Here is a 112,509-nt window from a genome sequence, read left to right on the forward strand (position 1 = left end):
GACGAATCACGCGTGAGCGTGTTTCTCACGCCGAAAGTGGTTTCTCGGCGTCAGGAGACGGTCGCGATGATCGTGTGCAGGCCGCTCGCGCCGTCGGGCGCGGGCGGCGCTTCGGCGTCGGTCTGGACGGTGCCGTCGACGGCGATCGCACGGCAGCGGATGCTGTGCTCGCCCGTCTCGGCGCGCCAGGGCATGCGCCACTGCACCCAGGTGTCGTCGGAGAGGGCGGATGCCAGCTCGGCGCGTTCCCACGGGCCGTCGTCGATCTGCACTTCGACTCTGGAGACCCCGGTGCCCGGCTGCCAGGCGATGCCGGCGATCACCGCGTCGCCGGCGTCGATGGCGCGGCCCGGTCGGGGCACATCGATGCGGGACTGCAGCTTGATCGGCCCGCGCTCCGACCAGCCGCGATCCGTCCAGTAGGCGCGAGCCCGGTCGAAGCGCGTCACCTCGAGGTCGGTGACCCACTTCGTCGCCGACACGTAGCCGTACAGGCCGGGCACCACCATCCGCACGGGGAAGCCGTGAGCCTGCGGCAGCGGTTCGCCGTTCATGCCGATCGCGAGCAGGGCGTCGCGATCGTCGGTGAGCGCCTCGAGGGGAGTGCTCGCGGTGAACCCGTCTGCCGAGGTCGACAGCACCATGTCGGCGTCGGCGTCGACACCGGCGCGCTGCAGCAGCTCGCGGATCGGGTACCCCAGCCAGACGGCCGTGCCGACCAGGTCTCCGCCGACCGGGTTCGACACGCACGACAGCGTCACCGCACGCTCGGTCAGCGGCAGCGCGAGCAGCTCGTCCCAGGTCAGGGTGACCTCGTCGGCGACCATGCCGTGGATGCGCAGCCGCCAGTCGGCCGGGTCGACAGCGGGCACGATGAGGGCGGTGTCGATGCGGTAGAAGTCGGGATTCGGGGTGATCAGGGGCGTCAGGCCCGGCACCTCGAGGGCGGCGGCCGGCGGCACGGCCGGCGCCGGCGTCGCCGGGCGCGGCAGGCGGAGCGCGTCGCGTACGGTCGACACCGCCGCCGAGCCCGCCTTCGTCACCGCGCCGGCGACGCCCAGGGCGACGCCGACGAGCGCGGTGCCGCCCGCCCACGCGAGGAAGCGACGGCGTGACGGGCCGGTCTCGGGCACGGATGCCGTGCTCTCGGCGTGCTCGGCGTGCCGCGGCGCGGCCGTCCCGACCGCGAGCGGAGCGCTGCGCACCAGCATCCGCAGCGCCGTCGCGGCGACCGCGCCGGCGATCACGGACGGCAGCCACGCCAGCATCCCGGCATCCGCTCGGGTGAGGGCGAGCGCGCCCGCGGCGACGCTGATCGCGGCGAGCGCGATCACTCCCGAGCGCGACCAGCGCACCTCGGCGACCCCGGCGAGGGCGGCGAGGGCGAGCAGGACGATCCCGATGCCCACGAGCAGCGCGGTCTTGTCTGCGGTGCCGAACCACGCGATCGCGGTGTCTTTCGCCCAGGCAGGAGCGGCATCGATCAGAGTGCCCCCGATCACCGCGAACGGGCTGGACGACGGGGCGATCAGCGACGCGAGCAGCTCGCCCGCGCCCGCGCCGAGCGCTGCTGCCGCGACACCCGCCAAGGCCGCCATTCCGCGCCGTCTGGGTGATGCATCCATCTCTTCAGGCTAGGCGCGCCGAGCCGCGCCCGGACGCGCCGCGAGACTTCCGTTCCAGCACGAGACCGAGCGCACCGCGCCATGTCTCGTGCTGGAAGCGAAGTCTCGCGGGATGGGAATCAGTCCTTGAGGAACGGTCCGGTGTCCTGCTGGCGGGCATCCGGATCGTCGAGGCCCGCCAGCTCGTCCTGCGCGATCAGCTCGTCGACGTCGAGCGTCGACGGCGTGGCGTCGACGTGGCTCTCGGCCGACAGCGCCCCCGGCGTCGCCCGCGCGGGGTCGGCCGGCGCGACGGGCAGCCGGAACGTGCGCTGCACGCGACGCACCCATCGCGGCTGAGCGCCGAACACGCCGTTGGCGTCGTGCGCCTCGACCTCGAGCCCGTAGTAGTCGCCGATCTTGTCGATGAACTGGGCCCGCTCGGCCTTCGCGTACGCGCGGCGCTCACGGCTGAACGCGACCACCGTCGACCAGCACATCAGCAGCATGACCACGCTGAACGGCAGCGCGATCGTGATGGCGGCCGTCTGCAGGGCCGTCAGGCCGCCCGAGAGCAGCAGCGCGATGGCGAGCAGTGCGGTGACCGCGACGAAGAAGACGCGGATCCAGCGCTTGGGCTCCGGCTCGCCGCCGGTGGCGATCATGCCCATCACCAGCGCGCCGGAGTCGGCGGAGGTGATGAAGAAGATCGCCAGGAGCAGGATCGCGCCGATGCTGACGATCGTCGATCCGGGCACGTTCTGCAGCAGGGCGAACAGGGCGCCCTGCAGATCGACCGTCCCGTCGGCCCTGGTGAGCGTGCCGGGCTCCCGCAGCTCGAGGGCGAGGGCGGATCCGCCCAGCACGGCGAACCACAGGATGCCGAGCAGTGTCGGCACGAGGATCACGCCGACCACGAACTCGCGCACCGTGCGACCCTTCGAGACCCGCGCGATGAAGATGCCGACGAACGGCGCCCACGAGATCCACCAGCCCCAGTAGAACGAGGTCCACGAGGCCTGCCACTGCTCGCCCGCCGCGCCCTGGTAGGCGCTGACGTTGAACGAAAGCCCCACGAAGTTCTGCACGTAGTACCCGATCGACTGCACGAAATCGCGCAGCAGAAACTCGGTGGGCCCGGTCACCAGCAGGTAGACGACGAGGATGCCCGCGAGCACGAGGTTGGCGTTCGACAGCCACTTCATGCCCTTGGTCACGCCCGACAGCACCGACATGAGCACGAACACCGAGATCACCAGGATGAGGATCACCTGGGTCGTCTCGTCGGGGTCGGCGATGCCGGCCGAGTGCAGGCCGGCGCTCATCTGCAGCACGCCGAGACCCAGCGAGGTGGCGACGCCGAACAGCGTGCCGACCAGGGCGATCACGTCGATCGCGTGGCCCCAGGCGCCCTCGACCTTCTTGCCGAGCAGCGGCTCGAGGGTCCAGCGGATCGAGATCGGACGACGACGGCGGTGGATGGCGTAGGCGAGAGCGAGGCCGATCACCACGTAGATCGACCAGGCGTGCACGCCCCAATGCAAGTAGGTCTGGCCCAGCGCCGCCTGCGCGAGCTGGGAGGGCGTGCCCTCGACCCCGGGGCGCGGGTTCGTGAAGTGCGACAGCGGCTCGCTGACGCCGTAGAAGACGAGGCCGATGCCCATGCCGGCGGCGAAGAGCAGCGCGAACCAGCTCATCGCCGAGAACTCCGGCTCTTCGTCGTCGCGGCCGAGCTTGATGTCGCCGAATCGGCTGAAGCCCATGAACAGGCAGAACGCGACGAAGAACGCGGCGATCAGCACGTAGTACCAGTTGAACGCGTTGACGATGCTCGTCTGCACCGCCTGGAACGCCGTCTCGGCGACACCGGGCAGCAGCAGGGCGAACAGCGCGAACGCGAGCACGATGATGGCGGCCGGCCAGAAGACCCACCGGAGCACCTGCGGGGTGCGCGCCGCCGAGGACGCGCTCGGATCGGACATCTCGCTGCTTCCGCTCATGCCGCCAACCGTACCCGGATCCGGCGAGGTCACGCGGGTGTGTCGTCGGGGTCGAGCGACTTCAGCGCGTCACGCTCGACGGCCGTGTCGGCCGTCAGCTGCTCTTCGGTGTTCTCATCGCCGCCGAGCGGGGCGTCATCGTCGGCGGCTTCGGACGCGTCGGCGGGGTCGGATGCGGGCTCACCGGCGGGTTCGGAGGCGCCGTCGGCGGGTTCGGACGCGTCGTCGGTCGATGCGTCCGGCTCCGCCTGCGCGGCGTCCTGCTGGCGCGGCAGGCCGCTGCCCAGCGGATCGTGTCCTGGCACGTGCGGGTGCTGGCCGTCGGGGGAGCCGTACATCGGGGTCTGCTCGTTCATGCCCGAGAAGGTATGCGCAGACGCCGGCGGCTGATAACCCCCTTGACAGTGCGTGGCCGCCGCACGAGCGCCCGCCGTTCAGTCCGCGTCGTCGCGAGGGGCGGCGAGCCGGATCGGAGTGGTGGCGGCGGACCGGTCATCGAACGAGCCGGGATCCATGGCCCGGATCACCGACAGCGGACGCGTCTCGTCGAGGGTCAGCCGGAACCGCCGTCCGTCACGGCGGCGCAGTCGGCCCGACGACAGCATCCACCCCACGCCGATCCCGAAGGCGACGATGCCGGCGATGCCGCCGACCGTGATGGCGGTGCGGGCCGAGAACGTGTCGACGATCCACCCGGCGATCGGCGCGCCGATTGGCGTCGATCCCATGATCACCGCCATGTAGAGCGCCAGCACGCGGCCGCGCAGCGCCGCGTCGGTGGTGGTCTGCACGTATCCGTTGGCGGTGGTGAGCATCGAGACCGTCGAGAAGCCGACGAGAACCAGCACCGCGGCGTACGTCGGGTAGGTGGGCATGGCGGCTGAGACGACGGATGCCACCCCGAACCCTCCCGCCGCGATCACGAGCACCCGCACCCGGGCCCGATCGCGCCGTGCCGCGAGCAGGGCGCCGGCCAGCGAGCCGATCGCGAGCACCGAGCTGAGCAGTCCGTAGCCGTCGGCGTCGCGCCCGAACTCCAGCGCCATCGTCGACGCGAAGATGGGGAAGTTCATGCCGAACGCGCCGATGAGGAACACCATCACGAACACGACGATGAGATCGGGCCGGCCCCGCACGTAGCGCAAGCCCTCGCCGAGCCCGCCGCCGCGTCTGCTCTTCACGCGCGGCCTGAGCTCATTGACCCGGATCAGCGTCAACGCGATGATCATCGCGAGGAAGGTGACGGCGTTGGCGACGAACACCCAGCCCGAGCCGAGCAGCACGATCAGGATGCCGCCGATCGCAGGTCCCACCAGGCGGGCCATGTTGAACGCCGCGGAGTTCAGCGCCACGGCGTTGGAGGTGTCCTCGAGGCTCACCATGTCGGACACGAACGCCTGCCTGGCGGGGGCGTCGAACGCGTTGGCGACACCGAACGCGGCCGCGAAGACGAACATCAGCGGCAGGGTCATCACGCCGGTGAGCAGCAGCGCCGCCACCCCGAGGGCGAGCATCAGGAGCGCGGTCTGGGTGCACAGCAGCACCTTGCGCCGGTCGAAGCGGTCGGCCACCCAGCCGGTCAGGCCCACGAGCACCAGGGGAGGGCCGAACTGCAGTGCCATGGTGACTCCCATGGCCGTGGCGTCGTTGTCGGTGAGCTCGGTCAGCACCACCCAGTCCTGGGCGGTGGCCTGCATCCAGCCGCCGACGTTCGAGATGACGCCGCCGAGGAACCAGGTGCGGTAGTTGAAGTTGCGGAACGAGCGGAACATGCCCGACGAGGCGCTCATGCGTCGGCCATCCTCTTCAGCAGCGCCGACGCGGCATCCAGCACGGCGAGCTCATCGTCGTCGAACTGCTGCGCGTCGATGAGGTCGGCCAGCAGACGGTTGCGCTTGCGGATCGTCTCGATCACGACGCTCTCACCCTGCGGGGTCAGCTCGACGTATACCCGACGCCGGTCGTGCTCGTCGGGCACGCGGATCACGAGGCCGAGCTCGGCGAGTCCGTTCACCGTGGCGCTCATGGTCGGAGCGGTCACGTGCTCGTGCTCGGCGAGACCGGAGAGGGTGCGCCGTCCGTGCACGCGCAGCGCACCGAGGGTGGCCAGCTGCGCATCGCTCATCGCGTCGAGCGCCCGGGCCGACCGAAGGCGCCGGGTGAGGCGGAACAGGGCATAGCGCAGCTCTGCGGCAGAGTCATCGGAATCAGCAGTCATTACTTAGATAGTCTAACTAACGTTCCTTTGACATGGTTCGATGAAAATCTTGTTCTTGATCCTGCGGTCGGCCCGGGGGCGAATGCGAGAATAATTCTCATGCCTCTCGATCTCGAAGTCGCTGTCCAGAACGCCGCCGGCATGCGCATCGCTCGCGAGGTCGGCGCGGCCAGAGTCGAGCTGACGCAGGCGCTCAGCCTCGGCGGGCTGACCCCGTCTCGCGGCACCATCGAGCTCGTCCGCGACGCAGGCGGGGAAGGCGGACCCGAGGTGCACGTGCTGATCCGCCCTCGCGCCGGCGACTTCCACTACGACCGCGACGAATTCGCCGTCATGGAGCGCGACGTGCGCGACGCGCTCGCCGCCGGCGCTCACGGCGTGGTGATCGGATGCCAGGACGCATTCGGCGAACTCGACCGAGACGGCCTCGCGCGACTCCGCGACGCCGCCGACGGCGCATCCGTCACCCTGCACCGCGTGATCGACACCACCCCCGACCCGGTCGCCGCGCTGCGCATCGCCCTCGAGCTCGGCCTTCGGCGCGTGCTGACCTCGGGAGGTGCCTCGCGTGCGGCCGACGGTCTCGACGTGCTGCGGGCTCTCGTGCGCGAAGCGGCCGGAGACATCGAGGTGATGGCGGGCAGCGGGATCACCGCCGCCGACGTGGCCGCCATCGCCGGAACCGGCGTCGACGCCGTGCACTTCTCGGCCAAGCGCACGGTGTCCGTCGACGGCGGCGTGCGGCTGGGGTCGGCCAGCGACGGCGTCGGAGGACACGAGGTCACCGACCTCGACGCCGCGCGCTCGATCATCGACGCCCTCGCGGCATCGCACGCGGTCTGACGAGCAGACCACCCGCGAGGGATCCGCTCCGTAGACTCGACACATGGCCACCCCGCGCACTGCTGAGTTCGTCGATGCCCACGGCATCGCCATCGTCTACGACGTCTACGAGGCGGCAGGCACGGCCCGGGGCGTGGTGCAGCTGCTGCACGGCGTGGGCGAGCACGCCGGCCGCTACGCCCGCACCATCGAGGTGCTCGTCGAGGCCGGGTTCCACGTCTACGCCGACGACCACCGCGGACACGGGCGCACGGGCATCCGGCAGCACGGCGATCCGGCGAAGCTCGGGCGCCTCGGCCGTGGCGGCATGCGCGCCGCCGTCGACGCGTGCTGGCAGCTGACCGAGATCATCCGCTCCGAGCGTGGCGACCTGCCGCTCGTGCTGCTGGGTCATTCGTGGGGGTCGTTCCTGGCGCAGAAGCTGCTGAATCAGCATCCCGAAGCGTACGACGCGGTCGTGCTCACCGGATCCGCCCTGCGGACCCCGACGGATCTCAACCCGCGCCCGCTGAACGCCCGGTGGAAGGGACCCGACGCGCACGGGCTCGAATGGCTCACGCGCGACGAGACGGTCTGGGCGGCGTTCCGTGACGACCCGCTGACGACCGAGGTGCCACTGCTCACCCTCTTCGGCCCGATCGAGGCGGCCCGGCTGTACGGACTGCCGAAGAAGAACCTGCTCGGGTCGCTGAGCTCGTCGAAGGGCATCCCGGTGCTGCTGATGGTCGGCGGCGACGACCCGGTCGGCGGCCCGCGCAGCGTGCACAAGCTCGCCGACGCGTACAAGAAACGGTCCGGCCTGACCGACGTGACGACGCTCGTCTACCCCGACGCGCGCCACGAGCTGTTCAACGAGCTGCAGCAGGACGACGTGCGCGCCGACCTGGTGGCCTGGCTCGACGCGCACATCCCCGCGCAGGGCTGAGGTGGCCGCCGTTCTGCAGTGGCTGATCGACGCATTCAACGCGCAGATCTCCGTCGGCTCGTCGTCGCTGCTCGTGCGCGAGGTGGTCGGCAACGTCTTCGGCCTCGCCAGCGCTCTCGGCGCGATGCGGCGGAGGCTGTGGGCGTGGCCGGTCGGCATCGTCGGCAACGTGCTGCTGCTCACCGTCTTCGTCGGCAGCGTGTTCGGCACCGAGCACGCGGCCAACCTGCTCGGGCAGGCCGGCCGCCAGGTGATGTTCATCGCCGTCTCGGTGTACGGCTGGGTGCGCTGGCGTCAGGCCCGCGACAGCGAGGGCCACGCCGTCACCCCGCGATGGGCGTCGGGTCGCACGCGCGTTCTGCTGATCGCGGCCCTGCTGATCGGAACGGCGGCGATCACGCCGCTGTTCCGGATGCTCGGATCGTACGAGCCGGTGTGGAGTGATGCGTGGACGTTCGTCGGGTCGCTGCTGGCGACCTGGGCGATGGCCAAGGGGTGGGTCGAGTTCTGGCTGATCTGGGTGGCGGTGGATGCCGTGGGCGTGCCGCTGCTGTTCTCGGCCGGCTACTACGCCACCGCGTTCATGTACCTGTTCTACGGTGCGTTCACGATCGTCGGCTTCTTCGTGTGGATGCGCGCATCGCGCGGCGACAAACCGCGCATCGACACCGACCTGCCCGACCCGACGGTGCGGGGCGGGCGCGGCTGAGCCGGGGCCCGACGGTGCCCGTGCCCGCGCGGTTAAGATCGAAGAGTGCATGGTGAGTACAAGGTTCCCGGTGGAAAGCTCGTCGTCGTCGACCTCGAGGTCGCAGACGGACTGATCCGCGACTTCCGTCTCGCGGGCGACTTCTTCCTGGAGCCCGACACGGCGCTCGAGGCGATCAACGCCGCCGTCGAGGGGATGCCCGTCGAAGCGGATGCCGCCACGATCGCCGCCGCCGTGCGCGCCGCCCTGCCCGAGGGGGCCCAGCTGCTGGGATTCTCGCCCGAGGCCGTCGGCACCGCGGTGCGCCGGGCGCTCGTGACCGCACCGGGCTGGCGTGACTTCGACTGGGAGATCGTGCACGAGAAGGCGGTCTCGCCGCGCATGAACCTCGCCCTCGACGAGGTGCTCACATCGCGCGTGGGGGAGGGGCGTCGCCGCCCGACCCTGCGCATCTGGGAATGGGACGAGTCGGCGGTCGTGATCGGATCGTTCCAGTCGTACCGCAACGAGGTCGACCCGGAGGGCGCGGCTCGCCACGGCTTCGACGTCGTGCGCCGCATCTCGGGCGGTGGCGCGATGATGATGGCCGCGGGGCAGATCATCACCTACTCGTTGTACGTGCCCGCATCGCTCGTGCAGGGCATGACCTTCGCCGACTCGTACGCCTTCCTCGATGACTGGGTGCTGCAGGCGCTGCGCTCGGTCGGCATCGACGCGACCTACCAGCCGCTCAACGACATCGCATCGCCCACCGGAAAGATCGGCGGCGCCGCGCAGAAGCGGCTCGCGAACGGCGGCGTGCTGCACCACGCGACGATCTCGTACGACATCGACGGCCAGGTGATGACCGAGGTGCTGCGCATCGGCCGCGAGAAGCTCAGCGACAAGGGCACCACGTCTGCAGCCAAGCGCGTCGACCCGCTGCGCACGCAGACCGGCATGGAGAGAGCCGAGATCATCGAGCGCTTCAAGGCGACCTTCCGCACGCTCACCGGCGCTGAAGACGGCGCGATCTCCGCCGACGAGTACGCGGCCGCCGAGGCTCTCGTCGAGAGCAAGTTCGCGACCGATGCGTGGCTGCACCGTGTTCCCTGACTGCGACGTGCCGTGAGCGCGACCTCTTCCGCCGGGGCCCTTGAGCCGGTTGCCACCTGGGCCCCTGAGCCTGTTGCCACCTGGGGCCCTGAGCTTGTCGAAGGGTTGGGCGATGCTTCGGCAGGCTCAGCAGCCCAGGGTTGGGTCCCTGAGCTTGTCGAAGGGCTGGGTGATGCTTCGGCAGGCTCAGCAGCCCAGGGTTGGGTCCCTGAGCTTGTCGAAGGGCCCCAGGATCGGCGGGCCCAGTGACCGGCACGCCCCACCCCGGCGCCGTCGACATCATCGAGGGTGACAACCTCGAGGTCGCCGCGTCGCTGGCATCCGGATCCTTCACCCTCGTCTACCTCGACCCGCCGTTCAACACCGGCCGCACCCGCGGCCGCGAGGTCGTCACCGCACGCCGCCTCGTGCCCTCCGACGCGGAGGCTGCCGAGGCAGAGCCGCTCGAGGTGGCGAAGGAGATCCGGTACGGGTTCCACGGGCACTCGTACGAGCGGGTGCGCGGCATGCTGCGCAGCTTCGACGACCGCTTCGACGACTACGGCGACTTCCTCGTGCCGCGGCTCGAGGAGGCGTGGCGGCTGCTCGCCGACGACGGCACGCTGTACCTGCACCTCGATTACCGCGAGGCGCACTACGCCAAGGTGATGATGGATGCCGTGTTCGGGCGCGACTGCTTTCTGAACGAGCTCATCTGGGCGTACGACTACGGCGCGAAGTCGCGTACCCGCTGGCCCACGAAGCACGACACGATCCTGGTGTACGCGAAGAATCCCGGGCGGCACGTGTTCAACGCCGACGACGTCGACCGCGAGCCGTACATGGCTCCGGGGCTGGTCACGGCAGAGAAGGCCGCGCGCGGCAAGCTGCCCACCGACGTGTGGTGGCACACGATCGTGCCGACCACCGGGCGGGAGAAGACCGGCTACCCCACCCAGAAGCCCGAGGGGGTGCTGCGCCGCATCGTGCAGGCGTCGTCGCGTCCCGGCGACCGGGTGCTCGACCTGTTCGCCGGTTCCGGCACCACCGGCGCGGTCGCGTCCGCGCTGGGACGGGATGCGGTGCTCGTCGACGACAACCCCGAGGCGATCCGGGTGATGCGCGAGCGGATGCCGCATGCCGAGGTGCGCGCGGTCTGACCCTGCGTGGTCCGACTCACCGCATGGGTGCCAGAGGCCACGCAGCCCACGGCCCTGAGCGGCCGGCGAGCGCCTCGAGCGCAGATGCCAGCCGCTCTGGCGGCACATCCTCGCCACGTGACCGGCTCGAGCTCGTTCCGTTGTCGAACGTCGTCTCGGATTCGATCCACGGCCGACGGCCGCGCCCGACGCTCTCCCGGTAGTGTCCGGTCACGACTGCGAGAACCTGCCGCTCGAGATCGTCGGCCTGGCCCGACCATTCCTCATCGCAGGCCTCGCATCCACAGGGCGGGTAGCGGAAATCGTGCAGCAGTCCGGCATGCAGAAGGAGGCCGGGGAACCCGGTGAATACGAAGGTCAGCGCCGCTGACGCCGAGTTGTTCGGCGTCACCCGCACGGCGCGCACGACGTCGTGGTGCGGGTGCAGCAGGTCGGCGGCGACCTCGATGCCCTCCAGCAGGTGCACGTCGTAGGTGCGGGCCAGATGAGCGATGAGCGCATCGGCGATCGCGTGCAGCGGAGCGAAGCGCTCGGTGTCGCGCTCGACCGAATAGGCGTCGTCGGGCGGCGAGTCCGGCCACCTGTGCCCGTAGTCGATCACGTGGCCGTCGTCGTCGCGGAAGACCGGCGACTCGATCGCGGGGCGCACATAGGGGGTCACGCCCCCATCCTCACGCAGAGCGGCGACGGGGTCTACCGCGCGACGCGGCGGTGCGCGGCGAAGGCGTCGCGCAGCGCGGTGCGCACGACATCGACCGCCTCGTGCGCACGCGACGCCGCACGCACGGCGGTGAAGACCTCGCGCACGGGCGAGCCGGGCAGGTCGGCGACGGTGAGCGGGCTGGGCTCGTCGCCCCAGATGAGGTCGGGCAGCATGCCCACGGCGTGACCGGATGCCACCAGGCGGACGTGCGCGGTGAGGTCGGCGGCTTCGAAGCGCACGTCGGGCTCGAACCCGGCCGCGCGGCACTGCTGCACGGTCCACTGCCGCACGGCGGTGCCCTCGGGCTCCATCACCCACACCCGGTCGCGCAGCTCAGGCAGGGAGAGCGGATGCTCAGTGGGCGGCAGCACGATGCGAATCGGATCCTCGCCGAGCAGCTCGTGCACCACGCCGTCGCGCTGCTCGCGGGTCTGCCCGGGATACTGCTCGGCGATCACCAGGTCGAACCGCCGCGCCCACAGCTCGAACAGGCTCTCTTCGGGCGGCAGCTCGGCGAGCTCGACACGCAGGCCCGGGGCGCGCTCGGCGAGCAGAGACAGCGCGGCCGGCGCGATGCTCTGCGCCGCGGTGGGCATCGCAGCGATGCGCACCGGCTCCCAGCCCGCGTGCGCTGTCAGCGCCGCGCGGGCCTCTTCGTCGAGCTCGAGAGCCCGGGCGGCGTGCTCGGCCAGCATCCGTCCCTGCGGGGTCAGACGCACCCTGCGTCCGTCGGGTTCGAGCAGCGTGACTCCGGCCTCTTTCTCGAGCAGGGCGAGCTGCTGCGAGACGGTCGAGGGGGAGTACGAGAGCGAGGCGGCGACCTGGGCGATCGTGCCGCGCAGCGCGAGTTCGTGCAGCAGTCTCAGCCGTCTCAGCTCGAACATGCGGGACTCTCCTCATTCTTCGTTTTCATCGAACATTATCATTCAGAAACGATCGCTTTTCTTGTACGGTGCGCGGCGGCATCCTGTAGCAATGAGCACTCCTGCGCCCGCCTCCGAAGCATCCATCGCCGAACTCGCCTCACTCGGCGACGACGCCGTCGCCCTGGTGAAGAAGTGGCTCGTCGAGAGTCGCGACGTGCCGACGGATGCCGCCGGCGAGCGTCTCGCGGGAGTGCTGCGCGACCCGAACGGCCTCGACTTCACCGTCGGATTCGTCGACGGCGTCGTGCGCCCCGAAGACCTCAAGGTCGCGGCGACCAAGCTCAAGGAGCTCGTGCCGCTGACGCCGGGCTTCCTGCCCGCGCCGATGCGCGCCGCGATCGGCCTCGGTGGTGCGACCGCCGGCATCCTGCCCGGTGTCGTCGTGCCGTCGGCCCGCGCCGTGCTGCGCCAGATGGTGCGCCACCTGATCGTCGACGCCCGCGACGAGAAGCTGGGTGCGGCGATCAAGCACATCCGCGAGTCGCAGGGCGTGAAGCTCAACATCAACCTGCTCGGCGAGGCCATCCTGGGCCGCGAAGAGGCCAAGCGCCGCCTCGACGGCACCCGTCGCCTGCTCGAGCGCGACGACGTCGACTACGTGTCGATCAAGGTCTCCTCCACCGTCGCCCCGCACAGCCCGTGGGCCTTCGACGATGCCGTCGCCGACGCCGTCGAGGCGCTGCTGCCGCTGTACCGGATCGCCGCGCAGGGCGGCCCGGGCGGTCAGAAGTTCATCAACCTCGACATGGAGGAGTACAAGGACCTCGACCTCACCATCGCGGTCTTCACCGGCATCCTCGACCGTCCCGAGTTCAAGAACCTCGAGGCGGGCATCGTGCTGCAGGCGTACCTGCCCGACGCGCTCTCGGCGATGATGCGTCTGCAGGAGTGGGCGGCCGCCCGCGTCGCCTCGGGCGGGGCGCCGATCAAGGTGCGCGTCGTGAAGGGCGCCAATCTGCCGATGGAGACGGTCGATGCCGAGACGCACGGCTGGCCGCTCGCGACCTGGTCGAGCAAGCAGGAGTCCGACTCGTCGTACAAGGCGGTGCTCGAGTACTCGCTGCGCCCGGAGCACATCGGCAACGTGCGCATCGGCGTCGCCGGTCACAACCTGTTCGACATCGCCCTCGCCTGGCTGCTCGCGAAGAAGCGCGGCGTGACCGACGGGATCGAATTCGAGATGCTGCTCGGCATGGCCACCGCCCAGGCCGAAGTCGTCAAGCGCACGGTCGGGTCGCTGCTGCTCTACACCCCCGTGGTGCACCCCGATGAGTTCGACGTCGCGATCGCCTACCTGATCCGCCGTCTCGAAGAGGGTGCCTCGCACGAGAACTTCATGTCGGCCGTGTTCGATCTCGACACCGATCCGGCGCTGTTCGAGCGCGAGAAGCAGCGCTTCCTGGCATCCATCCAGACCATCCCGACCGAGGTGCCGGCAGCCAACCGCACGCAGAACCGTCAGCTGCCAGACCCTTCGGCAGGCTCAGGGACCCAGAAGGGGTACGTCTTCCAGAACACCCCCGACACCGACCCGTCGCTGGCAGCCAACCGTGCCTGGGCCGACGCGATCCGCGCCCGCATGAAGAACTCGACCCTCGGTGCCGACACGGTCGCCGCCAACACGCTCAGCACCGCCGAGCAGGTCTCCGAGCGGATCGCTGCGGCCGTGGCATCCGGTGAGGCATGGCGCGCACTCGGCGCCGCCGGCCGCGCCGAGATCCTGCACCGCGCGGGCGACATCCTCGAGGCGCGTCGGGCCGACCTGCTCGAGGTCATGGGCTCCGAGGCGGGCAAGATCATCGAGCAGGGCGACCCCGAGGTGTCGGAGGCGATCGACTTCGCGCACTACTACGCCGAGAGCGCCAAGAAGCTCGCCGAGGTCGACGGCGCGCTCATGCAGCCGGTCGGGCTGACCGTGGTCACCCCGCCGTGGAACTTCCCGGTCGCCATCCCCGCCGGATCCACCCTGTCCGCGCTCGCCACCGGGTCGCCGGTGATCATCAAGCCCGCCCGCCAGGCGCGCCGCTCGGGCGCCGTGATGGTCGAGGCCCTGTGGGAGGCCGGAGTGCCTCGCGACGTGCTGCAGTACGTGCAGCTCGACGGCCGCTCGCTGGGTGAGCAGCTGGTCAGCGACCCGGCCGTCGGCCGCGTCATCCTCACCGGCGGCTACGAGACGGCCGAGCTGTTCCGCGGATTCCGTGCCGACCTGCCGCTGCTCGCCGAGACGAGCGGCAAGAACGCGATCATCGTCACTCCTGCCGCCGACCTCGACCTCGCCGCGAAGGATGTCGCGTACTCGGCCTTCGGTCACGCCGGCCAGAAGTGCTCGGCCGCCTCGCTCGTCGTGCTCGTGGGGTCGGTCGCGAAGTCGGAGCGGTTCCGTCGTCAGCTCATCGATGCCGTGCGCGCCTACGAGGTGGGCATGCCGGAAGACGGCAGAAACCGCATCGGACCGCTGATCTCCCCTGCCGAGGGCAAGCTGCTCAGCGCGCTCACCGAACTGCACCCCGGACAGTCCTGGATGCTGGAGCCGGAGAAGCTCGACGACGCCGGCCAGCTCTGGACCCCGGGCATCCGTGACGGTGTGCAGCGCGGCAGCGAGTTCCACCGGGTCGAGTACTTCGGACCCGTGCTCGGGGTGATGACCGCCGACTCGCTGACCGAGGCGATCGACATCGTCAACGACATCGACTACGGCCTGACCAGCGGTATCCACTCCCTCGACGTCGACGAGGTGCAGCAGTGGCTGGCGAACATCCAGGCCGGCAACGTGTACGTCAACCGCGGAACCACCGGTGCCATCGTGCAGCGGCAGCCGTTCGGCGGCTGGAAGAAGGCCGCCGTCGGCGCCGGCTCCAAGGCGGGCGGCCCGAACTACCTCGTCGGGCTGGCGGAGTGGACGGATGCCACGGTGCAGACGAGCACCTCGCTCGACGCGCTCGCGTCGTCGGCCGTCGCACTCGTCGACGGTGCCGACGCCGAGTGGCTGCGCGGCGCGCTGGCCACCGACATCGACGCGCTGGCCGCCGAGTTCGGCATCGTGCGGGATGCCACGGGTCTGGTCACCGAGCAGAACGCGCTGCGCTACCAGGCGCTGCCCGTCACGATCCGCTACGAGGGCGGCCGTGTCGCCGAGCTGCTGCGCGTCGCCGCCGCCGGCGCGCGGCTGCGCGCACGGGTGACGGTGAGCACGGCATCCGCTCTGCCCGCGCCGGTCGTCACCTGGCTGGGTGCGCACGATGTCGTCGTGGTGACCGAGGACGCCCAGGCCTGGGCCGGGCACGCCCGTCGCCTCGCCGCCGCGGGCGGACGCGTGCGCCTGATCGGCGCCGACGCGCTCGAGACCGCGACGGCCGTCGACGGGTCGCCGAGCCTGGCGATCTACGCGAACCCGGTGGTCTCGGCCGGCCGCGTCGAGATGCTCACCTTCGTGCGCGAGCAGGCCGTGTCGATCACCGCGCACCGCTTCGGCACCACGCACCGCTACGACGTCCCGCTGCTCGAGCCTGTGCGCTGAGTCGCGGGTCGGGCTGCGCTTGCTCGCTTCGCTCTTCGCGCCGGCTGGGCCCATATGGTCGCCTCCTCTCGGGTGAGGCGACCATTCGGGCCCGGCCGACGGCGTGCGGGCGGGGATACTCGTGCTCGGTGGTCCCGAATGGTCGCTTTCCTTCGAGAGAGGCAGCCACCTGGGCCCAGCGGACGGGTGAGGGCGGGGATGCCCGAGCTCCTGCGCGGAGTCGATGGCCGGCTCTCTCTTTTGCTGGCTGGGCCCGTACGGTCGCCTCCTCTCGGGTGAGGCGACCATCCGGGCCCAGCGGATGCCGGAGGGCGGCCCGATCAGCGGTGCAGGGAGAACTCCAGGGTCGTGCCCGCCGTGCCGGCTGTGTCGATGGTGAGCCGGATGCCGTCGCCGCGGCGGGCCAACCTGACGCGGTCCGCGTCGTCGCCCTTGACCCTCGTCGCGCGGCTTCCGGCGACGTCGATCACGAGAGTTGCGCCGCTCTGCGTCGGGTCGCTGACCGACATCCGCGTCATGCCCGGCGTGATGCGCGCGATCACGCAGGCCGCACGGTCGGAGGTGAGCGCACCGGCGCTGCCGGCCGCCCAGAAGGCGGCGGCGGTGACGTGCGTCGACAGCTGAATCGCCTGCGCGACGCCGTCGTTGCGGATCATCTGGAAGCGCCGAGAGCGCGCGGCGGCGGCGGTGGCATCGGCATCCGCTCCGGGATGCACGGCATATGCGTACCCGCCGCTCGCCTCGGCGCCCACGCCGTGGGACAGGCTCAGCGTTCCGTACCAGCGGCGCTGCAGCACATCGGTGCCGGCGGCGGCGTTGGTGCTGTTGCGCCGCCAGCTGCCCTCGCGCTCCTCGATCCCGGCCACGAGATCGGCAGGGCCGTCGAGAAGCACATAGCCGCCGACGCCCTCCAGGTGCGCCCACCGCGCCCCTTCGACCGTCTGCCGAGCCGTCACCGCCGTGCCGTCGACGAGCAGCCGGCGCGCGGAAGTGCCGAGATTGCGATGCTCGATGATCGTGCGCACCTCGCCGTCGCTGCGCGTGGAGATGTCCGCGCCCAGGGCGATGTAGGCATCCGGAAGCGTGACCCACATCTTGCGCGCCACCAAGCCCGTCCCTCCGGGAGCGACGAGATGCATGGCGGCGAGGGCGGTGTCTTCGAAGGTGACCCCGCCCGTCCACTCGTTGTCGGGCGTGCGCTCGCCCCACTCGCCCTCGGGGTTGCGCGGCAGCGGGGTCAGATCGACCGTGGTGCCGGGAGGTGCCGCCAGATCGGAGGTCGACCAGAATTCGTCGTCGAAGTGGTCTTCGTCGCCGCGCAGGTACAGGTACGTCATCCCCTGGCTCGTCTTCACCCCTTCGAAGTTCTCGGCTTCGGTGCCCTCGTGCCAGGCGATCCGGTTCGAGCACATCGCCACGGCCAGGGCCCAGGAGGCATCCGCTGAGCGGTGCACCAGCCTGTCCATCGCGGGGAAGAGGTGCGGTCCGGTGGGGTCGGCGACGGTCGATGCATCCGAGCCGAGCAGCTCCGTGACCAGCGAGAGGCGCACGATGCTGGTCGTCGAGGTGATGTTCGCCGCCGAGTTGCTCTCGATCCACTGCCGGCACAGACCGCGCCAGCGCGCCGCGGTCTCGGGGTCGGCGGACTGGGCGAGGCGCAGGGTGTGCTCGATCAGGTCGTTGCCGTTGTTGATGCTGCGCTCGGCGTAGCGGGCCACGGCGCGCCCGCGCACGGCATCCATCATCTGACCGCGGAACATGAGCGGCGCGAAGGATCCTTCGACGAACCCGCTGACGTTGGCCCGGCTGGGATCGGTGACGTCGAACGAGGTTCCGGCGAGCAGGGCGAAGAGCTTGGCCAGCCCGCCCAGCAGCACCAGCCCGTAGGTGCCGGTGTAGCCGATCGTGGAGTGCTGCACGAAGGAGCCGTCGCGGAAGAACCCGTTGCCCCCGGTGACGTACTGCCAGGTGTCGCTCAGCGCGGCGACCGCGGCGCGCAGCAGATCGGGGTCGGGCTGAGCGATGGCGCGCACGATGATCGCCTGGCAGATGTCGACGCGGTTCGCGCCGTCCGACTTCTGCGGCCCAGACGGGTGCTGCTGCATGCTCGGGTCGCGGCCGGGGAGGAAATGGTCGATCGATGCGCAGTACGCGTCGATCGCTGTCCGGTCGAGCTCGTCGTGCAGCAGGGCCATGGTGTTCGCCAGCGGCTGGGCGGCGCCGATGTTCCACGACCACCAGTTACCCCACCACTGCGTTTCGGGGTTGTAGGCGCGCTCGTGCATGTGGGCGAGGCCGCGCAGCGCCGCGTCGAGCACGACCGCCGAGCCCTCGTGCTTCGAGCCCGGTGTCGACCACGACACGGCCAGGTTCTGGATGCCCGAATAGTTCATGCGCATCGCGTTGGACTTGGCGATCTCGGTGGCACCCACCGACCAGTCCTGGTCGGAGAAGTAGCGGGTGGCCGTGGGGCTGACCTTAGCGAGCAGAGCATCCGTGCCCCGATCCATTCGAGCGATCGCCGCGGCGAACGTCGCGGGAGATCCGGTGATGACGCTGCGTCCGGTCAGCGTCTCGATCCAGCGAGCGCGAAGGGCCTCGATCTCTGGCACGCCGACAGCGAGCGGCCGTGCCGCCGCGGTGGCCGACAGGGGACGGGCGGCATCCATGAGCAGTGCCGACGCCACGGCGACGCCGCCGAGCTGCAAGAGGGTGCGACGGGTGGGGCTGAACATGCGAACTCCTTCGGTCGTTGGCAGCGACCCTAGGAGTGGGCAAGGGGAGGATTCAATGTGGACTCCGCGTCTGCGCGCGCCGGCTGGGCCCGAATGGTCGCCTCCTGGCGGATGAGGCCGCCATTCGGGTCCAGCCGGCAGCCGAGGGGGCGGGCTGCTTGTGCTCGGTGGTCCCGCATGGTCGCCTCCTCGCGTGGGAGGCCGCCATTCGGGCCCAGTGGACGGGCACGGGTGGCGGGCGGGACGCGCGAGCGGCCGCTCAGATCAGCGGCAGCGCGTCGTCGTAGGCCGAGCGCGAGAGCGCGGGCTGATCGCCGAACACGCGGGTTATGCCCGGCTCGCTGCGCCAGGCAGGCCAGCCGGGGTCGCCGTCGCGGATGAACGCGACCGCCGCGGCGTGCATCTCGTCGGCGAGGCGTTGGGGAGGATGCTCGCCGGCGATGCGGGTGACATGCGGATCGTCGAGGCAGTCGAACCAGAACGGCACGTCGAGGCAGTGGTACGACCAGCCGTTCGTCGGTGACGCCCAGGCGAACCGGTACGCCCAGGTGCGGGCATCCCGTCGGGTCTCGGCGATCCGCACCACGAGCGAGCGGAACACGCGATCGGTGACGAAACGACCCAGTGCCGCGCCCGCACCCCGTCGCGACCGGTTCGCGCGGCGCCAGCCGCGGCGCAGCGCGTGGGTCTTCTCGACGACCCGCAGCGCGAGCGGCACCGGCACCCAGCGCAGGATGCGCGGGGCGTGGTCGAACACCATCGTGAACTCGTCGTCGGTGGCGCCGAGCAGCAGCGGCTTGTCGGTGCCGACGCCCGCGGCGTACGAGTCGACCGTCGGGCGCGTGATCAGCTCGCCGTCGATCACCGGCCCCCAGGGCAGCCCGTCGGTGAGGGTGGCGGTCGTCGCGGCGAGGCCGGTCTTGCCGAGCAGGGATGCCTCGTACTGACGCCGCGTGAGCTCGCGCTCCTTCACGCCGCGGAACCCGCCGAGCGTCGGTTCGCAGCCGACCATCGACGCGAGGCGCTCGCTGCGCTTGAGCGCACGGTCGCGCGGCAGGTCGCCGAGGGCGCCGCTGATCGAGATGCCCGCACGGAAGAGGTGCTGCGCCTCGGGCATCCCGAGCAGCGTCAGCACCGCCCCGCCGCCGGCCGACTGCCCCGCGACCGTCACGCGCGAGGGGTCACCGCCGAAGACGCTGATGTTGCGCTGCACCCATTCGAGGGCGGCGAGCCAGTCGCGCACGCCGCGATTGTCGGGCGCGCCGTCGATCACCCCGAAGCCGTCGAAGCCGAGGCGGTACGAGATCGCGACCACGACGATCCCGTCGCGCACGAAGGCGCGGCCGTCGTACCAGGGGCTGGCCGACGAGCCCGACGAGTATCCGCCGCCGTGGATCCAGACCAGCACCGGGCGCCCACCGTCGTGAGGATCCTGAGCCTGTCCTCCCCTGGGTCCCTGAGCCTGTCCCCTGGGTCCCTGAGCCTGTCCCCTGGGTCCTTGAGCCTGTCGAAGGGCCGGGGTGAAGACGTTGAGATTCAGGGTCGCCGCGCCAGGGATGCTCGGCTCGGGGATGATCGCGTTCGGCTCCTCCCGGCGCTGCGGCGTCGGGCCGTACTGGGTCGCATCGAGCGGCTCTGTCCACGGTGTGACGGGCTGCGGGGGCTGGAAACGTCGGCGGCCGGTGGGCGGGGCGGCGTACGGGATGCCGAGGAACGCGAGCGATCCGTCCGGCCGGCGGATGCCGCGCACCGGGCCCTCGGCCGTCTGCGCGACCTCTGTCTGCGACTTGTGCTCCACGGAATCAGCGTATCGACCCTCGCCGGGCGAGCTCGGATGCGGCATCCGCTCGACCGCCGCCCCCCACCGCCCGTTTCTTCACCGCCGCGCCGAGCGATCGAACCCCGGGATGGAGAACGCCGGTGTGCGGGTTTGCGCACCGGCGTTTTCCATCCCCGCGAGGCTCACGCCCGCCGACGGGTGTCAGACCGCGTACCCGTCCGCCACCGTCAGGGCCTCGTCGATCGCCGACAGCCCACGCACCAGCTCGTCGTCGGTGATCACGAGCGGCGGGGCGATATGCGTGCGATTGAAGTGCACGAATGGCCAGACCCCCGCCTTCTTCGCCGCCGCGGCGAACGCGCCCATGGGGGCGGCATCCGCACCCGACGCGTTGAACGGCACGAGCGGCTCGCGGGTCTCGCGGTCGCGAACCAGCTCTACGGCCCAGAACAGTCCGCGTCCGCGCACCTCGCCCACACTCGGATGCGTGTCGACCCACGAGCGCACCGTCGGCTCGACGATGCGCTCGCCGAGGTCGCGCACCCGCTCGAGGATCCCGTCACGCGCGAACACCTCGAAGGTGGCGACACCGGCAGCGCACGCCAGCGGATGCCCCGAATAGGTGAGTCCGCCGCCGAACGGCGTCGTGTCGAAGTGCGCGGCGATCCGGTCGGAGATCACGACACCGCCGAGGGGCACGTAGCCCGAGTTCACGCCCTTCGCGAAGGTGACCAGATCGGGCTGCCCGCCGTACGCCTGGAACGCGAACCATTCGCCCATGCGGCCGAACCCGACCATGACCTCGTCGGCGATGTACACGATGCCGTGCCGATCGCACAGCTCGCGCACACCCTGCAGATACCCGGGCGGAGGCACGAGCACGCCGTTCGTGCCGACCACCGATTCGATGATGATGGCCGCGATCGTCGACGGACCCTCCAGCAGAATGGTCTGCTCGAGGTGCTCGAGGGCCCGCTGCGACTCCTCCTGCAGGGTCGACGAGTGGAACGGCGAGCGGTACAGGTACGGTCCGAAGAAGCGCACGGCTCCGGTGTCGCTGACGTCGTTGGCCCATCGCCGCGGGTCGCCGGTGAGCGAGATCGCCGTCGACGTCGAGCCGTGATAGCTGCGGTACATCGAGAGCACTTTGCGCCGACCCGTCGACTGGCGGGCGAGCCGCACCGCGTACTCGTTCGCCTCGGCGCCGCCGTTGGTGAAGAACACCTTCTCGAGACCGTCGGGAGCGACGCCCGCGATCAGCCGGGCGAGCTCTCCGCGCACGTCGTTCGCCACCGACGGCTGAATGGTCGCCAAGCGCCCCGCCTGCTGCTGGATCGCCGCGACGAGATCCGGATGCTGGTGCCCGAGGTTCAGGTTGACCAGCTGGCTCGCGAAGTCGAGGTACGCGTTTCCCGCGTAGTCCCAGAACGTCGATCCCGCTCCGGCTGCGACCGGGACCGGGTCGATGAGCGCCTGCGCGCTCCACGAGTGGAAGACGTGCGCGCGGTCGTCGGCGCGCACCTGCGCCTCGGCCTCGGCATCCGGCAGCGGGTGCGTCGCTCCGTGACGGTCGGTGTACTGGCTCATGATCCTCCTCCTCAGTCGTCGGAACGTCAGTGGTTGCTCGGGAAGCCGAGGTCGACCTGCGCCGGGGTGTGGTCGGGCCAGCGCGTGGTGACCACCTTCGAGCGCGTGTAGAAGTTGATCGACTCCGGGCCGTAGATGTGCGCGTCGCCGAACAGCGAGTCCTTCCAGCCGCCGAACGAGAACGCCCCGACCGGCACGGGGATGGGCACGTTGACGCCGACCATGCCGACCTCGATGTCGAATTCGAACTGGCGCGCGGTGCCGCCGTCGCGGGTGAAGATCGCCGTGCCGTTGCCGTACTGATTGGCGTTGATGAGATCGACGGCCTCGGCGTAGCTGTCGACGCGCACGACCGAGAGCACCGGGCCGAAGATCTCGTCGTCGTAGACCGTCATGCCCGGCTTGACGTCATCGATCAACGAGACGCCGGTGAAGAAGCCGTCGCCGTCGAACGCCTTCTGCGTGCCGTCGACGACCACCGTCGCGCCCTCCGCCGCGGCGCCGGCGACGTAGGAGGCCACCTTGTCGCGGTGCTCGCGGGTGATCAGCGGACCCATCTCGCTTGCCGCGTCGGTGCCGTCGCCGATGCGCAGGTCGGCGATGCGGGAGCGGATGCCGTCGACCAGGTCGTCGGCGATGTCGCCCACGGCGACCAGCACCGACACGGCCATGCAGCGCTCGCCCGCCGAGCCGTACGCGGCCGAGATCGCCGCGGCGACGGCGCCGTCGAGGTCGGCGTCGGGCATGACGACCATGTGGTTCTTCGCCCCGCCCAGCGCCTGCACGCGCTTGCCGTTGGCAGACGCACGCTGGTAGATCGATCGGGCGATCGGCGTCGATCCGACGAAGCTCACCGCGCCGATGTGCTTCGAGTCGAGCAGGGTGTCGACGGCCTCCTTGTCGCCGTTCACGACGTTGAGCACGCCGTCGGGCAGCCCCGCCTCCTGAAACGCCTTCGCCAGCCAGATCGCCGCAGACGGATCCTTCTCGCTGGGCTTGAGCACGACGGTGTTGCCGCACGCGATCGCCGAGGCGACCATCCACAGCGGCACCATCACCGGGAAGTTGAACGGCGTGATGCAGGCGACGACGCCGACCGGCTGCTTGACCGAGTGCACGTCGACACCGCGGGATACCTGCTCGGCGCGCTCGCCCTTGAGGTGGTGCAGCAGGCCGGCGGCGAACTCGACGTTCTCGATGCCGCGCGACACCTCTCCGGCCGCATCCGAGAGCACCTTGCCGTGCTCGCTGGTGACGATCGCGGCCAGCTCATCCGTGCGCTCGGCGAGGATCTGCCGCAGCCGGAAGAACACATCGGCCCGCTTGATGAGACTGGATGCGCGCCACGCCGGCTGCGCGACCTTCGCCGACGCGATCGCCTGCTCGACCTCGTGCACGCCGGCGGCGGCGACCCGGCGGTGCGCCTCGCCGGTGGCGGGGTTGTAGACCGGCAGCGTGCGGTCGGTGGCGCCGGTCTCGGCGCCGTCGATGTAGTGACGGATCGTGGTCACGGGGGTTCTCCTCATCGAGATGATCAAGTCGTTCGCACAGATTGTCCGGCAGGACGATCAGGGTCGCTTCTCATCAAAGCAGTGGGCAGGATGGATGCATGGCTGCAGACAGTCCGGAAGATGACCTCGCTCGGACAGAACGTCCGGACGGTGTCGCGCTGCCGCGCGTGCGCGACGTGCTCGACGCCGGAGTGCTGAGCCGGGGCGACCCGCAGGTGCTCGTCGGCGGCTCCGCGCTCGATGCCCGCGTGCGCTGGGTGCACGTGTCGGACAGCGACGAGGTCGCGGCTCTGCTCGACGGCGGTGAGCTGCTGCTGACGACAGCGGCAGGGTGGCGCGGAACGGATGCCGCGCTGCGCGCGGTCACCGCGAGCCTGGCCGCCGCCGGGGTGGCGGGTGTCGTGCTCGAGCTCGGCACGAGGTTCCCCGTCGCGCCGCCCGCCCTGATCGCGGCATGCCGCGCGCACGGTCTCGCCCTGATCGCCCTGGAGCGCGTGGTCAAGTTCGTGGCGGTCACCGAGGCGGTGCACCGGCGCATCATCGCGGGGCAGTGGGAGGCGCTGCAGGAACGGCAGCGCCTGCACGAGCTGTTCACCGCCCTGACGTTGCGCGGAGCCCCGGCCGACACGGTCGTGCACGCCGCCGCGCAGACGCTGGGTGCGCCGGTCGTGCTCGAGACGCCGAGCCGCGAGGTGGTCACCGCCGAGCTGTGGGGGCAGACGGCGAGCGACGCGCTCGCTGACTGGCCGGCGCGCTCGCGGTCCGGACGCGGACTGCTCGCGGTGCCGGTCGAGGCCCGCGGCGTGCGCTGGGGCACCCTCGTCGCGCTGCCGGGGCCCGAGCATCCGGCAGGACGGACGACCGTGCTCGAGCTCGCCGCGACCGCTCTCGCGCTCGCGCGGCTGGCGGACGGACCCGACGACTGGGCGGCGCTGCCCGCGCGCGAGCTCGTCGACGCCGTGCTGAACGGGCGGCACACCGGCGACGACGACGTCGCCGCCCGGATGGAGGCCGCGGGGCTGCCGGTGCGTGGTCGCGCGCTGTGCGTGCTGGTCGCGGAGGGGGCGGATGCCGAGGTGCTGGATGCCCTGATCGCCGCGCTCGCCGCCGACGGGTCCACGCGCGCGACGATCCGCACGCTGGGCGCGGTGCACGACGGCGCGGTGGTGGTGCTCGTGTCGACCGCCGCGGGCATCCGGTCGGCAGCGCTGCGCCGCGCCGCGGACGCGACCGGACTCGGTCTCGCCGTGGGCCCCGAGGTCTCGACGGTCGCTCAGCTGCTGGCATCCATCCGCCCGACTCGTCTGCTCGCCGCTCGTCTGCGCACGGGTGAGGTGCGCCGCGTCGACGACCGTCCGCTCACGCGTCTCGTCACCGAGCTGGGCGACGACCACCGGCTGCAGGAGCATGCCGAGCGCCTGCTCGCGCCGCTGATCCAGCACGACGAGCAGCATCGGGGTGACCTCGTGCGCGTGCTCGGGGCGGTGGTGGCGCATCCCGGCAGCCGTACGGCCGCGGCGACGGCCTCGCACCTGTCGCGGTCGGTGTTCTATCAGCGCCTCGCGGTGATCTCGGATCTGCTCGGGGCCGACCTCGACGACGGCGAGACTCTCGCGGCCCTGCACCTCGCCCTGCTGGCCCGCGGCTGACCGCGCCGGTGCGCGCACAGAACGGGGGCCGACACTCCAGATGTCGGACACATCCTGCGAATCCGTCCGACATCTGGAGTGTCGGCCCCGAAGTGGCACCTCCGAGGAGGCCGGTGCCGCCACCAGGGCGGGCCGCCGTCAGGCGATGTACACCTTGCGCAGCGTCTCGTGCACGGTCCACAGGGTCTGCATCCCGGCCTCCAGACGCACGACGGAACCCGCGCGCACGTCGATCGACGGCATCGCCGGCTCGATGACGTCGATCCGCGCGCTGCCCGCGAGCACGATGAACACCTCGTCGATCTCGGTGTCGACCGCGGCGCCCTCGGTCATCTCCCAGATGCCCAGTTCGACTCCGGCGAACGTGCCGAGCTCCCGGATGCCGACAGCAGGCGCCCCCGCGCGAACCGCGTCCGCGGACAGCGAGTCTCGTGCGAGCGGCTCGTGCAGGGCATCCGTCACGATTGCGGCGCGATCCAACGGCAGGCTCACGAGTCGAACCCCATGCCGACGGCGTCGAGGGTCTTCAGCAGCAGGTCGCGCTTGCCCTCGTTGTGGTCGGCGCGATCCATCGACCGGCGCACGAGGTTCACGCCGATCGCGGCGGCCGGCTCGGGTGGGAACGGGATCGGGCGGGTTCGCACCATCTCGAGCTCGGTGCGCTCGGTCGTGAGCCCGGCGAGCTCGTCGAGCATGACGTCGGCGGCGAACCGGCTCGCGCCGACGCCGAGGCCGGTGAACCCCGTCGCGTACGCGACGCGCCCCCCGCGGGCTGTGCCGAAGAACGCGCAGAAGCGGCTGCACGAGTCGATCGCGCCCGCCCAGCGGTGCGTGAAACGCAGGCCTTCCAGCTGCGGGAACGTCGTGAAGAAGTGCGAGGCGAGCCGGCGGAAGCTCTCGGGGCGCTTCTCGTACTCGGCACGCACCTTGCCGCCGAAGTGATAGATCGCGTCGTAGCCGCCGAACAGGATGCGGTTGTCGGCGCTGAGGCGGTAGTAATGGAACTGGTTGGCGCTGTCGGCCAGCCCCTGCCTGTTCCGCCAGCCGATCGACCGCAGCTGCTCGCCGTTGAGCGGCTCGGTCATCAGCACGTAGTCGTAAACCGGCACGGTCATCAGCCGGTTGCGCCTGAGCAGCGACGGGAACACGTTGGTGGCCAGGGCGACGTGGTCGGCGGTGACGGTCGCCCCACCGGCGACGGTGACGGTCTGGCGAGCAGTTCCGCGGATGCCGGTGACGCGGCTGCGCTCGTGGATCACGACCCCCAGTTCGGTGGCCACCCGCGCCAGCTCCACCGCGAGCTTCGCCGGGTGGATCATCGCGCACCCGTCGCGGTCCCAGTTGCCGGCCAGATAGGTGGGGGAGTGCACCTCGGCGCGCACGGCATCCTGATCCAGGAAGCCGTCGCCCTGCATCCAGTCGATCTGATGCGGCTCGACGGCGACGGCGAGCTGTCCCGTGCGCTCCCAGTCGACGTCCATGCCATACCGCTCGACCGACTGCTGGATGCCGTCGAGGTTCTCGAGCCCGAGCCGCTCGAGCTGCTCCATCTCGCCCGGCCAGCGGTTCATGCCGTTCTCGTAGCCGTGGGTGAGGCTGGCCTCGCAGAAGCCGCCGTTGCGACCGGATGCCGCCCATCCGATCCGCGCAGCCTCGAGCACGATGACCGAGCGCTGCGGGTCGCGCTCCTTGGCGCGCACGGCCGTCCAGAGCCCGGCGTATCCGCCGCCGACGATGACGAGGTCGGCGCGGGTGCTCGCCGTGAGCGCCGGATAAGCGGGCCGCTCGACGTCGTCGAGCCAGAAGGTCGCGTGCGTGGTGTCGCGCAGGGCGGCGTCGATCAGGCTGTCGCGCGGGCGCGAGCGTTCGAACACGGTGGTGCCCATGGTTCTCGTTCTCTCGTGAGGAGGGTCGAGCCGGATGTCAGCGCGTGCCCCAGTTGTAGAAGTCCTTGTGCAGGCCGGCGTAGATGAGGCTCTCGGTGTGCTCGACCCCGGGAATCGCGCGCACGCGCATCGACACCAGCTCGAGCAGGTCTTCATCGGTCTCGCAGATGGCCTCGGCGAGCACGTCGAAGGTGCCCAGAGTGACGACGACGTACGCGATCTCGTCGAACGCCTTGACGGCCTCGGCGACCTCGCGCGGATCGCCGGAGGTGCGGATGCCGATCATCGCCATCCGCGCGAAGCCGAGCTGCCGGGGGTCGGTGACCGCCACGATCTGCATGACGCCCGCGTCGGTGAGGCGCTGCACGCGCTGCCGGACCGCGGCTTCGCTGAGACCGACCACGCGGCCGATCTCGGCGTAGGGCCGGCGACCGTCCTGCTGCAGCAGCTCGATGATCCGCTTCGAGACATCATCCAGCGTCGCGGTCTTCAGCTTGTCAGTCATGCGCCGATCCTGACATGAGAACGCGGCGCGTGCAACCGGATCCGAAGAAAAAAGCGGGAAAAACTCCCGAATCCGCAGAATGGATGGGTATGGTGGCCGCATGGCGACGACGACACTGCAGAACCACATCGCCGGCTCGCCGCGCCATGCGCACGGCACCGGAACCCTCGACCTCATCGATCCGGCCACCGAAGAGGTGTACGGCCGGATCCCGCTGTCCGACGAGCACGACCTCGACGCAGCCTACGCGGCCGCGGCGGCGGCCTTCCCGATCTGGCGCGACAAGACACCGGCCGAGCGGCAGCTGGCGCTGTTCCGGATCGCGGATGCCATGGCGTCCCGCGCCGAGGAGTTCGCCGACCTCGAGTCGCAGGACACCGGCAAGCCGCGCGCGACCCTCGTCGCGGACGAGATCGCGCAGTCGATCGACCAGCTGCGCTTCTTCGCCGGCGCCGCCCGCAGCCTCGAGGGGCGCGCCGCCGGCGAGTACGCCGCAGGGCACACCTCGTACGTGCGTCGCGAGCCGATCGGCGTGATCGGTCAGGTGACGCCGTGGAACTATCCGCTGAACATGGCGGTGTGGAAGATCGCCCCTGCGCTCGCCGCGGGGAACACTGTGGTGCTCAAGCCCGCGGAGTCGACCCCGCTGTCGACGCTTCTGCTGGCTGAGATCGTCGCCGAGCACACGCCCGCCGGCACGCTGAACGTCGTGCTCGGCGACCGCGACACCGGCGCCGCCCTCGTCGCGCACCCCGTGCCGCAGATGGTCGCCATCACCGGATCGGTGCGGGCGGGCATGGCGGTGGCATCATCGGCGGCGAACGATCTGAAGCGTGTGCACCTCGAGCTGGGCGGGAAGGCGCCCGCGATCGTCTTCGATGACGCATCGATCGAGAAGGCGGTGGATGCCATCGTCACCGCCGCGTTCTTCAATGCCGGGCAGGACTGCACCGCGGCGACCCGCGTGATCGCGCACGCGTCGGTGCACGACGAGCTGGTGCGCGCCCTGGTCGAGCGCACGCGCACGCACGCGCGCACCGGCGGGCCGCACGAGGAGGGTGTGCTGTACGGTCCGCTCTCGAGCGCGGCGCAGCTCGCCCAGGTGCAGGGCTTCATCGACCGGCTGCCCGCGCATGCCACGATCGAGACCGGCGGGCGCCGCCAGGGCGACAAGGGCTGGTTCTTCGAGCCGACGATCGCGTCGGGCATGCGGCAGGACGACGAGGCCGTGCAGAACGAGATCTTCGGACCGGTGCTCACCGTGCAGCCGTTCGACACCGACGACGAGGCGCTCGCGATGGCGAACGGCGTGCGCTACGCGCTCGCCGCGTCGGTCTTCACGCGCGATCACACCAGGGCGATGCGCTTCACGCGCGACCTCGACTTCGGCTGCGTCTGGGTGAACACGCACATCCCGTTCGTGTCGGACATGCCGCACGGCGGGTTCAAGCACTCCGGTTACGGCAAGGACCTCTCGCAGTACGGCTTCGACGACTACACCCGCATCAAGCACGTGATGAGCGTGCTCGACTGACTCAGGCGAGCCGCACAGCCCCGCGCCGAGCCGTCTCAGGCGTCGCGTCGCGGGCCGTCGGCGGGATGCACGGTGAACACGTGCGGTGCGCCGAATCCTGCATCCGCGAACGCCCGGGCGACGGCATCCGCCACCTGGCCGACGGCATCGCGCTCGACGAGCGCGATCGCGGCGCCGCCGAAGCCGCCGCCGGTCATCCGCGCCCCGACCGCGCCGTGCGCGAGCGCCGTCTCGACGGCGAGGTCGAGCTCGGGAACCGAGATCTCGAAGTCGTCGCGCATCGACGCGTGCGAGGCGACCAGCAGGTCGCCGATCGCCCGCGGGCCGTCGGATCCGAGCACGCGCACGGTGTCGAGCACCCGCTGGTTCTCGGTGATCACGTGACGCACGCGGCGGAACGTGACGTCGTCCATCAGCTCTGCGGCGCGCGGCAGGTCGGACTCGGCCGCGTCGCGCAGCGACGGGATGCCCAGCAGCGCCGCGCCGCGCTCGCAGGCGTCGCGCCGCTCGCGATACCCGCCCGTGGAGTGCGAGTGGCTCACCTGCGTGTCGATGACGAGCACCTCGAGGCCCTCACCGGTGAACCCGGTGGGTACCGACTCGGTCGCCAGCGAACGGCAGTCGATGAACGTCGCGGCGTCCGGACGGCCGAGCATCGATGCCATCTGGTCCATGATCCCGGTGGGCGCCCCGACAGCCTCGTTCTCGGCGCGTCGGCCGACCTGCGCGAGGGCGACGGGGTCGAGGTCGAGCTTCCAGAGGTCGTTCAGGGCGGATGCCACCGACCCCTCGATCGCCGCGGACGATGACAGCCCCGCCCCGACCGGCACGTCGGATGCGATCGCGATGTCGACTCCGCGCAGCGGTGCCTCGGGAGCCGCGAGCTGGAGGGCCCAGGCGACGCCGAGCACGTACGCAGACCACTCCGGCACGGCGGGCCGAGCCTGCCCATCGGGTCCGTGAGCCTGCCCATTGGGTCCCTGAGCCTGTCGAAGGGCCGGGAACAGCACCTCGAGGTCTTTCAGACCCACCTCGACCGGCTCCGCGGCGAAGGTCGACGTCACGCGGACGCGGTCGTCGTCACGCAGCCGCGCCGCGGCGAACGTGCGGTGCGGGATCGCGAACGGCAGCACGAAGCCCTCGTTGTAGTCGGTGTGCTCGCCGATGAGGTTCACCCGGCCCGGCGCCGACCAGACGCCCTCGGGATCGCGGCCGCTGAGCTCGGTGAACAGCGTGCGGGCGGCGTCAAGAGCGCTCATGCGGTGACCTCGGGAACGGATTCGATGGCGGTGCGGAGGCGCTCGGCGGCGACCTCGGGAAGGATCTCGGCGGTCCACGCGCCCATCGCGGCCTCGGACCCGGCGAGGAACTTCAGCTTGTCCTCCGCGCGACGCGGGCTGGTCAGCTCGAGGCGCATGCGCACGGTGTCGCGGCCGGTGTTCACGGGGGCCTGGTGCCATCCGGCGATGTAGGCCGTGGGGGTCGAGTACAGGGCATCCGCTCCCCGCAGCAGACGCAGGTACAGCGGGGCGAGCTCGTCGCGCTCGGCGTCGGTGAGAGCGGCGAAGTCGGGCGCGTGGCGGTGCGGCATGAGCTGCACCTCGAGCGGCCAGCGGGCCGCGAACGGCACGAAGGCGGTCCAGTGCTCGCCCTGCAGCACGACGCGGTCGGAGTCGCGCTCGGAATCGAGGATGCGCGTCATGAGGTCGGGCGCGGTGCGGTGGATGCTGTCGAGCAGCCGCTGCGTGCGGGGGGTGACGTACGGGTAGGCGTAGATCTGCCCGTGCGGGTGCGGCAGCGTGACGCCGATCGCCTCGCCGCGGTTCTCGAACGGGAACACCTGCTGGATGCCGGGCAGCGCCGACAGCGCCGCGGTGCGATCGGCCCACGCCTCGATAACCGTGCGTGCGCGGGTGACCGACTGCGTGCCGAACGACCCCTCGTGGTCGGGGCTGAAGCACACCACCTCGCAGCGGCCGATGCTCGTGCGCGTGCGACCCAGGCCGAGCTCGGCGAGATCGTCGAGTCCGCGCGGGGAGTTGCGCGCCGCGGGCACGTCGCCGACGGCCTCGGCCAGCGCGGGCCCGAAAGCGGGGGAGCGGTTCTCGAAGACCGCGACGTCGTAGTTCGCCGGCACCTCGGACGGATTGCTGGGCGTCTGCGGAGCCAGCGGGTCGGAGTCGGCGCTCGGCATCATGACCCGGTTCTGACGCGCGGTGGCGAAGCTGATCCAGTCGCCGGTGAGGACGTCCTGTCGCATCGTCGCCGTCTCGGGCCTCGCGTCGAGCGTGCGGGCGTCGATGGCCCGGTCGGCGCCGAGGGTCGTGCCCGGATCGTCGTAGTAGAACAGCTCGCGCCCGTCGGCCAGGCGGGTGGCGCGGGTGATGACGCCGGCGCCGAGCTCGGCGGTTCGCGTCTCGGGAGACTCTGGTGTGTTCACGTCAACACACTACCGCGCACGCCGTGGTAACGTCAACATTCCCGAGCTGTGCTCTCGAGTCGGAGGAGACCGGATGCCGCACCCCGCGCGCGTGTCGATGGCGATGGTCGCCCAGCGGGCGGGCGTCTCGGGTCAGACCGTCTCCCGCGTCGCGAACGGCAGCCCCAGAGTCGATCCCGAGACCAGGGCCCGCGTCGAACAGGCCATGGCCGAGCTCGGCTACCGCCCGAACCGCGCGGCGCGCGCCCTGCGCACCGGCCGCAGTCAGACCCTCGGCCTCGTCGCGCAGACCCTCGCCACGGTCGGCAACTCCCGCATGCTGCAGGCCGTCGCCGACGCGGCGGCATCGCGCGGCTACGCGCTGACCGTGCTCACCCTGGGGGCGGATGCCGACATCGCCGGCGCGTTCGATCGCCTCGACGATCAGGGCGTCGACGGCGCCATCGTGCTGAACGAGGCCACCGCGCTGGCGCGCGACGCGGCATCCGCAGGTCTGCGCCTGGTCGTCGTCGACTCGCCGGCCGACGAGCGCTTCACCGTGATCGGCACCGACCACGCTGCGGGCGCTCGCGACGCGACCGAGCATCTGCTGCGCGCCGGGCATCGCACGGTGCACCACCTCGCCGGGCCGTCCGGCTCGTTCGCCGCAGCCGAGCGCGAGCGCGGCTGGCGCGAGGCGCTCGCCGCGGCGGGCATCGAGAGGCCCGACGTGGTGCGCGGCGACTGGAGTGCGGCATCCGGCTTCGAATCCGTGGGGCGCATGCCGGCATCCGGCGTCACCGCGATCTTCGCCGCGAACGACCAGATGGCGCTCGGGGCGCTGCGGGCGCTCGCCGAATCCGGGCGCCGCGTGCCCGACGACGTCGCCGTGATCGGCTTCGACGACATCGCCGACGCGGCCGACTTCCAGCCTCCGCTGACGACCGTGCGTCAGGACTTCGACGCTCTGGGCGAGCAGGCGGTCGCCGCCCTCGTGGAGTGGATCGAGGGCGCGCGACCGGCCGATCTGCTGCTGGCCCCCGTGCTGATCCGCCGGGCGAGCGCCTGACGCGCTCAGAACTCGAGCATCACCTTGATCGCGCGGCGCTCGTCCATCGCGCGATAGCCCTCGGCCGCGTCGTCGATCGGCAGCGTCCGGTCGAACACCGCGCCCGGGTCGATCTCGTCGCGCATGATCCTGTCGATCAGATCGGGCAGGAAGCGGCGCACCGGCGCGGGCCCGCCGTGCAGGTGGATGCCCGAGAGGAACAGCTCCTGACCGTCGAGGCTCACCCCGTGCGAGACGCCGACGAATCCGACGTGGCCGCCGGCGCGGGTGGAGCGGATGGCCTGCTGCATCGCCTCCTGCGTGCCGACCGCCTCGATGGTGGAGTGCGCGCCGTAGCCGCCCGTCATCTCCTTGATCGCCGCGACCCCGGCATCCCCTCGCGCCTCGACGATGTCGGTCGCACCGAAGCGACGGGCGAGCGCCTGGCGATCGGCATGCCGCGACATCGCGATGATGCGCTCGGCCCCCAGCTGCGACGCGGCGAGGATGCCGAGCAGACCGACCGCCCCGTCGCCGACCACGGCCACCGTCTTGCCGGGGCCCGCCTCGGCCGCGACCGCTGCGAACCACCCCGTGCCGAGCACGTCGGATGCGGCGAGCAGGCTGCGACGGCGCTCGGGCGTGATGTCGCCCGTGACCTTCACGAGCGTCCCATCCGCCCACGGGATCCGCGCGTACTCGGCCTGCGTGCCGATCGATCCCATCCCGACGACGTGGATGCATCGCGACTGATAGCCGGCCAGACAGATCTCGCAGGTGTTGTCGGATGCCATGAACGAGCCGACCACGAAGTCGCCCACCTCGATGTCGCGCACCTCGGCGCCGATCCGCTCGACGACGCCGATGTACTCGTGGCCCATTCGCGACGGCCGCCTCAGCGGCGAGATGCCGCGGTACGGCCACAGATCCGAGCCGCAGATGCAGGCGGCGTCGACGCGGATGATCGCATCGGTGGGCTTCACCAGCTCGGGGGTCGCGACGTCTTCGACCCGGACATCGCCGGGTCCGTGCATGATCACTGCGCGCATGCGTCTACTCCACCACTCCGCGGGCCGGAATGCGAGGGATCGTCGACCCTCGCTGCGCCGGGCGAACGGCGACGGCCGGCCGCCGGTATCCTGATCGGGTGAGTGCGCATCCGGACCGTCGTTTCCCGCGCTCGGTGTTCGGGCAGGGCAGCGAGCCCGATGTGCGCTTCTCGCTCGCGAACGAGCGCACCTTCCTCGCCTGGACCCGCACTGCGCTCGCGCTGATCGCCGGTGGCGTCGCACTCGAGGCGCTCGCGCTCGACATGTACGCCCCGCTGCGTCTGGCCGCGTCGCTCGTGCTCATCATCACGGGCATCGTGCTGCCGATCATCGCCTGGGTGGAGTGGTCGCGGGTGGAGCGGGCCATGCGGCTCGGCCGGCCGCTGCCACAGCCTCCCACCGGGATCGTGCTCGCGGTCGCGGTGGTCGCGTCGGGCGTGCTCGTGCTGCTCGCCGTGCTGCGATGAGCGATCGCGCCGACGGATCCCAGCCCGGACGGTCGTGGTCCGGCCCGTTCGACGCCGGTCTGCAGCTCGAGCGCACCTCGCTGTCGTGGCGACGCACCGCGCTGTCGCTCGCGGTCGGATCGCTCATCTCGCTGCGCGTGCTTCCGCTCTGGCTGGGCGGCGTGCAATGGGTGATTCCGGGCATGATCGGTCTGCTGGCGGCATCCCTCCTCTGGCGGGTCTCGCGCCGCCGCCATCACGCCTTCATGGACGACGTCGGGCGCGGCCGCGCCCCGCGCGTGGCCGGCGCGGGCGCGCTGGTCGCGCTCACCGCGGGGGTGGCGGTGGCAGGGATGCTGGGCCTCGCCGCCGTGCTCACCGTCTCGATCTGACGGCGACGCGGCGCTCGCTACCGACTCACGGTGCGGAACCCGGCGTTGCCCATCGACGAATCCGGGGTGTTCTGCGAGCGGGCCGAGTTGCGGTAGCGGTTGCAGTACGACGCGTGGCAGAGGTAGCTGCCTCCGCGCAGCACCCGCGACTGCCCGCGCTCCGGCCCGGTCGGGGCGTGCGACGGCGAGACGCGGTAGTACCCGGGGGAGAACCAGTCGGATGCCCACTCCCACACGTTGCCGACCATCTGCCACAGTCCGTACCCGTTGGGCTCGAACGAGCGCACCGGCGCGGTGGTCAGCCAGCCGTCCTCGAGGGTGTTGACCCGCGGGAACTCGCCCTGCCAGATGTTCGTGCGCCAGCCGCCGTCGTCGACCTCGTCATCGCCCCACGGGTACGTGCGCTGCTCGAGACCGCCGCGCGCGGCGTACTCCCACTCGGCCTCGGTGGGCAGTCGCCGCCCCGCCCAGTCGCAGTACGCCTGCGCGTCGTTCCAGCTGATGTGCACCACCGGGTGATCGCCCAGCCCGTCGATGCTCGAGCGCTGACCGCCGGGACGACGCCAGTCGGCGGCGCGCACGCCGATCCACCACGGGGTCTGCGGCGGCCGGCCCAGCACGTCGTCGTCGTCGGCGGCGAGGGCGAGATGGAACACCGCCGAGAAGCCGAACTCCTCGGCCTCGGTGCGGTAGCCGGTGTCGTCGACGAAGCGCGCGAAGTCGTCATTGGTCACGCTCGTGGCATCCATCGAGAACGCGTCGAGCGACACCCGGTGCAGCGGCACCTCGCCGTCGGCGGCGTTGCGGTCGCCCGAGGAGTCCCCCATGACGAACGATCCGGCCGGCACGATCACCTGCGGCACGGCGTGCTGCGACGATCCCGCCGCGGGCGCGGCGCCGCGGCGCAGCGACACCGTCGCGAAAGCCGACCGAGAGGGCGTGCCGCAGCCGCACGAGCATCCAGCATCCACAACGCATCCTTCCGACACCACCCGACCGTGCGGATGACCGTCCATCGAGCCTATCCGGGGCGCTGGGCCGACGTGCGGGGAATAGTTGATCTCCGGCAATAGTTGATGACTGTCAACGATCAGTGATACCGTTGCGAAAGATCAACAATCTTCGAGGAGCTGCACCTTTTGACCTCTCTTTCCTCTCCGTCCTCACACGCGCCGACCACCCGCTCGGCGCGTGAGGTGTTCACCGCCATCTCGGGCCTCATCGTCGGCATGTTCGTCGCCGTGCTCTCGGGCACCGTGATCTCGACCTCGATGCCGGTCATCATCGCCGATCTCGGCGGAACGCAGGCGCAGTACACGTGGGTGATCACCGCCAGCCTGCTGGCCACCGCGGTCTCCACCCCGATCTGGGGCAAGCTCGCCGACCTGCTCGACCGCAAGGTGCTCGTGCAGCTCTCGCTCGTGCTGTTCACCGTTGGCACGGTGATCTCGGGCTTCTCCACCGACACGAACATGCTCATCGCCGTGCGCGTCGTGCAGGGTGTCGGCGTCGGCGGACTGATGTCGCTGGTCATGGTCGCGGTCGCCCTCATCATCTCGCCCCGCGAGCGCGGCAAGTACATGGGCGTGGTCGGCGGAATCATGGCGTTCGCGACGATCGGCGGGCCGCTGCTGGGCGGCTTCATCACCGACGTGTGGGGCTGGCGCGCAAACTTCTTCGTGGGCGTGCCCTTCGCCGTTCTCGCGCTCGTGCTGCTGCAGTTCACCCTGCACCTGCCCAAGCCGCAGAACGTCAAGGTCTCGATCGACTACCTCGGCATCGCACTGCTCGCCGTGGGTGTCTCGGCGCTGCTGATCTGGGTCTCGATGGGCGGCTCGCAGTTCGAGTGGGACTCGTCGACCAGCTACGTGCTCGGCATCGGCGCCGCCGTCGTGATCGCCGCGTTCATCGCGGTCGAGTTCTTCGTTTCCGAGCCGATCGTGCCGATGACGCTGTTCAAGAACCGCACGTTCACGCTGTCGGTGATCGCATCGATCGCGATCGGCGTGTCGATGTTCGCCACGTCGGTGTTCCTCGCGCAGTACTTCCAGCTCGCCCGCGGCGCGACGCCCACGGAGTCGGGTCTGATGACGATCCCGATGATCGTCGGCCAGATGGGCGCGTCGATCATCATCGGTCAGCTCGTCAGCCGCTTCGGCAAGTGGAAGGGCTGGATGATGCTGGGCTCGGTGCTCACCCTCGTCGGGGTGTCGCTGATGTCGACGCTGCGCTGGGACACCCCGTTCGTCCTCGTCGCGATCTACATGTTCGTGCTGGGTGCGGGCCTCGGCATGGTGATGCAGAACCTGACCCTGATCGTGCAGAACGACACGCCCCCGCAGCAGCTGGGTGCCGCGTCGTCGGGCGTGAACTTCTTCCGCACCATCGCCGGCACCATCGGCGTGACCATCATGGGCTCCATCCTCGCCACCAACGTCGGCTCGTACATCAAGGACGACCTCGGCTCGTTCGTCCCGAAGTCGCCCGACGAGGTGAGCGCCCTGAAGTCGCTCGGCTCGGGCAACGTCCCCGACGTGTCGTCGCTGCCCGCCAGCATCCGACAGGTGGTGGAGTCGGCCTACGGTCTCGGTATCGCCGACGCCTTCGTGATCGCCGTGCCGCTGGCCGTGATCGGCGTGATCGCGATCGCCTTCATCCGCAACAAGCCGCTGTCGACGAAGAACTCCGCCGAGCAGCTGCGCGAGCAGGCCGAGGGGTCGGCGATCGAGGTCGCCGAGGCCGAGGTCGGCGGGTCGACCGGCAGCATCCGCGTGGTCGAGAACGACGGACGCGTGCGGGAGCAGGTGCGCTGAGATGCAGACGCAGAGCGTCGACGAGGCGCTGGCCGACTTCCAGGGGCATCTGAACCTCATCTTCGCTCGCGCGAAGACGCTGTGGCGCGAGTCGGCGGCGCGCATGCACCCCGACCTGCAGCCTTCCGGATACAAGCTGCTGGCGTACATCGCCCGCACGGGCGGCGCGAACGCCCACCAGCTGGCCGAGCTGTTCGAGATGGACAAGTCGATGGTGAGCCGTCAGATCCGGATGCTCGAGGAGTTCGGCCTGCTCGAGTCGCGCCCCGACGAGCGCGACGGGCGGCTGCGGGTGCTCACCGCCACGACCGAGGCGCAGGAGAAGCTCGCCCAGCTGCGGGCCGAGAACGCCGAGCGGATGCGCGCGGTGCTCGCCGAGCTGACACCCGATGAGGTGCAGGCCGCATCGAAGGCGTTCCGCCTGCTCGCCGAGGTCTGAGCCGCCGCGGCGCGCTCCGTTACCGATCGCGTGCGGGGTCAGTTGTGCCCGGTTCCGGCGCCGGATGCGTACGCAGGTGACCTCCCACCCGCGCCTCTCGGCGCGGTCGCGGGGCGACTGCGGGGCCGACACGCCGCGGTTTAGGCTGGCGAGGTGAGCGACACCGCGGCTGATCCGCCTGCCACCGAGGGGCCTCTCGACGGCGCGGCCCTCGACGACGCCGTGCACCGCGTCGAGCGCGAGCTCGGCCGGCTGTTCGCGCGGATCCGCGTCGGGTGGCGTGAGGCGGCGGTGACCGTGCATCCCGAGCTGCAGCCGCTGGGTTACCAGGTGCTCGTCTCGATCGTGAACGGCCTCGGCAGCGCCGGCGAGATCATCGACCGCCTGCAGACCGACAAGTCGGCGGTGAGTCGCCAGGTGAGTCGTCTCACCGAGCTGGGGCTGGTGGAGAGCATCCGGGATGCCGATGACCGGCGCGCGCGACGCCTGGTCGCCACGCCCCTGGCGGTCGAACGGGTCGCCGCGGCCCGGGCGGCGTACGAGAGTCGCCTCGGCGAGCGCCTGCGGCGTTGGTCGGCCGAGGACCTCGACCACTTCGCTGACCTGCTCGACGGCCTCGCCGGCTGAGCGAGGTTGCGACCGCGCCGAGAAGATGCTTCTATGTGGGAAAGCGTTTACCCACTCTTCTCCGGCGGGACTCTCCGACGGGATTCGACCCTTCACAGAACGGACCACCATGACTGACGTGCGCGAGATCGGCATCATCATGAACGGCGTCTCCGGACGCATGGGCTACCGGCAGCACCTGGTGCGCTCGATCCTCGCGATCCGCGACCAGGGCGGCATCGAGCTGCCCGACGGATCGAAGGTCACCGTCAAGCCGCTGCTCGTCGGCCGCAGCGAGGCGAAGCTCGCCGAGCTCGCCGCCAAGCACGGCATCGACGACTACACGACCGACCTCGATGCCGCGCTCGCAGACCCGCAGTGGGAGATCTACGCCGACTTCCTGGTGACGAAGGCTCGGGCATCCGCGATCCGCAAGGCCATCGCCGCCGGCAAGGCGATCTACACCGAGAAGCCCACCGCCGAGTCGCTCGACGAGGCGCTCGAACTCGCCCGCCTCGCCGAGCAGGCGGGCGTCAAGACCGGCGTCGTGCACGACAAGCTCTACCTGCCGGGCCTGCAGAAGCTCAAGCGCCTGATCGACTCGGGCTTCTTCGGCCGCATCCTCTCGGTGCGCGGCGAGTTCGGCTACTGGGTGTTCGAGGGCGACTGGCAGCCCGCGCAGCGCCCCAGCTGGAATTACCGCACCGAAGACGGCGGCGGCATCATCAGCGACATGTTCCCGCACTGGAACTACGTGCTCGAGAACCTCTTCGGCGAGGTGAAGAGCGTCTACGCTCAGGCGGCCGTGCACATCGCCGACCGCTGGGACGAGAACGGCGAGCATTACACCGCCACGGCTGAAGACGCCGCCTACGGCATCTTCGAGATCGAGGGCGGCGTGATCGCCGAGATCAACTCGTCGTGGACCGTGCGTGTGAACCGCGACGAGCTCGTCGAGTTCCAGGTCGACGGCACGCACGGCTCGGCCGTGGTCGGGCTGTTCGGCTGCAAGATCCAGCCGCGCAACGCCACCCCGAAGCCGGTCTGGAACCCCGACCTCGAAGACACCCACGACTACGACGCCGACTGGCAGAACGTGCCCACCAACGACGTGTTCCTCAACGGGTTCCGCCAGCAGTGGGAGGAGTACCTCACCTCGTACGTGCTCGGCACCGACTACCCGTTCGACCTGCTCGCCGGTGCGCGCGGCGTGCAGTTCGCCGAGGCGGGCCTCACCTCGAGCGCCGAGGGCCGCAAGGTCGCCATCGAGAAGCTGGCGCTGTGACCACGCTGCGCCTGCTCTCGGCATCCGGAGAGCTCTCCGACGCCGCGCTCAACGACGCGGGCGCGTACACGCGCCCGACCTCGCCGCTGGGCTCCCGCGTCGCGTACGCGGCGGCGCACGTCGTGCCGAAGGTGCACGCCGACAACACCCCCGGCCGGCCCGCCGACATCGACTGGGACGCCACGCTCGCGTTCCGCCGCAACGTGTACTCGTGGGGGCTGGGTGTGGCGGATGCCATGGACACCGCCCAGCGCAACATGGGCCTCGACGCGGCCGCGACGCGCGAGCTGATCGCCCGCAGCGCCGAGGTGGCGCGCGAGGAGGGCGGCTCGGTCGTGGTCGGCGTGAACACCGACCACGTCGACGAGACGCGCATCTCGCTGCAGCAGGTCATCGACGCCTACATCTCGCAGCTCGAGTTCACCGAGCAGCAGGGCGCCGGCCCGGTGCTCATGGCATCGCGTCACCTCGCCCGCGTCGCGGAGTCGGCCGACGACTACCGCCGCGTGTACCGGGCCGTGCTCGAGCGCGCCACGACCCCGGTCGTGCTGCACTGGCTGGGCACCGCGTTCGACCCCGAGCTGGAGGGCTACTTCGGATCGACCGAGTGGCCCGAAGCGGCCGAGGTGCTGCTCGACATCATCAACGAGAACCCGGCGAAGATCGCCGGCGTGAAGATGAGCCTGCTCAACGCCGAGAGTGAGATCTCGGTGCGCGAGCGCCTGCCCTCCGCCCAATCAACGCAGGGCGTGCGCATGTTCACCGGTGACGACTTCAACTACGTCTCGCTGATCGGCGACTCGCAGGTGGGGCGGCGTTCCTACTCCGACGCGCTGCTCGGCGCGTTCGCCGCGATCACACCGGTGGCCTCGGCGGCGATCCAGGCGCTCGACGACGGCGATGACGCGGCCTACCGCCGCATCCTCGGTCCCACCGAAGAGCTCAGCCGCCAGATCTTCGCCGCGCCGACCTTCTACTACAAGACCGGCGTCGCGTTCCTGTCGTGGCTGAACGGCCACCAGCCGGCGTTCCAGATGGTCGGCGGCCTGCACTCGGCGCGCAGCCTGCCGCACCTCTCGCGCATCGTCGAGCTCGCCAACGACTCGCTCGCCCTCGAGAGCCCCGAGCTGGCGCGCGAGCGCTGGCACGGGATGCTGACGCTGAACGGACTGGACGCATGACCGCACCCGACCCGCGCCTGTCGATCAACCAGGCGACCATCAAATACGCCGACCTCGCCACCGCCCTGCGGGTGACCGCCGATGCCGGCGTGCAGTCGATCGGGCTGTGGCGGGAGCCGGTGAACGAGGTCGGCCTCGACACCGCCGCGAAGATGCTCACCGATTCGGGGCTGCGCTTCTCGACCCACTGCCGCGGAGGGTTCTTCACCCTCCCGGCCGGACCCGAACGCGACGCCGCGCTCGAAGACAACCGCCGGGCGATCGACGAGACGGCCGCCCTGGCCGCGGCGGGGGCCGACGGCTCCACCGCCGTGCTCGTGCTGGTCGCGGGCGGCCTGCCCGAGGGGTCGCGCGACCTGATCGGCGCGCGCGAGCGGGTTCGGGATGCCGTCGGCGTGCTCGCGCCGTACGCCCAGAGCGCCGGGGTCACCCTGGCGATCGAGCCCCTGCATCCGATGTTCGGCTCGGACCGCTGCGTGGTGACCACACTCGGCCAGGCGCTCGACATCGCCGCCGACTTCGACGCCGACGTGGTCGGGGCCGCGGTCGACACGTTCCACATCTGGTGGGACCCGCAGGTGTATGAGCAGATCGCCCGCGCGGGGCGCGAGGGCCGCATCTCGACGTACCAGGTGTGCGACTGGAAGACGCCGTTCCCCGCCGACGTGCTGCTCTCGCGGCACTACATGGGCGACGGGATCATCGACTTCGCCTCGCTCACCCGCGCGGTAGCCGAGACCGGGTACGACCGCGACATCGAGGTGGAGATCTTCAACGCCGACATCTGGTCGGATGCGCCCGAGAAGGTCGTCGCACGCACGGCGGATGCGTTCGCCGCCACGGTCTCACCGCACCTGTGATCGCGCGATGTGATTTCGTAGGGGTGTCGGCATCGTCGGGGAGGCGCGCATGATCAGAGCGGGACTGTGCTCGGTGACGTTCCGGCAGCTCGCCGCCGAGGAGGTCGTCGCGCGGGCGGCCGCCGCCGGCCTCGAGGTGATCGAGTGGGGCGGCGACGTGCACGTGCCGCCCGGCGATGCCGAGCGCGCCGCGCAGGTCGCGGCGGCGACGACGGATGCGGGACTCGCGGTGTGCTCGTACGGCTCGTACTTCCGCGCCGGTGCCGACGAGCCGCTCACGCCGATCATCGACAGCGCCGAGGCGCTGCGCGCCGACCGCGTGCGCATCTGGGCCGGTCGCACGGGTTCGGCGGATGCGACGCCGCAGCACTACGCGCAGGCCGTCGCGCGGCTGCGGGATGCCGTCGCCGAGGCGTCCGAGCGCGGCATCATGCTGGCGCTGGAGTTCCACCGGCGCACGCTTGCCGACACGCCGGCGGCGACGCTGCGGCTGCTCGCCGACGTCCCGGGGCTGTCGACCTACTGGCAGCCCACGGTCGACGCGCCCGACGAGGTCGCGCTGCACGAGTTCGAGCAGGTCGCCGCGCACACCAGCGCCGTGCACGTGTTCTCGTGGTGGCCGTTCGACACGCGGCTGCGCCTGAGCGAGCGGGCGAGCCTCTGGCATCCGCTCTTCGTCGCGGCGTCGGCGCAGCCGGTGCCGCCGCGCGACGCGCTGCTCGAGTTCGTCGTCGACGACGACCCCGCCCTGCTGCCGTCCGAAGCGGCCACCCTGCTCGCCCTGCTGGGGCGCGACGGTGCGTCCGCAGCGGCCGACCCGGTGACGGGTCGGCCTGCCGGGCGTCGCTAGGCTGTCGCCATGACCGCCGACGCCGCGTCCGTGCGCACCTCACCGCCCACGCTGCACGACGTGGCCCGCGCAGCGGGCGTCTCGCTCGCGACGGCCTCGCGCGTGCTCAACGGCTCGGAGCGCAAGGTGGCCGCGTCGTTCCGCGAGCGGGTCGAGCGGGCCGCCGACGAGCTCGGCTACACCGCGAACGCCTCGGCGCAGGCCACCGCGCGGGGCACCTCGGCGGCCATCGCGCTGCTCGTCGCCGACATCGCCGACCCGTACTTCGGGCTGATCGCCTCGGGCGTCGCGCGGTTGGCCGACGCCGCGGGGCTCATCGTCACCGTGGCGATCACCGAACGCGATGCCGACCGCGAGGTGCGCATCCTGCGTGCGCTGCGCGGTCAGCGCCCGCGCGGCGTGATCCTCGCCGCCTCTCGTGCCGAGAACCAGGGTGCGTCGAGCATCGCCGAGCTGGCAGCGCTGCGCGCACTGGGCGGGCGCACCGTCACCTTCGGCGACGGCGGCGACCGGAGCATCCTGATCGACAACCGCGGCGGTGCGGAGCGACTGGGCGTGCAGATGGCGCGGCTCGGCTACCGTCGCGCGATCGCCATCGTCGCGGCCGAGGGCGTGCGCACCTCCGACGATCGCCTCGCCGGGTTCACCGCAGGGTTCGCCGCCGGAGGCGGTGAGGTCGGTCGCGTGCTCCGTGGATCGTTCGAGCGCGAGGCGGGTGCCGCGGCGATGACCGCCGCCCTCGCTGAGGGGGTGGATGCCGGGACCCTTGTCTTCGCGCTCAGCGACGTGATCGCCGTGGGCGCGATGACGGCGATCCGCGATGCGGGACGCCGCGTGGGGGAGGACATCGCCGTGTGCGGGTTCGACGACGTTCCGGTCAGCCGCGACGTCACCCCGCGGCTGACGACCGTGCGCGTGCCACTGAGCGACCTCGGTGAGCAGGCGTTCCGCGCGGTCGTCGACCCGGAGTGGACTCAGCCGCCCGCCGATCTCGAGGTGATCGTGCGCGAGAGCACACCGGGCGTGGCCCCGTGACCCGGGTGGTCTTCGCCCCGGACAGCTTCAAAGGCACGATCGCAGCAGCGGATGCTGCCCGCGTGCTGGCGGACGCGTGGCTGTCGGTCGATCCGAGCGCCGATGCGGTGCTGCGCCCGATGGCAGACGGGGGAGAGGGCACCGTCGCCGCCTTCGCCGCGGCGGTTCCGGGCGCCGAGCGGATGCCGATCACCGTCGACGGCCCTGCCGGGCATCCCGTCGAGACATCCTGGCTGCTGCTGCCGGCGTCCGCCGAGACACCCGGCGGCACGGCCGTGATCGATCTGGCCTCGACGTCGGGCATCGAGCTGCTCGACGAGCTGCGGCCCTGGGATGCCGATTCGCGCGGCTTCGGGCAGGCGATCGCGGCGGCACTCGACCACGGCGTCTCACGGCTGGTGCTCGGCATCGGATCGAGTGCGTCGACCGACGGCGGCACCGGCATGCTGCGCGCACTCGGTGCGCGCTTCCTCGCCGCGGACGGCACGGAGGTCGCGCCGGGCGCGCGGGGTCTCGGCGAGATCGCCTCGGTCGACCTTGCTCGCGTGCGCCTCGCTCCGGAGGTGCGGGTGCTCACCGACGTCACCAACCCGCTCACCGGCCCCCGCGGCGCGGCGGCGGTGTTCGGCCCGCAGAAGGGGCTGGTCGACATCGCCGATCAGCGGCGGACGGATGCCGGTCTCGCGCGCCTCGCCGAACAGCTCGACCTTGACCCGCGGACCCCGGGCGCCGGTGCCGCGGGCGGAGTGGGCGCCGCGCTGCTCGCCTGGGGCGGCGCGCTGCTGCCGGGGGCTGCGGAGGTCGCGCACCTGATCGGCCTCGCCGACGCCATCGCCGGGGCCGACGTCGTCGTGACCGGCGAGGGCGCCTACGACGGGCAGTCCGGCGACGGCAAGGTGCCGTCGTTCGTGGCATCCCTCGCCGCAGAAGCGGGCGTCGACGCGCTGCTCGTCGCCGGGCGCATCGACGACGACGCCGACATCGGGCTCTTCGCCGAGGTCCGCTCGCTGACTGCGCTCGCCGGGTCGGGTGCGGCCGCGCTGGCCGACACCTCGCGGTGGCTGCACGAGGCGGGGCGGCAGCTCGCGGGCACTCGGCGCTGACCCTGCCGGGCCTGCGCGGCGGCCGGTTCCGCGGCGGAACCGGCGAGGAGCGCCGCTCTCAGCCGCCGAGGGCGGCCGACACGACGGCCCGCGCCTCCTCCTGCACCTGCGCGAGGTGCTCCGGACCCTTGAGGCTCTCGGCGTACAGCTTGTAGACGTCCTCCGTGCCCGAGGGGCGCGCGGCGAACCACGCGTGCTCGGTCTGCACCTTCAGCCCGCCGATCGCCGCGCCGTTGCCCGGCGCATGCGACAGCTTCGCCGTGATGGGCTCGCCGGCCAGGTCGGTCGCGCTCACGGCATCCGGAGCCAGCTTGCTCAGCGTCGCCTTCTGCTCCGGCGTCGCCGGGGCGTCCACCCGCTGGTAGGCGGACGATCCGAAGGCCTGCTCGAGCTCGCGGTAGCGCTCCGACGGCGTCTTGCCGGTCACCGCGATGATCTCGGCGGCGAGCAGGCAGAGCAGGATGCCGTCCTTGTCGGTCGACCACACGGTGCCGTCCATGCGCAGGAACGACGCGCCGGCCGACTCCTCGCCGCCGAACGCGACCGAGCCGTCGAGCAGACCGGGCACGAACCACTTGAACCCGACCGGAACCTCGAGCAGGCGGCGGCCGAGCGACTCGGCGACGCGGTCGATGATCATCGACGACACGAGCGTCTTGCCGATCGCGGCGTCGCGCGGCCACTCGGTGCGGTGCGAGAACAGGTAGTCGATCGCCACGGCGAGGTAGTGGTTCGGGTTCATCAGCCCGGCGTCGGAGGTGACGATGCCGTGCCGGTCGGCGTCGGCGTCGTTACCGGTGAGCACGTCGTAGTCGCCGCGCTTCGCCACGAGCGATGCCATCGCGCTGGGCGATGACGGATCCATGCGGATCTTCTCGTCCCAGTCGAGGGTCATGAAACGCCAGGTCGGGTCGACCTCGGGATTCACCACGGTGAGGTCGATGCCGTGCATCTCCTTGATCAGCTGCCAGTACTCGACCGACGCGCCGCCCATGGGATCCGCGCCGATCCGCACGCCCGCCCGCTTGATCGCCTCGATGTCGATGATCGACGGCAGGTCGCGCACGTACGCGTCGCGGAAGTCGTACTGGCCGATCGTGTCGTCGTCGATGTCGGCGTGGGGGATGCGCTCGACACCCTCCAGGCCCGCCTCGATCAGCGCGTTGGCGCGCTCGGCGATCCACCCGGTCGCGTCGGTGTCGGCGGGCCCACCGTGCGGCGGGTTGTACTTGAAGCCGCCGTCGCGGGGCGGGTTGTGGCTCGGGGTGATGACGATGCCGTCGGCACGCTCGGGGTCGTCGGCCGCGCGCCCTCGGTTGCTGGTGAGGATGGCGTGGCTGAGCGCCGGGGTGGGCACCCACGAGTCGCGCGAGTCGACGCGCACATCGACGCCGTTGCCGATCAGCACCTCGATCGCGGTGCGCTCGGCGGGAAGCGACAGCGCATGCGTGTCGCGACCGAGGAAGAGCGGCCCACGGATGCCCTGCTCGCGGCGGTAGTCGACGATGGCCTGCGTGGTGGCCACGATGTGCTGCTCGTTGAAGCTCGTCGTGAGCGAGGAGCCGCGGTGCCCGCTCGTGCCGAACGCGACCCGCTGCGCGGCGACGGACGGGTCGGGGATGCGGTCGTAGTAGGCGGCGATCAGCTCGTCGACGTCGATGAGGTCTTGTTCCTCCGCAGGGAGGCCGGCTCGGCTCGTCATGGGAACAGTCTGCCCCTCCTCGGGCGGTCGCGCACCTCGGCCGGGGGCGGATGCCGTGACCTGGGGGTTCACGGCGATGACACGGCTCGAAGGGGCGCGCAGCTGCGGGGCTAGGCTGACCACGTGACCGAACGCCGCACCTACAGCTACCTGGGCCCTGCAGGAACCTTCACCGAAGCGGCGCTCGAGCAGGTGCCCGAGGCTCGCGGTCACGACTGGAAGGCCGTGCACAACGTCGGCGAGGCGCTCGCCGACGTGCTCGAAGGTCGCAGCCACGCGGCGATGATCGCGATCGAGAACTCCGTCGAGGGCGGGGTGTCGACGACGCTCGACGCGCTCGCCACGCTGCCCGGACTGCGCATCATCGGCGAGTACCTCGTGAAGGTGAACTTCGTGCTCGTCGGCAAGCCGGGAGTGCGACTGGAGGATGTCGAGGTCATCGCCGCGCATCCGGTCGCCTACGCGCAGTGCCACAGCTGGCTCGGCGAGCACCTGCCGCGGCACGCCCATGTTCCGGCGGCGAGCAACGTGGCATCCATCCTCGGCGTGCTCGACGGGTCGTCGCCCGCTCAGGCGGCCATCGCGGCGCCCGGGATCGTGCAGCATCACGACGTCGAGGTGCTGGCCGAGCAGATCGGCGACAACGACAACGCCGTGACGCGCTTCGTGCTCGTGTCGAAGCCGGCCCCGCCCAGCGAGCCGACCGGAGCCGACAAGACCTCGCTGATCGTCGAGCTGCCCGACGACCGCCCCGGCGCGCTGCTCGACATGCTCGAGCAGTTCTCGACCCGCGGCATCAACCTGTCGCTGCTGCAGTCGCGGCCGGTCGGCGACGCGCTCGGCCGGTACCGATTCGTGGTGGATGCCGACGGGCACGCGTACGACGAGCGCATGGCCGACGCTCTGCTGGGCATCCGCCGGTTCAGCCCGCGCGTCGTGTTCCTCGGCTCGTACCCCCGCGCCGACCGCCGGATCGTGCACTACCCCGAGCGGTACGCCGACGGCGTGTTCGTCGAGGCCCGCGACTGGCTGCGCGCCCTGCTGCACGGCGAGCCGGAGGCGTAGGCCCGGCGTCACGCGTGCGGGGTCATTGGTGTACGTGTTTCGGCTGGGAAGTGTGCGTGATTGACCTCGCAGCGGTGAGTGGTCCGATCAGCCGGTCAGACTGAGCGGGATGCGATGCCGCCTCGGATGCGGTCGATCAGCGTATCGGCGTCGTTGAGGTCCTCCTGGGTGAGGCGAATCACGATCCAGCCGAGCGCCTCCAGCTCTCGCTGGCGTTGGATGTCTCGCCGCCACTGCTCGGCGCTCGTGCGATGTCCGTCGCCCTCGTACTCGATCGCGATCTTCAGCTCCGGGTAAGCCAGATCGGTGCGCGCGACGAGCCTGAAGCCATCCAGCACTCTGTACTGCACAACCGGTTCGGGCAGCCCGTGCTCCCGCAGAAGCAGCCGGGTCTCGGTCTCCTTCGGCGATTCCATCGCGTAGCGGGCGAGATCGAGTGCTTTCCGGATGATGCCGCACCCGGGAAACCTGCGCCAGACCGCGAGGCGCTCGGCGATGTCTTCGATCATCACCAGCGGACGATTCTGTCGAAGCGCAGGGTAGTTGTTCGCGGTGGTGAGGATCGCGTCGATCAGCGTCACCGCCTGGAGAAGAGTGAGCGATTTCGCGCACGTGAAGAGCGTCGCAACAGGGTCGAGTACGGGCACGCCGTCGATCCTGTGGATGTTGAGCCGCTCCGGAGCGAGCCGAAGCCCGGACACGCCTGCGGTGCGTGGGCGAGAACCGTTCGTGGGCACGAATACATGAAGAGTCTCGTCTTCCTCCCACGCCGCAGGGATCGGCATCCGCCAGAGGCGCGCTGCTGTCTTGCCTCCGAAGCGCTGATCGGGAGCAAGACGCGGCGCGTACGCCTTCACCAAGTCGTCGAATGCCGCGGCTTCCGCTGTGACGCGGATGCCGTGAAACGGGCGAGCGAGATCGGCGGCATCTCGACGCCTGCGGGGGACTCCCGCACCCGCAGCCTCTCTGACGGTGAACCGTGTGCCCAACATCCGAGGAAGGGGAGTCTGCGTGCGCATCCGTCCATGGTCGACGCGCGTCGAACCCCGAGTCGTTGCGTACCCCGGTGGCGGTGGACAACATCTCGATCCGCTCGATCTGTGGACAAGCATGACTGCGCGGGTGCGGGGTCACTTGGGTACGGTTCCGCCGCTGGGAGCGTACGTAATTGACCTCGCGCCCCGCGTGGCGATCCCGGGCGGCGTCGGGGGCGCGGGGCGCACGGGTGCGGGGTCACTTGGGAACGGTTCCGCCGCCTGAAGCGTACGTAACTGACCTCGCACCCCCGCGAAGCCAGCGCGCCTAGGCCAGCAGCAGGTCCAACGTCTGCACGCGGCCCGGCGTCGCGTCCAGCGGCTCGGCGTCGTAGGCGCCGGCCACGGGGGAGATCATGATCTCGTCGACGCCGTGCTGCGCGGCGAACGAGGCGAGCGATGCGCGCACGTCGTCACCCGACCCGATGAACCACCGCTGACGCATCGCGTCGATGAGGGTCTGCTCGGCGGCATCCGAAGCCGCGGCCAGCGCCTCCTCGACCGTCTCGAGAACCCGCATCGGCTTGCTGCCGCGCAGACGCGCCATCGCGCGCAACTGCGGCAGGGCGCGCTCCGAAGCCTCGTCTGCCGAAGGAGCCGCCACCACGTTCGCCGTGAGGAAGGTGAGCGGCTCGGACAGCGCCTCGGATGGGCGGAACTGCGACCGGTACAGATCGAGCGCGCGCTCGAGCCCGACTCCGGCGAAGTGGTTCGCGAACACGTAGGGCAGGCCGTGCGCGGCCGCGAGCTGGGCGGAGTAGTCGCTCGACCCGAGCAGCCAGATGGTGGGGGATCCGGATGCCACAGGCGTGGCCTTCACACCGTATTCGCCGCCGCTGGTGAAGCGCACCGTCGCGCCGTCGGGCTGCAGCATCGCGGCGATGTCCTGCACGTGGGCGGGGAAGCGCTCGACGTCGCCGGTGGTCCCCGACTGGCGTAGCAGATGCGTGATCACCGGGTCGCTGCCGGGGGCTCGACCGATGCCGAGGTCGATGCGCCCCGGGGCGAGCGCCTCGAGCGCCGCGAACTGCTCGGCGACGATGAGCGGCGCGTGGTTCGGCAGCATCACGCCACCTGACCCGACGCGGATCCGCTGCGTGCGAGCCGCGGCAGCAGCGATCAGCACCGGGGGAGCGGTCGATGCCACCGAGGGCATGTTGTGGTGCTCGGCGAACCAGTAGCGGGCGAGTCCGAGGGCGTCGGCATGGTGAGCGAGAGCCATCGACGACGCGACGGCCTGCGCGCTGGTCTGGCGCGAGCGGACGGGAACGAGATCGAGAACCGAGAAGGAGAGAGCAGTCATCATCAGCTTCAACCGCGCAGGTCGGCAGCGCATTCCGCGACCCGGGTCGACGCGACCCGGGTTCGACCCGACACGGGCTTGACCGCCGTCGCGGCGGGGCGTAGGCCGAAGGCATGCGCAGTTTCGCAGACAGGACGGATGCCGGTCGCCTTCTCGCCGAGCGGATGAGGGAGCACCCGGATGCCCTCGCCGCGACCCCGGGCGAGATCGTGGTGCTCGGGCTGCCCCGCGGCGGAGTGCCGGTGGCCGCGGAGGTGGCCAGCGCGCTGCACGCCCCGCTCGACGTGCTCGTCGTGCGCAAGGTCGGGGTGCCCTGGCATCCGGAGCTCGCGATGGCCGCCGTCGGGGAGGAGGGCGCGGTGGTGCGCAATGACGACGTGATCGCGGCATCCGGCATCACCCCGGAGATGCTGGCCGCGGCAGAGGCGCGCGAGCGCGCCGAGGTGGCACGGCGCGCGCAGCGGTTCCGCGGCGGACGTGATGCCGTGCCGCTCGCCGGGCGCACCGCGCTGATCGTCGACGACGGCGTCGCCACCGGCGCGTCGATGCGCGTCGCCTGCGAGATCGCACGCGCGCGGCGTGCGCGCCGGATCGTCGCGGCGGCCCCGGTGGGCGCGCCCGAGGCGATCGAGTCACTGCGCCCCGTCGCCGACGAGGTCGTCTGCCTCGCCGTGCCCCGCGACTTCATGGCCGTCGGCATGCACTACGTCGACTTCCGCCAGACCCCGGATGCCGAAGTGGAGCGCCTGATGACGAGCGCCGACCGGCTGTGACCTCCGCCATCGGCGGATCACAGGCGTACCCTTCGTGAAATGGAGTCCAGCATCTTCTTCATCGTCGTCGGCGCGGTCGCGGTCGCAGCCGTGGCGCGGGGACGCGGGTGGCCCGCGCCGCTGCTCGTCACCGTCGTCGCGCTCGCCGCGTCGTTCCTGCCCTTCATCCCCGATGTCGCGATCGACGGTCACGTGCTGCTGAGCATCGTGCTGCCGCCGCTGCTGTACTCGGCAACGCTCGACGTGTCGTTTCTGAGCTTCCACCGCGCGATGCCGCAGATCCGACGGCTGGGCATCGGTCTCGTCGTCGTCACCGCGGTCGTCGTCGGGCTGCTGGCGTGGTGGATCATGCCCGAGCTGACCCTGCCGGGCGCCTTGCTGCTGGGGGCGATCGTCGCTCCTCCGGATGCCGTGTCTGCGGCGTCGATAGGTCGCCGGCTGGGCCTGCCGCGGCGCATCATGACGGTGCTGTCGGGGGAGAGCCTGATCAACGACGCCACGTCGCTGACCATGTTCCGGGTGTTCGCGGCGATCGTGGCCGGAGCGACGGTGTCGCTGTGGGACGGCATCTGGCAGTTCGCGCTCGCCGTGGTGGTCGGCGTGGCGGTCGGGCTGGCGTTCGGCGTCGTGCTGCACCAGCTGCGGATGCGGGTCGACGATCCGGTCGTGAACGGCACGTTCGGTCTGCTGGCGCCGTTCGGCGCCTACGCGATCGCCGAGCAGCTGCTCGGATCGGGCGTGCTGGCGGTCGTCGCGATGGGGCTGTTCGTCGGGTTCAACGCTCCCAAGACGAGTTACGCGACCAGGCAACAGGAGGCCCCGCTGTGGCTGTCGGCCGACTTCCTGCTCGAGTCGTTCGTGTTCGCGTACATCGGGCTGCAGCTGCCGCGAGTGGTCGGTGAGCTGAAGGACGGCGAGGGTGGCACGATCCTGCTGCTCGCGGTGGTCGTGCTGCTGGCGGTGCTGATCGTGCGGCCGCTGTTCGTGTACCCGGCCGGCGCGTGGGGGCGGCGCTGGACCACGCTGCGTCTGCGCAGATGGGAGAAGATGTCGGCGGCCAAGAAGGTGCTTCCCCTCGCCGAGGGGCGGGGCCGACGGCATCCGCTCACCGCGGATCAGCTGCGCCGTCGCCTGACCGAGACCCGGCTCTCGTGGCGCGACAACGCGGTGATCTCGTGGGCCGGGATGCGCGGGGTGGTGACGCTCGCGACGGCGCTCGCCGCCGCCGATCTGGCAGCCCTCGACGCCGTCGCCTCTCACGCGATCGTCGTGGTCGCGTTCGTCGTGACCGTCGGCACCCTGCTGCTGCAGGGACTCACGCTGCCCTGGCTGATCCGCGCGATGGGTGTGGTCGACGACGACGAGGCGCGGGAGGATGCCAGGCAGCTGGAGGCGGTGCGCGAGCGCAGTCGCGAGGCGGGCAAGGCCTATCTGCGCGAGATGCGGCGCGCGTGGGCGCAGGAGCACGGCGAGGAGCGGCTGCCGGCGTTCGACGCGTATGCCGAACGGCTGGTGCGGATGCAGTCCGACGCGGACCGCGTCGGGGAGGAGCCGGCACGGCCGTCGGCCGAGCAGTTCGCGGCGATGGCGAAGGGGTGGCTGGCGGCGCGCCGCGACCTGCTGCTCGAGGAGCGGCGCGCCGGCAACCTGAGTGAGGAGGTCATGCACGAGCTGATCGCGGCGATGGATGCCGAAGAGCTCGCGCTCGACACGAGGATGGCGCTGCGCACCTGACCGGGGGCTGCCCCGGCGGCCGCGGCGTCAGGCCGCCACGAGAGTGTCGACCGCCGGGCGGGTCAGCCGCAGGGCGGTGAGGATCTGCCAGCGCGCGCTGTAGCTGTGTCCGCGCAGCTGCTCGAGGGCGGCGATGTCGTCGCGGTCGAGTCCGTCGCGGACGGCTTCGCGCAGCAGGTCGTCTTTCGTGGCGGGGAACTCCATCTCGGCGAGGAATCGACCCAGCGCGGGTGTCGGTGACATGGGAGTGTCCTTCCGGATCAGGGCGGGGAGCGCCCGACCCGGGCGCTCCCCACGGCGGATCAGGCGCTGATCGCCTCTCGGGTGTCGGTCGACTCGACCTGGATGCGGCGCGGCTTCGCGCGCTCGCTGACGGGGATGATGACCGAGAGCACACCGCTGTCATACGACGCGCTGATGCGCTCGAGGTCGACTCCGTCGCCGAGCGTGAACTGGCGGAAGTAGGTTCCGGTGCCGCGCTCGCGGGCGATCCAGCGCATGCCCTCGCCGGTGTCGGCGGTGCGCTGCGCGCGGATCGACAGCTGGGAGCCGTCGAGATCGACGTCGATCGAACCGGGGTCAGCTCCCGGGATGTCGGCGTGCAGGACATAGCGGTCGCCGTCGCGGCAGAGGTCGACGGGCATCACGCGCGGGGCGCGTACGGAGTCCAGCACGCTCGCGGCGAATCGATCGAGCTGACTGATCGGGTCGAGGGTCATGGCCATGGTGTTCTCCTTTCACTATGGGCCGCCGGGGCGGCGGCTCTGATCTCTGATGCAGGGAATCTGCATCCATTGCTGTATATTTATAGCGCCCAGTTCGACAGATTTCAAGTACCCGGAACGGATGCCAGATGACCGAGCGTGACGCCGCAACTCCGCTGTACGGGATCGCCGTGGCGGCCGATCTCGCCGACGTCCCCGAGGCGACGCTGCGGCTGTACGAGCGGCGCGGACTGCTCACCCCGTTCCGCAGCGACGGCGGCACGAGGCGGTACAGCGACGACGACATCGATCGCCTGCGCCGGGTGGCCGAGCTGCGCGATGCCGGGGTGAACCTCGCCGGGATCGGGCGCGTGCTCGACCTGGAGGACGAGAACGTCGATCTGCGACGCGAGCTCGAAGAGGAGCGCCGGTCGCGCTGAGAGCGCTGTTGCCGGCATCCGGATGCCGAAAGCGCCCCGCCCCGGGGAGGGGCGAGGCGCTCTGCGGAGGAAAGGGAAGCGGTCAGCGTGCGCCGGCCGGCTCCTTCGTGGCATCCGGCTCTGCGGCATCTGCCTCGTCGTCGACGTCGTCGGCGAACGGCAGACCGTTGCGGGGAGCGTTGTAGAGCTCCTCGTCGAGGATGCCCTCGCGCTTGGCGACGATGGTCGGGACGAGCGCCTGGCCCGCGACGTTGACCGCGGTGCGGCCCATGTCGAGGATCGGGTCGATGGCGAGCAGCAGGCCGACGCCCTCGAGCGGCAGGCCCAGAGTCGACAGGGTGAGCGTGAGCATCACGACCGCGCCGGTGGTGCCGGCGGTCGCGGCAGAGCCGACGACCGAGACGATCACGATCAGCAGGTACTGGATGAAGCTCAGCTGGATGTCGAAGAACTGCGCGACGAAGATCGCGGCGATGGCCGGGTAGATGGCGGCGCAGCCGTCCATCTTGGTGGTCGCGCCGAGCGGCACGGCGAACGAGGCGTAGCCGCGGGGCACGCCGAGGTTGCGCTCGGTGACGCGCTCGGTGAGCGGCAGGGTGCCGATCGACGAACGGCTGACGAAGGCCAGCTGCACGGCGGGCCAGACGCCCGAGAAGTACTGCTTGATCGACAGGCCGTGGGTCTTCACGAGGATCGGGTAGACCACGAAGATCACCAGGGCGAGGCCGATGTAGACGGCGGCGGCGAACCAGGCGAGCGAGGTCAGCTTGTCCCAGCCGTACTTGACGACGGCCGACCCGATGAGGCCGAAGGTGCCGATCGGGGCGATGCGGATGATCCACCACAGCACCCGCTGGATGACCTTGAGCAGCGACTCGGTGAACGCGAGGAACGGCTCGGCCTTGCGGCCGGCCTTGAGGGCTGCGATGCCGACGACCGCGGCCACGACGATGACCTGCAGGATGTTGAAGTTCACGTTCGAGACGAGCGTGCCCTCGACCGGGCCGGGGCCCGTCGAGACGGTGAGGCCGAGGAAGTTCTGCGGGATCAGGCCCAGCAGGAAGTTCCACCATGTGCCCACCGTGTACGGGTCGCCCGTGTCGAGGCCCGCGCCGGCCTTGGCACCGGGCTGGATGACCAGGCCGAGCGTGATGCCGATGATCACGGCGATGAACGCGGTGATGCCGAACCACAGGATCGTCTGACCCGCGAGGCGCGCGGCGTTCTGCACGCGGCGGAGGTTGGAGATGCTCGCGACGATCGCCGTGAAGATCAGCGGCACCACCGCCGCCTTCAGCAGCGTGACGTACGAGCTGCCGATGCGGTCGAGCGTGTCGGACAGCACGGTCGGGTTGGTGCCGCTCGCGCCGAGTGACACGGCGATCAGGCCGACGCCGATGCCCAGGATGAGGGCGGCGATGATCTGGAACCCGAACGAGGTCAGCAGCTTGCGTGCCGGGCTTCGGGTGTCGGGCGCCTTCTGGGCGCGCGCGGTGGAAGATGAGGTGCTCAAGAGGACTCCAATTGTCTGCGCGGAGTGCGCGTCGTGTGGAGTAAACGCTATGCGGAACGACGTATTCCAGAGAATAGATGTGACGAAGGATGACGGGGCCCGGGTCCCCCCGGCCCGGGCCGCGGTCGCTCCGCCCACCCCGCCCGGTCGCAGAGCGGACACCCTCCCGGTCGTTGAGCGAGCGAAGCGAGTCGAAACGGCCCTTCTCATAGCCGCGGATGTTCGACGAGTCGATGCGCGTGAGGTGCGCGAAGTCGTCTTGCGTGAGGCCTCGGCGCACCCGCTCGCCCGCGATCAGCTCGCCGATGCGAGCGGCAGCAGGGGAGCGGACGCGGCGCACCTGTCAAACGTGAGGAATGCGGGCGACATGTCCCAGGGTTCACGCACCCGGGTACAAGTACCGATCCGGGGTTGACGCCCTGGAGGTGCAATGGCCGGCGCGCCCAACGCAGATGCGCTCGACGCTCTGCTCGCTGCCGATGGCGTTCATCGATACGGCGGCGTTGCCGCTGTGGGAGCGCGTCAGCATCCCTCTCGACTTCGATGACGCGGGTGCAGCGGTGTACCTCGACATGCTGGCCAGGGTCCTCGAGGACGGGCTGATCTCGACCGTCGAGTACTCACGCCTCGAGGCGATCGCCGAAGTGGCGCATCTGGACGCCGACCGAATCACCGCGCTGCACGCCCAATACGTCACAGCGGCATGGGAGGAAGCCCTCGCCGATGGGACGGTGAGTGAAAGCGAACGCCGCGAGCTCGCTCAGATCGCAACGATTCTCGACCTTCCCGTGCCGGAGCTTCCCGCCGCGCCTCTGAAAAGACAGGCCTTCACGCCGGTCGAGCGCCGGGTCGAGAAGCTCAGAAGTGCGGAATCGGATGCCGTCGTCGCGACGGGCGCGTCATTCACCTTGTCGCCCGGGGCGCGAGTGGTGTTCACGGGAACCATGAGCAGGCCCCGCGAGGCGTGGGCCCGGGCGCTCGCTGACGCCGGGTTCGTGACAGGCAGCGTGACGAAGAACTGCGTCGTGCTGGTCGCGCAAGACCCGGCGAGCCAATCCGGCAAGGCGAGGACAGTCCGCACGCACGGCATACCGATCGTGACCGAGGCCGAGTTCATCCCGGCCTTCGACGCGTACATTCTGCAGTACGGCTTGACGGGTTGACCGACCCGCTGTCAGCGCGGACTCGCGTGTTCATACCAATGTCGGTGGCCCCTGCGACGATGAAGTATGGCAACTTTCACCGAGGTCGCGGCGCTCGTCCCGACCCTGCGCGACCGGGGCGACGCGTGCGCGTCGCTCACGCAGGCGCAGCACGCGGTGACCGCCATGACGGATGCCGAGGTCGTCGCCGTCCTGCGTGAAGCCAACGAAGCGCTGCAGCACGCCGAGCAGCTGCGGCTGATCGCGGTCGGCGTCATCGCCACCCGCTCGCGCCGCGACGCCGGCCACTCCGGCGCCGCGCAGAAAGAGGGCCATCGCACCGCTGCCTCGCTCGTGCAGAAGATCACCGGCTCGAGCAAGGCAGACGCCTCCCGGCAGGTGCGCGTCGGCGAGGCGATGCTCGGCGGGGAGCCGGATTCGTCGGGCGCGGGTGCCGAGCATCCGGATGCTTCTGCCGATCCGGATGCCACGTGGCGGCCGATCGATTGGCGCGAGCCGCTGCGCGCTGCGCGCCGGGACGGGCGCATCAGCACGACCCAGTTCGACGTCATCGAAAGAGGACTCGGCGAGCCGCCAGCCGTCGACGGAATCGTCGACGAGCAGCAGCGACGCGACGCCGAGGACCACGTCCGCGCCGCGTGGGCGCAGGCCGCCGAAGAACTCGTCGCCGAAGCGGGCGAGCGCACCGCCGAAGAGCTCGGCGCCGCGGCCAGGGCGATCCGCGACCTGCTCGACCCCGAAGGTGCTGAGCAGCGGTTCCGCGATCGGTACGAGAATCGCTCTTACCGTGTGTGGACCGACCAGTACGGCGTGCGTCGCGCCAGCATCGCCTACGACGATCACGGCGCGGCGCTCGTCGGCACGCTCATCGATGCTGCGCTGCGGCCACGCAGGGGTGGCCCGCGATTCGTGGACTCGGAAGAGCAGGCCAGGGCCAAAGCCCTGACAGACGATCCGCGCACCAACGAGCAGCTGCAGTACGACCTCATCATCGACCTTCTTCGCGCGGGCGCGCTTGCCGACGCGAAAGACGTGTTCGGCACACGGCAGGCCGGGGTGCGACTGGTGCAGGTGGTCGACGGCGACGGCGCGCGCGTCGGCTACTCCGAAGACGGACTCGGCGCGGTTCCGGATGCCATGATCGATCAGCACATCTGCGACTCCGGCATCGTGCCCGTCCGCGTCGACGCGTGCGGCAATCCGCTCGACGTAGGCCGAGAGCAGCGTCTCTTCACGCCTCGGCAGCGCATCGCCCTCGCCCTGCGCGACGGTGGATGCCGGTGGACGGGATGCGACCGCCCCGCCTCGTACTGCGAATCGCACCACATCGACGAATGGCATCGCGACGGCGGGCGCACCGAGATCGATCGCGGGATACTGCTCTGCCGCTTCCACCACATGGAACTGCACCACGGCGGATGGCGCGTCACGCGCGACGGCAAAGACGATTTCCAGCTTCACGATCCCGGGGGAGCAGTGCGCGCTCTGCGGGCACGCGGCTTCCTCTCCTACGCGTGGGGCGCGCTCGGGCCACCGCCGCTGCGGTTCCGGCCGGCCATCGCCTGACGCCGGTCGGACGGACGGCGGAGAAAGCGTCCGGGTCGACGGGGCGTGGAACGGACGTGTGGTGGTTGGGCGCGCGGACGGCCGTCGGGCAAGTGAGAGGGCGGCGGTGACCGCGGTCGGACAGTCGGGCGGCGACGGACGCCCGGCGGCCTCGCGGCCGGGAGCATCCGCGAATCAGCGCGCGACTCCCCGCTCACCCGTCGACCGGAAGCGCGCCGCCAGTGTCTCGAACGCGGCGGCCAGCTCGGGCGGACCCACGACCTCCATCGCGACCTCGAACCGGCCGAACGACGCGGCCAGCGATCCCCACGACCACGAACCGGCCTCGAGAGCGCACCTGTTCTCATCAACGACCGAGACAGTGCCGTCGCCCGCGAAGGGAAGCACCCGACGCGCCGGCAGATCGAGGATCACCGTGCCCACGCACGCCCACTCCTTCGCGTTCGAGCCCTTGAGCCGACCCGAGACGAACTCACTCACGTCTCCACCGGGCACGAGCCGTGGCGTGAACCGCGGCCCGTGCGGCGAACGAGGGCGAACCCGGTCGACGCTGAAGAGGCGCCAGTCGTCGCGATCAAGATCCCAGCCGAGCAGAAACCACCGGCCGCTCGACGTGACGAGGCGCACCGGCTCCACCCGCCGACCCGCCGGCCGACCTGCCGACCGAGCGCCCTCCCCGTCACCGCGCTCGGCGTAGTCGAAACGCACCACCTCCAGCGCGCGAATCGCATCCGCGAGATCGACGAGCACATCGAACGGCACCCGCATCGGCGCCGGGTCGCCCGCTCGAACCACAGACGTCACCTCCAGCGCATCCAGCCGATGGCGCAGCCGAGACGGCATCACCTGCCGAATCGTCGCGAGCGCGCGGGTCGCCGCCTCTGCGATGCCTCCACCGATCACCGGCGTGGTCTGCAGAGCGAGAGCGACGGCCACCGCCTGGTCGTCGTCGAACAGCAGAGGCGGCAGCTCACTGCCGGCATCGAGCCGGTATCCGCCCGCAGGCCCCATCGTGGCGCGGATGCGGTACCCCATCTCGCGCAGCCGGTCGATGTCTCGTCGCAGCGTCCGGCCGCTGATTCCCAGCCGGGATGCCAGATGGGGGCCGGGCCAGTCCCTGCGGACCTGCAGCAGCGAAAGCAGAGTCAGCAGCCGCGCTGTCGTCGTCATGGCGCCCACTCTATTCACGAAAGCGGACAGAACCAGACCTACATGACTGCGATCGTTGCTTCAACGGCCACACCGGGCCACCACATCAAGGAGCAGACATGAGCATTCAGACGACCACCCACCTCAACTTCCGCGGTGACGCGCGCGCCGCGCTCGAGTTCTACCAGTCCGTCTTCGGCGGCCACCTGATCGTCAACACCTACGCCGATTTCGGAATGCCGGCCGAGGCGCCCGGCTCCGACAACGTCGTCTTCGGCCTTGTCGCCGCAGACAACGGCTTCCGCATCATGGGCTACGACATCCCCGGCCGAGCCGAAGACGGCATCGCCGGCGGTGGAGCGACCCACCGCGAGAACAACACGACGGTCACCGACCAGGCGGTCTTCGTCGCGATCGGCGCCGACGACCTCGACGAGCTTCAGGGGCGGTGGGATGCCCTGTCCGAGGGCGCGACCATCGTCGAACCGCTCGCCGCGTCGGCCTGGAGCCCCGGCTTCGGCATGCTCACCGACCGATTCGGCGTCACCTGGAGCTTCAGCGTCAACTCCTGATTCTCCGGGCCACGCAGGTCGAGCGAAGCGGCTGCACAGGAGACACGCGCGATCGAGACGACGTCCGAAACAGAATCGCCCGGCTCATCGGCACAGGCCGAAGAGCCGGGCGCGTCCGTGAGACCGCGTCAGTCGCGCGGGGAGAGCACGAGCAGGTCGCCGACCTCGCAGTCGAGCGCCTCGCACACCGCACGCAGAGTCGAGAAGCGGATCGCCCGCGCGCGATCGTTCTTGAGCACCGAGAGGTTCACGATGCTCACCCCCACCCGCGCGCTCAGCTCGGTCAGCGTCATCGAGCGTTCTGCGAGAAGCTCGTCCAGGCGGCAGTGGATGCCCGTGAACTCGTCGTCCACCTCTGCCGGCGTCACACCAACCCCTCCGTCTCGCGCCGCAGCTGCTCGCGCTCGTTCTGCAGCTGCGCTCCGTAGCGGAAGATCGCCGACAGGGCGAACAATCCGACGGCCACGGCGAACGGCCACAGCTCGATGCGTAATTCGAACGGAATCAGGGTGGCGTCCGAAGACCAATCCAACGAGCGCACGGCCAGAGTCATCCCGATCTGCTGCAGCAGATCGCCGAACACAGCGGAGAGCATCATCACGATCGCCATCGCCCCGAACGTGCGAGACACACTGCGGTGGAACGGCTCCCGCTCACCGGCACGCCGGGTCGCGTTGTAGATCGCCCAGGCCACAGCCGCGGATGCCACGAGGCTGAGCACCGTGCCGACGTAGATCAGCAGCCGGATGCTGAAGGGGATCGGCCCCACCAGCGAACCGCACAGCAGCCCTCCGTCTTCCAGCGAATCCAGACAAGCGCTCGACGCGAGCGCATCCTCCTGCTCCTGCACAGCGAGATAGGTGGCATCCGAGAGCACGACACCCGGACCGCTCAGGATCTGCACTCCGCTGAGCACGAGGCCGAGCGCTACGAGGAAGAGGTACAGCCACGACGCGCTCCGGGTGACGTCCAACGCCAGCGTCGTGCTGCCGTGTCGACGCGCACGCCAGATCGAGACCGCCGCGACGAGCGCGGCGACGCTGAGCCAGGCTCCGAGCCAGCCCAGTCCGGACAGCAGGTCTGCGGATGAAAGAAGCATCAGACCAGGCCCTCGGTCTCGCGCTGCAGGCGGTCGCCGACCACGAACACCGAACCGACCACGGCCAGGGCGAACGCGGCGAGCACGAAGGTGAACGGCTCGACCGAGATCACGGCCGTGTCGAAGGGTCCGTCGACGGCGTGAGCCATCGCCGCGTTCGCCAGCATGGTGTCGAAGAGGTGCGCTGCCGCGGCACCGACCAGGCCGACTCCGCCGCCGATGGCCGCGAGCCGCGTGTTGGTCTTGCCGAACACCCGCCCGCGCAGGATGTTGCGGCTCAGGGCGATCAGGCAGGCCACTACGACGACGATGGTGACGCCGAAGGCCAGCTGGCCCAGCACGCCCGAAGCGACGCCCACGGCGTCGAGTCCCGTCACCGTGATGACGCCTCTATCCAGCTCGACCGGGATGGTTGTGCCGCCGATCTGCGCATCGGCCGTCGTGCCGATGAACTCGACCGGAACGTCGAGCGGGCCGCCGCCGACCAGTTCGACGATGCGCACGGCGACGTTCCATACCGTCCATGCGGCGATCGCCAGGCCGGCGATGACGAACAGCGCCAGGCTGACCGTGTCGCCCCTGCTCAGCGTGCGCTCCGCCGGAGCGCTGTCGGTGGTCTTCATGGGTGCTCCATATCGATAGTCGTTGTTATCGGCTTTCGTTAACATAACGACTGTCGATATGCGTCGTCAACAGGTGGGGGCATTTCGACTCGCTGCGCTCGCTCAATGACCGGGTGTTTCGAGGCGAGGGTGGCCCTTCGGCAAGCTCAGGGGCCCAGTGGGTGCAAGGGGATGCGGGCTGGGGCCCTTCGGCAGGCTCAGGGGCCCAGTGTGGGCTCGGGGGCCCAGTGTGGGCTCGGGGTATGCCGACGGCGAACACGGGCATTCCACCCCGCCGCGGTCGTTACTCTCGATGTACACGGCGCCACCGCCGCTTCGCCCCGCGCGAAAAGGAGTCACAGCATGTTCGAGAGATTCACCGACCGAGCCCGCCGGGTCGTCGTCCTCGCCCAAGAAGAGGCGAAGATGCTCAACCACAACTACATCGGCACCGAGCACATCCTGCTCGGCCTCATCCACGAGGGTGAGGGCGTCGCCGCCAAGGCCCTCGAGAGCCTCGGCATCTCCCTCGACGCCGTGCGCGAGCAGGTGCAGGACATCATCGGCCAGGGCCAGCAGCAGCCGACCGGCCACATCCCCTTCACGCCGCGCGCGAAGAAGGTGCTCGAGCTGAGCCTGCGCGAAGCGCTGCAGCTCGGCCACAACTACATCGGCACCGAGCACATCCTCCTCGGCCTCATCCGCGAGGGCGAGGGCGTCGCCGCCCAGGTGCTGGTCAAGCTCGGCGCCGACCTCAACAAGGTGCGCCAACAGGTCATCCAGCTGCTCTCGGGCGCACCCGGCCGTGAGACGGCCTCGGTGGGCGCCACGACCAACGAGAACCAGCAGTCCGCGCAAGGCGGCTCGCAGGTGCTCGACCAGTTCGGCCGCAACCTCACCCAGGCTGCGCGCGACGGCAAGCTCGACCCGGTCATCGGCCGCGAGAAGGAGGCCGAGCGGGTCATGCAGATCCTCTCGCGCCGCTCGAAGAACAACCCCGTCCTCATCGGCGAGCCCGGCGTCGGCAAGACCGCCGTCGTCGAGGGCCTCGCCCAGGCGATCGTCAAGGGCAACGTGCCCGAGACACTCAAGGACAAGCAGCTCTACTCGCTCGACCTCGGCTCGCTCATCGCCGGCTCCCGCTACCGCGGAGACTTCGAGGAGCGCCTGAAGAAGGTCACGAAGGAGATCCGCACCCGCGGCGACATCATCGTCTTCATCGACGAGATCCACACCCTCGTCGGCGCGGGCGCTGCAGAGGGAGCGATCGACGCGGCATCCATTCTGAAGCCGCTGCTCGCCCGGGGCGAGCTGCAGACGATCGGCGCCACCACCCTCGACGAGTACCGCAAGTACTTCGAGAAGGATGCCGCGCTCGAGCGTCGCTTCCAGCCCGTGCAGGTGAACGAGCCGACCCTGCCGCACGCGATCAACATCCTCAAGGGGCTGCGCGACCGCTACGAGGCGCACCACAAGGTGCAGATCACCGACGGCGCCATCGTCGCCGCGGCGAACCTCGCCGACCGCTACGTCTCCGACCGGTTCCTGCCCGACAAGGCGATCGACCTGATCGACGAGGCCGGCGCGCGTCTGCGCCTGAGCATCCTCTCCTCCCCGCCCGAGCTGCGCGAGTTCGACGAGAAGATCGCGAAGGTCCGTCAGGACAAGGAGGCCGCGTCCGAAGAGCAGGACTTCGAGAAGGCCGCAGCGCTCCGCGACCAGGAGAAGGAGCTGCTCGGTGAGCGGCTGCGCCTCGAGAAGCAGTGGCGTGCGGGCGACGTCGCGACCCAGGCGGTCGTCGACGAGGGCCTGATCGCCGAGGTGCTCGCCCAGGCCACCGGCATCCCGGTGTTCAAGCTCACGGAAGAGGAGTCGAGCCGACTCGTCTTCATGGAGAAGGCGCTGCACCAGCGCGTCATCGGACAGGAAGAGGCGATCGCGGCACTCAGCCGCACGATCCGTCGCCAGCGCGCGGGCCTCAAGGACCCGAAGCGCCCCAGCGGCTCGTTCATCTTCGCCGGCCCGACCGGCGTCGGCAAGACCGAGCTCGCGAAGGCCCTCGCGGAGTTCCTGTTCGACGACGAGGCCGCGCTCATCTCGCTCGACATGAGCGAGTTCGGCGAGAAGCACACCGTCTCGCGCCTGTTCGGAGCCCCTCCCGGATTCGTCGGATTCGAAGAGGGCGGACAGCTCACCGAGAAGGTGCGCCGCAAGCCGTTCTCGGTCGTCCTGTTCGACGAGATCGAGAAGGCCCACCCCGACATCTTCAACTCGCTCCTGCAGATCCTCGAAGAGGGTCGACTGACCGACGGTCAGGGCCGCGTGGTCGACTTCAAGAACACCGTGATCATCATGACGACCAACCTCGGCTCGTCGGCGATCGCCGGTGGTCCGGTCGGCTTCCAGATCGAGGGCAACTCGCAGACGACCTACGAGCGGATGAAGGGCAAGGTCGACGAAGAGCTCAAGCGCCACTTCAAGCCCGAGTTCCTCAACCGCCTCGACGACATCATCGTCTTCCCGCAGCTGAACAAGGACGAGCTGCGTCAGATCGTCGGCCTGTTCACCAAGCAGCTCGGCGACCGCCTGCTCGACCGCGACATGACCGTCGAGCTGTCGGATGCCGCGAAGGACAAGCTCATCGACATCGGCTTCGACCCGGCTCTTGGTGCGCGTCCGCTGCGTCGCGCCATGCAGCGCGAGATCGAGGACCAGCTCTCCGAGCGCATCCTGCACGGCCAGCTGAACACCGGAGACCACGTGAAGGTCGACGTCGTCGACGGCAAGTTCGCCTTCGAGCACGCCCCGCGCGGCGAGAAGGTGTCGGTCGGCATCAACACCGGCGGCGGCATCTCGACCACGCCCGAGATCGCGGCGGGCTGATCACGCCAGAACGAAAGAGCGGGCGGATGCCATCGGCATCCGCCCGCTCTTTCGCGTACTGCGGTGTCAGCGGGGATCGTTCCACGACCAGATGTCATCGCCGCGCAGCATGGCATCCGCCCCGCCGTCGTCGTAGATGACCTGACCGGCCAGGTGGGTGTTCTCGACCCCGGTCAGCCAGATCAGCAGGTACGCGATCGACTCGGGCGACTGGTGGCTGTTCAGCGGCATCGGCACGGCGGCGTCGACCATCGCGCGCCCCTCATCGGTGGCGAGCAGCTGCTCGGTCATCGGGGTCAGCACGGTGCCGGGGGCGACCGCGTTGAGCGGGATGCCCGCACCCGCCCACTCGGGCGAGATGGAGCGGCGGCGCACCCAGCGCGACAGTGCGCGCTTCGACGCCGGGTACACCTGGTACGCCTCGGCCGGTCCCTTCGCGGTCAGCTGCTCGGCGATTGCGAGCGTCGCCGCTTCGTCGCCCGACAGCGCCGCCTCGACCAGCTCGGGCCGGCTCGGCTGCAGCGACGCCATCGACGAGACCACGACGGCGCGCGGTGCGTCGGAGCGTTCGAGAGCCGGACGCAACGCCTCGAGCAGCTCGGTCACGCCGAAGTAGTTGACCGAGAGCGTCTTCGCGATCGGCGCCGAGATGCCGGCGCACGCGATCACGGCGTCGACGGTTCCGCCGGCGAGGTCGATCGCCGCAGCGGCAGCCGACTGGCGGCCCTCCGCCGTGCTGAGGTCGGCCTCGATGTCGGCGTCGCGCAGATCGATGCCGATCACCCGCGCGCCGCGGTCGCGCAGCAGCCGCGCGGTGGTCTCGCCGATGCCGGACGCCGATCCGGTGACGACATAGGTGCGGGTCATGACTGATCCTCCTCAGATCTGCGCTCCGGGTGGGAGCGCGGCGGGTCCCCGGCGGAACCGCCGGGGGAGTCGGTGACGCCCAGTCGCGCGACGAGGTCGGCGACCTGAGTGGCCAGGGCGGTGGCGTCGGCGCGCGAGCGGTCGCGCAGCGCGTGTCGCATCATCCGGATGCCCTGCGCGAGCAGTCGCTGATGGGCGGCCGCGCCCTCGGCGGAGAGGGCGACGATGCTCGCCCGGCCGTCGCGCGGATCCGGCTCGCGGGTGATCATCCCGGCGCGCTCGAGGCGGGTCAGCTGCTTGCTCACGGTCGGCCGGCTGCTGTGCATCGCCTCGGCGAGATCGCCGGCGCGCAGCGGCCCGTGCAGGCCCAGGATGTACAGCGCCGAGACGTCGGCGGCGTCGACGGTGACGCCGGCGCTCTGCGCGACGGAGCGCTGCACGCTCGGCGACGACCATCGCGCGACGAGAAGCGTGAGCGCTTCCAGCAGCACGTTCTCCGGGGAGGGTGCGTCTGCGGGCATGCCTTCACTGTACATGTAGTTGCCTGAGGCAATCATCTGAACATCGCGACTCCCAGCAGTCATGCGGATTCGCGGCAGGGCGGTCACTCTAGGGTGGAGCCGTGACAGACTTCCTCGTCCGCCCCGCCCGCAGCACAGATGTGATCGCCATCCACGCCCTGCTCGAACCGCTCGTCGAGCAGCGCATCCTGCTCGGCAAGGACCTCGCCGTGCTCTACGGCGCCGTGCAGGAGTTCGTCGTCGCCGAGGTCGACGGTCAGCTGATCGGGTGCGGCGCCCTGCACGTCATGTGGGAGGACCTGGGCGAGGTGCGCACTCTGCTCGTGCGCGACGAGTACCTGCGCCACGGCGTCGGCCGCGCGATCGTCACTGACCTCGAGCACCGCGCCCGCCAGCTCGGACTCACCCGGCTGTTCTGCCTCACGTTCGAGACCGAGTTCTTCTCGCGCCGCGGCTTCGAGCCGATCGGCGAGCAGGTGGTCGACGCCGACGTGTACTCGCAGCTGCTGCGCAGCGGTGACGCCGGTGTGGAGGAGTTCCTCGATCTCGCCCACGTCAAGCCGAACACGCTCGGCAACACGAGGATGATCAAGCACCTGAATTAGCCTGGACTCATGCCCCGCCAGTCCGCCGCCGTCTACCGTCGCCGCCGGCTTGCGGTGCTGCTGCTTCTCGTTCTCGCGCTCGCCGCCGTCGGCGGCGGCGTGTGGCTCGCGATCGCGAAGCCGTGGTCGGCGTCCGCGCCGACCGACCGCACGCCCACTCCGGATGCCGGGACGCCGACTGCAGGTGGTGCCCCCAGCGCGTCGCCGGATGCGAGCCCGGAGCCCTCGGAGACTCCCGGCATCGCTGCGTGCACTGCGGAGGACGTGTCCGTGGCCGCGGTCACCGACGCCGATACCTATCCCGCTGAGGCGCTGCCGCAGCTGTCGATCTCGCTGACCAACAAGGGTACGGCGGACTGCACCCTGAACGTGGGCTCCAGTGCGCAGACCTTCACCGTGAGCAGCGGAGACGACGTGTGGTGGCGCTCGACGGACTGCCAATCCGAGTCGAGCGACATGATCGTCACCCTCGAGGCCGGCTCGTCCGTGGCCAGTGCGACGCCGGTCGTCTGGGACCGCACGCGCTCATCGCCGGACACCTGCGAGGAGCAGAATCGCCCTCGCGCGCCGGGAGGCGGGGCCTCGTATCACGTCGCCGTGTCCATCGGCGGCTTCAGCAGTGAGGCCCCCAAGCAGATCATGCTGCGCTGAGCGAAACAGCGTTGCGCATACGAACGCGTTCTCAGCAGATGGCTGACACAGACGATATTTTGGGATACCATGGAGGCCAGGTTCTCAGTTCTGTTGCGGCAAGCCATCCCCAGTGGTGTCGACCCCAGCGTCCCCAGCGCTTCGACAATCGCCGCGACCGAGAACCGGAGGGCCCTCTCGAGTTCCCCAGTCCCCAATGGAGGACTCGAGAGGGCCCCACTCTTAAGCTGGTGTCATGGCGAAGAAGAAGTCAGGCAGCAAGCGCCCCGCACCCGAGGACTTCCGCTCTGAGGCTCTGGCTCAGGCCCTCGAGAAGCAGGACATGGCGGCCGTCGCCCTGGCGCTGCGCAACGGCAACACGGTCGTGCCGCTGATCAAGCCCGGCGCCCGCGACAACCCGCTCGACAGCGGCGAGGTGTGGACGTACCGTGACGCGAACACGGGTGACGTCGCGCTGCTGCTGTTCAGCGACGCGAAGCACAAGCCGGCCAACCTGCCGCCCGGCGTCGGCATCTACTCGCCGACGTGGCTGAAGTCGTTCCTGACCACCCATCGTGACACCATCACCACGGTGTTCCTCGACATCGCGGGCCCCCATCCGATGCAGGCGCCACCCGCAGAGCTGCTCAAGGCGCTCGGCGTCTGAGCCCGCGTCAGAACGGCGGGATCGACGCTTCCGGCCGGCGGTCGGTCGCCCGCGAGCGGATGTCGGTCAACGCCGTGCGCAGCGTCTTCGACCGGTCGTCGACGACCTGCTGGTAGCCGAGGCGCGCGGCCTCGCCGCGGCGCTGCGTCGCCTGGGTGACCGGGCGGATCTCGCCCGCCAGCGACAGCTCGCCCACCGCCGCGACCGTGCGCGGCACCGACCAGTGCCGGATCGATCCCGCGACGGCGACGGCGATGGCCAGATCGGCGGCGGGCTCGGTGAAGCGCACACCCCCGACGGTCGAGACGTACACGTCGAGCTTCGACGTCGCGATGCCGGCGCGTCGCTCGAGGATCGCCAGCACCATCGCCACCCGCGACGCGTCCAGACCGTGCACCACACGGCGCGGGTTCGGGGCGTTCGACTCGATCGTCAGAGCCTGCACCTCGACCGGCATCGCGCGCCGGCCCTCCAGCGCGATCGCCACGCACGTGCCGGGCTCTGCCGCGCCCTGCGAGAGGAACAGCCCGCTCGGATCGGGCACCTCGGCGATGCCCGCGCCGGTCATCTCGAAGCATCCGACCTCGTCGGTCGGGCCGAAGCGGTTCTTCAGCGCGCGGATGAACCGCAGCGCCGTCTGCCGGTCGCCCTCGAAGTGGCACACCACGTCGACAAGGTGCTCGAGCACGCGGGGGCCGGCCACCTGCCCGTCTTTGGTCACGTGCCCGACGATGATCACCGGCAGCCCGCGATCCTTCGCGACCCTGATGAGCGTCGCCGCCACCTCGCGCACCTGGCTGGGCTGACCTGCGGCGCCGTCGATCAGGCCCGACGCCACCGTCTGCACCGAGTCGACGATCACCAGATCGGGCTTCACCTCGTCGATGTGCCCGAGGATGGTGGCGAGGTCGGTCTCGCTGGCGAGATAGAGCTCGTCGTGCAGCGCGTTCGTGCGCTCGGCGCGCAGCCGCACCTGGGCCGGCGACTCCTCGGCGCTCGCGTACAGCACGCGCCGGCCGGTGCGGGCGGTGGATGCCGCCACCTCCAGCAGCAGAGTCGACTTGCCGACGCCCGGCTCACCGCTCAGCAGTATCGCCGCACCAGGCACGATCCCGCCGCCCAGCACGCGGTCGAACTCGCCGACTCCGCTGCTGCGCCGCGGCGCGTCGGCGGTCGTGATCTCGGTGATCGGCCGCGCGGCCCGGTTCGCGAGCGGCGCGACGGCCTCGGTCTGTCTCACCAGCCCCGTCTTGACGCCCTGCTCCTGCACGGTGCCCCACTGCTGGCATTCGCCGCAGCGGCCGACCCACTTCGCCGTCGTCCAGCCGCACTCCGAGCACACGAAAGCGGGAGGGGCGGGTCTGCGGGTGGCCATGCAGCAAGGGTATCCTCGGCATCCGACGTCGGGTCGCGGCGCTTCGGCAGGCTCAGCGGCCCAGGGGTGTGGGCTCAGCGATCGAGGGGGCGGGGTGCGGCGCTTCGGCAGGCTCAGCGACCCAGGGGTGTGGGCTCAGCGACCGAGGGGGCGGGGTGCGGCGCTTCGGCAGGCTCAGCGACCCAGGGGAGTGGGCTCAGCGACCGAGGGAGCGGGAGGCGGCGCTTCGGCAGGCTCAGCGACCCAGGGGGTCTCGGCTCAGCGACCCAGGGGTTCGGCCTTGCGCCCGACGTCCCGCAGCATGCCGGCGACGACCAGCGCGAACGCCCCGACCAGCACCAGCAGCCACAGACCGAGGTGGTACGAGTTGGTCGACGCGTCGTAGGTCGCGCCCATCACGAGCGGCGGGAAGTAGCCGCCGAGGCCACCGGCCGCCGCGACCACGCCGCTGACCGCTCCCACCTTCTCTTTCGGCGTCGACGGGCCGATCCACGCGAACACGGCGCCCATCCCCAGACCCATCGCCGACGCCATCAAGATGAACGTGACCCCCGTGACGATGCCCTCGGGCGGCTGCTGACCCACGATGTAGGCCAGCGACACGATCCCGCCCAGCGAGATGAGCGAGATGATCTTCGGACCGAACCGGTCGGCCAGCACACCGCCGATCGGGCGCGCCACCACGGCCGCGGCGGCGAACAGCGCGGTGCGCATGCCGGCGCCGAGCGCGTCGACCTCGTCGGGGTAGATCGTCGTGAGGTACTTGGGCAGGAAGTTCGAGAACGCGACGAACCCGCCGAACACGATGCCGTACAGGAACGCCATCTCCCAGGTGACCGGCAGCTTGAGCGCGCCGATCACCTTCGGCACGAGCTTCTCGTGGTTGGGCTGCCATTGCGGCGACTCCCGCATGAAGAACCACACCAGCGCCGCCATCACAACCAGCGCCGCGGCGATCAGCAGGTGGGTGGGCAGGTAGCCGATGTCCTGCGCGAGCCGCGGGGTGGACATCGCCGACACGGCGGTGCCGATCATGCCCATGCCGAACACTCCGGTCGCGAAACCGCGGCGCTCTGGCGGGAACCACGCGCCCGAGAAGGGCACCCCCGCCGCGAACAGGGTGCCGGCGACACCGAGGTAGAAGCCGGCGATGATCAGCAGCGGGAAGCTGCGGATGCTGCCGGCGAGAGCCACGAGCAGCACGGCAGGCGCCGAGAGCAGCAGCACGACCGTGAACATCTTGCGTCCGCCGAAGCGGTCGGTCATCGCTCCGACGACGATGCGGCCCAGCGCGCCGACGAGCACGGGCGTCGCCAGCATCAGCGAGATCTGCCCCTCGTCCAGGCCCATCTCGGTGGCGTAGGTCTTCTGCAGCGGCGAGATCGACATCCATGCCCAGAACGCGATGGTCGAGGCGAGGGTGGCGAGCAGCACCTGCGCGAGACCGCCGCGCAGGTCGGTCGAGGTCGGTGCGGTGGAAGTGGTGGCGGCGGTCATCGGGCGCTCCCTTCGATACCGGTGACAGTACTGACAGCGCCGCGCGGGGGCCACCCTTTCGCCCGGTTATATCCGATGAGATCCGGATGCGGCATCCGCAGCGGCGTGAATAAAAACGGCGAACCCTTGAACGCCGACAGGCCCCCGGGCAGGATGCTGAGGTACCAGCCGTTCTCCGGAAGGAACAGAGATGACCCCCGGAACCAGTACACATCGCGACGCTGCGACCGACGGCCCGCTGGCCGACGCACTGCTGAAGATGGGCCGCTTCGTGCGGCCGGGCGAGACCTCGGACGACCTGCGGGCGGTGTTCCTGCAGGGTGGCCGATCGGGGGATTCGTTCTACCGGGACCGCTGGTCGCACGACAAGGTGGTGCGCTCGACGCACGGCGTGAACTGCACCGGATCGTGCTCGTGGAAGGTGTACGTCAAGGACGGCATCATCACGTGGGAGGCGCAGCAGACCGACTATCCCAGCGTCGGACCCGACTCGCCCGAGTACGAGCCGCGCGGCTGCCCGCGCGGTGCGGCGTTCAGCTGGTACACCTACTCGCCGACCCGGGTGCGCTACCCGTACATCCGCGACACGTTGGCCCGCCTCTACCGTGAGGCGAAGGCGCAGCATCCCGACCCCGTCGACGCCTGGGCGTCGATCGTCGACGACCCCGAGAAGGCCCGGTCGTACAAGCGGGTCCGCGGCAAGGGCGGCCTGGTGCGCACCACGTGGGACGAGGCGATGGAGATCGCCGCGGCGGCCCACGTGCACACCGTGAAGGTCTACGGACCCGACCGCGTCGCGGGGTTCTCGCCGATCCCGGCGATGTCGATGGTGTCGCACGGTGCAGGATCCCGTTTCATGAACCTGATCGGCGGCACCATGCTGTCGTTCTACGACTGGTACGCCGACCTGCCCGTCGCCAGTCCTCAGGTGTTCGGCGATCAGACCGACGTGCCCGAATCGGCCGACTGGTTCAACGCCGGCTACCTGATCATGTGGGGCTCGAACGTGCCGGTCACCCGCACGCCCGATGCGCACTTCATGGCCGAGGCACGCTATCGCGGCCAGAAGGTCATCACCGTCTCGCCCGACTACACCGACAACACGAAGTTCGCCGACGAGTGGGTCGCCCCGCACCCCGGCACCGACGCCGCGCTGGCGCTGTCGATGGGGCACGTGATCCTGCGCGAGCACTTCGTCGAGACGCGCACCGCGCGCTTCGAGGACTACATGCGCCGGTTCACCGACGCGCCGTTCCTCGTCGAGCTCGAGTCGCGCGACGGCGGCCTGGTGCCAGGCAAGTTCGTCACCGCCTCCGACCTCGACGGCCCTGACGCCGCCCAGCCGCGCGCCGACTTCAAACCGGTGCTGATGGATGCAGACGGCACTCCCGTCGTGCCGAACGGCTCGCTCGGGCACCGCTTCACCCCCGAAGACGAAGGGCGCTGGAACCTCGACCTCGGCGACGTCGTGCCGCCGCTGTCGGTCGCCGATCTGCCCGACTGGACGGGTCAGGCTGCCGAGGTGCGCCTGCCCCGCTTCGACCTCGATCCCGAGCCGGGGCAGGAGCACGCGGGCGGATCGGGGGCGATCACCCGGGGCGTGCCGGTGCGCACGGTCGCGGGCAGGATCGTCACCACGGTGTTCGACCTGATGCTCGCCCAGTACGGCGTCGGCCGCGACGGCCTGCCGGGGCAGTGGCCGGCCGGCTATGACGACGCGTCCAGCCCCGGAACCCCCGCCTGGCAGGAGGAGCACACCTCGGTGGCGGCGCCCCAGGCGATCCGCATCGCGCGGGAGTTCGCCGACAACGCCGACCGCTCAGGCGGGCGATCGATGATCCTGATGGGGGCGGGCACCAACCACTGGTTCCATTCCGACACGATCTACCGCACCTTCCTCGCCCTGACGACGATGACCGGATGCCAGGGCGTGAACGGCGGGGGATGGGCGCACTACGTCGGGCAGGAGAAGGTGCGCCCGATCACCGGCTACCAGCAGTACGCGGCCGCCGCCGACTGGGGCCGGCCGCCCCGGCACACGATCGGCACGGCGTTCTTCTACCTCGCGACGGACCAGTGGCGCTACGACGGGTTGCCGGCCGACCAGCTGGCATCCCCCCTGGGCCTGGGCAGATTCGCGGGCCGCACCACCGCCGACTGCCTCGTCGAATCGGTGCAGCGCGGGTGGATGCCGAGCTATCCGACCTTCGACCGCAACCCGCTCGACCTCGCCGACGAGGCCGAGGCCGCCGGCAAGGACGCGGCTCAGCACGTCGTCGACAGCCTCGACGACGGCTCGCTGCGCTTCGCGGTGGAGGATCCGGATGCCCCCGAGAACTTCCCGCGTGTGATGAACATCTGGCGGGCGAACGTGCTCGGCTCGTCGGGCAAGGGCAACGAGTACTTCCTCAAGCACCTGCTCGGCACCGACGCGGCGGTGCGGGCTTCCGAAGCCGCGCCCGACTCGCGGCCCTCGTCGATGACCTGGCACGACGAGGCGCCGGAGGGCAAGCTCGACCTGCTGATGACGGCCGACTTCCGCATGACCAGCACCACGCTCTTCAGCGACATCGTGCTGCCGGCGGCCACCTGGTACGAGAAGCACGACCTGTCGTCGACCGACATGCATCCGTTCATCCACGCGTTCAACCCGGCCATCGCTCCGCCCTGGCAGACGAAGACCGACTTCGACACGTTCCGCATCCTCGCCGAGAAGTTCAGCGAGATGGCGCGCACCCACCTCGGCGTGCGCCGCGATGTCGTCGCGACCCCGCTGCAGCACGACACCCCCGACGTGATGGCCACCCCGCACGGCCGCGTGCAGGACCTGCCGCGCGTGCCCGGGGTGACGATGCCCAAGCTGACGGTCGTCGAGCGCGACTACCCGAACCTCGCCGAGCGGTGGAAGTCGCTCGGCCCGCTGACCGCGAAGCTCGGACTCACCACGAAGGGCATCACGTATCACGCCGAGCCCGAGATCGAGCGGCTGGGGCGCCTCAACGGCACCGTCACCACGGGGCCGTACGCGGGTAGCGTGCGCCTCGACACCGACAAGCGCGCCTGCGAGATGATCCTCGCGATGTCGGGTACGAGCAACGGCCGGCTCGCGGTGCAGGGCTTCGAGAGGCTCGAGAAGCACACCGGGCAGAAGATGACCTTCCTCGCCGACGAGCACGAGGGCACGCACCTGAGCTTTCAGGACGTCTCGGTGCAGCCGCGCAGCGTGATCACCTCGCCGGAGTGGTCGGGATCCGAGCACGGCGGGCGCCGGTACACGGCCTTCGCGATCAACGTCGAGCACCTCAAACCGTGGCACACCCTCACCGGCCGCCAGCACTTCTACCTCGACCACGACTGGATGGACGAGCTGGGCGAGACGCTGCCGATCTACCGGCCGCCGCTCGACATGCACCGACTGTTCGGCGACGCGGTGCCGGGCACCAGCTCGGCGACAGAGGTGCACGTGCGGTACCTGACACCGCACTCGAAGTGGTCGATCCACTCGGAATACCAGGACAACCTGTTCATGCTCTCGCTCTCGCGCGGCGGGCCGACGATCTGGATGAGCCCGAAGGACGCCGAGAAGATCGGCGTGCGCGACAACGACTGGATCGAGTCGTACAACCGCAACGGCGTCGTCGTCGCCCGCGCGAACGTGTCGCACCGGATGCCCGAGGGCACGGTGTACATGTATCACGCGAAGGATCGCACGGTCGACGTGCCGCTCAGCGAGATGAGCGGGCAGCGCGGCGGCATCCACAACTCCCTCACCCGCATCCTGCTCAAGCCGAGCCACCTGATCGGCGGCTACGCGCAGCTGGCCTGGGCGTTCAACTATTTGGGACCGACAGGCAACCAGCGCGACGAGGTCACCACGATCCGTCGCCGCAACCAGGAGGTGCAGTACCGATGAAGGTGATGGCCCAGATGTCGATGGTGATGAACCTCGACAAGTGCATCGGATGTCACACCTGCTCGGTGACGTGCAAGCAGGCGTGGACGAACCGCACCGGCGTGGAGTACGTCTGGTTCAACAACGTCGAGACCCGACCCGGCGTCGGCTACCCGCGCGGCTACGAGGACCAGGACAAGTGGCAGGGCGGCTGGGTGCGCGACAAGCGCGGCCGGCTGCGGCTGCGTGCGGGAGGACGCCTGGCGAAGCTGGCGCGCATCTTCTCGAACCCGAAGCTGCCCGAGATCGACGACTACTACGAGCCGTGGACCTACGACTACGACATGCTCGTGAACGCGCCCAGCGGCGAGCACACCCCGGTGGCGCGGCCGAAGAGCCTGATCACCGGCAAGGACATGAAGGTCTCGTGGTCGGCCAACTGGGACGACGACCTCGGCGGATCGATCGAGACCATGCAGGACGACCCGATCCTGCAGAAGATGAGCGAAGAGGTGCAGGCCGAGTTCGAGAAGGCCTTCATGTTCTACCTGCCGCGCATCTGCGAGCACTGCCTGAACCCGTCGTGCGTGGCTTCGTGCCCGTCGGGGGCGATGTACAAGCGCGCCGAGGACGGCATCGTGCTCGTCGATCAGGACGCCTGCCGTGGCTGGCGGATGTGCGTCTCGGGATGCCCGTACAAGAAGGTCTACTTCAATCACAAGACCGGCAAGGCCGAGAAGTGCACCATGTGCTATCCGCGCATCGAGGTCGGCCTGCCGACCGTGTGCTCGGAGACCTGCGTGGGCCGGCTGCGCTACCTGGGACTGGTGCTGTACGACGCCGACCGGGTCGCGGAGGCGGCGGCTGTGGAAGACGAGCACGAGCTGCTCGCCGCGCAGCGGTCGGTGCTGCTCGACCCGCACGACCCCGCGGTGATCGAGGCCGCGCGGCGCGACGGCATCCCCGAGGACTGGATCGAGGCCGCTCAGCGCAGCCCCGTCTGGCGCCTGATCAACGATTACGAGGTGGCGCTGCCGCTGCATCCCGAATACCGCACGATGCCGATGGTCTGGTACATTCCGCCGCTCTCACCGGTCGTCGACGTCGTCACCGGCTCGGGCAACGACGGGGAGGATGCCAGGACGCTGTTCGCCGCGATCGACAAGCTGCGCATCCCGATCGGGTACCTCGCCGAGCTGTTCACCGCGGGTGACATCGCGCCGGTGGACGCCTCGCTGCGCAAGCTCGCCGCCATGCGCTCGTACATGCGCGGGGTGAGCATTGACGACGAGCGCGACGAGCGGATCGCGAACGCGGTCGGCATGACGGGCGCGGAGATCGAGGAGATGTACCGGCTGCTCGCGATCGCGAAGTACGAGGAGCGCTACGTCATCCCCGCCGCGCACTCCGAGCGTGCTCACGAGCTGGAGGAGATGGCCTGCTCGCTCGACTACGACGGCGGGCCGGGCATGGGCGGTGCCGGCGGCCCGTTCGGCGCAGCCAGCGGCACATCCGTGCCGGTCGCGGTGGAGAACTTCCACGCGCTCGCCGACCGGCAGACGGCCGACCGGCCGTCCAGCCCGGGGCGCGTCAACCTGCTCAACTGGGACGGCAACGGCCGACCGCACGGACTGTTCCCGCCGTCCGAGCGCGCTGAACCGCGCCACTACGACGACGAAGGTGCCCCGTGAGCACCGTCCTGCCCCCGCGCGTCACGCCGCGACGGCGGCTGCCGGACGCCCTGACACCGGCATCCCTCACCGGCGCGCAGCGCCAGACGGTGCACATGCTGGCATCCCTCCTGCTGGACTACCCCGACCCGACGTGGTTCGAACGGCTCGACGTGTTCGAGGCGCACACCGCCACGCTCCCGCCGGTCGTCGCCGAGCCGCTGCGGCGGTTTCTGGGGCGGGCGCGCGAGGCGGGGGCATCCGACTGGCAGCAGCGCTACGTGACCACCTTCGACCTCAAGCGCAAGTGCTCGCTGTATCTCAGCTACTACGCGACCGGTGACACGCGCCGGCGCGGCACGGCGCTGGTCACGTTCCTCGACGCGTACCGCGCGGCGGGCTGGGAGTTCGACGCCGCCGAGCTGCCCGACTACCTGCCGGCGGTGCTGGAGTTCTCGGCACGGTCGCAGTCCGACGTCGCCGACGCCGTGCTCGCCGCGCACCGCGAGGGCATCGAGGTGCTGCGTGCAGCGCTCGAGGGTATGGACAGCCCGTGGTCCGACGTCGTGCGGGCGATCACGCTGTCGCTGCCGAAGGTCGACCAGCGCACCCGCGACCGGGTGCTCGCACTCGTCAACGAGGGGCCGCCCACCGAGACGGTCGGGATGAGCCTGCCGATGCCCGCCTTCCGCCGAACCGGGGAGTGATCATGAACACCATGCCGTTCCTGCTCTGGGTGGCGCTGCCGTACGTGTGCGCGGCCGTGTTCATCCTCGGACACATCTGGCGCTACCGGTACGACAAGTTCGGCTGGACGACGCGCTCGTCGCAGAGCTACGAGAACCGGATGCTGCGCTGGGGATCGCCGATGTTCCACCTCGGCATCCTCATGGTCATCGCCGGCCACGTCGTCGGCCTGCTCATCCCACGCGAATGGCTGTATGCCATCGGGATCAGCGAGGAGATCTACCACATCGGCGCGACCGTGCTCGGCTCGTTCGCCGCCGTGCTCACCCTCGCCGGTCTCGCCATCCTCGTCTTCCGCCGCCGCACCGTGCCCGCCGTGTTCCTCGCGACGACCGTGATGGACAAGGTGATGTTCGTCTTCCTCGGTGCCACGCTGGCGTTCGGCACCCTCGCGACCTTCGTGTACCAGGTGTTCGGATCGGGGTTCCACTACCGCGAGACGATCTCGCCGTGGATGCGCGAGCTGATGATCTTCCGCCCTCGGCCCGAGCTCATGCTCGAGGTGCCGCTGCTGTTCCAGCTGCACGTGATCACGGCCTGCCTGCTGTTCGCCCTGTGGCCGTTCACCCGGCTCGTGCACGTGTTCTCGGCGCCGGTCGGCTACCTGTTCCGGCCGTACATCGTGTACCGCTCGCGCGACGAGCAGCGCGGGTCGCGGGCGCCGAAGCGCGGCTGGGACCCGGTGTCGACCCCCGACCCCGCCCGCCTCCGCCGCCGCTGATGTCAGGGCCCCTGAGCCTGTCGAAGGGCCCGGCCACCTTGGACCCTGGCCACCTTGGGCCCCTGAACCTGTCGAAGGGCCCCACCCACCGTGGGCCCTGGCCACCCTGGACCCCTGAGCCTGTCGAAGGGCCGGGCTCCGGGACGCTCCCTCCGGAGGGCACCGTGCGGGTGGCTCTGAGCTCTAGCGGGAGGCGGCGCTTCGGCAGGCTCAGCGACCCAGGAATGAAGGGCCTGGCCATCTTGGGCCCCTGAGCCTGTCGAAGGGCCTGGCTCCGGGACGCTCTCTTCGGAGCGCACCGTGCGGGTGGTTCTGGACTCTAGCGGAGGCGGCGCTTCGGCAGGCTCAGCGACCCAGGGGAGTGGGCTCAGCGACCGAGGGAGCGGGAGGCGGCGCTTCGGCAGGCTCAGCGACCCAGGAATGAAGGGCCTGGCCATCCGGGCTCCGCGACGTCTCCTCCCGAGCGGGAGGCGGCGACAGCCTGGGTGAACGGCGTGCTCGGGGTGGACAGCACCTCGTGGAGCGGGCCCTGCTGAGAGATGCGGCCGTGCTCGATGATGAGGAGGCGGTCGGCGAGGGCGTGGGCGTCGGCGACCGTGTGCGAGACGACGATCGTCGTGGTGCCGTGCAGCTGGTCGCGCACGACCTCGCGCAGCTGCGCGGCGGCCAGCACGTCGAGCGAGCTGAACGGCTCATCGAGCAGCAGCAGACGCGGCCGCGCCGCGAGGGCACGGGCCAGGGCGACACGCTGACGCTGGCCGCCGGAGAGCTGGTCGGGGCGGCGAGCGCCCAGCCCGGGCAGGCCGATGCGCGGCATCCATTCCTCGGCGATCGCGACCGCCTCGGCGCGCGACGAGCCGGCCGAACGAGCGGCGAACGCGATGTTCGCGGTCGCGGTCATGTGCGGGAACAGCAGCGGGTCCTGCCCGAGCAGGCCGATCGCGCGCCGCGACGGGGGAGTGTGCCGCGTGGCATCCGCCAGCTGGTCGCCGTCGATGTCGACATGCCCGTCGTCGAGCCGGGTGAGGCCGGCGACGGCATCGAGCAGCGTCGTCTTGCCCGCGCCGCTCGGGCCCATCACGGCGAGCACCTCGCCGGGTCGCAGCGACAGGTGCACGTCGAGGCCGGCGTGCGCGACGACGACGTGCGCGTCGAGGGCGCCGGTCATTTCAGGGCTCCCGGCCGCCAGGCGCGCACGAGCAGCAGCACCACGACCGCCGTCGCGAGCAGCAGGATCGACAGCGCGACCGCGGTCTCGCGACCGGTGCCGGCCCCGTTGAACGCGGTGTAGATCGCCAGGGGCATGGTCTGCGTCACCCCGGGGGCGTTGCCGGCGAACAGTGCCGTGGCGCCGAACTCGCCGATCGCGCGCGCGAAGCAGAGGATCACGCCGACCACGATCCCCGGAGCCGCCAGCGGCAGCGTCACCTGCCACAGCACCCGCCACGGCCGGGCACCCAGCGTGGCCGCCGTGCGTTCGTAGCGTCCGCCGACACTGCGGACGGTGCCCTCGACCGCGAGCACGAGGAACGGCAGCGCGACGAACGCCTGCGCGAGCACGACCGCCGTCGGAGTGAACGGCAGTGTCAGGTCGAAGGCATCCGACAGCATCCGTCCGAGCGGGCTGGTCCTGCCGAACAGGAACAGCAGTGCCACGCCGCCGACCATCGGCGGCAGCACGAGCGGCACGGCGACCAGCGCCCGCAGCAGCGCCGACACGCGCGGTCCCGACCGTGCCATCAGCAGCGCCAGCGGAAGGCCGAGCACCAGGCACAGCGCCGTGGCCGCGAGGCCGCTCACGAGCGACAGCCGCAGCGCGTCGACAGCGACCGGAGAGGTGATGTCCTGCCACAGCGTCGCCCAGGATGCCCGGGTGATCAGCGCCAGCAGCGGCAGGATCAGCAGCGCCACCCCGAGCACAGCGGGAGCGACGAGCGTGAACGGCGTGCCGGTGCCGGTGTCGCGGACCCCGACGCGGCGAGCGGCCGGCCGGCGACCGGTGCTCCGGTGGCGGCCGGGGGTGGATGCCGCGTCAGCCGTCACGGCGCCCCGAAGCCGAGTCGTTTCAGGATCCGCTGCCCTTCGGGTCCGCGCACGAACTCGGTGAAGAGGGCTCCGGTCTCATCCGCGTCCTTCAGCGCCACGATCGGATAGCGGTTGACGACCTGGTCGGCGCCCTCCGGTGCGAAGCTCTGCACCGCGTCGTCGCCGATCACATCGGTGGCGTAGACGAGTCCGGCATCCGCCTCTCCCGCGGCGACCTTCTGCAGCACCGCTGTGACGTTCTGCTCGAGGCTCGCCGGGGTGACCTGCACGCCCGCCGTCTCGAGCAGCGTCGCGGACGCGGCGCCGCAGGGCACCTGGGGCGCGCAGAGCACGGTCACCGCATCGGTGAGGTCTGCGAGCGTCTTCACACCGGCGGGGTTGCCGGTCGGCACCGCCACGACCAGCGTGTTCGTGGCGAACAGCTGCTGCTCGGCCGCGAGCCCGCTGTCGACCAGCGACTGCATGCTGCGCTCGTCGGCGGTGGCGAGCACGTCGGCCCGCGCGCCCTCGATCAGTTGAGTCACCAGCGTGCTGGATCCGTCGTACACGATCGGGTTCACGGTGACACCCGGGTACTGCTGCTCGAACGACTCCGCGATCTCATCGAACGCGGTGCGCAACGATGCGGCGGCGAACACCGTCACCTCGCCGGTCGGAGCGGGCTGCTCCGTGCCGGGGCCGGACTTATCCCCCTTCGGATCGAGGCTGTCGCTGCCGGGCGCCGCCGCCGCGCATCCGGTGAGCAGCAGCGTGCCGAGCAGCGCGGCGATCCCGATTCGCCGCAGCCTCATCGCAGCGTCTCCTTCGGCGTCTCGACGATCACGTTCGTCGCCTTGATCACGGCAGACGCGAGCGAGCCGGGCTGCAGATCGAGCTGGTGGGCGGCCTCGGCCGACAGCAGCGACACCACCCGGTGGGGACCCGCCTGGATGTCGACCTGGGCCATCACGCCGTCGATCTGCACGCGCGTGACAAGACCGGTGAACCGGTTGCGTGCGCTGGAGAGCAGATCGGAATCGTCGCCGGGTGCGTCGGCCAGACGCTGGGCATGCTCGGCGAGAGCGGTTCCGGGGATGCGTGCGGGGGAGTCACCGGTCATGGGCAGAGCACCGTGATCGATCCAGCGCCGCACGGTGTCGTCGCTGACGCCGAGCAGGCGCGCGGCATCGGCGATGCGATAAGAGGTCATGGGCTGACTCTAGCCTGGTGCTTCCGCACATCCAGACCATACGGCGTGATATTTCCGTATCTGCGGCTCTGACGGGGTGGTGTGGACGCGCACGCGGGGACGGTTTCGTCGCGATGCTCGCTCGGCGCGCGCGAGAACCGTACGCTCGCAGTATGCCTCTGCCGCCTCTCGTCGAGCCCGTCGACGCCCTGAGCGATGCCGAACGTCTGCGCACCGCGCGCCACCAGGTGCTCGCCGGCCTGGGCGAGATCGGACAGCGCCGCCTGCGCGCCGCCCACGTCGCGGTCGTGGGGGCGGGCGGGCTGGGCGCTCCCGTCGTGCTCGCGCTCGCCGCCGCGGGGATCGGAACCCTGACGATCATCGACGACGACGACGTCGAGCTGTCGAATCTGCAGCGTCAGGTCATGCACCGGCACGGCGATGTCGGCAGCCCGAAGGTCGACAGCGCCGTGCGCGTCGCCGCCGATCTCTCCCCCGAGACGACGGTCAGAGCGCTGCGCGTGCGACTGACCTCCGACAATGCCGCAGACCTCCTCTCCGGCGCCGACCTGGTCATCGACGGCACCGACACGTTCGAGACGCGTCTGCTGGTCGCCGCCGCCGCCGAGCGGCTCGGCATCCCGCTGGTGTGGGGCGTGATCCAGGAGTTCGCCGCGCAGATCACCGTGTTCTGGTCGTCACCGCCGCCGGGGGCCGACGCCGTCGTGCTCGCCGACCTGTACCCCGAGGGGAGCGTGGGGGAGCTGCCCACCTGCGCCGCGGTCGGCGTCTTCGGCGCGCTCTGCCTGCAGGCCGGATCGATCCTCGCGATGGAGGCGATCAAGCTCATCACCGGCATCGGCGACCCGCTGCTCGGCCGCGTGCTCGTCATCGACGCGCTGCGGGCCAAGACCGGCGAGGTGCCGCTGCGCTCGTCCCGCGCGCAGGCCACACAGGCCGCGCCTCCATCCGCACCCCGGCCACAGCCTCCGCACGTCACGGTCGCCGACCTCGGTGCCGAGTCGGACGCCGGCGCGCTGCTGCTCGACGTGCGGGAGGATGCCGAGGTCGCCTCCGGCATGATCCCCGGTGCGACGCACGTGCCGCTGGCCCAGGTGCTCGCCGATCCGTCGGCGATCGATCCGGGCCGGATCGTCGTGATCTGCCAGGCCGGGGTGCGCGCACGGCGGGCGGCCGAGGCGCTGCGCGCGGTCGGCGCCGACGCGGTCGTGCTGACCGGGGGAATGGATGCATGGAACGTGACGCCGCGCACCGGGGAGGAGAACTCCGGCACGGGAGGAGCGATCCTCGAGACGTCACCTCCGCAGGGCGCGAACTCCTCCCGAACAGGCGAGCCGCAGAGAGAGGCGACCGCATGAGAACCGTCGAAGAACAGCTCGAGGTCGTGCTCGCACAGGTGCGGCAGCGGCCGCCCGTCACCGTGCCGCTCGATGACGCGCACGGCCTGACCCTGGCATCCGACGCCCGCGCCGCTGTCGCCGTACCCGTCTTCGACAACTCCGCCATGGACGGCTTCGCCGTGCGCTGGGCGGATGTCGCGGGCGCGACGCCCGAGCATCCGGTCACCCTGCGCGTCGTCGCCGACATCCCCGCCGGCAGCGCGCTCGACCCGGCGGTCGGGCCGGGAGAGGCCGCGCGGATCATGACCGGGTCGCCGACACCGACCGACGCCGACGCGATCGTGCCGTTCGAAGACACCGCCGGCGGACTCGCCGACTCCCTCGAGACGGCGCTCGTGCTGCGGGCGCCCCACGCGCAGAACGCCCACATCCGGCGCGCCGGCGCCGACATCACCGCCGACGCGGTCGTGCTCACCGCGGGCACGCTGCTCGGGCCACGGCAGCTGGCGGCACTGGCATCCGCCGGCATCGCGCACGTCGACGTCGCCCCCAGGCCACGCGTCGCGATCGTCTCCACGGGCTCCGAGCTCGTCGCGCCCGGCACGTCGCTGCAGCGCGGACAGATCCCCGAGTCGAACGGCGTCCTGCTCGCCGGACTGGCGGCCGAAGCCGGCGCCGAGGTCGTGCTGCGCCGCGTCGTCGACGACGAGGGCGACGGCCCGGCCGCCGCCGTCGCCGAGGCGAGAGACCTGGGCGCCGCTGCGATCGTCTTCTCGGGCGGCGTCAGTGCCGGCGCGTACGAGGTCGTCAAGCAGAGCCTCGACGGCGCCATGGAGTTCACGAAGGTCGCCATGCAGCCCGGCAAGCCGCAGGGCTTCGGCGCGACCGCCGACGGGATGCTGATGTTCGGCCTTCCCGGCAACCCCGTCAGCGCGGCCGTGTCGTTCGAGGTCTTCGTGCGGCCGGCGCTGCTGCGCATGCAGGGCCGCGACGGCATCCACCGGCCCCGCCGGCAGCTGCCCGCGGGAGCCGCGTGGCGCACCCCGCCCGGGCGCCGTCAGTACCTGCCCGCCGTGATCGACCGCACCGACCCCGCCCGCCCGGTCGTGCGCCCCGCCACCGCCGGCGGATCGGGCTCTCACCTCAGCGTGGGTCTCGGTTCGGCCGAGGCGTACGCGATCGTCCCCGCCGAGGTGGAGCAGGTCTTCGCCGGCGACCTCATCGACATCATGGAGCTGTGATGACCTTCACCCATCTGGATTCCGCCGGCCACGCCCGCATGGTCGACGTCACCGAGAAGCAGCCGACCGTGCGCGCCGCGACCGCGCGCGGATTCGTGCGCTGCGCGGCCGACACGGTTGCCCTGCTGCGCGACGGGTCGGTGCCCAAGGGCGACGTGCTCGCGGTGTCGCGCATCGCCGGCATCCAGGCCGCGAAACGCACCCCCGAGCTGCTGCCCCTCGCGCACGTGATCGGCGTGCACGGCGCGGTCGTCGACCTCGACATCGAAGACGAAGGCGTCGCCATCGAGGCGACCGTGCGCACCGCCGACCGCACCGGCGTCGAGATGGAGGCGCTCACCGCCGTCTCGGTCGCCGCACTGTCGGTGATCGACATGATCAAGGGCGTCGACAAGTCGGCCTCGATCGAGAACCTGCGCATCACCGCGAAGGAGGGCGGCCGCAGCGGATCGTGGCGCCGGCCCGGCGAATGACCGGGGTGCGCCTCGGCGCGATCCTGCTTGTCGGCGGGCGCGCCACCCGCCTGGGCGGCGGCGTCAAGCCCCTGCTCGAGGTGGGCGGTGAGACGCTGCTCTCCCGCACGGTGCGTGCGGTGGCGGATGCCGGATGCGCGCCGATCATCGCCGTCGGGCCCGAGCTCGATCGCGACGTGCAGGTGCGCTGGGTGCGGGAGCATCCGCCGTTCTCGGGACCGGCCGCGGGCATCGCCGCAGGAGTGTCCGCGCTCGGCCACGACGGCGCCGACGGCCGCGAGGTCCCGGAATGGACGCTCGTGCTCGCGGGCGACCTGCCGCACGTCACCCGCGTCGCCGCGCGCCTGACCGCGGCGGTGTCGTCGGCCCCACCGAGCGCCGAGGCCGTCGTGTTCACCGCCGACGGGCATCCGCAATGGCTCGCCGGCGTCTACCGCACCGCCGCCCTGCGCGCTGCCGTGCGCGCCGCCGGTGACGACCTCGCCGGCGCCTCGTGCCGCGCCCTGCTCGGCGGGCTCGAGATAACGTGGCTGGCAGACGAAGATGGGATCACCGCCGACATCGACACCCCGGCGGACCTGACGCGCACGCGCGCCGCATTCGAGGAGGAATCCGTGAGTGAATCACCCCGCACGCTGCCGCCGGAGGCGCTCGACGACTGGGCTCGCGTCCTGCGCGAGCGGTTCGACCTGGATGCCGCAGACGTGCCCGTCAGCCTCATCCTCGACCTCGCGCGCGACGTCGCCAACGGGGTCGCCCGGCCCGCAGCGCCCGTCAGCGCGTTCGTCGCGGGGCTCGTCGCCGGCCGCGCCGGCGGCACGCCCGAGCAGGTGCGCGAGACGGTCGCCGCGGTGGTCGAGCTCGCCGGTGGCGGGAAGGAGTCCTGACATGACGACGACGCAGATCACCACGGTGCGCTTCTTCGCCGCAGCACAGGAGGCTGTCGGTCAGGATTCGCTGACGACGGATGCCGCGACGCTGGGCGCGCTCAAGCAGCATCTGCTCGCCGAGCATCCGGCGCTGGCCGGCATCCTGTCGCGGTGTGCGGTGCTGGTCGACGGCGCCCGAGTCGACGACGACTTCGCGCTCGCCGGGGCGCGCACCATCGACGTGCTCCCGCCCTTCGCCGGCGGGTGAACTGCGCTCCGGACGTGGCCGCAGCGCCGATCGGCCGTGGTAGGCAGCGCCGAGCTCAGGTCAGCCGCCGATGCCCTTCCACGCGGTCGTGCCGTCGGCCTCGACCTGACGCTTCCACACCGGCAGCTCGCGCTTGATCGCCTCGATCACCTCGCGGCAGACCGTGAACGCCTCATCGCGGTGCGACGACGCCACCGCGATGACGACGGCCGCCTCGCCCACGTCGAGACGCCCGACCCGATGGCTGACCGCGACGACGGCATCCGTGCCCTCGGCGGCGCCCTCGGCGATGCGGTGCAGCGTCGGCTCGGCATCCGGGTGGGAGGTGTACTCCAGCGCGACGACGGCATCCGCGGCATCCGGATCGTGGTCGCGCACCCGGCCCACGAAGGTCGTGACAGCGCCGGCGGTGGTGTTGTCGACGGCGGCGATGTGCTCATCGAGCGACAGCGCCTGCTCTGAGATGCGCGCGAGGCGGACGGTCATCGGTGGTCCTCTCCATCGAGTTGGCTGAGCACGTGACCGGCCACCGAGAGCACGACGGGCATGCCCTCGGCGACGGCCTTCGGCGAGCCGGGCAGGTTGACGATCAGGGTGGCGCCGACGACGCCCGCGAGGCCGCGGGTGAGCATCGACGCGGGGGTGGCGGCGAGACCGGCGCGGCGCAGCTCTTCGGCGATGCCGGGCAGCTGCCGCTCGATCACGCGGGCGGTTCCCTCGGGTGTCTCGTCGCGCGGGCCGACGCCCGTGCCGCCGCTGGTGATGATCAGCCGGACGCCCGCATCGCGCAGCTCGCGCAGGGCGCGCTCGACGGCATCCGCCCCGTCGGGGATCACGGTCGCGTCGGCGCAGGCGAAGCCCGCCTCGCGCAGCGCGAGCACGGCGACCGGGCCGGCCGAGTCGGGCCGCACACCGGCCGCAGAACGGTCGGAGACGGTGAGGACGGCGGCGGCGGTCATGGCTCCCACACTATCCGCGCGGCCGATGCCCGCGCCGCCGGTGATTATTCACGGCCCGCGCGCACCTGCATCCGGACGGGTTCTGGGAGCATGGGAGCATGACCACCACTGCGGTCGCGTACGGGCCGATCTCCAGCTACTCGCGCGTGCGCATCCTGCATCTCGTGCAGACCCGGGCCGAGCGCACGATCGGCGAGCTGTGCGAGGCGACCGGCCTGCACGCGAACACCGTGCGCGAGCACCTGCAGCGGCTGATCGAGGGCGGCTACGTCATCCAGGCCACCGAGCACCGCACCACCCGCGGTCGCCCGCGCACCCTGTACAGCGCCGCGACGGGCGCACCGGAGGCGTCGAGCCCGATCGCCCGCGACAAGGTCGCCGAGGCGGCACGGCGGGGTGACCTGATGCGCCGCGTCCTGTCGGAGCCCGACTCCGAACTGGGGCGAGACGCGACCTACCAGCTGGACGCGCTGGTCGAGCATCTCGAGGAGAGCGGCTTCGAGCCGATCGTCGACGAGAGCCGCATGACGGTCGACCTCACGCCGTGCCCGCATGCCGCGAGCGCCCCCGAGTACCGGCCGATGCTGTGCCAGGTGCATCTCGGCTTGATGCAGGGCGTGCTGACGCAGGCCGGCGGACCCATCGCGGCCGAGTGCGTACAGTCCCCCCGCCGTGCCGAGGAGTGCACGGTGCAGCTGCGCGTCGATCAGCTGTACAGCGACTCGGTCGGCTCCATCACGATCCCGAGCGCCTCGAACGCCTGACGGCGCTCTTCGATGCGCCGGTGCATCTCGGCCTGGGCATCGGCGACGAGGGCGGCGGGAAGCGGGACGGATGCCGGATGCGGGTTCGCGTTGCCTGCGGCGAGGTACGCGTCGAGCTCGGGGCCCGACGTCCACGAGCAGATCAGCGAGTAGCGCGGCGCGTCCCCCCGGTGCCACACGGCATGCCAGAAGCGCTGCGTGTCGACGATGATGCGGGAGCCGGCAGGCAGCGGCAGGCGGATCTCGGTCGACGGGTCGAACCGGTCGGAGCGCAGGATGAGCAGCGAGTCGGGGTCATCCGTCAGGTTGAGCCAGGCCCGCACCACCCAGCCGGTGCCCTCGGTGTTGAGCCGGTTGTTGTCGTCCTGGTGCAGGTTGTAGATCGCATCGGCGTAGGTGTTCGGCTGCAGCTCGATGACCCGGCAACGGCCGACGTTGGCGCCGGGCTCGAGCGCGCGCGCCTGCAGGGTCGGCGCCTTCGCGACCTGCGATGCGACCCACACGCCGTCCTTGTCGGTGCGCGGCGGGGTGTGGTTCCAGAACCCGTTGCACTCGACGTCGCCCGCGTGACTCGCCAGCGGGGCGAAGCGGGTGATTCCCGACGAGCGCCAGCCGACGTACTCGAGATCGCGCCACTCGTCGGGGTCGTTCGACTGGTCGCGGCGGTCGAGCACGACGTAGCCCGTCTCGCTCAGTGCAGGGGAGGTGAGGAATCCCATCGCGCGTCTCCGTTCCGGCATCCGTTCTCAGCTCGATCCTATTCGGAACCCCGACCGGGCCCGCCGGGTCGGGCCGGGCAGAACGCGCTCGGCGCCGGGCACTCACGCGCGGGTAGGGTGTGGCCATGACGCTGCAGGATGCTCTGAGCGGCTTCGCCGCGCCGCTCGCCCCCGCCGAGAGCCTGCGCGAGCAGATCGAGGACCAGCTGTCGGCGCGGATCGTCGCCGGCGAGATCCCGCCGGGGCAGGTGCTGACCGTGCCGCGTCTGGCGGGTGACTTCGGCGTGAGCGCCACTCCCGTGCGCGAGGCGATGCTCAACCTCACGCGCCGCGGCTTCCTCGCCCCCATCCGCAATCGCGGCTTCGCGGTGACGGAGGTCTCGCGCGACGAGCTGAACGAGCTGTGCGAGGTGCGGATGCTGCTCGAGGCGCCACCCATGCGCCACATCGCCGGCAGGCTCGACGAGGCTGCGGCAGCCGAGCTGCGCGTGCTCGCCGATCGGATCGTGGCAGCGGGTCGGGCGGGGCAGTTCGCGGAGTTCCTCGCCGCCGACACCGCCTTCCATCTGCGGGTGCTCGAGGTGTCGGGCAACCGCACCCTGCTCGGCGTCGTGCGGGAGCTGCGTCAGCAGACGCGTCTGGTGGGTCTTGCGCACCTGGTCGAGTCCGACGCGCTCATGCCGACCGCGCTCGAGCATGCGCAGTTGGTCGACCTGCTGGTCGCCGGCGACGGTGCGGGGGCCGAGGCGCTGATGCGGCGCCACATCGGTCACGTCGGCGGCATCTGGAGCGGGCGCGACGAGAGCTGATCGACGCTCGTCGCGGATTCGGTCACGGATTGGTATCAGGGGATTTCGTTCCGGTCATCGGCACAGTAATGTGTCACGTACTATCCGATGGCACATGCAATGAGGCATCCAGGAGGACCATCACATGAATACCCGTTCCACGCGTCTGCGGCGCACTCTCTCCCTCGTCGCCGCAGCCAGCGCGATCATCATCACCGCCGGCTGCTCGGGCGGTCTCGGCTCCGGCGGCGGGTCAGGCGGAGGCAGCTCCGACGGGCCCATCAAGCTGGGCATGCTGGCGCCCTTTTCAGGCAGCGAGTCCGCCTTCGGCGACTACATGAAGAACGGCGCGCAGCTGGCGATCGACGAGATCAACGCCGACGGCGGCATCGACGACCGCAAGCTCGAGCTCGTCGTCGAAGACGACGCGTGCGACGCCACCGCCTCGGTCGCGGCGGCCAACAAGCTCGTCACCAACGGCGTGGTCGCCTCGGTCGGCGGCTACTGCTCGGGCGCGACGCTGCCCACCCTGCCGATCTTCGACGAAGCCGGCATCCCAATGGTGATCCCCGCGGCGAACTCGAACGAGCTCGTCAAGCAGAAGCTGCCCGGCGTCTTCCTCATCAACGGCACCGGCACCCAGCAGGCCAAGGCCGCGGTGACGTACGCCGAGAAGATCGGCGCGAAGACCGTGGCCGCGATCGACGACGCCACGGCGTACTCGGCCGACCTCGCCGACTCGTTCGTGCAGCAGGCGAAGGACGCCGGCCTCGCCATCGCGTTCGAGGCCACCGTCACGCCGGGCGAGAACGACTACTCGGCCGTGGCCACCCAGCTCGCCTCGGCGAAGCCCGACCTCGTCTACTGGACCGGGTACTACCAGGAGGGCGGCCTGATCGTGCGGCAGTCCACCGACGCCGGCTACGAGGGCGCGTTCCTGGTGGGCGACGGCTCGGTCGACGCGAAGTTCGCCGAGATCGCCGGCAAGGGCTACACCGACAACGTGGTGGGCACCTTCACCCAGACGCCCGACATGATCCAGGGCGCCGACAAGTGGATCGCCGACTACGAGAAGCTGGCCGGCGGCAAGCCCGGCCCGTACTCCACGCAGTCGTACGACGCCGTGCGCGTGGTCGCAGAGGCGATCGACGAGGCCGACAGCACCGACTTCGACAAGGTCGTCGCGGCGCTGGAGGGGCTGAAGGACTTCAAGACCTTCGCCGGCCCGCTGACCTTCACCAAGGACCACACCCTCTCGGGCGGCGGCTTCGTGATCGTGGGCATCGACCCCTCGAGCGGCAGCTTCGTGCTCAAGGACGACCTGCAGGGTTGAGACCGACGCGGCGGGGCGGTGCGAGCCGCCCCGCCCGCCGGCTCCCGTCCGGCATCCGGATGCCTGGCATCCGCTCGCCCGGCTCCCGCCCGGCATCCGCCCGCCCGGCTCCCGACCGCCCGGCATACGCCCGGGACGCTTCCTCCCGCCCCTGACGAGCAAGGACATCCGCAGTGATGCAACTCATCTGGAACGGCCTCATCGTCGGCTCGTTCTACGCCCTCGTCGCGCTCGGCTACAGCATGGTCTACGGGATCATCAAGTTGCTGAACTTCGCGCACGGCGACATCTACATGCTCGGCGCGTTCGCCGGCTTCGCCACCATGTCGGCGTTCGGCATCTCGAACGAGTCGTCGATCCCGCTGCTGCTGGTCATCATGCTGCTGTCGATGGTGACCACCGGTCTCATCGGCGTCGGCATCGAGCGCATCGCGTACCGCCCGCTGCGCAAGAGTCCGCGGCTGGCTGTGCTGATCACCGCCATCGGCGTCTCGTTCACCCTCGAGTACGCCGTGCGTCAGATCTTCGGCCCCAACCCCGAGGCGTTCCCGGTGCGGCTGGAGTCGTCGGGCTTCGACTTCGCCGGCATGCGCATCACCGCCGCGCAGATCGTGCTCGTCGTGATCGCGGCCGCCCTGATGCTCGTGCTCGCGCACATCGTCGAGCGCACGCGCCAGGGGCGGGCCATGCGCGCCATCGCCCTCGACCCGCAGGGCGCGCAGCTGATGGGCGTCAACGTGAACCGCGTGATCGCCACGGTGTTCTTCATCGGCTCGGCGCTCGCGGGAGCGGCCGGCGTGATGGCCGGCGCCTACTACGGCTCGATCGACTTCCTGATGGGATTCATCATCGGACTCAAGGCGTTCACCGCGGCCGTCATCGGCGGCATCGGCAATCTCTACGGCGCCATGCTCGGCGGACTGCTGCTCGGGCTGCTCGAGTCGTTCGGCTCGGCGTGGTTCGGCGGCGAATGGCGAGACGTCTTCTCGTTCGCCTTCCTCATCCTGTTCCTCACCTTCAAACCCACCGGGCTGCTCGGCGCCCGCGTCGTCGAGAGGATGTGACATGTCCCGCTCCGCATTCCGAGACAGCGCCGCACTGCGCGCGCCGTCCCCGCTGTTCGATCGCCCGGCCCCGCCGGCGGGCATCCTCTCGTCCAACACCGGCTTCCTGCGTGCGCTCGGTGCGATCAGCATCGTGCTGCTGCTCCTGCTGCCGTTCCTCGACGCGTCGCGGTACACCATGTCGATCGCGACGAGCGCGCTGATCTACATCATGCTGTGCATGGGGCTCAACGTCGTCGTCGGCTACGCCGGACTGCTTGACCTGGGCTACATCGCGTTCTTCGCCGTGGGCGCTTACACGTCCGGGATCTTCACCACGGTGCTCGGCTGGCCGATGTGGGCGGCCCTGCCGGCCACGGTTCTGGCGTGCATCATCGCCGGCATCATCATCGGCGCGCCCACCCTGCGCCTGCGCAGCGACTACCTCGCCATCGTCACGCTCGGCTTCGGCGAGATCATCCGCATCACGGCGAACAACCTCGACATCACCGGCGGACCCTCCGGCATCCACGGCATCCCCACCTGGCGCTTCGGCGACTGGAGCTTCGCCGACGGCTTCACCCTGTTCGGGCTGGAGTTCCCGCAGCGCGTGGTGTTCTACTACTTCGTCGCGGCCGTGGTCGTGCTCGTGGGCGTGATCGGCGCCGGGCGCCTCGCCCGCGGACGCCTCGGCCGGGCATGGAAGGCCGTGCGCGACGATGAGGATGCCGCTGAGGCGATGGGCATCAACACCTACATCGCGAAGATCATGGCATACATCATCGGCGCGGTCTGGGCCGGCGTCGCCGGGCAGCTCATGGCGACGCACCTGTCGGCGATCAGCCCGAACAGCTTCATGTTCCTGTACTCGGCGCTCATCCTCATGGCCGTCGTGCTCGGCGGCATGGGATCGACGCCCGGTGTGATCATCGGCGCGCTGTTCGTCTCGCTCGCCCCCGAGCTGCTGCGCGACTTCGCGGAATGGCGCTTCCTCATCTTCGGTGTGCTGCTGGTGGTGGTCATGCTGTTCCGCCCCTCCGGGCTGTGGCCGGCGACCGCGGTCCTGCCATGGCTGAAGAAGCGCAGGCCGGTACCTCCGGCGACGGCAGGGTTCATGGCGGTGCCGCCGCCGGCCGCCAACGAGGACCTCGAGACCGTGGAAGGCGAGGAGAGCCGATGAGCGCGCTGCTGGAGGTCAAGGACCTGCGCCTGCAGTTCGGCGGCGTGAAGGCCGTCGACGGGCTGAGCTTCTCGGTCGAGGCGGGGGAGATCCTCGCGGTGATCGGGCCCAACGGCGCCGGCAAGACCAGTGCGTTCAACTGCATCTCGGCGTTCTACCTGCCGACGTCGGGGTCGGTGGTCTTCGACGGCAACGACATCGTGCGGGAAGCGCCCGGGATCTTCCGCACCCTGCGTCTGGTCGACCTGCTGCAGAGCTTCGGCTTCTACCGGGTGCTGCCGTCGCGGGTGACGAAGTGGGGCATGGCGCGCACGTTCCAGAACCTGCGCCTGTTCCGCGAGCTCAGCGTGCTCGACAACATCAAGACGGCGATGCACGCCAACCTGCGCGAGGGGTTCTGGGCGACTCTGCTGCACACCCCCGGGTACCGGCGCGCCGAGCAGGAGTGCGCCGAGCAGGCGCGCGGATGGCTCGACTTCGTCGGCTTCACCGGCGACGAGAACCTCTACGTCACCCAGCTGCCCTACGGCGAGCAGCGCCGCGTCGAGATCGCCCGCGCGCTCGCCACCGGGCCGAAGCTGCTGCTGCTGGACGAGCCGGCAGCCGGGCTGAACTTCAACGAGAAGCAGGGGCTGATGCAGCTCATCCGCCGCATCCGCGACCTCGGCATCGCCGTCGTGCTCATCGAGCACGACATGGGCCTGATCATGGAGCTGGCCGAGCGCATCGTGGTGCTCAACTACGGCAAGGAGATCGCTGTGGGCACACCCGAGCAGATCAAGCACGATCCCGTGGTCATCGAGGCCTACCTCGGCGTCGAGGACGAGGCGCTCGACGAGACGAAGCTGCAGACCGGCACGGTGAACCTGTCGTCGCTCGACACCCCCGGCCGGACCCGGAAGGGAAAGCGGTCGTGAGCACGCTGAAGGTCGACGAGGCCGACGTCTACTACGGTCGTGTGCACGCCCTGCGCGGCCTGAGCTTCGAGGTTCAGGACGGCGAGATCGTGTGCCTGCTCGGCAACAACGGCGCCGGCAAGTCGACGACGATGAACATGCTCTCCGGGCTCGTGCGCCCGAAGTCGGGCACGGTGCGCTGGGGTGACATGGACCTCGCCACCGCGAAGCCGTGGGACATCGTCGCAGCCGGGCTCATCCACGTGCCGGAAGGCCGGCGCATCTTCTCGACGATGACCGTGCACGAGAACCTGCTGCTGGGCGGGTACACCGTGCGCGACGCGAAGCTCATCGCCCAGCGCGTCGATCAGGTGTACGCGCTGATGCCGCGCCTCGCCGAGCGGCGCCGCCAGCAGGGCGGCACGCTCTCGGGCGGCGAGCAGCAGATGGTCGCGATCGGACGCGCGATCATCGGCGGACCCAAGCTGCTGCTGCTCGACGAGCCGTCGATGGGACTCGCCCCGCTGGTGGTCAAGCAGGTCATGGAGACGATCCAGGCGGTGAACGCCCAGGGCACCACGGTGCTGCTGGTCGAGCAGAACGCCCGCGCGGCGCTGAAGATCGCCGACCGCGCGTACGTCGTCGAGAGCGGGCAGACCACCCTGTCGGGTCCGGCCGCGGAACTTGCGGCGGACGCCCGGGTGATCGACGCCTATCTCGGGGGCTGATAAGCATTGTGAGCATGTGACATTGCACTAAGCTGGTTGAGGAGGTGTGATCGATGCGGATCATCGTGATCGGAGCCGGCGCGGTTGGCGCCGCCTGCGCGCTGAGCCTGACCGAGGCCGGCGCCGAGGTGACGGTGCTCGACCGCACCGGGGTGGCCGGTGAGACTTCGAGTCGCTGTGAGGGCAACATCCTCGTCTCCGACAAGCAGCCGGGAGCCGAAGCGGTCATGGCCGTCGAGGCGAACCGCGCGTGGCGTGAGCTCTCGGCCCGTCTCGACGCGGAGCGCGTGCCCGGGCAGCCGGCCACCGAGTTCGAGGCGAAGGGCGGGATCGTCGTCGCCTTCGCCGAGGGCGCCCAGGCGCTGAAGGCCTTCGCTGCGGCGCAGCGCGAGATGGGCATCCGCGCCGAGGTGCTCGACGCACCGGCGCTGCGCGCCGCCGAGCCGCACCTCGCCCCCGAGATCGCCGTCGGCGTGCACTACCCCGACGACGCCCAGGTGCAGCCGAGCCTGGCCACCCAGGCGATGCTCGCCCGCGCCCGTCACCTCGGGGCGCAACTGCAGATCACCGAGGTCACCGGGGCCATCGTCGAGGCCGGGCGGGTGCGGGGTGTGCGCACCTCGACCGGCCGCATCGATGCGGATGCCGTGGTGAACTGCGCGGGTCCGTGGGCCGGTGAGATCGCCACGCTGTTCGGCGCCGCCCTCGACATCCGGCCGCGCCGCGGCACGATCCTGGTGACGACGGCGATGCCGCAGCGCATCTTCCACAAGGTGTACGACGCCGACTACGTGGGCGCGGTCGGATCGGCGGATGCCGCGCTGCAGACCTCGACGGTGGTCGAGTCGACCCCCGCCGGCACCGTGCTGATCGGCTCGAGCCGCGAGCGCGTCGGATTCTCGGAGGACGGACTGCTCGCGCCGCTCGCCGAGATCGCCGCGAAGGCCGCCAGGCTGTTCCCCTTCCTGCGCGACACGATGCTGCTGCGCACCTACTTCGGCTTCCGCCCGTACGCGCCCGACCACCTGCCTGCCATCGGCGCGGACGCGCGGGTGCAGGGACTGTTCCATGCCGCCGGGCACGAAGGCGCCGGCATCGGCCTGGCGCCCACGACCGGGGCGCTCATCGCGCACGCCGTGCTCGGCGCCTCCGCGCCGCTCGATCCGACGCCCTTCCTTCCCTCGCGCGCCACTCTGCAGGGAGCCGCGGCATGACCGTACAGATCCGATTCGACGGGGAGTCGCTCGAAGGACGCGACGGCCAGAGCATCGCAGGCGTGCTGCTTGCGCACGGGCACCGCACCTGGCGCACCGCCGAGGGCGGCGAACGCGGCATCTTCTGCGGCATCGGCGTCTGCCAGGACTGCGTGCTCACCGTCAACGGCGTCGAGGGCGTCCGCGCCTGTCAGCGCACCGCCTGCGACGGCGACGTGATCGAGAGGGAGATTCGCGCATGAGCGCCAGCGCACCCCTGGTGATGGTCATCGGTGCCGGCCCAGCCGGTCTGGCAGCAGCGGCCGCCGCCGCGGATGCCGGCGCCGACGTGGTGATCGTCGACGAGGGCGAGCGCGTGGGCGGCCAGTTCTGGCGTCATCATCCCACCCTCACCGACCAGCGCCTCCAGCACCAACGCCGTCGCTTCACCGATCTGCGTGATCGCCTGCGCGATGTTCGGGTGATCTCGTCGGCGAGCGTGTGGCGGGTCGAGGCGGGCCCGCCGCTGCGCGCGCACGTGCTGATCGGTCCCGCCGACGCCGCCGACCGCCGCGCGGAGACCATCGAGGCGGATGCCGTGGTCGTCGCCACCGGCGCGCACGATCGCGTCCTGCCCGTGCCGGGGTGGACGCTTCCCGGCGTCACCTCCGCCGGCGCCGCACAGGCGCTGGCCAAGCGCGACGGGCTCGCACCCGGCGTGCGCACCGTGGTCGCCGGCGCCGGTCCGTTCCTGCTGCCGGTCGCGCAGAGCGTGGCACTGATGGGCGGGCAGGTCGCCGAGGTCGTCGAGGCGACCTCGACCGGCCGGATGCTGCGCGGTTGGGGCGCCCGCGCGTGGGAGCTCACCGCCGCCGTCGGCAAGGCCGGAGAACTCGGCTCGTACCTGCTCTCGCTGGCGCGGCACCGCACCCCGTACCGCTTCGGCAGCGCGGTCACGCGCATCCACGGCACCGCCGGAGTGGAAGCGGTCACCGTGCAGCGGATCGATGCCGACTGGCATCCGATCGCCGGAACCGAGCGGATCATCGAGTGCGACTCGGTCGCCCTCGGGCACGGATTCACGCCGCGGCTCGAGGCGGCCATCCAGTTCGGCTGCGAGATCGGCTCCGACCGCTTCGTGCAGGTCGGCGACGACCAGGGCACCAGCGTCGCCGGTGTGTACGCCGCGGGCGAGATCACCGGGATCGGCGGCGCGGATGCCGCGCTCGCCGAGGGGGAGATCGCCGGTCTGGCCGCCGCGGGAGTGCCCGAAACGGACCCCCGCTGGAGGGCTCCGCTGGCCGCCCGGCGACGGATGCGCGCGTTCGCCGCGCGCCTGGACGTGCACCGCATCGGCCGGGGGTGGCCGACATGGCTCGAGGACGACACGATCATCTGTCGCTGCGAGAGTGTGCCCAAGGCGCGGATCGACGAGTATTCGTCCGCCTCGTCGCGCGCCATGCGCCTGTCCACCCGCGCCGCGCTCGGCGGCTGTCAGGGCCGTACCTGCGGCCGCAGCGTGGAGGACGTGCTCGGCACGAGCTTCGGCGTCGACCGGCGCCCGGTGCTCTCGTCGGTGCGCATCGGCGAGCTCGCCGCCCTCGCCGGCTCGGACGCCACGCGGTCTGGCACGGATGACGCGGCGTCGGCATCCGTGCCCCGCGGGTGAGTTCGAGCGACGACACGGTCTCGAGCGTTGTGTAGCGTGTAACATGTTACACGCCAGTACGCGACGAAGGAGACGCAATGAGCAGCACCGCAACAGAGAACCCGATCGACTCACCCGCTCCCGCCGACGCACGTCGAGTCCGCAAGGTGATGACGTCGTCGGCGATAGGACACTTCGTCGAATGGTTCGACTTCGCGGTGTACGCGTACGCGGCGCCCGTGATCGCCGTGCTCTTCTTTCCGAAGACCGATGCGGCCGCGGCGCTCATGGCGGTGTTCGCCATCTACGCGGTCGGATTCGTCGCGCGCCCCATCGGCGCGTTCCTTCTCGGCTACCTCGGCGACCGGCTCGGCCGCAAGCGCGTGCTGGCCGGGGTGATCCTCGTCATGGGCATCTCCACCACCTTGATCGGCCTGCTGCCGACGTATGCGGCGATCGGCGTCGCGGCACCGGTGCTGCTGGTCGTGCTCCGCATGGTGCAGGGACTCTCGGCCGCCGGCGAGACCATCGGCTCGAACTCGTTCGTCGCCGAGCACTCGCCGACGGCGCGTCGTGGCTTCAACGTCGGCATGGTCTACACGTGGTCGAACCTGCCGCCGGTCATCGCCGCCCTGCTTGTGCTGGCCCTCACCACCGTCCTCTCGCCCGATGCGTACCAGGCGTGGGGGTGGCGGGTGCCCTTCCTGCTGGGTGCGCCGCTGGCCGTCGTCGGTCTGTACATCCGCACGCGAGTCGACGAGTCGCCCGCGTTCGTCGAGATGCGCGAGAACCGACAGGTGGAGTCGGCGCCGATTCGCACCGTTTTCCGTGAGCAGTGGCGCAACATGCTCGTCTGCTTCAGCATCGCCGCTGTCGCCAGCCTGGGCTACTACTCGCTGACGGGCTACTTCTTCTCGTACATGACGGTGACGATCGGGCTCGAGTCGTCGGCCGCCCTGATCTCGAACAGCATCGCCCTGCTCATCACCTTCTTCACCGTGCCTGTCGCCGCCCTCGTGTCGGACCGCATCGGGCGCCGGCGCATGCTGCTGATCGCCGGACTGTTCGGTGCGATCGTCGCCGTGCCGGCGTACCTGCTCGTCGGCGTCGGCACGCTCGGCGCGGCGATCATCAGTCAGGGGCTGCTCGGCCTCGCCCTCGGACTGTTCTTCGGCCCCGCCGGCCCCGCGTTCGTCGAACTCTTCCCGGCCCGAGTGCGCTACACGGGTGCATCGATCAGCTACAACCTGGCTTTCACGATCTTCGGCGGCACGGCACCGCTGCTCGCGACCTGGCTGATCGGCGTGACCGGTTCCACCGTCGCGCCCGCCTGGTACGTCGTGATCATCACGGTGCTGGCGCTGCTTGTGGTCGTCACGATGCCCGAGACTCGTCACCGTTCGATGCGCGACTGAGAAGATGCGCGACTGAGAAGATGAACCCGACCCACTCGCGTCTGACCACTGGTCTCACGCCGCCCGATCTCGTAGGAGGAATCTGATGCGCGCCCGTCGAACGATCCAGGCCGTCGACTCGCACACCGAGGGGATGCCGACACGCGTCGTCACCGGCGGGGTGGGACGCATCCCCGGCACGACGATGAACGACCGCCGCCTGTACGCGATGGAGCACCTCGACGGGCTGCGCGGCTTTCTCATGAATGAGCCGCGCGGTCACGCCGCCATGTCCGGTGTGCTGCTGCAGCCGCCGGCGCGGGACGACGCCGACTGGGGCATCGTCTTCATCGAGGCATCCGGATTCCTGCCGATGTGCGGCCACGGCACGATCGGCGCGGCAACCGTGCTCGTCGAGACGGGCATGGTCGAGGTGACCGAACCGGTCACCGAGATCCGTCTCGACGTGCCGGCAGGACTCGTCATCGCGCGGGTGCGCGTGGAAGACGGCCGAGCCGTCGACGTCACCATCGAGAACGTGCCGAGCTTCGTCGACCGTCTCGACGAGCGCATCGACGTGCCCGGCGTCGGAGAGATCAGCTACTCGGTCGCCTTCGGCGGCAACTACTACGCGCTCGTCGAGCTCGAGCAGGTGGGGCTGCCCTTCGACCGCGCCCGGCAGGACGACATCCTCGCCGCGGGCCTCGCGATCATGGACGCGATCAACACTCAGGCCCCGCCCGTGCATCCGGTGCTCGAGGGGGCGAACCACGTGCACCACGTCGAGTTCATCGCCCCCGGCTCGGATGCCGTGCGATCCCGTCATGCGATGGCGATCCACCCGGGCTGGTTCGACCGCTCGCCGTGCGGCACGGGAACGAGCGCGCGGATGGCCGAACTGCACGCCCGCGGGGAGCTCGCCCTGCACACTCCGTTCGTGAACGAGTCGTTCATCGGCACCGAGTTCACCGGCACGCTGGTGGCCGAGACGCGCGTGGGCGACCGCCCCGCCGTGGTCCCTACGATCACCGGACGCGCGTGGGTGACCGGACTCGGGCAGTACCTGCTCGACCCGGACGACCCGTTCCCCGAGGGATTCGTGTTCTGACCCGCACACCGAACCCCACTTCGACAGCACAGATAGACAGACATCGAAACGAGGAGAGAACAGTGACAGAGAAGCCCATCGACGCCGTCGCCGCCGCCGCGGCCGCCGCCGCCCGCCCGTTCGCCCGCACCAGCCCCCGCGAGCGCGGTGCGGCCCTGGTCGCGGTCGCCGAGGCGCTCGAGGCCGCAGCGCCCGAACTCATCGAGATCGCGATGCGCGAGACCGGCCTCACCGAGGCGCGGCTGGCCGGTGAACTGCGGCGCACCGCCTGGCAGCTGCGGCTGTTCGCCGACACGATCGTCGAAGGCGGATACCTCGACGTGCGCATCGACGCCGCCGACCCCGAGTACGTCATCGGTCCGCGCCCGGATCTGCGCCGGATGCTGGAGCCGGTCGGCCCGGTGCTGAACTTCGCCGCATCGAACTTCCCGTTCGCGTTCTCGGTCGCGGGCGGCGACTCGGCCGCCGGACTCGCGGCGGGATGCCCCGTGGTGGTGAAGGCGCATTCCGGGCATCCGGAGCTGTCGCGGCGCACCGCCGAGATCGTTGCCGCGGCCCTCGAGGGCGCAGGGATGCCCGAGGGGACCTTCCAGCTGATCAGCGGGCAGGAGAACGGCGTCGCCCTGCTGAAAGACGAGCGCATCCGTGCCGGGGCGTTCACCGGTTCGACGTACGTCGGCCGGATGCTGGCCGACATCGCGGCATCCCGACCCGTGCCGATCCCGTTCTTCGGCGAGCTGGGCAGCGTGAACCCGGTCTATGCGACGTACGCCGACTCCGAGCTGCTCGAGGCGTTCGTGGCCTCGGTGTCGGGCTCGGCCGGCCAGCTGTGCACCAAGCCCGGGTTCCTGTTCGTCCCGGAGGGGGCCGACCTCAGCGCGGTGACCGACGCCGCGGGCTCCGTCGACGAGCACCGGCTGCTGAACCCCGGCATCGGCCGCGCCTTCTCGCAGCGTCGCGACGACGTGCTGGGCGCCGACGGGGTCACCGTGCTGGCACGGGGCGAGGTGCGCACGGACGACGCGGGGCAGGCCTACGCGACCCCGACCGTGGTGACCGTCGACGTCGACACCCTGATGGGCAACCGCGACGCGCTGCTCGAGGAGTCGTTCGGGCCGCTCTCGGTGATCGTGCAGTACCGCGACCGTGATGCGCTGCCGCAGCTGCACGTCGAGCTGTTCCCCGGCAACCTCACCTCGACCGTGCACGCACGCCCGGACGAGCTCGCCGACGGATCCCTCGCCCCGCTCGTCGACGCGCTCGCGCAGACCAGCGGACGCGTGCTGTTCGGCGGCTGGCCCACCGGCGTCTCGGTCACTCCGGCGATGCAGCACGGCGGCCCGTACCCGGCGACCACGATGGATGCCACCAGCGTCGGCACCGCCGCGATCACCCGCTTCCTGCGCGGCGTGGCCTACCAGGGCGCTCCGCAGCAGCTGCTGCCCGCGCCGCTGCGCGACGACAACCCGTGGAACGTGCCGCAGCAGCGCAGCGAGGCCGGTCGCTCGCACGAGTGGGGATCGTTCGCCCGCTGAGTTCATTCCGTGGACCGCTTGACACCGCCCCTCGCCGTTCGCGGTGAGGGGCGGTGGCGTCGTCGAGACCCGGGAGGACTAGACGGTTAGAGTCTTCTCGTCGAAGCCAACCCCACGCGCGCGCCACGCGGGTGCCAGACGATGGATCCGCTCACGGAAATCGTCGAGACCGGAGGCCGGTGCCGGCGTGGACCAGGCGACCTCGGCGACCGCCGCCAGCCGCGGAAGGAGAAGCTGATCGAGTTCGGCGGCCGTCGCGACGAACTCTGTCCACAGCGCAGCCTCCACTCCCACGATGCTGTCATCGCCCACGCCGTCTACTTCGCCGGCGGGATCCCATAGGAGGCTGTCCGCGAGAGTGAGCGGATCCAATCGCCCGAACCACAGCGTCCCGTTGGGGAACGACTCATAGGGTTTGACGTCCAGATAAGCCCGGTCGGCCGGTGACATGATGATGCGCCCCCCTCTCGCGACGAAGTCGCGGACACGGGGCGTATTGCGATCGGCCTCACGCAGCGGCCCCCAGTACTGGACGATCGCAGAGGTCGCCAGCTCGCCACCCCCCGCCGCCTCTTGCCATCCGATCGGAGTCTTCCCCTTCGACAGTACGACTTCGGCGGCGAAGGTCATGAACCTGGTGTACTCGTCGTGCGAGGTCTCGAAGCACTCGTCGCCGCCGATATGGACGAGCGGGCCCGGGGTGATGCGGCACAGATGGGTGAGCACGTCCCTCGCGAATTCAAAGCATGCGGGGTCTGCCAGATTCAGCCCGGAGAACCCGACGCGCTGACCGAAGTAGGGCTCAGGCAGCATGCCCTCAGGCGCAAGGTGCGGGTATGCGACCAGCGCCGCGTTCACGTGCCCTGGCATATCGATTTCAGGGATGACGTCGACGAAGCGGTCCGCCGCATAGGTGACGATGCGCTGCCAGTCCGAGAGAGTGTAGAAGCCGCCCGGGCGCCCTTCGACGCTGTAGCGCCCTCCGACCTCGGTCAGCAGCGGCCAGTTCGGCACTTCGATCCGCCAGCCCTGGTCGTCGGTGAGATGCAGATGCAGCCGGTTGAGCTTGAACATCGCCATCCGGTCGATGACACCCAGAACCTCGTCGACCGTGAGGAACTGGCGCGCGACGTCGAGGACCAGGCCTCTGTGGGGGTAACGGGGCGCATCCTCGACGAGGATCGCGCCCGTCTCGCCCGCTGCGACGATCTGCACCAGGGTGAGTGCGCCGTAGAAGAATCCCTGTGGGCTGGAGGAGGAGATGACGGCGTGATGCGCGTCGACCTCCAGCCGGTACGCCTCCGGCGTTTCGATCGTCTCGTCCAGGTGAAGATGAACCGTCGAATCGGAAGCCGCGTCTGCGGGGGTGTCCCTGAACAGCAGCTTGATCCGGGCTGCGACGTCCTCCAGTCCCGGTTCGGCGGTCACCGAGGTGAGAGGGCTGACGGTGAACCGCCCATCGTTACGGCGGACATGGAACTTGGTGGGTCGAGGGAGCATCTTCGCCCCTTTCTTCAGTCCGCAGAGCGGCGCTTGCTAATTGTACGGTTGCCGTCCATACTAATCACATTCAGTGTGGAACAGAGGAATCATGAGCAACGATCAGCGCCCCCTGCATCTCAGGGCAAAGCTTCCCCCGTCAGGACGTTCGATCGTGCTGACGACCCTCTTCCGCGAGGGGCCGATCTCCCGAGCGAACCTGGCGCGGATGATCAACATGACGCGCGGCTCCGTCTCCGAGCTCACGCGCGCCCTGATCGGCGAAGGGCTCGTCCGAGAGAAGGGGCCTGCCGCTTCGAGCGGGAGTGTCGGCAAGCCCTCCACCCTGATCGAGATCGACTCGGACGGCCACGTCATCGTCGCCGCGGACATCGCCACCGGGCACTCCAGTCGAGTCACGCTGCTTCGCGGTGGCGCTTACACGCTGTTCGGCACTCCGGTGTTCGAAACAGTCCACAGGTCGGTGGAAACCCGCGGGGAAGGTCTGGCCGAGGAGGTGATCGCCTTCGTGCGTCAGCTGATCTCCGACTCCCCGCTTCCCGCGCTCGCGGTCGGCATCGCGACCCCCGGAATCGTCGACTCCGACAACGAGGCGGTCATCAGATCTGTCAACCTCGGTTGGGAAGACGTCCCGCTGGCGCAGCGGGTGTCGGCCGCTGTGAACCTGCCCGCGCACATCGTGAACGAGAACAACTCCACCGCTCTCGGCGAGTACATGTTCGGCGCCGCGGACGGCGAGAACATCCTGTGCATGACCGCGGGCGAAAGCGCCGGTGCCGGTCTCATCGTGGAGGGCCGGTTGGTCACGGGAGGCGCCTTCGCCGCCGGAGAGATAGCTCACCAGTCGATCGACCCGGACGGAGAGCGGTGCTGGTGTGGGCGGAGGGGTTGCCTGGAGAGCCTCTTCAACACCCGCAACCTCACGGCTGTGAGCCTGTTGCCTGAGACCGAACGGAACGCAGAGTTGGAGCGCATCGGAGCCTGCATCGGCTCGGCCTTCAGCGCCGTCGTCGGCGTCGTGAACCCTGATCGATGGGTGTTCTGTTCCGACGACGGACTGCTCGACGAAGCGTTCCTCCGGGGAGTCCGCGGCGGTCTCGACAAGGCCGCGCGATCATCCCACGTGGAGATTATCTTGCACAGCACCGCTGCGAATCTCGCGGCGCGTGGGGCTGTCGTCGTCGCTTTGCAGCGAGCGGTCGGGATCCTGTGAGCACCTCTCAGACGGCTCCAATGCGACGCCGGCACCGGATCGGATTGAGAGTGCCCTGGTGGTACGTCCTCCCGGCGCTTTCCCTCTACCTGTTCGTCGAGACCGTGCCATCCATGAAGGGAGCGCTGTACTCCTTCACCGACTGGGACGGTTTCAGTTCCGAGTTCTCTTTCATCGGTTTGAAGAACTACGTCGATGTCTTCAGCAACGGCAGTGCTCTGGGTGGGCTCATCAACACCGTGGTACTTGCGGTCGGCGTGACGCTCGTGCAGAACATCTGCGGACTCGGCCTCGCTGTGGCTATCGATTCGAAGATCAAGTCGCGCAACGTTCTCACCGTCGTCTTCTTCACACCGGTCGTACTGACTCCCTTGGTCAGCGGGTATGTGTGGGGGTACCTACTCTCTCCCAACGGCACGGTGAACTCCCTCCTGGAATCCATCGGGCTGGGATGGATGCAGCGAACGTGGCTGGGCGATCCCGACACCGCGCTCTTGTGCATCGGCATAGCCATCGTGTGGCAGTTCTCCGGCTACTCCATGGTGATCTATCTTGCGGGCTTGCGAGCCGTGCCCGCGGAGCTGAAGGAGGCCGCTCAACTCGACGGAGCAGGAGCCTGGCGACGGTTCTGGGCCGTGACCTTTCCGCTCATCAACGGTGCGCTCGTCATCAACTTCGTGCTCACGCTCATCGGCACCCTCGGACAGTTCGACCAGGTGATGGCCATGACCGGCGGGGGCCCGGGTGGCGCCACCGAGACGATCTCCACCGTGATCTACAAGGAGGGGATGGTGCAAGGCCGATACGCCTACGCCGTAGCGCTGGCCGTGTTGATGGCGCTCCTCGTCGCCGTGCTGGCCTTCATCCAGTACCGCCTGCTCAATCGGCAGGTGACGCGATGAGAAAGGTGCGTCTGTGGTCTCTTGAGGTCGGCATGGTGCTGTGCGGCCTGTTCTTCGTGCTGCCGCTGCTCGTGATGATCAACATCGCGCTGAAAGACCCGAAGCAGAAGATGGACGCTCTTCTGCCGGCGTGGCCGCCCACGGGGATGAACATCGCAGAGGCATGGACCTCGTCGCCGTTGGCGGCGTCGATGGCGAACAGCGCCATCGTCACGGTCTCGTCGGTTCTGCTGGTGAACGCCCTCGGCATCCTTGCGGCGTATCCGCTCGCTCGCGGTACCCGCAGATGGTCAACGCCCGTTTACTACCTCTTCCTCGCCGGTCTGCTCATCCCGGGGCAGCTGAGCCTGCTGCCGCTCTACCAGACGATGCGCGACCTCGGTCTGCTCGGGTCGCTCCTCGGCGTGATCCTGGTGCACGTGGGAGGTCAGCTTCCCTTCGCCGTCTTCCTCTTCGTGACTTTCCTCCGGGATCTGCCGCCGGACTACGAAGAGGCGTCCACGATCGACGGCTGCACTTCGTGGGGAACATTGACCCGGATCGTCGCGCCGCTCATGCGTGCGGTGATCGGCACGGTGAGTATCCTCACGGCCGTCTCCACCTGGAACTCCTTCCTGATGCCGCTGCTCTACCTCGCAGGCAGCGGAAACGAGACGACCCCGGTCGCGTTGAGCACTTTCGTGGGTCGCGAAAGCACCAACTACCCCGCGATCTTCGGGGGGATCCTCATCACGATCATCCCTCTGCTGGTCGCCTACTTCGCCATGCAGAAGTCCGTCATCCAGGGATTCGCCTCGGGTGTCAAGGGATAGCGCACCACAAGGGTGCGCAGAAAGAGAGACGAACATGTCAAAGAAGACCGTGCTCAGCGCTGTCACCTTCCCCGTGGCGGCGGCGCTGCTGCTGGTCGGCTGCTCGACGGCGGCGGCGCCGCCGTCGACGGCGGGCGAGGAGAGCGGAGGCAAGCTGACCCTTGCGATCGACAACCCGGCGCTTCTTGAGCCCGTGGTCGCGGAATTCACCAAGAAGTATCCGGAGATCGATGCTGAAGTGCTGCCGATCGGAAGCAACGGGTATACCCAGGTCCTGCAAACCCAGCTCGCCAGCGGCACAGCCCCGGACGTGTTCATGGTGTATCCCGGCACGGGAGAGCCGCTGACCAACCAGAAGCTCGGCGAGCGCGGTCTGCTCAAGCCCCTCAAGGGGGACTGGATCGAGAAGCTGGGGGCAGCCAACCTCTCCCTGCTGGAGTACGACGGCGAAGTCAATGCCATCCCCGGCACGCTCGCGTCGATCGGCATCACCTACAACGACCAGGCGCTCGCCGCGATAGGCGCGAAGCCTGCTGAGTCGTTCGACGAGGTGCTTGCGCTCTGCGACGCTGCCTCTGCCTCCGGGACGGCCTTGTTCTCTGCAGGTCAGAAAGATGCCTGGGTCGGACAGATCGTGCCGTGGGCGATTGCCGTGCCGATGATCTACGGGCCGAACCCGGACTTCAGCAGCGACCTCGTCTCCGGCGACACCTCCTTCGCCAAGGGTGGATGGGAGCAGGTGTTCGACAGAGTCGACGAGCTGATCACCCGTAAGTGCTTCAACGAAGGAGCCGTCGGAACGGGGTGGACCGATGCGCAGAAACTGCTCGCAGACGGCGAGGTGCTCGCCACCGTCAACTACGGCGTCAGCAAGTCCCTGGCGGACATGACGCCGGATGGCACGACGTACACGTACACGGCTTTCCCGGCCGGCGAGAAGGGCGACCCGGCCTACATGCCGATCGCCCCGTCGAAGGGATTCGCGATCAACGCCAAGGCCAAGAACCCGGATGCCGCAGAGAAGTTCATCGAGTTCATGGCGACAGACGAGGGGCAGACGGCCTTCGCCAATGCCTCCGGTCTGGCGCCCGCGCTCGACGCGCCGAGTTTTGAGCCCGACGCAGCCAGCGCCTACATGCTCGACGTCTACACGCAGGATCTCGGTCGTCCGTACCCGCACCTCTTCTGGCCGAACGGCGCCACCATCGAGGCGCTGTACAACGGCATGCAGAACCTCTACATCGACAAGACCAGGCCCTCTGAGATCGTCTCGTCTCTCGACGCCGCGTTTGCTGGCTGACCGGTCTCCCAGAGAGAAGAGATGATGAGCAGTTTCAGCTTTGGCCTGGTCGGTGCGGGACAGTTCGGAAGACAGTTCGGCAAGCTCTTCGCCGCGCATCCCGGCGTCAGCGGGGTTCGGATCACGGATGCGATCCCCGAGCGCGCGCAGGAGGTCTGCGACTCCTCGGGTGCCGAGTTCGTCGAGTCGTTCGACCGGCTGCTGGAGTCCGACGTCGATGCTGTCGGGATCTTCACGCAGCGCTGGACTCACGGCCAGATGGCGATCCGGGCACTGCGGGCAGGGAAACACGTGTTCTCTGCCGTGCCCATGGCGATCGATCTCGCTGAGATCGAGGAGATCGTGCACCTGGTCCGTGAGACTGGCCAGACGTACATGATGGCCGAGACGAGCTACTACAACCCGGCCACGGTTTACGTCCGTCGGCTTATGCGCGAGGGTCACCTGGGAGAGGTCTTCTACGCGGAAGGCGACTACGTCCACGACATGGACCTCGGGTTCTACGATGCCTACCGGTACAGCGGCGGAGACGGGTGGCGTGAGACGGCGAGCTTCCCGCCGATGCTGTACCCGACCCATTCGATCGGCGGGGTGCTTGGCGCCCTGCCCCGTCATGCGGTGAGTGTGAGCTGCATCGGGGTCGCCGACCCAGGGCTCGACGACGTGTTCGATCGCTCGGTGAGCGCATTCGACAATGATGTGTCCAATGCGGTGGCGCTGTTCGAGCTCGACAACGGCGGCGCGATGCGGACGAGCGAGCTGCGCAGGGTCGGGTACCCGGCGCATCTGCGCGAGTCACGCTTTCGGTTCTTCGGACACGAGCGTAGCTTCGAGCAGATCGCGACGACGAGCCTGCTTCAGGACAAGCACAGCGCGACGGACGTCTCGGCGCTGCTCGAGACAGCACCGACGATGGACCTGAACGACCCTCGGCTCGCAGAAGTGTCGGAGTCGCTACGTGATGCCTTCGTGTCGGGCACAGCTCAGGTGCACCAGGTGGCCCGCTTGCCGCAGGAGTTCCATGGACTCCCCAACGGGCACTCCGGCAGTCACCAGTTCCTCGTCGACGACTTCGTGAAGGCGATGAACGCCGGCGCGCACCCTGCCGTGAACGCTTGGGTCGCAGCACGGTTCACTGCCCCGGGAATCGTGGCTCATCAATCATCGCGTCAGAACGGCGAGCGCCTCGCGATCCCCGACCACGGCGATTGTCCCTTTCCCGTTCGAGACGAAGACGCAGAGGTCACGACATGAGGGGGAGGGGGCGTGTGCTCGCCGCCGCGCTTTTGGTCGGTCTGCTCACCCTCGGTGGGGTCAGTACCGCGGCCGCGACCGTCGTCGACGGTACGCGGACAGGTGCTCGCGTCGCCTCCTCTGAGATCGCTCAGATGACCCTGACCTCGAGCACGAGCCTCGGCAGTAGCTTCTCGACGACAGCAGGCCGGCGAGAGGGATTCCTCGCGAAGGGCCCCAACCTCGCTGTGACCAGGATGGACGCGGTGATCGCCGGTGGGCACAAGACGCGTGCGGCCTGTCATCCGACGGATGTGAATGCCACGACAGCGGTCATGGGGTTCTGCTGGAGCACGGCTGATGACGTCACCGCGAACTGGTTTCCGCAAGGGATAACGGGTAGCGGAGACGGGAAGAACGGGACGACTCTGTACGAGCCCTGCCCGACATGCAGTCCGCGCGAGGTCGTTGCGGTGTCGTGGCGCAGCGGGGCCAGCTATACGCCGTGGGGGGCAGACGGCCTGCAGCGCATCTCCTTCGTGGACGTCACCGATGGAATGGCCGGCGCAACATACAGGCATGTGCTGCTCGTCGAGCCGGACGGCTCCTCGCGCGGGTTCCGAGCCATCAAGAATCACGCCGACGGGATCGTCTGGTATGGGAACAAGCTCTTCCTCTTCACCGGCGGTATCGCGGGAACGTCCGGTGGCGACCAGGTGGTGCGGGTCTTCGATCTCACGCATTTCTGGAAGATGAGTGACGTCGGGTCGAACGAAGTGGGATGCGTGAACGGCCAGTGCTCTGCCGCCAACTCCGCGTTCGCGCTGCCGCAGATCGGTTACTACCGGTACTCCTCGCCGTCCACGTGCGACCCGGCCGGGGTCTCGAAGCCCTGCTTCACCAGCGCCGCACTCGATCGGTCCACCGCGCCGGACTCGATCATCACCACCGAGTACAACGAGGCCGGTCAAGGGCGTATAGTCCGCTGGCCGCTCGAGGCGAGCACCGCCCTGCTCAAAGAGAACGCGGCGGGAGTCGTGTCCGCCTCCGAAGGCTGGCGCTCCCCGGTCACTCATATGCAGGGCGGTGTCACGTCTGCGGGGCGGGGGATGGTGACGGGTCTGTGCCCGGATGGTGCTCCGGCGGTGTCGTATATGCCAGGCGGCACGGCGGCCGAGTTCGGCCCATACGACAAGTACTGCCTGTGGAAGGTGAACCTCTCCGGGACGGCCCCGACGTTCTCGTACTTCACGACGGTGCCGGCGAACTCGCAGAATGTGAGCTACTGGCCATCGACGGGTCAGCTCTGGCTCGTTAACGAGTTCCGCGGTAGCTATGACGGGGCATACGGCAGCGATCGCCTTGTTCTGCGGTTCGACTGCCCCGCCATGACCTGCTCATGACCGGCTGATCGGGGTGTCCTTGATGCGTCAGGGGCACCCCGATCGAAAATCGCGCCTAACGCGGGAAGGCTCGCGCGCATGGAACCCGTCTGGTTCTCCTCTCACACGGTGACTCAGCTGACCATGCTCCTGTTGGCATTCGTCCTCTCGGCGATGATCGGCTTCGAGCGGCGTCGAAAGCTCAAGAGCGCTGGTCTGCGCACTCACACCCTCGTCGGTCTCGGCTCAGCGGTGTTCACACTCGTCAGTGCGTTCGGTTTTCAGGGAGTGCTCGACGCGGAGACGATCGTCGACCCCTCGCGGATCGCTGCTCAGATCGTCTCGGGCGTCGGGTTCCTCGGAGCGGGCGTCATCTTCGTGCGCAGATCATCAGTGTCGGGCCTGACCACCGCTGCCTCGATCTGGTCTACCTCGGCCATCGGCATGGCCTGTGGCGCAGGGCAGCCAACGCTTGCCATGATCGCCGCGTCGTTGCACCTGCTCGCCGTGACGCTGCTCGGTCGGCTCAGCGGATCACGGGCGTTGTCGCAGACTCAGCTCATCGTCCGGCTTCGACCCAAGCGAGGCGCACTCCCGCGCCTGGCGATGATCGCCTCCGAGCACGGCTATGCTGCGACGATCCTCTCCGCTGAGTGCGTCGAACGACGCGACAAACCCGACTTCTTCATCGCGAAACTCGTGGTGCAGGGACCGGCGTCCGGGCTCGAGAGGTTCCTCCACGAGTTGTCCGCCGTCCCTGGGGTTAAGTCCGTTCAGATCCCGGGTAGCCAAGATGCCTGAGGCGACCCTCTCGGGATCAAGACATCGTCGACAGGCCCCGATGTGCAACGCGAGCACGAAGGGCAGCAGGGGATTGGAGGGGCCTTTCGCCGCCACCCGGGGTCTCGGCAGCAAGCAAGGGTGTCGGCGACTGGGAGGAAAAGGGCGTCAGATCCGGACGCCCGAGCGGATCACACCCCGACGTGCGTCCTCGCGCCACAGCGTCGAGGGGTCGGCGAGCGGGTCGGATGCCAGCAGCACGGCGTCCCCGTACGCGCCCGGTCGCAGGTGTCCCAGCGCGGTATCCCCGATCAGCTCGGCGTTCACGACGGTCATCGACTGCAGTGTCCTGGCGGCACCGCTGGCCTCGACCTGCAGACGCACCCCGGCGAGCTGGTCGTCTTCGAGGTCGCCCATCAGGTCGCTGCCGAAGCCGACCCGCACGCCGGCGGCGTGGGCGAGCCGCACGGCATCCTGCCCCTTCGTCAGCACCTCGGCGTTCTTCGCGAGCGAGACGGCGTTCAGCCCGATCTCGGCGCCGCGGCGGTCCATCGCGTCGTACGCGGCCAGGGTGGGCACGAGGAAAGCACCCGCCTCGGCCATCATCTCGGCCGTCGTCTCGTCGATGAGGTTGCCGTGCTCGATCGAGCGGATGCCGGCACGCACCGCATGCTGCACGGCCTCGGACGAGTACGCGTGCGCGGCGACGTAACTGCCGCGGCGGGTGGCCTCGTCGACCACGGCGCGCAGCTCGTCGGGGGAGTACTGCGGCACGCGGATCGGGTCGGTCAGCGAGAACACCCCGCCCGAGGCCATCACCTTGATCGCGTGCGCGCCGGTGCGCAGCCGCTCGCGCACCGCGACGCGCAGTGCGTCGACCCCGTCGACGACCTCGCACATGTGCCCGTGCGAGAAGCACACGTCGACGTGGGCGGCGCGCGGATCGCCGTGCCCGCCGGTCTGACTGAGCGCGGGGCCGGTGAAGTGGTACCGCGGGGACGGGAAGAGTCCGGCGTCGATCGCCTGCGCGAGCCCGATGTCGCCGCCCGCGACGTCGCGCACGGTCGTGAATCCGCGCTGCAGCGCGTGGGTGAGCCGTCGGGCGCCGTTGAGGGCGGCGTAGCTGAGCGGGCCGCGCTCGTTCTCGAACCCGTCCATGCTGGTGGCGTAGGCGTGGAAGTGCGCGTCGATGAGCCCGGGCACGACCCAGAGGTCGGCGCCGTCGACCACGTCGGCGTCGGGCTGCGGGCGCTCGCACACCCTTCCCTTGGCGAAGTGCAGGTCGCGGCGCTCGAAGCGCTCGCCGTCCCAGATCTGGGCGCCGGTGATCGTCAGGGGTGCTGCGGGTGCGGACATGCTCATGTCTCCTCGGTTCTCTCGGTCAGCGCAGGCTGAAGCCGTCGGCGACGGGGTCGTTCTCGTCGAGTTCGAACGTGCAGGCTCCGACCCGGTGCGCGGTGCCGCGGACTTCGGGGATGACGCCCGCGGTGGTGCGCTCGGCGACCCGGGCGAGGAAGCGGGTGCCGATGATCGAGTCGTGTGTGAGCGTCTTGCCGTCGGCGAGCTCGCCGGTCGCCGCGAGCAGCGCCACCCGTGCCGCGGTGCCGGATCCGCAGGGGCTGCGGTCGACCTCGCCGTCGGCGAACACCGTCACGTTGCGCTGGTGGGGACCCGCGTCGGTGCGCCCGAGATCGTCGAACAGGATGGTGCCGTAGACCCCCGAGAGACGGTCGTCCTCGAGCTGCGCGGCCGGATGCTCGTTGAGCGCCCACTTGATTTCGCGGCCGATCGCGATGAGATCGGTGGTGTGCTGCGGGGCGACCGCGAGCCCGACGGCTGAGGCGGGCAGCGTCGCGTAGACCGCGCCGCCGAAGACGAGGTCGACCTCGACATCGCCGCGCGACGTGCGCAGCGGGATGCCGCGGGCGAGCACCCGGGATTCGACGTTGCGGAAGACGATCTCGTCGATGCGCCCTGCGCTCTGGCGCACCAGCGCCTGCACGCGTCCGCTCGGAACGTCGATCGTCACCGCCGTCTCGCCGTCGGGGTCGGACGGGACTCGGCCGGTGCGCACCGCCCAGGCGCCGAGGGCGATCGTGCCGTGTCCGCACGCCGTCGAGAAGCCGTCCTTGTGCCAGAACAGCACCCCGAAATCGGCGCCCGCGTCGTCGGGCGGGGTGATGAACCCGCCGTACATGTCGTCGTGGCCGCGCGGCTCGAGGCAGAGGAACCGGCGAACGGCATCCGCTTCACCGCTGATCGCCTCGACGCGGCGCTCGGCGACCGTGTCGCCGTGCGTGGGCACGTCCTCGACGATGCGGAACGGCTCGCCGGCGGTGTGCCAGTCCTCCGTGGTCCACTGCATGCGTTCTCCTCCGATGCTCGAACGGTTCCGTGTCCGGCGCTCAGACGGCCAGCCGGGCGACGGCGAGATCCTGCCACCCCATGCCGCACGTCTTCACGATCCGCGGGCGGTCGGTCGCGGCGGGGGTCGCGCCGGTGAACAGTTCGTGCATCGTCACGACGTCGTCGAGCCGCAGCATCCCGGCCTCGACCGCCACGAGCACGTCGCCGGCCTCGGATCCGGCGACCCGCCGGCACTCGACCACCACCTGCGATCGCCCGACGAGCGCCGGATCGAGCTCGGTGCGGTCGGCGTCGTGCGAGCCGATCGCGACGACCGTCGCGTCGTCGCGCACGGATTCGGAGGGGAAGAGCGGAGCGGATGCCGAGGTCGCGCAGACGATGAGGTCGGCGGCCGCGATGTCGTCGAGGGTGCCGACTCGCATGTCGGCGTCCGGCGCGTAGGAGCGGGAGGCGTCGACGGCGGATGCCGCGCGCCCGGCATCCCGCCCGATGATGCGCACCGAGCGCAGCGGGCGGATCGCCGCGAACGCCTCGACGTGACGGACCGACTGCGGACCGGTACCGATGACCACGAGATCGCCGGCGCTCTGGTCGGCGAGCACGTCCGCGCAGGCGGCGGAGACCGCTGGGGTGCGCAGGCTCGTCAGCGCGGTGCCGTCGATGATGGCCGTAGGGGCGAGGGTCTCGCCGTCGACGAGGATGTACACGCCCTGGATGCGCTCAAGACCGCGCGCCGGATTGCCGGGTGCGACCGTGGCGAACTTCTGACCCACGGCGCCGCCCGCAGCGGCGGGCATGAGCAGCAGCTGTCCGTTGGGGACGTCGAGGATCTGCCGCGCGAGGTCGTGCTCGGGGTCGAAACCGTCTCGCAGCGTGCTCTGCACGGCCGCGATGGCGGCGGACATGCTCACCCGCTCCGAGAGCAGCTGCGCGTTGACCAGGGCGAGATCGGCGATGACGTCGGGCATGCTCCCAATCTAGGTTCAAAACAGTAATATGTCACGCGCTATCACCGCGTTCTCTGGTGCTCGTCTCGATTGGCGAAGCGGGGGAGGGATGTCGTAAGCTGGACGACGGTGACGTGTCCGAGCGGCCGAAGGTGCAACTCTCGAAAAGTTGTGTAGGGTAACCCCCTACCGTGGGTTCAAATCCCACCGTCACCGCCAGATGAGAACCCCCGAGTGATCGGGGGTTCTCTCGTATCCGGGAGCGGCGCGCGACCAGACAGTGCGCGATCTGCCGATCGGTCACTTCCCCCGCGCGTCCGCGCGCTCCGCGTCGGAGTTCGGCGTCCAGCCGAACCAGCCGTCGTCGGCAGGGATCACACTCCAGTCGCCGCAGGCGAAGACGGTCTTGCCCGCGTACGGGTCGGACGCGCCGTCGAGCGTCCACACCGGAGCCGAGCGCCGCTCCACATCCG

The 112,509-nt window shown here is 70.1% G+C and carries 104 protein-coding genes and 1 tRNA gene (1 of these 105 cut by a window edge); 61 read left to right on the forward strand and 44 right to left on the reverse strand.

The features are described from left to right. Positions 1-50: 50 nt before the first annotated feature. From ACWIDW_RS06600 to ACWIDW_RS06620, 5 genes are all read right to left on the reverse strand, one after another. Positions 51-1,625, reverse strand: coding sequence for a molybdopterin-dependent oxidoreductase (locus tag ACWIDW_RS06600; protein WP_454123935.1), 1,575 nt, complete (start codon positions 1,623-1,625; stop codon positions 51-53). A 119-nt stretch (positions 1,626-1,744) separates the two neighbouring features. Continuing rightward, on the reverse strand, positions 1,745-3,604 hold the full coding sequence (locus ACWIDW_RS06605) for a BCCT family transporter (RefSeq protein ID WP_454123937.1): 1,860 nt from the start codon (positions 3,602-3,604) through the stop codon (positions 1,745-1,747). Between the two features lie 29 nt (positions 3,605-3,633). Continuing rightward, positions 3,634-3,960: a hypothetical protein gene (locus tag ACWIDW_RS06610; protein WP_454123939.1), complete on the reverse strand. Its 327-nt coding sequence runs from the start codon at positions 3,958-3,960 to the stop codon at positions 3,634-3,636. A 78-nt stretch (positions 3,961-4,038) separates the two neighbouring features. Further along, positions 4,039-5,376: an MFS transporter gene (locus tag ACWIDW_RS06615; protein WP_454124503.1), complete on the reverse strand. Its 1,338-nt coding sequence runs from the start codon at positions 5,374-5,376 to the stop codon at positions 4,039-4,041. A 14-nt stretch (positions 5,377-5,390) separates the two neighbouring features. Next, the gene (locus ACWIDW_RS06620; RefSeq protein ID WP_454123940.1) at positions 5,391-5,822 is read right to left on the reverse strand and encodes a MarR family winged helix-turn-helix transcriptional regulator; all 432 of its coding nucleotides are present in this window, start codon (positions 5,820-5,822) and stop codon (positions 5,391-5,393) included. 99 nt (positions 5,823-5,921) lie between these two features. Between ACWIDW_RS06620 and ACWIDW_RS06625 the strand changes: the two genes are divergently transcribed. From ACWIDW_RS06625 to ACWIDW_RS06645, 5 genes are all read left to right on the forward strand, one after another. Further along, entirely contained in the window at positions 5,922-6,665 is a 744-nt protein-coding gene (locus tag ACWIDW_RS06625) for a copper homeostasis protein CutC (RefSeq protein ID WP_454123942.1), read from the forward strand. A gap of 43 nt (positions 6,666-6,708) precedes the next feature. Further along, complete coding sequence (locus ACWIDW_RS06630; protein WP_454123944.1) at positions 6,709-7,590, forward strand: alpha/beta hydrolase; 882 nt, start codon at positions 6,709-6,711, stop codon at positions 7,588-7,590. 1 nt (position 7,591) lies between these two features. Next, complete coding sequence (pnuC, locus tag ACWIDW_RS06635; protein WP_454123945.1) at positions 7,592-8,299, forward strand: nicotinamide riboside transporter PnuC; 708 nt, start codon at positions 7,592-7,594, stop codon at positions 8,297-8,299. Positions 8,300-8,344: 45 nt separating this feature from the next. Beyond that, positions 8,345-9,394 carry a lipoate--protein ligase family protein gene (locus ACWIDW_RS06640; RefSeq protein ID WP_454123947.1) on the forward strand — a complete coding sequence of 350 codons (1,050 nt, stop codon included), beginning with the start codon at positions 8,345-8,347 and terminating at the stop codon, positions 9,392-9,394. A gap of 245 nt (positions 9,395-9,639) precedes the next feature. Next, positions 9,640-10,533 (forward strand): DNA-methyltransferase, encoded by an 894-nt coding sequence (locus ACWIDW_RS06645; RefSeq protein ID WP_454123949.1) that lies wholly within the window; start codon positions 9,640-9,642, stop codon positions 10,531-10,533. Positions 10,534-10,549: 16 nt separating this feature from the next. On the opposite strand, the gene ACWIDW_RS06650 is transcribed toward ACWIDW_RS06645, so the two are convergent. After that, positions 10,550-11,194 (reverse strand): DUF6226 family protein, encoded by a 645-nt coding sequence (locus tag ACWIDW_RS06650; RefSeq protein WP_454123950.1) that lies wholly within the window; start codon positions 11,192-11,194, stop codon positions 10,550-10,552. A 32-nt stretch (positions 11,195-11,226) separates the two neighbouring features. Continuing rightward, positions 11,227-12,120, reverse strand: a complete 894-nt coding sequence (locus ACWIDW_RS06655) for a LysR family transcriptional regulator (RefSeq protein WP_454123951.1) — start codon at positions 12,118-12,120, stop codon at positions 11,227-11,229. A 91-nt stretch (positions 12,121-12,211) separates the two neighbouring features. Here ACWIDW_RS06655 and ACWIDW_RS06660 point away from each other — a divergent pair, with 91 nt between their 5' ends. Beyond that, positions 12,212-15,679: a proline dehydrogenase family protein gene (locus ACWIDW_RS06660; protein WP_454123953.1), complete on the forward strand. Its 3,468-nt coding sequence runs from the start codon at positions 12,212-12,214 to the stop codon at positions 15,677-15,679. 320 nt (positions 15,680-15,999) lie between these two features. Here the strand turns inward: ACWIDW_RS06660 and ACWIDW_RS06665 are convergent, their stop codons facing one another. From ACWIDW_RS06665 to ACWIDW_RS06680, 4 genes are all read right to left on the reverse strand, one after another. Beyond that, the gene (locus ACWIDW_RS06665; RefSeq protein WP_454123955.1) at positions 16,000-18,414 is read right to left on the reverse strand and encodes a polysaccharide lyase 8 family protein; all 2,415 of its coding nucleotides are present in this window, start codon (positions 18,412-18,414) and stop codon (positions 16,000-16,002) included. Positions 18,415-18,673: 259 nt separating this feature from the next. Next, entirely contained in the window at positions 18,674-20,212 is a 1,539-nt protein-coding gene (locus ACWIDW_RS06670; protein ID WP_454123956.1) for a carboxylesterase/lipase family protein, read from the reverse strand. Positions 20,213-20,395: 183 nt separating this feature from the next. Further along, a complete protein-coding gene (locus tag ACWIDW_RS06675; protein WP_454123958.1) occupies positions 20,396-21,781 on the reverse strand; it encodes an aminotransferase class III-fold pyridoxal phosphate-dependent enzyme in 1,386 nt (461 codons plus the stop codon). Positions 21,782-21,807: 26 nt separating this feature from the next. Beyond that, the gene (locus tag ACWIDW_RS06680; RefSeq protein WP_454123960.1) at positions 21,808-23,292 is read right to left on the reverse strand and encodes a CoA-acylating methylmalonate-semialdehyde dehydrogenase; all 1,485 of its coding nucleotides are present in this window, start codon (positions 23,290-23,292) and stop codon (positions 21,808-21,810) included. A 98-nt stretch (positions 23,293-23,390) separates the two neighbouring features. On the opposite strand from ACWIDW_RS06680, the gene ACWIDW_RS06685 reads away from it, so the two are divergent. Further along, entirely contained in the window at positions 23,391-24,941 is a 1,551-nt protein-coding gene (locus tag ACWIDW_RS06685; RefSeq protein ID WP_454123962.1) for a PucR family transcriptional regulator, read from the forward strand. Between the two features lie 138 nt (positions 24,942-25,079). Here ACWIDW_RS06685 and ACWIDW_RS06690 read toward each other — a convergent pair whose 3' ends face one another. The 3 genes from ACWIDW_RS06690 to ACWIDW_RS06700 are packed head-to-tail and all read right to left on the reverse strand — an operon-like array spanning position 25,080 to position 27,332. Further along, on the reverse strand, positions 25,080-25,433 hold the full coding sequence (locus tag ACWIDW_RS06690; protein ID WP_454123964.1) for a cupin domain-containing protein: 354 nt from the start codon (positions 25,431-25,433) through the stop codon (positions 25,080-25,082). After that, positions 25,430-26,827, reverse strand: a complete 1,398-nt coding sequence (locus ACWIDW_RS06695) for an NAD(P)/FAD-dependent oxidoreductase (RefSeq protein ID WP_454123966.1) — start codon at positions 26,825-26,827, stop codon at positions 25,430-25,432. The genes ACWIDW_RS06690 and ACWIDW_RS06695 overlap by 4 nt, the downstream gene beginning before the upstream one ends. Positions 26,828-26,864: 37 nt before the next feature. After that, positions 26,865-27,332, reverse strand: coding sequence for an Lrp/AsnC family transcriptional regulator (locus tag ACWIDW_RS06700; RefSeq protein ID WP_454123968.1), 468 nt, complete (start codon positions 27,330-27,332; stop codon positions 26,865-26,867). A gap of 100 nt (positions 27,333-27,432) precedes the next feature. Here ACWIDW_RS06700 and ACWIDW_RS06705 point away from each other — a divergent pair, with 100 nt between their 5' ends. Next, positions 27,433-28,866, forward strand: a complete 1,434-nt coding sequence (locus ACWIDW_RS06705; protein WP_454123970.1) for a gamma-aminobutyraldehyde dehydrogenase — start codon at positions 27,433-27,435, stop codon at positions 28,864-28,866. Positions 28,867-28,901: 35 nt separating this feature from the next. Here the strand turns inward: ACWIDW_RS06705 and galK are convergent, their stop codons facing one another. Both galK and galT read right to left on the reverse strand, forming a co-directional pair. Continuing rightward, entirely contained in the window at positions 28,902-30,125 is a 1,224-nt protein-coding gene (galK, locus tag ACWIDW_RS06710; RefSeq protein ID WP_454123972.1) for a galactokinase, read from the reverse strand. Further along, positions 30,122-31,306, reverse strand: coding sequence for a galactose-1-phosphate uridylyltransferase (gene galT / locus ACWIDW_RS06715; protein WP_454123973.1), 1,185 nt, complete (start codon positions 31,304-31,306; stop codon positions 30,122-30,124). The genes galK and galT overlap by 4 nt, the downstream gene beginning before the upstream one ends. Before the next feature lie 73 nt (positions 31,307-31,379). Here galT and ACWIDW_RS06720 point away from each other — a divergent pair, with 73 nt between their 5' ends. Then, positions 31,380-32,354 (forward strand): LacI family DNA-binding transcriptional regulator, encoded by a 975-nt coding sequence (locus ACWIDW_RS06720; protein ID WP_454123975.1) that lies wholly within the window; start codon positions 31,380-31,382, stop codon positions 32,352-32,354. A gap of 5 nt (positions 32,355-32,359) precedes the next feature. On the opposite strand, the gene ACWIDW_RS06725 is transcribed toward ACWIDW_RS06720, so the two are convergent. Further along, a complete protein-coding gene (locus tag ACWIDW_RS06725) occupies positions 32,360-33,382 on the reverse strand; it encodes a zinc-dependent alcohol dehydrogenase family protein (protein WP_454123976.1) in 1,023 nt (340 codons plus the stop codon). A 98-nt stretch (positions 33,383-33,480) separates the two neighbouring features. Between ACWIDW_RS06725 and ACWIDW_RS06730 the strand changes: the two genes are divergently transcribed. Further along, the gene (locus tag ACWIDW_RS06730; RefSeq protein ID WP_452322706.1) at positions 33,481-33,849 is read left to right on the forward strand and encodes a YidH family protein; all 369 of its coding nucleotides are present in this window, start codon (positions 33,481-33,483) and stop codon (positions 33,847-33,849) included. Continuing rightward, a complete protein-coding gene (locus ACWIDW_RS06735; protein WP_454123979.1) occupies positions 33,846-34,220 on the forward strand; it encodes a DUF202 domain-containing protein in 375 nt (124 codons plus the stop codon). The genes ACWIDW_RS06730 and ACWIDW_RS06735 overlap by 4 nt, the downstream gene beginning before the upstream one ends. Positions 34,221-34,237: 17 nt before the next feature. On the opposite strand, the gene ACWIDW_RS06740 is transcribed toward ACWIDW_RS06735, so the two are convergent. Next, complete coding sequence (locus tag ACWIDW_RS06740) at positions 34,238-35,236, reverse strand: formylglycine-generating enzyme family protein (protein ID WP_454123980.1); 999 nt, start codon at positions 35,234-35,236, stop codon at positions 34,238-34,240. Between the two features lie 180 nt (positions 35,237-35,416). On the opposite strand from ACWIDW_RS06740, the gene ACWIDW_RS06745 reads away from it, so the two are divergent. From ACWIDW_RS06745 to ACWIDW_RS06785, 9 genes are all read left to right on the forward strand, one after another. Continuing rightward, the gene (locus tag ACWIDW_RS06745) at positions 35,417-37,033 is read left to right on the forward strand and encodes a DHA2 family efflux MFS transporter permease subunit (RefSeq protein WP_454123982.1); all 1,617 of its coding nucleotides are present in this window, start codon (positions 35,417-35,419) and stop codon (positions 37,031-37,033) included. Position 37,034: 1 nt separating this feature from the next. After that, a complete protein-coding gene (locus ACWIDW_RS06750; RefSeq protein WP_454123984.1) occupies positions 37,035-37,472 on the forward strand; it encodes a MarR family winged helix-turn-helix transcriptional regulator in 438 nt (145 codons plus the stop codon). Between the two features lie 153 nt (positions 37,473-37,625). Next, positions 37,626-38,099 (forward strand): MarR family transcriptional regulator, encoded by a 474-nt coding sequence (locus tag ACWIDW_RS06755; RefSeq protein WP_454123986.1) that lies wholly within the window; start codon positions 37,626-37,628, stop codon positions 38,097-38,099. A gap of 109 nt (positions 38,100-38,208) precedes the next feature. Next, the gene (locus ACWIDW_RS06760) at positions 38,209-39,363 is read left to right on the forward strand and encodes a Gfo/Idh/MocA family protein (protein ID WP_454123988.1); all 1,155 of its coding nucleotides are present in this window, start codon (positions 38,209-38,211) and stop codon (positions 39,361-39,363) included. After that, entirely contained in the window at positions 39,360-40,544 is a 1,185-nt protein-coding gene (locus ACWIDW_RS06765; protein WP_454123989.1) for a dihydrodipicolinate synthase family protein, read from the forward strand. Before ACWIDW_RS06760 ends, ACWIDW_RS06765 begins: the two co-directional genes overlap by 4 nt. Further along, positions 40,541-41,404, forward strand: a complete 864-nt coding sequence (locus ACWIDW_RS06770; protein ID WP_454123990.1) for a sugar phosphate isomerase/epimerase family protein — start codon at positions 40,541-40,543, stop codon at positions 41,402-41,404. Before ACWIDW_RS06765 ends, ACWIDW_RS06770 begins: the two co-directional genes overlap by 4 nt. Positions 41,405-41,453: 49 nt before the next feature. After that, complete coding sequence (locus ACWIDW_RS06775) at positions 41,454-42,254, forward strand: sugar phosphate isomerase/epimerase family protein (RefSeq protein WP_454123992.1); 801 nt, start codon at positions 41,454-41,456, stop codon at positions 42,252-42,254. A 9-nt stretch (positions 42,255-42,263) separates the two neighbouring features. Beyond that, positions 42,264-43,289 carry a LacI family DNA-binding transcriptional regulator gene (locus ACWIDW_RS06780; RefSeq protein ID WP_454123994.1) on the forward strand — a complete coding sequence of 342 codons (1,026 nt, stop codon included), beginning with the start codon at positions 42,264-42,266 and terminating at the stop codon, positions 43,287-43,289. Then, positions 43,286-44,392, forward strand: a complete 1,107-nt coding sequence (locus tag ACWIDW_RS06785) for a glycerate kinase (protein ID WP_454123995.1) — start codon at positions 43,286-43,288, stop codon at positions 44,390-44,392. Before ACWIDW_RS06780 ends, ACWIDW_RS06785 begins: the two co-directional genes overlap by 4 nt. Positions 44,393-44,450: 58 nt before the next feature. Here ACWIDW_RS06785 and pgm read toward each other — a convergent pair whose 3' ends face one another. Further along, the gene (gene pgm / locus ACWIDW_RS06790; protein WP_454123997.1) at positions 44,451-46,094 is read right to left on the reverse strand and encodes a phosphoglucomutase (alpha-D-glucose-1,6-bisphosphate-dependent); all 1,644 of its coding nucleotides are present in this window, start codon (positions 46,092-46,094) and stop codon (positions 44,451-44,453) included. A gap of 123 nt (positions 46,095-46,217) precedes the next feature. Between pgm and pheA the strand changes: the two genes are divergently transcribed. After that, on the forward strand, positions 46,218-47,159 hold the full coding sequence (gene pheA / locus ACWIDW_RS06795; RefSeq protein WP_454123999.1) for a prephenate dehydratase: 942 nt from the start codon (positions 46,218-46,220) through the stop codon (positions 47,157-47,159). 95 nt (positions 47,160-47,254) lie between these two features. On the opposite strand, the gene ACWIDW_RS06800 is transcribed toward pheA, so the two are convergent. Both ACWIDW_RS06800 and ACWIDW_RS06805 read right to left on the reverse strand, forming a co-directional pair. Further along, on the reverse strand, positions 47,255-47,740 hold the full coding sequence (locus ACWIDW_RS06800) for an endonuclease domain-containing protein (protein ID WP_454124001.1): 486 nt from the start codon (positions 47,738-47,740) through the stop codon (positions 47,255-47,257). 721 nt (positions 47,741-48,461) lie between these two features. Then, positions 48,462-49,499 (reverse strand): LLM class flavin-dependent oxidoreductase, encoded by a 1,038-nt coding sequence (locus ACWIDW_RS06805; RefSeq protein WP_454124003.1) that lies wholly within the window; start codon positions 49,497-49,499, stop codon positions 48,462-48,464. 110 nt (positions 49,500-49,609) lie between these two features. Between ACWIDW_RS06805 and ACWIDW_RS06810 the strand changes: the two genes are divergently transcribed. Together ACWIDW_RS06810 and ACWIDW_RS06815 are read left to right on the forward strand one after the other, a co-directional pair. Beyond that, positions 49,610-50,269 carry a phosphoribosyltransferase gene (locus ACWIDW_RS06810; protein ID WP_454124004.1) on the forward strand — a complete coding sequence of 220 codons (660 nt, stop codon included), beginning with the start codon at positions 49,610-49,612 and terminating at the stop codon, positions 50,267-50,269. 39 nt (positions 50,270-50,308) lie between these two features. Then, positions 50,309-52,003 carry a cation:proton antiporter gene (locus ACWIDW_RS06815; protein WP_454124005.1) on the forward strand — a complete coding sequence of 565 codons (1,695 nt, stop codon included), beginning with the start codon at positions 50,309-50,311 and terminating at the stop codon, positions 52,001-52,003. A 27-nt stretch (positions 52,004-52,030) separates the two neighbouring features. Here ACWIDW_RS06815 and ACWIDW_RS06820 read toward each other — a convergent pair whose 3' ends face one another. Both ACWIDW_RS06820 and ACWIDW_RS06825 read right to left on the reverse strand, forming a co-directional pair. After that, positions 52,031-52,246, reverse strand: coding sequence for a DUF2795 domain-containing protein (locus ACWIDW_RS06820; protein WP_454124006.1), 216 nt, complete (start codon positions 52,244-52,246; stop codon positions 52,031-52,033). A gap of 59 nt (positions 52,247-52,305) precedes the next feature. Beyond that, entirely contained in the window at positions 52,306-52,728 is a 423-nt protein-coding gene (locus tag ACWIDW_RS06825) for an Hsp20/alpha crystallin family protein (protein ID WP_191712683.1), read from the reverse strand. Positions 52,729-52,856: 128 nt separating this feature from the next. On the opposite strand from ACWIDW_RS06825, the gene ACWIDW_RS06830 reads away from it, so the two are divergent. Beyond that, the gene (locus tag ACWIDW_RS06830) at positions 52,857-53,147 is read left to right on the forward strand and encodes a MerR family transcriptional regulator (RefSeq protein ID WP_454124008.1); all 291 of its coding nucleotides are present in this window, start codon (positions 52,857-52,859) and stop codon (positions 53,145-53,147) included. Positions 53,148-53,229: 82 nt separating this feature from the next. On the opposite strand, the gene ACWIDW_RS06835 is transcribed toward ACWIDW_RS06830, so the two are convergent. Further along, the gene (locus ACWIDW_RS06835) at positions 53,230-54,660 is read right to left on the reverse strand and encodes a dicarboxylate/amino acid:cation symporter (RefSeq protein WP_454124010.1); all 1,431 of its coding nucleotides are present in this window, start codon (positions 54,658-54,660) and stop codon (positions 53,230-53,232) included. A gap of 560 nt (positions 54,661-55,220) precedes the next feature. Between ACWIDW_RS06835 and ACWIDW_RS06840 the strand changes: the two genes are divergently transcribed. Both ACWIDW_RS06840 and ACWIDW_RS06845 read left to right on the forward strand, forming a co-directional pair. Further along, the gene (locus ACWIDW_RS06840; RefSeq protein ID WP_454124012.1) at positions 55,221-55,823 is read left to right on the forward strand and encodes a hypothetical protein; all 603 of its coding nucleotides are present in this window, start codon (positions 55,221-55,223) and stop codon (positions 55,821-55,823) included. Between the two features lie 66 nt (positions 55,824-55,889). Beyond that, entirely contained in the window at positions 55,890-57,389 is a 1,500-nt protein-coding gene (locus ACWIDW_RS06845; RefSeq protein ID WP_454124014.1) for a DUF222 domain-containing protein, read from the forward strand. Between the two features lie 174 nt (positions 57,390-57,563). On the opposite strand, the gene ACWIDW_RS06850 is transcribed toward ACWIDW_RS06845, so the two are convergent. Next, on the reverse strand, positions 57,564-58,559 hold the full coding sequence (locus ACWIDW_RS06850; RefSeq protein WP_454124016.1) for a helix-turn-helix transcriptional regulator: 996 nt from the start codon (positions 58,557-58,559) through the stop codon (positions 57,564-57,566). A gap of 98 nt (positions 58,560-58,657) precedes the next feature. On the opposite strand from ACWIDW_RS06850, the gene ACWIDW_RS06855 reads away from it, so the two are divergent. Beyond that, positions 58,658-59,110, forward strand: coding sequence for a VOC family protein (locus ACWIDW_RS06855; protein WP_454124018.1), 453 nt, complete (start codon positions 58,658-58,660; stop codon positions 59,108-59,110). A gap of 128 nt (positions 59,111-59,238) precedes the next feature. Here the strand turns inward: ACWIDW_RS06855 and ACWIDW_RS06860 are convergent, their stop codons facing one another. From ACWIDW_RS06860 to ACWIDW_RS06870, 3 genes are read right to left on the reverse strand one after another with little or no spacing between them, the layout of a single operon-like run. Further along, entirely contained in the window at positions 59,239-59,478 is a 240-nt protein-coding gene (locus ACWIDW_RS06860) for a helix-turn-helix domain-containing protein (protein WP_454124019.1), read from the reverse strand. After that, positions 59,475-60,209, reverse strand: a complete 735-nt coding sequence (locus tag ACWIDW_RS06865) for a hypothetical protein (RefSeq protein ID WP_452322730.1) — start codon at positions 60,207-60,209, stop codon at positions 59,475-59,477. The genes ACWIDW_RS06860 and ACWIDW_RS06865 overlap by 4 nt, the downstream gene beginning before the upstream one ends. Beyond that, positions 60,209-60,832 (reverse strand): hypothetical protein, encoded by a 624-nt coding sequence (locus ACWIDW_RS06870; protein ID WP_454124021.1) that lies wholly within the window; start codon positions 60,830-60,832, stop codon positions 60,209-60,211. The genes ACWIDW_RS06865 and ACWIDW_RS06870 overlap by 1 nt, the downstream gene beginning before the upstream one ends. A gap of 342 nt (positions 60,833-61,174) precedes the next feature. Between ACWIDW_RS06870 and ACWIDW_RS06875 the strand changes: the two genes are divergently transcribed. Beyond that, entirely contained in the window at positions 61,175-63,694 is a 2,520-nt protein-coding gene (locus ACWIDW_RS06875) for an ATP-dependent Clp protease ATP-binding subunit (protein WP_454124022.1), read from the forward strand. Positions 63,695-63,760: 66 nt separating this feature from the next. On the opposite strand, the gene ACWIDW_RS06880 is transcribed toward ACWIDW_RS06875, so the two are convergent. Together ACWIDW_RS06880 and ACWIDW_RS06885 are read right to left on the reverse strand one after the other, a co-directional pair. Further along, positions 63,761-64,561 (reverse strand): SDR family oxidoreductase, encoded by an 801-nt coding sequence (locus tag ACWIDW_RS06880; protein WP_454124024.1) that lies wholly within the window; start codon positions 64,559-64,561, stop codon positions 63,761-63,763. Then, positions 64,558-65,082, reverse strand: a complete 525-nt coding sequence (locus tag ACWIDW_RS06885) for a MarR family winged helix-turn-helix transcriptional regulator (RefSeq protein ID WP_454124026.1) — start codon at positions 65,080-65,082, stop codon at positions 64,558-64,560. The genes ACWIDW_RS06880 and ACWIDW_RS06885 overlap by 4 nt, the downstream gene beginning before the upstream one ends. 101 nt (positions 65,083-65,183) lie before the next feature. Here ACWIDW_RS06885 and ACWIDW_RS06890 point away from each other — a divergent pair, with 101 nt between their 5' ends. From ACWIDW_RS06890 to ACWIDW_RS06900, 3 genes are all read left to right on the forward strand, one after another. Beyond that, positions 65,184-65,687: an amino-acid N-acetyltransferase gene (locus tag ACWIDW_RS06890; protein WP_452323309.1), complete on the forward strand. Its 504-nt coding sequence runs from the start codon at positions 65,184-65,186 to the stop codon at positions 65,685-65,687. A gap of 9 nt (positions 65,688-65,696) precedes the next feature. Beyond that, positions 65,697-66,338: a hypothetical protein gene (locus ACWIDW_RS06895; RefSeq protein ID WP_454124028.1), complete on the forward strand. Its 642-nt coding sequence runs from the start codon at positions 65,697-65,699 to the stop codon at positions 66,336-66,338. Between the two features lie 235 nt (positions 66,339-66,573). Then, positions 66,574-66,984, forward strand: a complete 411-nt coding sequence (locus tag ACWIDW_RS06900) for a dehydrogenase (RefSeq protein WP_454124030.1) — start codon at positions 66,574-66,576, stop codon at positions 66,982-66,984. A 7-nt stretch (positions 66,985-66,991) separates the two neighbouring features. Here ACWIDW_RS06900 and radA read toward each other — a convergent pair whose 3' ends face one another. Further along, the gene (gene radA, locus ACWIDW_RS06905) at positions 66,992-68,359 is read right to left on the reverse strand and encodes a DNA repair protein RadA (RefSeq protein WP_454124031.1); all 1,368 of its coding nucleotides are present in this window, start codon (positions 68,357-68,359) and stop codon (positions 66,992-66,994) included. A gap of 258 nt (positions 68,360-68,617) precedes the next feature. Next, on the reverse strand, positions 68,618-69,856 hold the full coding sequence (locus ACWIDW_RS06910) for an MFS transporter (protein WP_454124033.1): 1,239 nt from the start codon (positions 69,854-69,856) through the stop codon (positions 68,618-68,620). A 190-nt stretch (positions 69,857-70,046) separates the two neighbouring features. Between ACWIDW_RS06910 and ACWIDW_RS06915 the strand changes: the two genes are divergently transcribed. The 4 genes from ACWIDW_RS06915 to narI are packed head-to-tail and all read left to right on the forward strand — an operon-like array spanning position 70,047 to position 76,886. After that, positions 70,047-73,769 carry a nitrate reductase subunit alpha gene (locus ACWIDW_RS06915; protein WP_454124035.1) on the forward strand — a complete coding sequence of 1,241 codons (3,723 nt, stop codon included), beginning with the start codon at positions 70,047-70,049 and terminating at the stop codon, positions 73,767-73,769. Then, on the forward strand, positions 73,766-75,439 hold the full coding sequence (gene narH / locus ACWIDW_RS06920) for a nitrate reductase subunit beta (RefSeq protein WP_454124037.1): 1,674 nt from the start codon (positions 73,766-73,768) through the stop codon (positions 75,437-75,439). Before ACWIDW_RS06915 ends, narH begins: the two co-directional genes overlap by 4 nt. After that, positions 75,436-76,125 (forward strand): nitrate reductase molybdenum cofactor assembly chaperone, encoded by a 690-nt coding sequence (narJ, locus tag ACWIDW_RS06925; RefSeq protein ID WP_454124039.1) that lies wholly within the window; start codon positions 75,436-75,438, stop codon positions 76,123-76,125. The genes narH and narJ overlap by 4 nt, the downstream gene beginning before the upstream one ends. A gap of 2 nt (positions 76,126-76,127) precedes the next feature. Then, a complete protein-coding gene (gene narI / locus ACWIDW_RS06930; protein ID WP_454124041.1) occupies positions 76,128-76,886 on the forward strand; it encodes a respiratory nitrate reductase subunit gamma in 759 nt (252 codons plus the stop codon). Between the two features lie 406 nt (positions 76,887-77,292). Here narI and ACWIDW_RS06935 read toward each other — a convergent pair whose 3' ends face one another. From ACWIDW_RS06935 to ACWIDW_RS06950, 4 genes are all read right to left on the reverse strand, one after another. After that, entirely contained in the window at positions 77,293-78,054 is a 762-nt protein-coding gene (locus ACWIDW_RS06935; RefSeq protein ID WP_454124042.1) for a sulfate/molybdate ABC transporter ATP-binding protein, read from the reverse strand. After that, positions 78,051-78,806, reverse strand: a complete 756-nt coding sequence (locus tag ACWIDW_RS06940; RefSeq protein ID WP_454124505.1) for an ABC transporter permease — start codon at positions 78,804-78,806, stop codon at positions 78,051-78,053. The genes ACWIDW_RS06935 and ACWIDW_RS06940 overlap by 4 nt, the downstream gene beginning before the upstream one ends. A gap of 119 nt (positions 78,807-78,925) precedes the next feature. Next, on the reverse strand, positions 78,926-79,723 hold the full coding sequence (modA, locus tag ACWIDW_RS06945; protein ID WP_454124044.1) for a molybdate ABC transporter substrate-binding protein: 798 nt from the start codon (positions 79,721-79,723) through the stop codon (positions 78,926-78,928). Beyond that, positions 79,720-80,121 (reverse strand): TOBE domain-containing protein, encoded by a 402-nt coding sequence (locus ACWIDW_RS06950; RefSeq protein WP_454124046.1) that lies wholly within the window; start codon positions 80,119-80,121, stop codon positions 79,720-79,722. The genes modA and ACWIDW_RS06950 overlap by 4 nt, the downstream gene beginning before the upstream one ends. A gap of 152 nt (positions 80,122-80,273) precedes the next feature. Here ACWIDW_RS06950 and ACWIDW_RS06955 point away from each other — a divergent pair, with 152 nt between their 5' ends. Genes ACWIDW_RS06955 through ACWIDW_RS06975 form a run of 5 tightly spaced genes read left to right on the forward strand, consistent with a single transcriptional unit; the run spans position 80,274 to position 84,312 of the window. Beyond that, on the forward strand, positions 80,274-81,479 hold the full coding sequence (locus ACWIDW_RS06955; protein WP_454124047.1) for a ThiF family adenylyltransferase: 1,206 nt from the start codon (positions 80,274-80,276) through the stop codon (positions 81,477-81,479). Continuing rightward, a complete protein-coding gene (locus ACWIDW_RS06960) occupies positions 81,476-82,702 on the forward strand; it encodes a molybdopterin molybdotransferase MoeA (RefSeq protein WP_454124049.1) in 1,227 nt (408 codons plus the stop codon). The genes ACWIDW_RS06955 and ACWIDW_RS06960 overlap by 4 nt, the downstream gene beginning before the upstream one ends. Continuing rightward, a complete protein-coding gene (gene moaC, locus ACWIDW_RS06965; protein WP_454124051.1) occupies positions 82,702-83,175 on the forward strand; it encodes a cyclic pyranopterin monophosphate synthase MoaC in 474 nt (157 codons plus the stop codon). The genes ACWIDW_RS06960 and moaC overlap by 1 nt, the downstream gene beginning before the upstream one ends. Continuing rightward, a complete protein-coding gene (locus ACWIDW_RS06970) occupies positions 83,172-84,062 on the forward strand; it encodes an NTP transferase domain-containing protein (RefSeq protein WP_454124052.1) in 891 nt (296 codons plus the stop codon). The genes moaC and ACWIDW_RS06970 overlap by 4 nt, the downstream gene beginning before the upstream one ends. A 1-nt stretch (position 84,063) precedes the next feature. Next, positions 84,064-84,312, forward strand: a complete 249-nt coding sequence (locus ACWIDW_RS06975) for a MoaD/ThiS family protein (RefSeq protein WP_454124054.1) — start codon at positions 84,064-84,066, stop codon at positions 84,310-84,312. A gap of 60 nt (positions 84,313-84,372) precedes the next feature. On the opposite strand, the gene ACWIDW_RS06980 is transcribed toward ACWIDW_RS06975, so the two are convergent. Next, a complete protein-coding gene (locus tag ACWIDW_RS06980) occupies positions 84,373-84,798 on the reverse strand; it encodes a molybdenum cofactor biosynthesis protein MoaE (RefSeq protein ID WP_454124056.1) in 426 nt (141 codons plus the stop codon). Next, entirely contained in the window at positions 84,795-85,271 is a 477-nt protein-coding gene (locus tag ACWIDW_RS06985) for a MogA/MoaB family molybdenum cofactor biosynthesis protein (RefSeq protein WP_454124058.1), read from the reverse strand. Before ACWIDW_RS06985 ends, ACWIDW_RS06980 begins: the two co-directional genes overlap by 4 nt. 98 nt (positions 85,272-85,369) lie before the next feature. Between ACWIDW_RS06985 and ACWIDW_RS06990 the strand changes: the two genes are divergently transcribed. Next, positions 85,370-86,035, forward strand: coding sequence for a helix-turn-helix transcriptional regulator (locus ACWIDW_RS06990; protein WP_454124060.1), 666 nt, complete (start codon positions 85,370-85,372; stop codon positions 86,033-86,035). Here the strand turns inward: ACWIDW_RS06990 and ACWIDW_RS06995 are convergent. Then, a complete protein-coding gene (locus ACWIDW_RS06995; RefSeq protein WP_454124062.1) occupies positions 85,978-86,754 on the reverse strand; it encodes a hypothetical protein in 777 nt (258 codons plus the stop codon). The two genes, ACWIDW_RS06990 and ACWIDW_RS06995, sit on opposite strands and share 58 nt — an antisense overlap. A 125-nt stretch (positions 86,755-86,879) precedes the next feature. Between ACWIDW_RS06995 and ACWIDW_RS07000 the strand changes: the two genes are divergently transcribed. From ACWIDW_RS07000 to ACWIDW_RS07055, 12 genes are all read left to right on the forward strand, one after another. After that, positions 86,880-87,563 carry a GntR family transcriptional regulator gene (locus ACWIDW_RS07000; RefSeq protein ID WP_454124063.1) on the forward strand — a complete coding sequence of 228 codons (684 nt, stop codon included), beginning with the start codon at positions 86,880-86,882 and terminating at the stop codon, positions 87,561-87,563. Positions 87,564-87,687: 124 nt separating this feature from the next. Then, positions 87,688-88,875: a branched-chain amino acid ABC transporter substrate-binding protein gene (locus ACWIDW_RS07005; RefSeq protein WP_454124065.1), complete on the forward strand. Its 1,188-nt coding sequence runs from the start codon at positions 87,688-87,690 to the stop codon at positions 88,873-88,875. Positions 88,876-89,051: 176 nt separating this feature from the next. Continuing rightward, the gene (locus ACWIDW_RS07010) at positions 89,052-89,939 is read left to right on the forward strand and encodes a branched-chain amino acid ABC transporter permease (RefSeq protein ID WP_177243798.1); all 888 of its coding nucleotides are present in this window, start codon (positions 89,052-89,054) and stop codon (positions 89,937-89,939) included. A 1-nt stretch (position 89,940) separates the two neighbouring features. Further along, on the forward strand, positions 89,941-91,098 hold the full coding sequence (locus ACWIDW_RS07015) for a branched-chain amino acid ABC transporter permease (protein WP_454124067.1): 1,158 nt from the start codon (positions 89,941-89,943) through the stop codon (positions 91,096-91,098). Then, positions 91,095-92,015 carry an ABC transporter ATP-binding protein gene (locus ACWIDW_RS07020; RefSeq protein WP_191712710.1) on the forward strand — a complete coding sequence of 307 codons (921 nt, stop codon included), beginning with the start codon at positions 91,095-91,097 and terminating at the stop codon, positions 92,013-92,015. Before ACWIDW_RS07015 ends, ACWIDW_RS07020 begins: the two co-directional genes overlap by 4 nt. Beyond that, positions 92,012-92,722, forward strand: coding sequence for an ABC transporter ATP-binding protein (locus ACWIDW_RS07025; protein WP_191712711.1), 711 nt, complete (start codon positions 92,012-92,014; stop codon positions 92,720-92,722). Before ACWIDW_RS07020 ends, ACWIDW_RS07025 begins: the two co-directional genes overlap by 4 nt. A gap of 53 nt (positions 92,723-92,775) precedes the next feature. Further along, complete coding sequence (locus ACWIDW_RS07030; protein ID WP_454124069.1) at positions 92,776-93,936, forward strand: NAD(P)/FAD-dependent oxidoreductase; 1,161 nt, start codon at positions 92,776-92,778, stop codon at positions 93,934-93,936. Continuing rightward, complete coding sequence (locus tag ACWIDW_RS07035; protein ID WP_271639402.1) at positions 93,933-94,178, forward strand: (2Fe-2S)-binding protein; 246 nt, start codon at positions 93,933-93,935, stop codon at positions 94,176-94,178. Before ACWIDW_RS07030 ends, ACWIDW_RS07035 begins: the two co-directional genes overlap by 4 nt. Continuing rightward, positions 94,175-95,584: an FAD-dependent oxidoreductase gene (locus ACWIDW_RS07040; RefSeq protein ID WP_454124071.1), complete on the forward strand. Its 1,410-nt coding sequence runs from the start codon at positions 94,175-94,177 to the stop codon at positions 95,582-95,584. The genes ACWIDW_RS07035 and ACWIDW_RS07040 overlap by 4 nt, the downstream gene beginning before the upstream one ends. 77 nt (positions 95,585-95,661) lie before the next feature. Further along, positions 95,662-96,978, forward strand: a complete 1,317-nt coding sequence (locus ACWIDW_RS07045) for an MFS transporter (protein WP_454124073.1) — start codon at positions 95,662-95,664, stop codon at positions 96,976-96,978. 85 nt (positions 96,979-97,063) lie between these two features. Then, a complete protein-coding gene (locus ACWIDW_RS07050; protein ID WP_454124075.1) occupies positions 97,064-98,065 on the forward strand; it encodes a proline racemase family protein in 1,002 nt (333 codons plus the stop codon). Positions 98,066-98,127: 62 nt separating this feature from the next. Then, the gene (locus ACWIDW_RS07055; protein WP_454124077.1) at positions 98,128-99,600 is read left to right on the forward strand and encodes an aldehyde dehydrogenase (NADP(+)); all 1,473 of its coding nucleotides are present in this window, start codon (positions 98,128-98,130) and stop codon (positions 99,598-99,600) included. 78 nt (positions 99,601-99,678) lie between these two features. Here ACWIDW_RS07055 and ACWIDW_RS07060 read toward each other — a convergent pair whose 3' ends face one another. Further along, a complete protein-coding gene (locus ACWIDW_RS07060) occupies positions 99,679-101,100 on the reverse strand; it encodes a family 20 glycosylhydrolase (RefSeq protein WP_454124079.1) in 1,422 nt (473 codons plus the stop codon). 91 nt (positions 101,101-101,191) lie between these two features. On the opposite strand from ACWIDW_RS07060, the gene ACWIDW_RS07065 reads away from it, so the two are divergent. The 7 genes from ACWIDW_RS07065 to ACWIDW_RS07095 all read left to right on the forward strand — a co-directional run bounded on the left by ACWIDW_RS07065 (position 101,192) and on the right by ACWIDW_RS07095 (position 108,743). Beyond that, complete coding sequence (locus ACWIDW_RS07065) at positions 101,192-102,313, forward strand: ROK family transcriptional regulator (protein WP_454124081.1); 1,122 nt, start codon at positions 101,192-101,194, stop codon at positions 102,311-102,313. Positions 102,314-102,363: 50 nt separating this feature from the next. Next, positions 102,364-103,215 (forward strand): carbohydrate ABC transporter permease, encoded by an 852-nt coding sequence (locus ACWIDW_RS07070; protein WP_454124083.1) that lies wholly within the window; start codon positions 102,364-102,366, stop codon positions 103,213-103,215. Then, entirely contained in the window at positions 103,212-104,027 is an 816-nt protein-coding gene (locus tag ACWIDW_RS07075) for a carbohydrate ABC transporter permease (RefSeq protein ID WP_454124085.1), read from the forward strand. Before ACWIDW_RS07070 ends, ACWIDW_RS07075 begins: the two co-directional genes overlap by 4 nt. Positions 104,028-104,100: 73 nt before the next feature. Next, positions 104,101-105,327, forward strand: coding sequence for an ABC transporter substrate-binding protein (locus tag ACWIDW_RS07080; RefSeq protein ID WP_454124087.1), 1,227 nt, complete (start codon positions 104,101-104,103; stop codon positions 105,325-105,327). A 24-nt stretch (positions 105,328-105,351) separates the two neighbouring features. Continuing rightward, positions 105,352-106,581, forward strand: a complete 1,230-nt coding sequence (locus ACWIDW_RS07085; protein ID WP_454124088.1) for a Gfo/Idh/MocA family protein — start codon at positions 105,352-105,354, stop codon at positions 106,579-106,581. A gap of 14 nt (positions 106,582-106,595) precedes the next feature. Beyond that, a complete protein-coding gene (locus ACWIDW_RS07090) occupies positions 106,596-107,963 on the forward strand; it encodes a hypothetical protein (RefSeq protein WP_454124090.1) in 1,368 nt (455 codons plus the stop codon). Positions 107,964-108,071: 108 nt separating this feature from the next. Further along, complete coding sequence (locus ACWIDW_RS07095) at positions 108,072-108,743, forward strand: MgtC/SapB family protein (RefSeq protein WP_454124091.1); 672 nt, start codon at positions 108,072-108,074, stop codon at positions 108,741-108,743. Positions 108,744-108,890: 147 nt separating this feature from the next. Here the strand turns inward: ACWIDW_RS07095 and ACWIDW_RS07100 are convergent, their stop codons facing one another. The 3 genes from ACWIDW_RS07100 to ACWIDW_RS07110 are packed head-to-tail and all read right to left on the reverse strand — an operon-like array spanning position 108,891 to position 112,057. Then, entirely contained in the window at positions 108,891-110,078 is a 1,188-nt protein-coding gene (locus ACWIDW_RS07100) for an amidohydrolase family protein (protein WP_454124093.1), read from the reverse strand. A 25-nt stretch (positions 110,079-110,103) separates the two neighbouring features. After that, positions 110,104-111,087 carry a proline racemase family protein gene (locus ACWIDW_RS07105; protein WP_454124095.1) on the reverse strand — a complete coding sequence of 328 codons (984 nt, stop codon included), beginning with the start codon at positions 111,085-111,087 and terminating at the stop codon, positions 110,104-110,106. Positions 111,088-111,127: 40 nt separating this feature from the next. Next, complete coding sequence (locus tag ACWIDW_RS07110) at positions 111,128-112,057, reverse strand: ornithine cyclodeaminase family protein (protein ID WP_454124097.1); 930 nt, start codon at positions 112,055-112,057, stop codon at positions 111,128-111,130. A gap of 107 nt (positions 112,058-112,164) precedes the next feature. Here ACWIDW_RS07110 and ACWIDW_RS07115 point away from each other — a divergent pair. Next, positions 112,165-112,255, forward strand: a tRNA-Ser gene (locus ACWIDW_RS07115). Positions 112,256-112,336: 81 nt separating this feature from the next. Here the strand turns inward: ACWIDW_RS07115 and ACWIDW_RS07120 are convergent. Next, on the reverse strand, positions 112,337-112,509 hold the 3' end of the coding sequence (locus tag ACWIDW_RS07120) for a hypothetical protein (RefSeq protein ID WP_454124099.1). 268 nt of this gene lie beyond the right edge of the window; only the last 173 of its 441 coding nucleotides appear in the window; its start codon lies off the right edge, out of view; its stop codon occupies positions 112,337-112,339.

The organism is Microbacterium sp. NPDC055312 (genome assembly GCF_053645675.1).

Coding starts and splice junctions, on each gene's coding strand:
- ACWIDW_RS07015 (WP_454124067.1), top strand. CDS start 89,941: ATGTCCCGCTCCGCATTCCGAGACAGCGCCGCACTGCGCGCGCCGTCC.
- ACWIDW_RS06705 (WP_454123970.1), top strand. CDS start 27,433: ATGGCGACGACGACACTGCAGAACCACATCGCCGGCTCGCCGCGCCAT.
- ACWIDW_RS06605 (WP_454123937.1), bottom strand. CDS start 3,604: ATGAGCGGAAGCAGCGAGATGTCCGATCCGAGCGCGTCCTCGGCGGCG.
- ACWIDW_RS06770 (WP_454123990.1), top strand. CDS start 40,541: ATGACCGCACCCGACCCGCGCCTGTCGATCAACCAGGCGACCATCAAA.
- ACWIDW_RS06750 (WP_454123984.1), top strand. CDS start 37,035: ATGCAGACGCAGAGCGTCGACGAGGCGCTGGCCGACTTCCAGGGGCAT.
- ACWIDW_RS07045 (WP_454124073.1), top strand. CDS start 95,662: ATGAGCAGCACCGCAACAGAGAACCCGATCGACTCACCCGCTCCCGCC.
- ACWIDW_RS06915 (WP_454124035.1), top strand. CDS start 70,047: ATGACCCCCGGAACCAGTACACATCGCGACGCTGCGACCGACGGCCCG.
- ACWIDW_RS07065 (WP_454124081.1), top strand. CDS start 101,192: ATGAGCAACGATCAGCGCCCCCTGCATCTCAGGGCAAAGCTTCCCCCG.
- pgm (WP_454123997.1), bottom strand. CDS start 46,094: ATGACGAGCCGAGCCGGCCTCCCTGCGGAGGAACAAGACCTCATCGAC.
- ACWIDW_RS06970 (WP_454124052.1), top strand. CDS start 83,172: ATGACCGGGGTGCGCCTCGGCGCGATCCTGCTTGTCGGCGGGCGCGCC.
- ACWIDW_RS06910 (WP_454124033.1), bottom strand. CDS start 69,856: ATGACCGCCGCCACCACTTCCACCGCACCGACCTCGACCGACCTGCGC.
- ACWIDW_RS07035 (WP_271639402.1), top strand. CDS start 93,933: ATGACCGTACAGATCCGATTCGACGGGGAGTCGCTCGAAGGACGCGAC.
- modA (WP_454124044.1), bottom strand. CDS start 79,723: ATGAGGCTGCGGCGAATCGGGATCGCCGCGCTGCTCGGCACGCTGCTG.
- ACWIDW_RS06735 (WP_454123979.1), top strand. CDS start 33,846: ATGAGCGATCGCGCCGACGGATCCCAGCCCGGACGGTCGTGGTCCGGC.
- ACWIDW_RS07060 (WP_454124079.1), bottom strand. CDS start 101,100: ATGCTCCCTCGACCCACCAAGTTCCATGTCCGCCGTAACGATGGGCGG.
- narI (WP_454124041.1), top strand. CDS start 76,128: ATGAACACCATGCCGTTCCTGCTCTGGGTGGCGCTGCCGTACGTGTGC.
- ACWIDW_RS06740 (WP_454123980.1), bottom strand. CDS start 35,236: ATGGACGGTCATCCGCACGGTCGGGTGGTGTCGGAAGGATGCGTTGTG.
- ACWIDW_RS07010 (WP_177243798.1), top strand. CDS start 89,052: ATGCAACTCATCTGGAACGGCCTCATCGTCGGCTCGTTCTACGCCCTC.
- ACWIDW_RS06900 (WP_454124030.1), top strand. CDS start 66,574: ATGGCGAAGAAGAAGTCAGGCAGCAAGCGCCCCGCACCCGAGGACTTC.
- ACWIDW_RS06630 (WP_454123944.1), top strand. CDS start 6,709: ATGGCCACCCCGCGCACTGCTGAGTTCGTCGATGCCCACGGCATCGCC.
- ACWIDW_RS06865 (WP_452322730.1), bottom strand. CDS start 60,209: ATGCTTCTTTCATCCGCAGACCTGCTGTCCGGACTGGGCTGGCTCGGA.
- narH (WP_454124037.1), top strand. CDS start 73,766: ATGAAGGTGATGGCCCAGATGTCGATGGTGATGAACCTCGACAAGTGC.
- ACWIDW_RS06980 (WP_454124056.1), bottom strand. CDS start 84,798: ATGACCGTCCGCCTCGCGCGCATCTCAGAGCAGGCGCTGTCGCTCGAT.
- ACWIDW_RS07030 (WP_454124069.1), top strand. CDS start 92,776: ATGCGGATCATCGTGATCGGAGCCGGCGCGGTTGGCGCCGCCTGCGCG.
- ACWIDW_RS06845 (WP_454124014.1), top strand. CDS start 55,890: ATGGCAACTTTCACCGAGGTCGCGGCGCTCGTCCCGACCCTGCGCGAC.
- ACWIDW_RS06950 (WP_454124046.1), bottom strand. CDS start 80,121: ATGACCTCTTATCGCATCGCCGATGCCGCGCGCCTGCTCGGCGTCAGC.
- ACWIDW_RS06610 (WP_454123939.1), bottom strand. CDS start 3,960: ATGAACGAGCAGACCCCGATGTACGGCTCCCCCGACGGCCAGCACCCG.
- galK (WP_454123972.1), bottom strand. CDS start 30,125: ATGAGCGCTCTTGACGCCGCCCGCACGCTGTTCACCGAGCTCAGCGGC.
- ACWIDW_RS06695 (WP_454123966.1), bottom strand. CDS start 26,827: ATGGGCACCACCGTGTTCGAACGCTCGCGCCCGCGCGACAGCCTGATC.
- ACWIDW_RS06625 (WP_454123942.1), top strand. CDS start 5,922: ATGCCTCTCGATCTCGAAGTCGCTGTCCAGAACGCCGCCGGCATGCGC.
- ACWIDW_RS06615 (WP_454124503.1), bottom strand. CDS start 5,376: ATGTTCCGCTCGTTCCGCAACTTCAACTACCGCACCTGGTTCCTCGGC.
- ACWIDW_RS06660 (WP_454123953.1), top strand. CDS start 12,212: ATGAGCACTCCTGCGCCCGCCTCCGAAGCATCCATCGCCGAACTCGCC.
- ACWIDW_RS07005 (WP_454124065.1), top strand. CDS start 87,688: ATGAATACCCGTTCCACGCGTCTGCGGCGCACTCTCTCCCTCGTCGCC.
- ACWIDW_RS06885 (WP_454124026.1), bottom strand. CDS start 65,082: ATGCCCGCAGACGCACCCTCCCCGGAGAACGTGCTGCTGGAAGCGCTC.
- ACWIDW_RS07020 (WP_191712710.1), top strand. CDS start 91,095: ATGAGCGCGCTGCTGGAGGTCAAGGACCTGCGCCTGCAGTTCGGCGGC.
- ACWIDW_RS06935 (WP_454124042.1), bottom strand. CDS start 78,054: ATGACCGGCGCCCTCGACGCGCACGTCGTCGTCGCGCACGCCGGCCTC.
- ACWIDW_RS06760 (WP_454123988.1), top strand. CDS start 38,209: ATGACTGACGTGCGCGAGATCGGCATCATCATGAACGGCGTCTCCGGA.
- ACWIDW_RS06895 (WP_454124028.1), top strand. CDS start 65,697: ATGCCCCGCCAGTCCGCCGCCGTCTACCGTCGCCGCCGGCTTGCGGTG.
- ACWIDW_RS06990 (WP_454124060.1), top strand. CDS start 85,370: ATGACCACCACTGCGGTCGCGTACGGGCCGATCTCCAGCTACTCGCGC.
- ACWIDW_RS06685 (WP_454123962.1), top strand. CDS start 23,391: ATGGCTGCAGACAGTCCGGAAGATGACCTCGCTCGGACAGAACGTCCG.
- ACWIDW_RS07000 (WP_454124063.1), top strand. CDS start 86,880: ATGACGCTGCAGGATGCTCTGAGCGGCTTCGCCGCGCCGCTCGCCCCC.
- radA (WP_454124031.1), bottom strand. CDS start 68,359: ATGGCCACCCGCAGACCCGCCCCTCCCGCTTTCGTGTGCTCGGAGTGC.
- ACWIDW_RS06995 (WP_454124062.1), bottom strand. CDS start 86,754: ATGGGATTCCTCACCTCCCCTGCACTGAGCGAGACGGGCTACGTCGTG.
- ACWIDW_RS06955 (WP_454124047.1), top strand. CDS start 80,274: ATGCCTCTGCCGCCTCTCGTCGAGCCCGTCGACGCCCTGAGCGATGCC.
- ACWIDW_RS06960 (WP_454124049.1), top strand. CDS start 81,476: ATGAGAACCGTCGAAGAACAGCTCGAGGTCGTGCTCGCACAGGTGCGG.
- ACWIDW_RS06815 (WP_454124005.1), top strand. CDS start 50,309: ATGGAGTCCAGCATCTTCTTCATCGTCGTCGGCGCGGTCGCGGTCGCA.
- ACWIDW_RS06870 (WP_454124021.1), bottom strand. CDS start 60,832: ATGAAGACCACCGACAGCGCTCCGGCGGAGCGCACGCTGAGCAGGGGC.
- ACWIDW_RS06985 (WP_454124058.1), bottom strand. CDS start 85,271: ATGACCGCCGCCGCCGTCCTCACCGTCTCCGACCGTTCTGCGGCCGGT.
- ACWIDW_RS07100 (WP_454124093.1), bottom strand. CDS start 110,078: ATGTCCGCACCCGCAGCACCCCTGACGATCACCGGCGCCCAGATCTGG.
- ACWIDW_RS07105 (WP_454124095.1), bottom strand. CDS start 111,087: ATGCAGTGGACCACGGAGGACTGGCACACCGCCGGCGAGCCGTTCCGC.
- ACWIDW_RS06975 (WP_454124054.1), top strand. CDS start 84,064: ATGACGACGACGCAGATCACCACGGTGCGCTTCTTCGCCGCAGCACAG.
- ACWIDW_RS06825 (WP_191712683.1), bottom strand. CDS start 52,728: ATGGCCATGACCCTCGACCCGATCAGTCAGCTCGATCGATTCGCCGCG.
- ACWIDW_RS07040 (WP_454124071.1), top strand. CDS start 94,175: ATGAGCGCCAGCGCACCCCTGGTGATGGTCATCGGTGCCGGCCCAGCC.
- ACWIDW_RS06850 (WP_454124016.1), bottom strand. CDS start 58,559: ATGACGACGACAGCGCGGCTGCTGACTCTGCTTTCGCTGCTGCAGGTC.
- ACWIDW_RS06810 (WP_454124004.1), top strand. CDS start 49,610: ATGCGCAGTTTCGCAGACAGGACGGATGCCGGTCGCCTTCTCGCCGAG.
- ACWIDW_RS06600 (WP_454123935.1), bottom strand. CDS start 1,625: ATGGATGCATCACCCAGACGGCGCGGAATGGCGGCCTTGGCGGGTGTC.
- moaC (WP_454124051.1), top strand. CDS start 82,702: ATGACCTTCACCCATCTGGATTCCGCCGGCCACGCCCGCATGGTCGAC.
- ACWIDW_RS06855 (WP_454124018.1), top strand. CDS start 58,658: ATGAGCATTCAGACGACCACCCACCTCAACTTCCGCGGTGACGCGCGC.
- ACWIDW_RS07110 (WP_454124097.1), bottom strand. CDS start 112,057: ATGCCCGACGTCATCGCCGATCTCGCCCTGGTCAACGCGCAGCTGCTC.
- ACWIDW_RS06720 (WP_454123975.1), top strand. CDS start 31,380: ATGCCGCACCCCGCGCGCGTGTCGATGGCGATGGTCGCCCAGCGGGCG.
- ACWIDW_RS07085 (WP_454124088.1), top strand. CDS start 105,352: ATGAGCAGTTTCAGCTTTGGCCTGGTCGGTGCGGGACAGTTCGGAAGA.
- ACWIDW_RS06880 (WP_454124024.1), bottom strand. CDS start 64,561: ATGACCCGCACCTATGTCGTCACCGGATCGGCGTCCGGCATCGGCGAG.
- ACWIDW_RS06675 (WP_454123958.1), bottom strand. CDS start 21,781: ATGAGCCAGTACACCGACCGTCACGGAGCGACGCACCCGCTGCCGGAT.
- ACWIDW_RS06875 (WP_454124022.1), top strand. CDS start 61,175: ATGTTCGAGAGATTCACCGACCGAGCCCGCCGGGTCGTCGTCCTCGCC.
- ACWIDW_RS06830 (WP_454124008.1), top strand. CDS start 52,857: ATGACCGAGCGTGACGCCGCAACTCCGCTGTACGGGATCGCCGTGGCG.
- ACWIDW_RS06780 (WP_454123994.1), top strand. CDS start 42,264: ATGACCGCCGACGCCGCGTCCGTGCGCACCTCACCGCCCACGCTGCAC.
- ACWIDW_RS06665 (WP_454123955.1), bottom strand. CDS start 18,414: ATGTTCAGCCCCACCCGTCGCACCCTCTTGCAGCTCGGCGGCGTCGCC.
- ACWIDW_RS06655 (WP_454123951.1), bottom strand. CDS start 12,120: ATGTTCGAGCTGAGACGGCTGAGACTGCTGCACGAACTCGCGCTGCGC.
- ACWIDW_RS06700 (WP_454123968.1), bottom strand. CDS start 27,332: ATGACTGACAAGCTGAAGACCGCGACGCTGGATGATGTCTCGAAGCGG.
- ACWIDW_RS06725 (WP_454123976.1), bottom strand. CDS start 33,382: ATGCGCGCAGTGATCATGCACGGACCCGGCGATGTCCGGGTCGAAGAC.
- ACWIDW_RS07075 (WP_454124085.1), top strand. CDS start 103,212: ATGAGAAAGGTGCGTCTGTGGTCTCTTGAGGTCGGCATGGTGCTGTGC.
- ACWIDW_RS06820 (WP_454124006.1), bottom strand. CDS start 52,246: ATGTCACCGACACCCGCGCTGGGTCGATTCCTCGCCGAGATGGAGTTC.
- ACWIDW_RS06805 (WP_454124003.1), bottom strand. CDS start 49,499: ATGATGACTGCTCTCTCCTTCTCGGTTCTCGATCTCGTTCCCGTCCGC.
- ACWIDW_RS07050 (WP_454124075.1), top strand. CDS start 97,064: ATGCGCGCCCGTCGAACGATCCAGGCCGTCGACTCGCACACCGAGGGG.
- ACWIDW_RS06620 (WP_454123940.1), bottom strand. CDS start 5,822: ATGACTGCTGATTCCGATGACTCTGCCGCAGAGCTGCGCTATGCCCTG.
- ACWIDW_RS06775 (WP_454123992.1), top strand. CDS start 41,454: ATGATCAGAGCGGGACTGTGCTCGGTGACGTTCCGGCAGCTCGCCGCC.